Source organism: Pseudomonas sp. GZJR-8 (assembly GCF_002916705.1).
Classification (GTDB): Bacteria; Pseudomonadota; Gammaproteobacteria; order Pseudomonadales; family Pseudomonadaceae; genus Aquipseudomonas; species Aquipseudomonas synxantha_A.
In genome coordinates, this window is sequence record NZ_JXSI01000010.1 from 1 (window position 1) to 108,241 (window position 108,241).

General features: G+C 60.5%; 95 protein-coding genes and 2 tRNA genes. 32 read left to right on the top strand and 65 right to left on the bottom strand.

Annotated features, from left to right (window positions below):
• Window positions 1-148 precede the first annotated feature (148 nt).
• Window positions 149-712 (bottom strand): NAD(P)H nitroreductase, encoded by a 564-nt coding sequence (locus TK42_RS18985; RefSeq protein ID WP_103734875.1) that lies wholly within the window; start codon window positions 710-712, stop codon window positions 149-151.
• 139 nt (window positions 713-851) lie between these two features.
• Between TK42_RS18985 and TK42_RS18990 the strand changes: the two genes are divergently transcribed.
• The 3 genes from TK42_RS18990 to TK42_RS19000 are packed head-to-tail and all read left to right on the top strand — an operon-like array spanning window position 852 to window position 4,487.
• Window positions 852-2,291 (top strand): di-heme oxidoredictase family protein, encoded by a 1,440-nt coding sequence (locus TK42_RS18990; RefSeq protein ID WP_032879658.1) that lies wholly within the window; start codon window positions 852-854, stop codon window positions 2,289-2,291.
• Window positions 2,292-2,322: 31 nt separating this feature from the next.
• Window positions 2,323-3,387 (top strand): imelysin family protein, encoded by a 1,065-nt coding sequence (locus TK42_RS18995; protein ID WP_005791021.1) that lies wholly within the window; start codon window positions 2,323-2,325, stop codon window positions 3,385-3,387.
• 2 nt (window positions 3,388-3,389) lie between these two features.
• Window positions 3,390-4,487, top strand: a complete 1,098-nt coding sequence (locus TK42_RS19000) for a DUF1513 domain-containing protein (RefSeq protein WP_103734876.1) — start codon at window positions 3,390-3,392, stop codon at window positions 4,485-4,487.
• Window positions 4,488-4,589: 102 nt separating this feature from the next.
• Here TK42_RS19000 and TK42_RS19005 read toward each other — a convergent pair whose 3' ends face one another.
• The 5 genes from TK42_RS19005 to colR all read right to left on the bottom strand — a co-directional run bounded on the left by TK42_RS19005 (window position 4,590) and on the right by colR (window position 8,359).
• Window positions 4,590-4,817: a hypothetical protein gene (locus TK42_RS19005; protein ID WP_005791025.1), complete on the bottom strand. Its 228-nt coding sequence runs from the start codon at window positions 4,815-4,817 to the stop codon at window positions 4,590-4,592.
• On the bottom strand, window positions 4,814-5,533 hold the full coding sequence (locus TK42_RS19010) for a lipopolysaccharide kinase InaA family protein (protein ID WP_005791027.1): 720 nt from the start codon (window positions 5,531-5,533) through the stop codon (window positions 4,814-4,816). Before TK42_RS19010 ends, TK42_RS19005 begins: the two co-directional genes overlap by 4 nt.
• Window positions 5,534-5,536: 3 nt before the next feature.
• Complete coding sequence (locus tag TK42_RS19015) at window positions 5,537-6,217, bottom strand: class I SAM-dependent methyltransferase (protein WP_005791029.1); 681 nt, start codon at window positions 6,215-6,217, stop codon at window positions 5,537-5,539.
• Window positions 6,218-6,405: 188 nt separating this feature from the next.
• Window positions 6,406-7,686 carry a HAMP domain-containing sensor histidine kinase gene (locus tag TK42_RS19020; RefSeq protein ID WP_103734877.1) on the bottom strand — a complete coding sequence of 427 codons (1,281 nt, stop codon included), beginning with the start codon at window positions 7,684-7,686 and terminating at the stop codon, window positions 6,406-6,408.
• On the bottom strand, window positions 7,676-8,359 hold the full coding sequence (gene colR / locus TK42_RS19025) for a two-component system response regulator ColR (RefSeq protein WP_003175870.1): 684 nt from the start codon (window positions 8,357-8,359) through the stop codon (window positions 7,676-7,678). The genes TK42_RS19020 and colR overlap by 11 nt, the downstream gene beginning before the upstream one ends.
• 200 nt (window positions 8,360-8,559) lie before the next feature.
• On the opposite strand from colR, the gene TK42_RS19030 reads away from it, so the two are divergent.
• Both TK42_RS19030 and TK42_RS19035 read left to right on the top strand, forming a co-directional pair.
• A complete protein-coding gene (locus TK42_RS19030; RefSeq protein ID WP_103734878.1) occupies window positions 8,560-10,509 on the top strand; it encodes an LTA synthase family protein in 1,950 nt (649 codons plus the stop codon).
• Between the two features lie 50 nt (window positions 10,510-10,559).
• Window positions 10,560-11,273, top strand: a complete 714-nt coding sequence (locus TK42_RS19035) for a phosphatase PAP2 family protein (RefSeq protein ID WP_103734879.1) — start codon at window positions 10,560-10,562, stop codon at window positions 11,271-11,273.
• A gap of 175 nt (window positions 11,274-11,448) precedes the next feature.
• Here TK42_RS19035 and groL read toward each other — a convergent pair whose 3' ends face one another.
• The 5 genes from groL to TK42_RS19060 all read right to left on the bottom strand — a co-directional run bounded on the left by groL (window position 11,449) and on the right by TK42_RS19060 (window position 16,075).
• Window positions 11,449-13,095, bottom strand: a complete 1,647-nt coding sequence (gene groL / locus TK42_RS19040) for a chaperonin GroEL (RefSeq protein WP_005791041.1) — start codon at window positions 13,093-13,095, stop codon at window positions 11,449-11,451.
• Between the two features lie 50 nt (window positions 13,096-13,145).
• A complete protein-coding gene (locus TK42_RS19045; protein WP_003193940.1) occupies window positions 13,146-13,439 on the bottom strand; it encodes a co-chaperone GroES in 294 nt (97 codons plus the stop codon).
• A gap of 250 nt (window positions 13,440-13,689) precedes the next feature.
• Window positions 13,690-14,166 (bottom strand): FxsA family protein, encoded by a 477-nt coding sequence (locus TK42_RS19050; protein WP_032879654.1) that lies wholly within the window; start codon window positions 14,164-14,166, stop codon window positions 13,690-13,692.
• Between the two features lie 66 nt (window positions 14,167-14,232).
• Window positions 14,233-14,964: a HugZ family protein gene (locus tag TK42_RS19055; RefSeq protein ID WP_103734880.1), complete on the bottom strand. Its 732-nt coding sequence runs from the start codon at window positions 14,962-14,964 to the stop codon at window positions 14,233-14,235.
• A gap of 103 nt (window positions 14,965-15,067) precedes the next feature.
• Window positions 15,068-16,075: a DUF481 domain-containing protein gene (locus tag TK42_RS19060; RefSeq protein ID WP_005791049.1), complete on the bottom strand. Its 1,008-nt coding sequence runs from the start codon at window positions 16,073-16,075 to the stop codon at window positions 15,068-15,070.
• A 194-nt stretch (window positions 16,076-16,269) separates the two neighbouring features.
• Here TK42_RS19060 and TK42_RS19065 point away from each other — a divergent pair, with 194 nt between their 5' ends.
• From TK42_RS19065 to TK42_RS19080, 4 genes are all read left to right on the top strand, one after another.
• Entirely contained in the window at window positions 16,270-16,584 is a 315-nt protein-coding gene (locus TK42_RS19065; RefSeq protein WP_050549437.1) for an MGMT family protein, read from the top strand.
• Between the two features lie 43 nt (window positions 16,585-16,627).
• Entirely contained in the window at window positions 16,628-18,160 is a 1,533-nt protein-coding gene (locus TK42_RS19070) for an AmpG family muropeptide MFS transporter (protein ID WP_005791052.1), read from the top strand.
• 197 nt (window positions 18,161-18,357) lie between these two features.
• Window positions 18,358-20,073, top strand: coding sequence for a proline--tRNA ligase (locus TK42_RS19075; RefSeq protein WP_103734881.1), 1,716 nt, complete (start codon window positions 18,358-18,360; stop codon window positions 20,071-20,073).
• A 20-nt stretch (window positions 20,074-20,093) separates the two neighbouring features.
• A complete protein-coding gene (locus TK42_RS19080; protein WP_103734882.1) occupies window positions 20,094-21,047 on the top strand; it encodes a hypothetical protein in 954 nt (317 codons plus the stop codon).
• A gap of 81 nt (window positions 21,048-21,128) precedes the next feature.
• On the opposite strand, the gene dinB is transcribed toward TK42_RS19080, so the two are convergent.
• On the bottom strand, window positions 21,129-22,187 hold the full coding sequence (gene dinB, locus TK42_RS19085) for a DNA polymerase IV (protein ID WP_005791058.1): 1,059 nt from the start codon (window positions 22,185-22,187) through the stop codon (window positions 21,129-21,131).
• A 278-nt stretch (window positions 22,188-22,465) separates the two neighbouring features.
• Between dinB and TK42_RS19090 the strand changes: the two genes are divergently transcribed.
• The 4 genes from TK42_RS19090 to TK42_RS19105 all read left to right on the top strand — a co-directional run bounded on the left by TK42_RS19090 (window position 22,466) and on the right by TK42_RS19105 (window position 26,997).
• Window positions 22,466-22,542, top strand: a tRNA-Met gene (locus TK42_RS19090).
• Between the two features lie 176 nt (window positions 22,543-22,718).
• Window positions 22,719-22,795 (top strand) — tRNA-Met (locus tag TK42_RS19095).
• Between the two features lie 279 nt (window positions 22,796-23,074).
• Window positions 23,075-25,717, top strand: coding sequence for a bifunctional lysylphosphatidylglycerol flippase/synthetase MprF (mprF, locus tag TK42_RS19100; protein WP_005791060.1), 2,643 nt, complete (start codon window positions 23,075-23,077; stop codon window positions 25,715-25,717).
• Window positions 25,717-26,997: a virulence factor family protein gene (locus TK42_RS19105; protein WP_103734883.1), complete on the top strand. Its 1,281-nt coding sequence runs from the start codon at window positions 25,717-25,719 to the stop codon at window positions 26,995-26,997. Before mprF ends, TK42_RS19105 begins: the two co-directional genes overlap by 1 nt.
• A 137-nt stretch (window positions 26,998-27,134) precedes the next feature.
• Here the strand turns inward: TK42_RS19105 and recJ are convergent, their stop codons facing one another.
• Entirely contained in the window at window positions 27,135-28,844 is a 1,710-nt protein-coding gene (gene recJ / locus TK42_RS19110; RefSeq protein WP_103734884.1) for a single-stranded-DNA-specific exonuclease RecJ, read from the bottom strand.
• A gap of 98 nt (window positions 28,845-28,942) precedes the next feature.
• Window positions 28,943-29,485, bottom strand: coding sequence for a YaeQ family protein (locus TK42_RS19115; RefSeq protein WP_003193952.1), 543 nt, complete (start codon window positions 29,483-29,485; stop codon window positions 28,943-28,945).
• A 137-nt stretch (window positions 29,486-29,622) separates the two neighbouring features.
• On the opposite strand from TK42_RS19115, the gene TK42_RS19120 reads away from it, so the two are divergent.
• Complete coding sequence (locus tag TK42_RS19120) at window positions 29,623-30,822, top strand: CaiB/BaiF CoA-transferase family protein (protein WP_103734885.1); 1,200 nt, start codon at window positions 29,623-29,625, stop codon at window positions 30,820-30,822.
• 170 nt (window positions 30,823-30,992) lie between these two features.
• Here TK42_RS19120 and TK42_RS19125 read toward each other — a convergent pair whose 3' ends face one another.
• Window positions 30,993-31,277, bottom strand: coding sequence for a DUF3509 domain-containing protein (locus TK42_RS19125; RefSeq protein ID WP_032803962.1), 285 nt, complete (start codon window positions 31,275-31,277; stop codon window positions 30,993-30,995).
• A 206-nt stretch (window positions 31,278-31,483) separates the two neighbouring features.
• Here TK42_RS19125 and TK42_RS19130 point away from each other — a divergent pair, with 206 nt between their 5' ends.
• Window positions 31,484-32,146, top strand: coding sequence for a response regulator transcription factor (locus TK42_RS19130; protein WP_078822230.1), 663 nt, complete (start codon window positions 31,484-31,486; stop codon window positions 32,144-32,146).
• Here TK42_RS19130 and TK42_RS19135 read toward each other — a convergent pair.
• The 6 genes from TK42_RS19135 to xerD all read right to left on the bottom strand — a co-directional run bounded on the left by TK42_RS19135 (window position 32,115) and on the right by xerD (window position 42,167).
• Window positions 32,115-33,359, bottom strand: coding sequence for an EAL domain-containing protein (locus TK42_RS19135; protein WP_103734886.1), 1,245 nt, complete (start codon window positions 33,357-33,359; stop codon window positions 32,115-32,117). The two genes, TK42_RS19130 and TK42_RS19135, sit on opposite strands and share 32 nt — an antisense overlap.
• 422 nt (window positions 33,360-33,781) lie before the next feature.
• Window positions 33,782-37,351, bottom strand: coding sequence for an ATP-binding protein (locus tag TK42_RS19140; protein WP_103734887.1), 3,570 nt, complete (start codon window positions 37,349-37,351; stop codon window positions 33,782-33,784).
• A 129-nt stretch (window positions 37,352-37,480) separates the two neighbouring features.
• On the bottom strand, window positions 37,481-38,890 hold the full coding sequence (gene thrC, locus TK42_RS19145) for a threonine synthase (RefSeq protein WP_032879637.1): 1,410 nt from the start codon (window positions 38,888-38,890) through the stop codon (window positions 37,481-37,483).
• 67 nt (window positions 38,891-38,957) lie between these two features.
• Window positions 38,958-40,262 carry a homoserine dehydrogenase gene (locus tag TK42_RS19150; RefSeq protein ID WP_005791086.1) on the bottom strand — a complete coding sequence of 435 codons (1,305 nt, stop codon included), beginning with the start codon at window positions 40,260-40,262 and terminating at the stop codon, window positions 38,958-38,960.
• A gap of 128 nt (window positions 40,263-40,390) precedes the next feature.
• Window positions 40,391-41,122, bottom strand: coding sequence for a thioredoxin fold domain-containing protein (locus tag TK42_RS19155; RefSeq protein ID WP_005791088.1), 732 nt, complete (start codon window positions 41,120-41,122; stop codon window positions 40,391-40,393).
• A 148-nt stretch (window positions 41,123-41,270) separates the two neighbouring features.
• Window positions 41,271-42,167 carry a site-specific tyrosine recombinase XerD gene (xerD, locus tag TK42_RS19160; protein ID WP_078822235.1) on the bottom strand — a complete coding sequence of 299 codons (897 nt, stop codon included), beginning with the start codon at window positions 42,165-42,167 and terminating at the stop codon, window positions 41,271-41,273.
• A gap of 107 nt (window positions 42,168-42,274) precedes the next feature.
• Between xerD and TK42_RS19165 the strand changes: the two genes are divergently transcribed.
• The gene (locus TK42_RS19165; protein ID WP_032879635.1) at window positions 42,275-44,083 is read left to right on the top strand and encodes a sodium:proton antiporter; all 1,809 of its coding nucleotides are present in this window, start codon (window positions 42,275-42,277) and stop codon (window positions 44,081-44,083) included.
• Here the strand turns inward: TK42_RS19165 and TK42_RS19170 are convergent, their stop codons facing one another.
• From TK42_RS19170 to ffh, 6 genes are all read right to left on the bottom strand, one after another.
• The gene (locus tag TK42_RS19170; protein ID WP_005791095.1) at window positions 44,084-44,497 is read right to left on the bottom strand and encodes an acyl-CoA thioesterase; all 414 of its coding nucleotides are present in this window, start codon (window positions 44,495-44,497) and stop codon (window positions 44,084-44,086) included.
• Between the two features lie 81 nt (window positions 44,498-44,578).
• Window positions 44,579-44,929 (bottom strand): 50S ribosomal protein L19, encoded by a 351-nt coding sequence (rplS, locus tag TK42_RS19175; protein ID WP_003175895.1) that lies wholly within the window; start codon window positions 44,927-44,929, stop codon window positions 44,579-44,581.
• 45 nt (window positions 44,930-44,974) lie between these two features.
• On the bottom strand, window positions 44,975-45,748 hold the full coding sequence (gene trmD, locus TK42_RS19180; protein WP_173664496.1) for a tRNA (guanosine(37)-N1)-methyltransferase TrmD: 774 nt from the start codon (window positions 45,746-45,748) through the stop codon (window positions 44,975-44,977).
• Window positions 45,730-46,266 carry a ribosome maturation factor RimM gene (gene rimM / locus TK42_RS19185; protein ID WP_003175898.1) on the bottom strand — a complete coding sequence of 179 codons (537 nt, stop codon included), beginning with the start codon at window positions 46,264-46,266 and terminating at the stop codon, window positions 45,730-45,732. Before rimM ends, trmD begins: the two co-directional genes overlap by 19 nt.
• Before the next feature lie 5 nt (window positions 46,267-46,271).
• On the bottom strand, window positions 46,272-46,523 hold the full coding sequence (gene rpsP, locus TK42_RS19190) for a 30S ribosomal protein S16 (protein ID WP_003175899.1): 252 nt from the start codon (window positions 46,521-46,523) through the stop codon (window positions 46,272-46,274).
• A gap of 251 nt (window positions 46,524-46,774) precedes the next feature.
• Complete coding sequence (gene ffh / locus TK42_RS19195) at window positions 46,775-48,151, bottom strand: signal recognition particle protein (protein WP_017139724.1); 1,377 nt, start codon at window positions 48,149-48,151, stop codon at window positions 46,775-46,777.
• A 232-nt stretch (window positions 48,152-48,383) separates the two neighbouring features.
• On the opposite strand from ffh, the gene TK42_RS19200 reads away from it, so the two are divergent.
• The 3 genes from TK42_RS19200 to TK42_RS19210 all read left to right on the top strand — a co-directional run bounded on the left by TK42_RS19200 (window position 48,384) and on the right by TK42_RS19210 (window position 52,123).
• The gene (locus TK42_RS19200) at window positions 48,384-49,196 is read left to right on the top strand and encodes an inner membrane protein YpjD (protein WP_032879633.1); all 813 of its coding nucleotides are present in this window, start codon (window positions 48,384-48,386) and stop codon (window positions 49,194-49,196) included.
• Window positions 49,197-49,208: 12 nt separating this feature from the next.
• Window positions 49,209-50,447, top strand: a complete 1,239-nt coding sequence (locus tag TK42_RS19205) for a transporter associated domain-containing protein (protein ID WP_103734888.1) — start codon at window positions 49,209-49,211, stop codon at window positions 50,445-50,447.
• A 365-nt stretch (window positions 50,448-50,812) separates the two neighbouring features.
• Complete coding sequence (locus tag TK42_RS19210; RefSeq protein WP_005791128.1) at window positions 50,813-52,123, top strand: MFS transporter; 1,311 nt, start codon at window positions 50,813-50,815, stop codon at window positions 52,121-52,123.
• A gap of 95 nt (window positions 52,124-52,218) precedes the next feature.
• On the opposite strand, the gene purT is transcribed toward TK42_RS19210, so the two are convergent.
• From purT to TK42_RS19235, 5 genes are all read right to left on the bottom strand, one after another.
• Entirely contained in the window at window positions 52,219-53,400 is a 1,182-nt protein-coding gene (gene purT / locus TK42_RS19215; protein WP_019817237.1) for a formate-dependent phosphoribosylglycinamide formyltransferase, read from the bottom strand.
• Between the two features lie 69 nt (window positions 53,401-53,469).
• Window positions 53,470-53,937 (bottom strand): preQ0 transporter, encoded by a 468-nt coding sequence (locus tag TK42_RS19220; RefSeq protein ID WP_078822237.1) that lies wholly within the window; start codon window positions 53,935-53,937, stop codon window positions 53,470-53,472.
• Between the two features lie 151 nt (window positions 53,938-54,088).
• Window positions 54,089-54,304, bottom strand: coding sequence for a DUF1289 domain-containing protein (locus tag TK42_RS19225; protein WP_078822238.1), 216 nt, complete (start codon window positions 54,302-54,304; stop codon window positions 54,089-54,091).
• The gene (locus tag TK42_RS19230) at window positions 54,301-54,825 is read right to left on the bottom strand and encodes a gamma carbonic anhydrase family protein (RefSeq protein ID WP_005791135.1); all 525 of its coding nucleotides are present in this window, start codon (window positions 54,823-54,825) and stop codon (window positions 54,301-54,303) included. Before TK42_RS19230 ends, TK42_RS19225 begins: the two co-directional genes overlap by 4 nt.
• Window positions 54,826-54,860: 35 nt before the next feature.
• Entirely contained in the window at window positions 54,861-55,463 is a 603-nt protein-coding gene (locus TK42_RS19235; protein ID WP_103734889.1) for a CoA pyrophosphatase, read from the bottom strand.
• Between the two features lie 147 nt (window positions 55,464-55,610).
• Between TK42_RS19235 and TK42_RS19240 the strand changes: the two genes are divergently transcribed.
• The 7 genes from TK42_RS19240 to nagE all read left to right on the top strand — a co-directional run bounded on the left by TK42_RS19240 (window position 55,611) and on the right by nagE (window position 64,114).
• Window positions 55,611-56,159 (top strand): NUDIX hydrolase, encoded by a 549-nt coding sequence (locus TK42_RS19240; RefSeq protein ID WP_103734890.1) that lies wholly within the window; start codon window positions 55,611-55,613, stop codon window positions 56,157-56,159.
• Window positions 56,160-56,196: 37 nt separating this feature from the next.
• Window positions 56,197-56,700, top strand: coding sequence for a murein L,D-transpeptidase family protein (locus TK42_RS19245; RefSeq protein WP_103734891.1), 504 nt, complete (start codon window positions 56,197-56,199; stop codon window positions 56,698-56,700).
• A 261-nt stretch (window positions 56,701-56,961) separates the two neighbouring features.
• Window positions 56,962-57,720 carry a GntR family transcriptional regulator gene (locus TK42_RS19250; RefSeq protein WP_078822243.1) on the top strand — a complete coding sequence of 253 codons (759 nt, stop codon included), beginning with the start codon at window positions 56,962-56,964 and terminating at the stop codon, window positions 57,718-57,720.
• A gap of 10 nt (window positions 57,721-57,730) precedes the next feature.
• Window positions 57,731-58,837, top strand: a complete 1,107-nt coding sequence (gene nagA / locus TK42_RS19255; RefSeq protein WP_078822244.1) for an N-acetylglucosamine-6-phosphate deacetylase — start codon at window positions 57,731-57,733, stop codon at window positions 58,835-58,837.
• Window positions 58,830-59,840 carry an SIS domain-containing protein gene (locus TK42_RS19260; RefSeq protein ID WP_371920275.1) on the top strand — a complete coding sequence of 337 codons (1,011 nt, stop codon included), beginning with the start codon at window positions 58,830-58,832 and terminating at the stop codon, window positions 59,838-59,840. Before nagA ends, TK42_RS19260 begins: the two co-directional genes overlap by 8 nt.
• 30 nt (window positions 59,841-59,870) lie before the next feature.
• Entirely contained in the window at window positions 59,871-62,381 is a 2,511-nt protein-coding gene (ptsP, locus tag TK42_RS19265) for a phosphoenolpyruvate--protein phosphotransferase (RefSeq protein WP_103734893.1), read from the top strand.
• Between the two features lie 26 nt (window positions 62,382-62,407).
• Window positions 62,408-64,114 carry an N-acetylglucosamine-specific PTS transporter subunit IIBC gene (nagE, locus tag TK42_RS19270; RefSeq protein ID WP_103734894.1) on the top strand — a complete coding sequence of 569 codons (1,707 nt, stop codon included), beginning with the start codon at window positions 62,408-62,410 and terminating at the stop codon, window positions 64,112-64,114.
• Between the two features lie 132 nt (window positions 64,115-64,246).
• On the opposite strand, the gene TK42_RS19275 is transcribed toward nagE, so the two are convergent.
• The 3 genes from TK42_RS19275 to purL form a co-directional block, all read right to left on the bottom strand.
• Window positions 64,247-64,540, bottom strand: a complete 294-nt coding sequence (locus TK42_RS19275; RefSeq protein WP_032879623.1) for a DUF6124 family protein — start codon at window positions 64,538-64,540, stop codon at window positions 64,247-64,249.
• A gap of 309 nt (window positions 64,541-64,849) precedes the next feature.
• Window positions 64,850-65,161, bottom strand: a complete 312-nt coding sequence (locus TK42_RS19280; RefSeq protein ID WP_003193986.1) for an NIF3 1 — start codon at window positions 65,159-65,161, stop codon at window positions 64,850-64,852.
• A 4-nt stretch (window positions 65,162-65,165) separates the two neighbouring features.
• Complete coding sequence (gene purL / locus TK42_RS19285; RefSeq protein ID WP_103734895.1) at window positions 65,166-69,062, bottom strand: phosphoribosylformylglycinamidine synthase; 3,897 nt, start codon at window positions 69,060-69,062, stop codon at window positions 65,166-65,168.
• A 286-nt stretch (window positions 69,063-69,348) separates the two neighbouring features.
• On the opposite strand from purL, the gene mltF reads away from it, so the two are divergent.
• Window positions 69,349-70,809: a membrane-bound lytic murein transglycosylase MltF gene (gene mltF, locus TK42_RS19290; RefSeq protein ID WP_103734896.1), complete on the top strand. Its 1,461-nt coding sequence runs from the start codon at window positions 69,349-69,351 to the stop codon at window positions 70,807-70,809.
• Between the two features lie 137 nt (window positions 70,810-70,946).
• On the opposite strand, the gene TK42_RS19295 is transcribed toward mltF, so the two are convergent.
• The 5 genes from TK42_RS19295 to treP form a co-directional block, all read right to left on the bottom strand.
• The gene (locus tag TK42_RS19295; RefSeq protein WP_103734897.1) at window positions 70,947-71,225 is read right to left on the bottom strand and encodes a PTS transporter subunit EIIB; all 279 of its coding nucleotides are present in this window, start codon (window positions 71,223-71,225) and stop codon (window positions 70,947-70,949) included.
• Between the two features lie 2 nt (window positions 71,226-71,227).
• A complete protein-coding gene (ptsP, locus tag TK42_RS19300) occupies window positions 71,228-73,762 on the bottom strand; it encodes a phosphoenolpyruvate--protein phosphotransferase (protein ID WP_103734898.1) in 2,535 nt (844 codons plus the stop codon).
• Between the two features lie 48 nt (window positions 73,763-73,810).
• Window positions 73,811-75,031, bottom strand: coding sequence for a carbohydrate porin (locus TK42_RS19305; RefSeq protein WP_005791151.1), 1,221 nt, complete (start codon window positions 75,029-75,031; stop codon window positions 73,811-73,813).
• Between the two features lie 68 nt (window positions 75,032-75,099).
• Window positions 75,100-76,746 carry an alpha,alpha-phosphotrehalase gene (gene treC / locus TK42_RS19310; protein ID WP_032879619.1) on the bottom strand — a complete coding sequence of 549 codons (1,647 nt, stop codon included), beginning with the start codon at window positions 76,744-76,746 and terminating at the stop codon, window positions 75,100-75,102.
• A gap of 119 nt (window positions 76,747-76,865) precedes the next feature.
• Window positions 76,866-78,308, bottom strand: a complete 1,443-nt coding sequence (treP, locus tag TK42_RS19315; protein WP_032879618.1) for a PTS system trehalose-specific EIIBC component — start codon at window positions 78,306-78,308, stop codon at window positions 76,866-76,868.
• A gap of 239 nt (window positions 78,309-78,547) precedes the next feature.
• Between treP and treR the strand changes: the two genes are divergently transcribed.
• The gene (treR, locus tag TK42_RS19320) at window positions 78,548-79,252 is read left to right on the top strand and encodes a trehalose operon repressor (protein ID WP_032879617.1); all 705 of its coding nucleotides are present in this window, start codon (window positions 78,548-78,550) and stop codon (window positions 79,250-79,252) included.
• A gap of 212 nt (window positions 79,253-79,464) precedes the next feature.
• Here the strand turns inward: treR and guaA are convergent, their stop codons facing one another.
• The 4 genes from guaA to TK42_RS19345 form a co-directional block, all read right to left on the bottom strand.
• Window positions 79,465-81,042, bottom strand: coding sequence for a glutamine-hydrolyzing GMP synthase (gene guaA / locus TK42_RS19330; RefSeq protein WP_005791155.1), 1,578 nt, complete (start codon window positions 81,040-81,042; stop codon window positions 79,465-79,467).
• Between the two features lie 81 nt (window positions 81,043-81,123).
• A complete protein-coding gene (guaB, locus tag TK42_RS19335; RefSeq protein ID WP_014719807.1) occupies window positions 81,124-82,593 on the bottom strand; it encodes an IMP dehydrogenase in 1,470 nt (489 codons plus the stop codon).
• A gap of 104 nt (window positions 82,594-82,697) precedes the next feature.
• The gene (locus TK42_RS19340; protein WP_005791157.1) at window positions 82,698-83,246 is read right to left on the bottom strand and encodes a hypothetical protein; all 549 of its coding nucleotides are present in this window, start codon (window positions 83,244-83,246) and stop codon (window positions 82,698-82,700) included.
• A 79-nt stretch (window positions 83,247-83,325) separates the two neighbouring features.
• Window positions 83,326-84,093: a sulfite exporter TauE/SafE family protein gene (locus TK42_RS19345; protein WP_103734899.1), complete on the bottom strand. Its 768-nt coding sequence runs from the start codon at window positions 84,091-84,093 to the stop codon at window positions 83,326-83,328.
• A gap of 99 nt (window positions 84,094-84,192) precedes the next feature.
• Between TK42_RS19345 and TK42_RS19350 the strand changes: the two genes are divergently transcribed.
• The 4 genes from TK42_RS19350 (at window position 84,193) to leuA (ending at window position 89,298) form a co-directional block, all read left to right on the top strand.
• The gene (locus tag TK42_RS19350; RefSeq protein ID WP_032879614.1) at window positions 84,193-85,083 is read left to right on the top strand and encodes a LysR family transcriptional regulator; all 891 of its coding nucleotides are present in this window, start codon (window positions 84,193-84,195) and stop codon (window positions 85,081-85,083) included.
• Between the two features lie 10 nt (window positions 85,084-85,093).
• Window positions 85,094-86,473: an exodeoxyribonuclease VII large subunit gene (xseA, locus tag TK42_RS19355; RefSeq protein ID WP_005791160.1), complete on the top strand. Its 1,380-nt coding sequence runs from the start codon at window positions 85,094-85,096 to the stop codon at window positions 86,471-86,473.
• A gap of 3 nt (window positions 86,474-86,476) precedes the next feature.
• A complete protein-coding gene (locus TK42_RS19360) occupies window positions 86,477-87,295 on the top strand; it encodes a M23 family metallopeptidase (RefSeq protein ID WP_032879612.1) in 819 nt (272 codons plus the stop codon).
• A gap of 323 nt (window positions 87,296-87,618) precedes the next feature.
• Entirely contained in the window at window positions 87,619-89,298 is a 1,680-nt protein-coding gene (leuA, locus tag TK42_RS19370) for a 2-isopropylmalate synthase (protein ID WP_103734900.1), read from the top strand.
• 161 nt (window positions 89,299-89,459) lie between these two features.
• On the opposite strand, the gene TK42_RS19375 is transcribed toward leuA, so the two are convergent.
• The 21 genes from TK42_RS19375 to TK42_RS19475 all read right to left on the bottom strand — a co-directional run.
• Window positions 89,460-90,251: an amidohydrolase gene (locus tag TK42_RS19375; protein WP_032879610.1), complete on the bottom strand. Its 792-nt coding sequence runs from the start codon at window positions 90,249-90,251 to the stop codon at window positions 89,460-89,462.
• The gene (locus TK42_RS19380) at window positions 90,239-91,387 is read right to left on the bottom strand and encodes a pyridoxal phosphate-dependent aminotransferase (RefSeq protein ID WP_103734901.1); all 1,149 of its coding nucleotides are present in this window, start codon (window positions 91,385-91,387) and stop codon (window positions 90,239-90,241) included. The genes TK42_RS19375 and TK42_RS19380 overlap by 13 nt, the downstream gene beginning before the upstream one ends.
• 134 nt (window positions 91,388-91,521) lie before the next feature.
• A complete protein-coding gene (gene der, locus TK42_RS19385) occupies window positions 91,522-92,991 on the bottom strand; it encodes a ribosome biogenesis GTPase Der (protein WP_005791167.1) in 1,470 nt (489 codons plus the stop codon).
• A gap of 134 nt (window positions 92,992-93,125) precedes the next feature.
• Complete coding sequence (gene bamB / locus TK42_RS19390) at window positions 93,126-94,277, bottom strand: outer membrane protein assembly factor BamB (protein ID WP_103734902.1); 1,152 nt, start codon at window positions 94,275-94,277, stop codon at window positions 93,126-93,128.
• Window positions 94,270-94,911, bottom strand: a complete 642-nt coding sequence (locus tag TK42_RS19395) for a YfgM family protein (protein ID WP_003194010.1) — start codon at window positions 94,909-94,911, stop codon at window positions 94,270-94,272. The genes bamB and TK42_RS19395 overlap by 8 nt, the downstream gene beginning before the upstream one ends.
• 41 nt (window positions 94,912-94,952) lie before the next feature.
• Window positions 94,953-96,242, bottom strand: coding sequence for a histidine--tRNA ligase (gene hisS, locus TK42_RS19400; protein ID WP_032879608.1), 1,290 nt, complete (start codon window positions 96,240-96,242; stop codon window positions 94,953-94,955).
• 23 nt (window positions 96,243-96,265) lie between these two features.
• A complete protein-coding gene (ispG, locus tag TK42_RS19405; RefSeq protein ID WP_003175952.1) occupies window positions 96,266-97,375 on the bottom strand; it encodes a flavodoxin-dependent (E)-4-hydroxy-3-methylbut-2-enyl-diphosphate synthase in 1,110 nt (369 codons plus the stop codon).
• A gap of 2 nt (window positions 97,376-97,377) precedes the next feature.
• Window positions 97,378-98,370, bottom strand: a complete 993-nt coding sequence (locus TK42_RS19410) for a RodZ family helix-turn-helix domain-containing protein (protein WP_103734903.1) — start codon at window positions 98,368-98,370, stop codon at window positions 97,378-97,380.
• Entirely contained in the window at window positions 98,370-99,128 is a 759-nt protein-coding gene (pilW, locus tag TK42_RS19415; RefSeq protein ID WP_103734904.1) for a type IV pilus biogenesis/stability protein PilW, read from the bottom strand. Before pilW ends, TK42_RS19410 begins: the two co-directional genes overlap by 1 nt.
• Before the next feature lie 12 nt (window positions 99,129-99,140).
• Window positions 99,141-100,289 carry a 23S rRNA (adenine(2503)-C(2))-methyltransferase RlmN gene (gene rlmN, locus TK42_RS19420; protein ID WP_005791178.1) on the bottom strand — a complete coding sequence of 383 codons (1,149 nt, stop codon included), beginning with the start codon at window positions 100,287-100,289 and terminating at the stop codon, window positions 99,141-99,143.
• A gap of 29 nt (window positions 100,290-100,318) precedes the next feature.
• Entirely contained in the window at window positions 100,319-100,744 is a 426-nt protein-coding gene (ndk, locus tag TK42_RS19425) for a nucleoside-diphosphate kinase (protein ID WP_003175956.1), read from the bottom strand.
• A gap of 92 nt (window positions 100,745-100,836) precedes the next feature.
• Window positions 100,837-101,037, bottom strand: a complete 201-nt coding sequence (gene iscX / locus TK42_RS19430) for a Fe-S cluster assembly protein IscX (RefSeq protein ID WP_032879605.1) — start codon at window positions 101,035-101,037, stop codon at window positions 100,837-100,839.
• 14 nt (window positions 101,038-101,051) lie between these two features.
• A complete protein-coding gene (gene fdx, locus TK42_RS19435) occupies window positions 101,052-101,393 on the bottom strand; it encodes an ISC system 2Fe-2S type ferredoxin (RefSeq protein WP_005791182.1) in 342 nt (113 codons plus the stop codon).
• Window positions 101,394-101,396: 3 nt separating this feature from the next.
• Window positions 101,397-103,259 carry a Fe-S protein assembly chaperone HscA gene (hscA, locus tag TK42_RS19440; RefSeq protein ID WP_078822258.1) on the bottom strand — a complete coding sequence of 621 codons (1,863 nt, stop codon included), beginning with the start codon at window positions 103,257-103,259 and terminating at the stop codon, window positions 101,397-101,399.
• Between the two features lie 51 nt (window positions 103,260-103,310).
• A complete protein-coding gene (gene hscB, locus TK42_RS19445) occupies window positions 103,311-103,832 on the bottom strand; it encodes a co-chaperone HscB (protein ID WP_005791186.1) in 522 nt (173 codons plus the stop codon).
• Between the two features lie 8 nt (window positions 103,833-103,840).
• A complete protein-coding gene (iscA, locus tag TK42_RS19450; protein ID WP_003209680.1) occupies window positions 103,841-104,164 on the bottom strand; it encodes an iron-sulfur cluster assembly protein IscA in 324 nt (107 codons plus the stop codon).
• A 28-nt stretch (window positions 104,165-104,192) separates the two neighbouring features.
• Complete coding sequence (gene iscU / locus TK42_RS19455) at window positions 104,193-104,579, bottom strand: Fe-S cluster assembly scaffold IscU (RefSeq protein WP_032879603.1); 387 nt, start codon at window positions 104,577-104,579, stop codon at window positions 104,193-104,195.
• A 99-nt stretch (window positions 104,580-104,678) separates the two neighbouring features.
• Window positions 104,679-105,893, bottom strand: a complete 1,215-nt coding sequence (locus tag TK42_RS19460) for an IscS subfamily cysteine desulfurase (RefSeq protein WP_003194019.1) — start codon at window positions 105,891-105,893, stop codon at window positions 104,679-104,681.
• Between the two features lie 50 nt (window positions 105,894-105,943).
• On the bottom strand, window positions 105,944-106,435 hold the full coding sequence (gene iscR / locus TK42_RS19465) for a Fe-S cluster assembly transcriptional regulator IscR (RefSeq protein ID WP_003194020.1): 492 nt from the start codon (window positions 106,433-106,435) through the stop codon (window positions 105,944-105,946).
• Window positions 106,436-106,737: 302 nt separating this feature from the next.
• Window positions 106,738-107,520, bottom strand: coding sequence for a serine O-acetyltransferase (gene cysE, locus TK42_RS19470; protein WP_032879602.1), 783 nt, complete (start codon window positions 107,518-107,520; stop codon window positions 106,738-106,740).
• A 2-nt stretch (window positions 107,521-107,522) separates the two neighbouring features.
• On the bottom strand, window positions 107,523-108,241 hold a 719-nt coding region (locus TK42_RS19475), incomplete at its 5' end, for an RNA methyltransferase (protein WP_256584609.1).

A 108,241-nucleotide genomic window follows, 5' to 3' on the forward strand; every position in this document is an offset into this window, starting at 1 on the left:
GCTGGGCCGGCATTCCGGTCCTTCCAAAAGTGAGCCGCTGTAAGAGCGGAACCCTAAGTGGCCGTTACCGCAGCAATGGATATGTACTCGCCCCCCCAACATCCTAGTTAGCTGTCAAGCCCCCTCCCACATTTTGACCGCACACCGCTTAGCGTCCGCTCCAGGCCTGGACAAACGGCGTCAGGTCTTCCTTCGGCGCCGTACGCGGCGGGTTCTGCGGCGTGCCCAGGTAAAGGAAGCCAATCACTTCTTCACCCGCCGTCAGCCCCAAGCCTTTGGCCACATGGGCCGAGTAGGACAACTCCCCGGTCCGCCACACCGCACCAATCCCCTGGGCATACGCCGCCAGCAGGATGCCGTGGGCCGCACAGGCCGCCGCCAGCAATTGCTCGGACTTGGGCACTTTGAAGTGCTCCTGCAAACGCGCAATCACCACAACTACCAACGGCGCACGCAGCGGGCCGTTCTGCGCTTTGTCGATGACGGCTTGCGGTGCGTCGGCATCCTGCATCCGGGCGGCTTCGGCCAACAGCGTGCCCATTTGCTCACGGGCTGCGCCTTCTACGGTGAGGAAACGCCAAGGGCGCAATTGACCGTGATCGGGCGCCCGCATGGCGGCAGCGAACAACAGGTCGCGCTGCTCCTGGGTCGGTGCCGGGTCGAGTAAACGCGGCACGGAAACACGGTTGAGCAAAGCGTCGAGAGCCTGCATTGGCCACCTCCAAAAAAAATGTGTGGTCATTCTAGCGGGAAAGAATCGCGATGCCACCAAACGATAATTGCTCTTATTCAAACCGCCCGGCCCTGTTAGACTTTGCGACCAGATTTTGCCCCCTCGTCCAGGAATCTCGATGTTCCGTTCGCTTTCCTACCTGTCTGCAGCGTTGCTGGCTCTATGCCTGACTGCTTGCGACGACGCCCCTCGCTTCACCAAGGCCGAGCCGGGTGAATCGCGATCCGGTGGCGCGACAACGGTAAACAAGCGCGACCAGAACGCCTTTTCCCTGCCCTCGGCCAACCTGGCACCCAGCCGTCGCCTGGATTTCAGCGTCGGTAACAGCTTCTTTCGCAACCCCTGGGTGATCGCGCCGGCCACCACCACGGCACGGGATGGCCTGGGCCCGCTGTTCAATACCAACGCCTGCCAGAACTGCCATATCAAGGACGGCCGTGGCCACCCGCCACTGCCTGATGCGCCCAATGCCGTGTCGATGCTGGTACGCCTCTCAATTCCTCTCTCCATTACAGAGCAGCCCCCCTACGCCAAGCTGATCGAACAGCTCGGCGTGGTGCCCGAGCCGGTGTATGGCGGGCAGTTGCAAGACATGTCCGTGCCGGGCGTCGTTCCGGAGGGCAAGGTGCGGGTCGACTACAGCCCTGTCCAGGTCAGCTTCAAGGACGGCACCGTCGTCGAACTGCGCAAACCCGACCTGAAAATTACCCAGCTCGGCTACGGCCCGATGCACCCCGACACACGCTTCTCGGCACGCATCGCTCCACCGATGATCGGCCTGGGCCTGCTCGAAGCGATCAGCGACGCCGATATCCTGCGCAACACCGACCCCAAGACCGCCGACAAAGACGCCATCGTCGGCCGCGCCAATTGGGTCTGGGATGACGCCCAGCATAAAACCGTACTCGGGCGTTTTGGCTGGAAAGCCGGGCAACCCAACCTCAACCAACAAAATGTTCACGCGTTTTCGGGTGATATGGGCCTCACGACCTCCCTGAGACCCTTTGATGACTGCACCGACGCCCAAGTGGCGTGCAAGCAGGCGCCAAACGGCAATGGCCCTGACGGCGAGCCGGAAGTCAGCGACAACATCCTGCGCCTGGTGCTGTTTTACACCCGCAACCTCGCGGTGCCTGCACGCCGAGACGTCAACACGCCTCAAGTGTTGGCCGGCAAGAACCTGTTCTACGAGGCCGGTTGCCAGGGCTGTCACAAGCCGACATTCACCACGGCCGCCAACGCCGCCGAACCCGAGCTGGCCAACCAGGTGATACGCCCCTACAGCGACCTGTTGTTGCACGATATGGGCGAAGGCCTGGCCGACAACCGTACCGAATTCAACGCCACTGGCCGTGAGTGGCGCACCCCGCCGCTGTGGGGCATTGGCCTGACGCAAACCGTCAGTGGTCACACCCAGTTCTTGCATGACGGCCGCGCCCGCAACCTGCTTGAGGCCGTGCTGTGGCACGGCGGGCAAGCACAAGCGGCACAGCAACATGTGTTGTCATTTAACGCCGAACAGCGGGCCGCGTTGCTGGCGTTCCTGAATTCTTTATAAGCTTCGCCCCACTCACAGAAGGGAGCTCGACATGTTTCGTCCCAAGTTGTTGTTCACCAGCCTCGCCGCCCTTGCCCTGGGCGCGTGCTCGCCCCAGGACCCGCAAGCGGTGACCTCGGCGGCTATCGCCAAGCAGGTGATCCTGCCGACCTACAGCCGCTGGGTTGAAGCCGACCGCCAGTTGGCCGTAAGCGCCCTGGCCTACTGCCAGGGCAAGGAAAGCCTGGACACTGCCCGCGCCGACTTCCTGCACGCACAAAAAGCCTGGGCCGAGTTGCAACCGTTGCTGATCGGCCCACTGGCCGAAGGCAACCGCGCCTGGCAGGTGCAGTTCTGGCCGGACAAGAAGAACCTGGTGGGCCGCCAGGTCGAGCAATTGGTCAGCGCCCAACCACAGATCGATGCGGCCGCCCTGGCCAAATCGAGCGTGGTGGTGCAGGGCCTGTCGGCCTACGAATACATCCTCTACGACGCCAAGCCCGACGTTGCCGACGAAACCCAGAAAGCCCGCTACTGCCCGCTGCTGATGGCCATCGGCGAGCGTCAGAAAGCCCTGGCTGAAGAGATCCTCGCCAGCTGGAACAGCACTGACGGTATGCTCGCGCAGATGACCAAGTTTCCGAACCAGCGCTACGCTGATTCCCACGAAGCCATCGCCGATCTGCTGCGCGTGCAGGTGACCGCGCTGGACACCCTGAAGAAAAAACTCGGCACGCCGATGGGTCGCCAGACCAAGGGCATCCCGCAACCCTTCCAGGCCGATGCATGGCGCAGCCAGTCCTCCCTGCAAAGCCTGGAGGCCAGCCTCGCCGCCGCCCAGACCGTATGGGTCGGTGTCGACAACAAAGGCCTGCGCGGCCTGCTGCCGAGCGATCAGAAGCCGTTGGCCGAGAAGATCGATGCCGCCTATGCTGCGTCCCTGAAACTGTTCGCCAGCAACCAGCGCTCCCTCAACGAACTGTTGAACGATGACGCCGGGCGCCAGCAACTCAACGATATCTACGACAGCCTCAATGTGGTCCATCGCCTTCACGAGGGCGAGCTGGCCAAAGCATTGGGCGTCCAACTGGGCTTCAACGCCAACGATGGTGACTGATGATGCTCAGGCGACAGGCTTTGGCGCTGGGTAGCGTGCTGCTCAGCGCCCTCACGTTGGGCGGCTGGACGCTGTTCAAAGGCAAAGACAAGGGGCCGCTGCTGCTCTCGGCACGCGATGATGCCGACGGCAAGCACTACGCTGTCGGCTATCGCCTGGACGGCAAGCCCGTCTTTGCCACCCAGGTCGGCCAGCGCTGTCACGACATCATCAACCACCCCACACTGCCAATTGCGTTGTTCGTCGCCCGTCGTCCGGGCACCGAGAGCTACCTGATCGACCTGCGCGATGGCACGCTGCTGCAAACCATCACCTCAAAGGCCAACCGGCACTTTTACGGCCATGCGGTGATCCACAAGAGCGGCGACTGGCTGTACGCCACCGAGAACGACACCTCCGATCCCGGTCGTGGGTTGTTGGGTGTGTATAAGTTCGAAGGCGAGCGGCTGGTACACAGCGGCGAGATTTCCACCCACGGCATCGGCCCGCACCAGGTCTCCTGGATGCCCGACGGCGAAACCCTGGTGGTGGCCAACGGCGGCATTCGCACCGAAGCCGAAAGCCGCGTGGAGATGAACCTCAACGCCATGGAACCGAGCCTGGTGCTGATGCAGCGCGATGGCACCTTGATCAGCAAGGAAACGTTGGGCCAGCAAATGAACAGCGTGCGCCATATGGGGATCGCCAGCGATGGCACCATCCTCACCGGGCAGCAGTTCATGGGGCCGTCCCAGGAGCGTTCCGAGTTGCTCGCAATCAAGCGCCCGGGCCAGCCTTTTATAGCGTTCCCGGTAGCCGATGAGCAACTGCAAGCGATGGGGCACTACACCGCCAGCGTGGCGGTGCACAGCGAACTGCGCCTGGTAGCGCTCACGGCGCCGCGTGGCAATCGTTTCTTCATCTGGGATATGGACAGCGCCGAGCTGCGCCTGGATGGGCCGTTGCCCGACTGCGCCGGTGTGGGTGCAGTGGCGGACGGGTTTGTGGTTACGTCGGGACAGGGACGTTGCCGCTTCTATGATTGTCGTCAGGAACGACTGATGGCCAAGCCATTGGAATTACCGGCGGGGTTTTGGGATAACCACCTGCACCTGATCTGAAAACTGCCCCTCTGCAGGAGCGAGCTTGCTCCTACCGTTAAAGCGTCAGGCGTAAAAAAAGGGCCTCGCATCGCAAGGCCCTTTCCAGGAGTTTTACTCGTTTCAACTTTGCGGCCTCATTGCTTGAGACATCCCGAACATGAATAGCAGCAAATCATGATCAGGCCTGGCCGCCACACTTGCCTTGGCAATCCGCGGCAGCAGGCATTGCCCGCCACCGTCTACCGCACTGAGCACTTGTGTGCGAGGTTGTTCCCACGCTGCCAGGGCAAGGGCTGAAATGCCCAACGCCCCGACCAAAAACAAACCTCGTGCTATTTCTAGCTTCATCTGGTTAAACCCTTGATAGCGCTGCCAAACGCCGTCTCGTAAAAGTAGCTGAGTTTTTTCCAGTCGGTATCGTTCCACGACGAATGGCGGCGCAATTGCAGCATGTCATGGGACGCCGCCCGATAAGCGGTCAAACGCTGGCGACATTTTTCAAAGTCCAGCAGGGCCACTTCCACAATCGCCGCATCAGGCTCACCGGTTACCCGCACGAAAATGTGCTTGATATACAAGCAACCGTGCTGCCAGCGACCCTTGTGCATACGGGCCAGGGTGCCGGCGAGCTCCTGGAGCAAACGCTCGTGGACCGCCTCGCCGTACTGCTCACGGCCACCGGCGGCGTACCAGTTTTCGATCTCGTCGAAACCGTCCAATGACGCGGTCACCAACAGGGCTTTCCATTGATGCTCCGGGTCGCGTCGCGCCTCGCAAAACACCAACTCCGGAACGCGCACATCCAGCAAACGCAGGCCCTTCAAGGCATCACGCTCACGCAGCACCGTCGGACGCCCGAATGGATGCAACCAACTGCGGTAGATGTGCCCGGTCTGACGCTTGCAATACAGCAAACGCCCATTAGGGCTGACCACTCGCTGCACACCACTTTCACCGCCACGCCGGCGATTGGGTTCTTCGACCCACTCACCCTTCTGGCGCCAGAAATAATCAAACCGCTCCTCGGGAGCTACATGACTGCCTGCTACGCACTCAACTGCCATCTGTTACCTCTTGCGCAATACATACACTCGCCACATGGCGTAGAGCGGTATGAAGTCCAGGGACTCCTGAACACGGAAACCGGCCTGCTCGAATTCTGCCTCGACAGTAGCAGCCGGTAACACAAACCGGTTTTGGTAACCTTCCTGCTCACCTCTTTTGCGACGACGTACTTCGCTGCGCTTGCGCTTCCAGGCCTTGAAATTGCCGTCCACCCACAGCGAAATAATCACGCTGTCACGGGTAACTCGCTGAAACTCACGCAGTATTGTCAGCCTGTGCTCCGCTTCACCGATGTGGTGCATCAAGCGCATGCAGAAAATACTGTCGACGGAGTTATCTGGCAAATCGATATCAAAGGCAGATGTCTGCAAAGGGCGTACCCGTTTCACCACCTCCGCCGGTTGCGCGGTGGTGGCGATCTTCAACATCGACGCCGAATTGTCAGCCCCGATAATCACACGGTTGGGTTTTTCGGCCAGCAACGGCCAGAAACGTCCAGCGCCACAAGGCAGGTCCAGCACCAGGCCCGGCTCACCGGCCATGGCCAGTGCACCACGCGCCAGTTGCTCGTCGCGTTTGTGGGACAACCGGCGAGCCAGATTGTCCTGATGTTTGAGCAAATATTGTTGCGCGTGTTGATCGTCGTACTTTTCGGAAAATTCCAACTTGATCGGGGAAGGCATCGTACGTCTCCGGTAACTGATGCCTGCAACCTTAAGCAGTTAAACGTAATCAACAGGTCAACTCATTGTGAAAATCTTGTCCTGTCCAACTGCATACATTTCAAGACTTTACAGAAACATTCAGTAGCATCGGGCCATCTTCGCTGAAAAGCAGGCAGTCTGCATCCGCAAAACGACAGACTGAACGGTCAGCTTTTGACCTGGCTCAGCTCCACATGAAAACGGCAGCCATTGGGCTCCATCGTCGTCAGGCTCACGCTCCAGCCCTGGCTCTCGCAGATCCGTTGCACCAGCGACAGGCCGAGCCCCAGCCCCTCGCCACGGTTCTCACTGCCGCGCACAAAAGGCTCGAACATCGCTTCGCGCTTGTCTTCAGGAATGCCCACGCCAGAGTCCTCCACCACAAAACCACTCGGCTCCAGCGTGAGGCGGATAAACCCTTGCTCGGTGTAATGCAGTGCATTGCGCAACAGGTTACCCATCACTGCGTGCAGGAACGTGGTGTTGTAGCGAGTATCCAGAGGATTGCCAGGGCAGTAGATCAACTCAAGGCCTTTTTGCTCGATGGGCCCACGCCAGATCCCAAGCAAATCTTCGGCGACCTGCGTCAGGTTGACCTGAGCCGACATGGCAGCATCATCGTGTTTGGCGCGGGCCAGCATCAGGAAGGTCTGCACCAGTTCACGCATTTCCTCACAGGCCCGCGCGATTCGCTGGACCTGGTTACGGCCGCGTTGATCGATGGCGGGGTTTTCCAGCAGCAGCTCACAGGAGCTGGCCAACACCATCAAGGGCGTGCGCAACTCATGGCTTACATCACTGGTAAACAACTGCTCACGGGACAACGCTTGCCGCAGGCGCCCCAGCGTGGCATCGAACGCCACCGCCAGCTCGCCCACTTCATCGGCTGCATAATCCGGTGCCAAGGGCGGCGCCAGCCCTAATAACTGGTCACGATGCCGCACCTGGCGAGCCAGGCGCACTACCGGCGCCATCACCTTGCGGGCCAGCACCCAGCCGAGGAACACCGCCAGCGCCAGGCTGAGCACGAACCCCACCAGCACCACGGCAAACAGCACGCGCTCGCGCTCTTCAAAATCGCTTTGATCCTGCAACAACACATAACGCCGACCGTCGATCACCTCGACCATGGCGTGGTACGACAGAGACTCGCGAAATACTTCGTGGAAGCCCGGATCCAGATGCCGAAGATCCTTGGGCAGCTCGAAATCGCCTTGCCCGCCGCTGAAGTAAAACAACTGGTCCGGCTCCGGCCGATGTCGCCAGTCTTCCATGCTGTCCATCAACAGCAGGCGTTGCAGGTCACCGCCCAGGCCCGCCGAGATCAGCTTCTCTTCCACCAGGTGCACCGTCGCAACGATCCCCATGGCGAAGGCCCCCGCCACCAACGCACTCATCAAGGCAAAGGCGATGATGATCCGTTGGGCAAGGCTTTGTCTAAACTCCATCACGTCCCTCGGCCAAGCGATAACCCACCCCGTGCACCGTTTGCAGCAACGGCTTGGCAAAGGGCTTATCGATCACCTGGCGCAATTGGTGAACGTGGCTGCGCAGGCTGTCGCTGTCCGGGCAGTCATCGCCCCACAGGGCTTCTTCGAGAATTTCCCGGCGTAGCACGTGCGGGCTCTTCTGCATCAGCACTGCCAGCAGTTTCAGGCCGACGGGGTTGAGCTTGAGCAGGCGCCCTTCGCGGGTGACTTCCAAGGTATCGAGATCGTAGCTCAGGTCACCCACCTGCAGGGCGCGGCGGCCACCACCCTGGGCACGCCGCAACACCGCCTCGATCCGCGCGGCCAGTTCCGACAAGGCAAATGGCTTGAGCAGGTAATCATCAGCCCCGGACTTGAAGCCTTGCAGGCGGTCATCCAGTTGATCGCGTGCGGTGAGCATGATCACCGGCGTATCGCGCCGTGCGTCTTCGCGCAGGCGTTTGCACAGGGTGTAGCCATCGATGCCAGGCAGCATGATATCGAGCACGATCAGGTCGTAATGCTCGGTGGCCGCAAGGTGCAGGCCCGACAAGCCGTCCTGCGCACAGTCCACTGTGTAGCCTTTGAGCCCCAGGTAATCGGCCAGGTTGGCCAGAATATCGCGGTTGTCTTCAACCAATAAAATTCGCATGGGCAGTGTCTCCGTACGCGGTAACAGCCGTGTTGGCTCGCGCAGCTTAAGGCCAAGCGGGGCTCAGGGATAGAGCTGAAAGGCCCACTGATGAGGGTTTTCAACTGATTACAGGGACAAACGAGTTTTTCACTATAGCTTCACAAACAGACCACAGTGTCAGGGTGAAGATCGCGCCCATCGATCTAAGGAACCTGGACATGGGCTTTCTCAAAACAGCGCCAATGCGCTATTTGCTGTTGATAACCGCTGCCTGGTTATTGGTTTTCCTGCTTACTCGCAGCGTGTTGCTCGTGACTCACCTGAATGAAGTGGGCGGCAACTTGCTGCCGGTGTTTGGCGTGGGTCTGGTCTACGACCTGGGCTTCCTCGCCTATGCGGCCTTGCCGCTGGGCTTGTATTTGCTGCTCTGCCCACCCGCACTGTGGCGCCGCCGCGGCCACCGCTGGTTTTTGCGGGCGCTGCTGACGATCAGCCTGTTCGCCATGCTGTTCACCTCGGTGGCCGAATGGCTGTTCTGGGATGAGTTTGGGGTGCGCTTCAACTTTATTGCGGTCGACTATCTGGTGTATTCCGATGAGGTGCTGAACAACCTGCTGGAGTCTTACCCGATCGGCAAGCTGCTGAGCCTGCTGGCAATGCTGGCGATCCTCATGAGCCTGGCCCTGCGTAAACCCTTCAATGCCGCCATGGCGGCACCTTTGCCGGCACTGCGTGGCCGCTTGGTCAATGCCCTGGGCCTGTTGGTGGTCGCCGGCCTCAGCCTGCAACTGATCAGCCAGGACAGCCCGCGTGCCCAGGGTGGTAACGCCTATAAGAACGAACTGGCCAGCAACGGTCCTTATCAATTCTTCGCTGCGTTCCGCAATAATGAATTGGACTACACCCAGTTCTATCAGAGCCTGCCCACCGACGTGGTCGCCCGGCAACTGCGCGCCGAACTCAGCGAGCCCAATGCGCGCTTTATCGACCCGGACCCGCTGGATATTCGCCGCGCCATCACCAACCCGGGCACACTGCGCAAGCCCAACATCGTGCTGGTCACCATCGAAAGCTTCAGCGCCAAGTACATGGGCAGCAACGGCGATCAACGCAACCTCACGCCCAACCTGGATGCGTTGCGCAAACAAAGCCTGTACTTCAATAACTTCTATGCCACCGGGACACGAACCGACCGGGGCCTGGAAGCCATTACCCTGGCGATCCCACCCACGCCAGGCCGCTCGATCGTCAAGCGTATCGGTCGTGAACGCGGGTTCGCGAGCCTCGGCCAACAACTCACGGCCATCGGTTACGACAGCGTGTTTGTCTACGGCGGTCGCGGTTACTTCGACAATATGAACGCGTTTTTCAGCGGCAACGGGTATCGGGTCGTGGACCAAAGCAGCGTGCCCGAGTCAGAAATCTCGTTCAAAAATGCCTGGGGCATGGCCGACGAAGACCTGTTCAAACAGACGCTTAAACTGGCCGACGCCGACTACGCCAAGCAACAGCCGTTCTTACTGCAACTGATGACGACTTCCAACCATCGCCCCTATACCTACCCGGATGGGCGCATCGATATCAAATCCGGCAAGGGTCGCGATGGTGCAGTGAAATACACCGACTACGCCATCAACCAGTTCCTTGAAGCTGCACGCCAGAAACCCTGGTTCGACAACACCATTTTTGTGTTCGTCGCCGACCACACGGCCGGCAGCGCAGGCAAGGAAGACCTGCCGATCACCAACTACCAGATTCCGTTGTTTATCTATGCACCCAAGCTGATCGACGCACGGGAGTCCGCGCAACTGGCCAGCCAGATCGATCTTGCGCCGACCTTGCTGGGCCTGATCAACCTCAGCTACGAGTCGACGTTCTTCGGCCGTAATCTGTTGCAAGACAACCCGCTGCCACCGCGAGTCGTGGTGGGCAACTACCAGCATCTGGGCTTGTTTGACGGCAAGGACCTGGCAATCCTCAGCCCGCGCCAAGGCTTGCGTCGCCATGACCAGGCCCTTGGAGAAAGCCAGGAGTTGCGCGTCGGCAGCGATGACCCATTGATCCAGCGGGCAATTACCTACTATCAGGCCGCCAGCTACGACTACAAACAGCAACTGCTGAGCTGGAAAGCGCTCAAGGAAGAGGCTCCAGTCTTAAGCAAACGCTAATCAAAAAGCCCCGTGCAGGTGAGCACGGGGCTTTCTCACCAAGGTTCGTGATGAAATCCCCCTCTTCTTTACCGGTTTCCAAACCGCTCAATTTCTGGCTGTGCCTGGGCCTGCCTGCCGGCGCCGCAGTCGTCTTGCTGTTGCTGGAACTGACCTCATTGGACATGGACCTGGCCAGGCGCTTCTACAGCGCGGAGGCTGGCGGCTTCATCGGCCGCTATAGCTTCTTCCTTGAAGACATCCTGCATGATCGGGCCAAGCAACTGGTGATCCTGTTTTCGGTGTTGGCGATTCTGGGGCTGGTCGGCAGCTTCATTCTGCAACGACTCAAGCCGTACCGCCGCGAACTGGTGTGCCTCGTGCTGTCGCTGGGAATGGCGACGGCGTTCGTGTCGCCACTGAAAACCATCACCGCCGTGCAATGCCCCTGGAGCCTCAAGGAATTCGGCGGCCAGGAAACCTACAGCGAACTGCTCAGCCCGCGCCCGCCTACCGATAAACCAGGTCGCTGCTGGCCCGGCGGACATGCAGCCACCGGGTTTGCCTTGTTCGCCTGGTTCTTCGCGCTGAGGGATCGGCGACCACGGCTGGCGCGCAACGCGTTCATTTTTGCCGTCAGCCTGGGCAGCGTCTTCTCAGTCAGCCGTATGCTGCAAGGGGCACACTTTTTTTCCCACAACGTGTGGACAGCGATTTTTTGCTGGCTGATTTGCCTGGGTTTGTATTGCCTGTTGCTGTACCGGCCTAATCGCCTTCTCCTGTAGGAGCGAGCTTGCTCGCGAAAAACGCACAGACGCCGCGTTTATTCAGGACGCACGCGTTATCGTTGACGTTTTTCGCGAGCAAGCTCGCTCCTACAGAGGAAGGCAAGCCGTGCATAAAAAAGCCCCGCCTGCATCACTGCAGGCGGGGCTTTTTATAGCGCCGGGTAAGGCTGGCTTACATCATGCCGCCCATGCCACCCATGCCGCCCATGTCTGGCATACCGCCGCCAGCTGCGCCTTCAGCCTTCGGCTTGTCAGCGATGGCAGCTTCGGTAGTCAGGATCAGGCCACCGATGGAGGCTGCTGCCTGCAGCGCGGAACGGGTCACCTTGGTAGGGTCCAGGATGCCCATTTCGATCATGTCGCCATAGACGCCAGTCGCAGCGTTGTAACCGTAGTTACCTTTGCCGTTCTTGACTTCGTTGACCACAACGCTTGGCTCGTCGCCGGAGTTGGCAGCGATCTGACGCAGCGGTGCTTCAACGGCACGACGCAGCACAGCGATACCAACGTTCTGATCGGCATTATCGCCGGTCAGGTTGGTCAGGGCTTCCAGAGCACGGATCAGCGCAACGCCACCGCCAGGTACCACGCCTTCTTCAACGGCTGCACGGGTTGCGTGCAGGGCGTCTTCAACGCGGGCCTTCTTCTCTTTCATTTCAACTTCGGAGCCAGCGCCAACCTTGATCACTGCAACGCCGCCGGACAGCTTGGCCAGACGCTCTTGCAGTTTTTCACGGTCGTAGTCCGAGGAGGTTTCGGCAACCTGGGCACGGATCTGCGCGATACGGGACTCGATGTCGCCTTCAACGCCAGCACCGTCAACGATGATGGTGTTTTCCTTGGAGATGGTCACGCGCTTGGCGCTACCCAGGTTTTCCAGGGTGGCGCTTTCCAGGCTCAGGCCGATCTCTTCGGAGATAACGGTACCGCCAGTCAATACGGCGATGTCCTGCAGCATGGCCTTGCGACGGTCGCCGAAGCCTGGAGCCTTGACGGCTGCAACCTTGACGATGCCACGCATGTTGTTCACAACCAGGGTCGCCAGGGCTTCGCCTTCAACGTCTTCGGAAACGATCAGCAATGGGCGGCCGGCTTTGGCAACGGCTTCCAGTACTGGCAGCATTTCGCGAATGTTGGAGATCTTCTTGTCAACCAGCAGGATCAGCGGGTTGTCCAGCTCGGCAACCATGGTCTCTGGCTTGTTGACGAAGTACGGAGACAGGTAGCCACGGTCGAACTGCATGCCTTCTACAACCGACAGTTCGTTTTCCAGGCCCGAGCCTTCTTCAACGGTGATCACGCCTTCTTTACCGACTTTTTCCATGGCTTCGGCAATGATGTCACCGATGGAGCTGTCGGAGTTGGCGGAGATGGTGCCGACCTGAGCGATGGCCTTGGTGTCGGCGCATGGCTTGGACAGGTTTTTCAGCTCGGCAACGATGGCGATGGTCGCCTTGTCGATGCCACGCTTGAGGTCCATAGGGTTCATGCCGGCAGCGACGGCCTTGTAGCCCTCGTTGACGATCGCCTGAGCCAGGACGGTAGCGGTGGTGGTGCCGTCGCCCGCGTCATCGTTGGCACGGGAGGCAACGTCTTTGACCAGCTGCGCGCCCATGTTCTCGAAACGGTCTTCCAGTTCGATTTCTTTGGCGACGGAAACGCCGTCCTTGGTGATGGTCGGAGCGCCGAAGCTCTTCTCGATGATCACGTTACGGCCTTTCGGGCCCAGGGTCGCTTTTACTGCGTCAGCCAGGACGTTGACACCGGTGAGCATTTTCTTGCGGGCGGAGTCGCCGAATTTAACTTCTTTAGCAGCCATGATCGATATTCCTTAAATACTTTGTAGTAACGGGAAAATGAGCGAGGAAATCAGTCTTCCAGTACGGCGAGAATTTCGTTCTCAGCCATGACCAGCAGGTCTTCGCCGTCTACTTTCACAGTGTTGCTGCCGGAGTAAGGGCCGAAAACAACCTTGTCACCCACTTTCACGGCCAGTGCGCGTACATCACCGTTCTCCAGGGTCTTGCCTGGGCCAGCAGCGACGATCACACCGTGGTTGGCTTTTTCAGCAGCCGAACCTGGCAGAACGATCCCGCCAGCGGTTTTCTTTTCTTCTTCGCTGCGACGGATTACGACGCGGTCGTGCAGAGGACGAAGCTTCATTGTCGATCTCTCCTAATTGTGTTTTTCATCGGCCGGTATCAATTCCGGCGGGTTAAATTCCGGCGGTGCCGGTCGCGGCTCGCTGGGCGAGACGCGGAAGTCTGTCTGATGTCACCACCAGAAACCTTGCGGTGACCGTTACATAAGGGCGCATACGCTTATTACAAGGGGGCCGGGAGGAAATTTTTTCTCAGATCGCTCCCCGGGCCAATGCAACACGGCACCCGAAGGTGCCGTGCCAGTGAAGCAGTTATTTGTTGTCGCGGTGTTCGAACTCGCCTTCGATCACGTCGCCTTCACGCCCCAGCGGTTGACGCGGGGCCGGGCCGCCACGTGGTTGCAGGTCGTCGGCAAACGCGCGTTGGCGAATCGCCGCTTCTTCGGCGCGCTGGCGCATCTTGCCGGCCAGCAGTTTGCGGGTAAACGGCAGCAGCAGGACCAGGCCGAGCACGTCGCTGATAAAGCCCGGCAGGATCAGCAGGCCACCGGCCAGGGCCATCATCAGGCCCTCAAGCATGGTCTGGGCCGGCAGTTCGCCGCGGTTCAGGCTTTCACGGGCACGCAACGCCGTGGCCAGGCCGGCCACGCGCAGCACCAGGACGCCGAGCATGGAGCCTGCGATGATCAGCAGCAGCGCCGGGAAAAACCCGATCGCACCGCTGACTTTGACGAATACGAACAGCTCCAACACCGGGAACAGCAGAAAGAGCAATAAAAAAGGGCGCATCAAATGGTTCCTCAACGCAAGAATGCCTTGCCAGTTCACCTTAGATGACGTCGCCATTGTGTGAATTCAAGCGTCGGCAGTGGTTTTTTTCGGCCACACCGCGGCGTGAGCCAATGAAACCAGGGCCTCGCGTACTTGTGTCGGTGTGTTGCAAGGCGTCTCGAAAGGCAACCAATGCAAGCTTTGGCCAATACGCAGGTGCATGCCTTCGCTGTCGATGCCGGCCAACTGCGCAGGCTCGCCAGTCGGCAAACCGCTGAGGTCGACGTAATGGGCGATGGCCTTGGTGTGATCGCTGTTCATGTGCTCGATCATGCTGCGCTCGGCCTTGCCGGCGAACGGATTGGCCAGGGTCAACTGGTCGACCCAGTGAATCGCGCCAAACCCACCGATATAACGGTGGCGCACCGGCTTGAGCACCCAGAAATCGAAATCGTGGGCCTTGTGGTAGTTGGCCGAATCGGGGAAGTAGCGGTAGTAACGCTCGGCGGCCGCTTCAATGGCCGCGCCGTCTTCCAGTTTCTCGGCCTCGGCCAGGTAGGTCAGACGCCCCACGGCCTGCACATCATCAGCCTCGCGCTCACCCACCAGCAATGAGCACTTGGGGTCTTTTTGCAGGTTATGGGTGTGCTGGGCGATGCGGCTGATCAGGATCAGCGGACTGCCCTGCTCATCGAGGCAGTAGGGCACGACCGAGCCGAAGGGAAAACCGGGCATGGCTTTTGACTGTGTGGCCAAAGCCCCACGGTATTCCTTGAGCAACAGCTCTCGGGCGTTCTTGGCAACGTGCGCGCTCAACGTATGACTCCTCGGGTGTTCCGCCGCCCATGGCATATGGGAATGGATCTCAAAACAAGGTAATCAATATCCGCGCAGGTTGCCAGAGTGGCCGACGCAGCTTTTACCAGGCCACACCAAAGCCTGCGGTGTAGCGAGTCTTGCTCAGGCTGCTCTCGGAACTGCCGCTGACCTCGTTGCGCTCGGCCTTCAAGTTGAGCGAGGCCCACTCGGTAACCTTGTAGCGCAGGCCCATTTCCGCATCCAGGGAATACTCGGACGGCCCGGCAAGGGGTTTGCCCAATTCGCCGTTGGTGAAGAACTCGACGGTCTTGCCCACCAGGTAGCGGTTGTAGTTCCACTTCATGGCCAGGGAATAGAAGTTGTCCTTGCCGCCGTCGGCGTATTCGTAATCGGTGCGGTTGACCAGCGAACCGAGGGAGAACGCGCCCAGTTCATCGTCCCAGAACTGATAGCCCGGGCCGGTACCGACAACGCGCTGACGGGCCAGGTCTTCGACCTTGTCGCGCTTGTAGGTCAGGCGGCCCTGCCAGAACCAGTGCTCGGTGATGAAGCGGTCCAGGTTGTACTCCAGCGCCCAGTTATCGGTGGTGGTAATGTCGTCCTGGAACTCGCGGTTGTATTCGCCCTTGCCCGTATGACGCCATTGGCCATGACGGGCCGAGGTCTTGAAGTCGATGTCGTAGTCGTTGGTGTCTTTGTCGGCACGCTTGTAGTCCAGCGCCAGGTCGACGTTGCCCTTCCACACCAGGTCTTCGATCACTGGCTTGGGCTTCATGATCTGTTGGATGCTTGCCAGGTCGACCGTCTTGGGTGCCTCGCCATTGGCCAGCACCACCTTGCCGTCATCCGACGCCTGCAACGACTTGGCCTTTTCGCCGCTGTAGGCGTCCTGCTTGACCAGCAACTCCTGATCGCTTTCCAGGGTCTTGACCTGCTTCCAATCCACCGGGATCGAGCCTGCGTAGGTGGTTTGGATCAGCAGTTTGCCACCGTCGAAGACTTTGATCTTGCCGGTCAGCCGGTCGCCGTTTTTCAACCAGACGGTATCGGCGAGCAAGGGCGTGGAAGCACTGAAAACAGCAAGGCACAACAGGGTTCTGGACAACATAAGCAGATACGGGGCTCAGGGGTGGCAAAAAATAGGGGCGTTATAGTGTTACATGGCTAGAACTGACTCAAGGATTTATATTGAGTTCAATGCTCATCGTCATGTTTACAGACGTTTCTGACAAAACCGCGACGATCTCAACGGATATCCCCATAGTGAAGCCACCTGCCGATACGCCGCAAAGCCCCGCCGAAATGCGGCGTACCGCGCTGTACCTGACCTTGTCGCAAGTGCCCGAAGGCTGTGTGGTGAGCTACGGCGAGCTGGCTCACCTGGCGGGTCTGGGCCGTGCCGCCCGATGGGTCGGGCGCACCCTGAGCCAGTTGCCCGAAGACACCCGATTACCCTGGCATCGGGTGTTGGGCGCCGGTGGTCGGATAAGTCTGCCGGCGGGCAGCGCCTCAGGCGACGAACAACGTGCGCGTTTGCGTAGCGAAGGCGTCACTATCTTGAACAATCGTGTTGATATTCAGCGCCATGGCTGGCGTCCGGTAGAGCACAGCGGTTAGAGTGCGCGCTTTGTTTCCGCAAACCTGAGGCAGACTCCAGCCCATGCCCCGTAAAACCTGGCGCGCCGCGCTCGCCGCCTATGCCAGCCCCTCGACATTAGTGCTGTTGTTGCTCGGCTTCGCCGCCGGCATGCCTTACATGTTGGTGTTCTCGACGCTTTCAGTGTGGCTGCGTGAAGCCGGTGTGGCTCGCGAGACCATCGGCTATGCAAGCCTGATCGGCCTGGCCTACGCCTTTAAATGGGTCTGGTCGCCATTGCTCGACCAGTGGCGCCTGCCGCTGCTCGGCAAGCTGGGGCGTCGTCGCTCCTGGCTGGTGCTGGCCCAATCGCTGGTGATCCTCGGATTGATCGGCATGGGTTTTTGTGACCCGCAAAAACACCTGTCCTGGTTGATCGCCATCGCGGTGATCGTCGCCTTCGCGTCGGCCACCCAAGATATCGCCGTGGATGCCTACCGCCTGGAAATCGCCGACGACAGCCGCCAGGCCGCCCTGGCCGCGAGCTACATGTCCGGCTACCGCATCGCTGCCCTGCTGGCCACCGCCGGCGCGCTGTTCTTTGCCGAAGGCTTTGGCTCCACCGGCTTCAACTATAAACACTCGGCCTGGACCGGCACCTATGTGCTGTTCGGCGTGTTGATGGTGCCGGCGTTGCTCACCACCTTCCTCATGCGTGAACCTGATGTACCACTGCGCACCCAGTTGCAGGCCGGCCGCTACAGTTTCATGCACCAGTTGGTGTCGGTGTTTGTGCTGATCGTGCTGTTGGTCTCGGTGCCGGCGATGTTCACCCAGCTGTACAACACCGACTTCGCCAGCGTGCTGTTCCAGGGCGTGAGCCTGTGGGAACTGCTGATGGAAGACCGCGCGTTCCTGCGTGCCATCCTTTATATCATCCTCACCACCCTGTGCCTTTCGGCCATGGGCCGTCGGGGCCTGGCGCCGGTGCTGACGCCGGTCAACGACTTTATCCTGCGCTATCGCTGGCAGGCGCTGCTGCTGCTCGGGCTGATTGCCACGTATCGCATGTCCGACACGGTGATGGGCGTGATGGCCAACGTGTTCTATATCGACCAGGGTTTCACCAAGGACCAGATCGCCGGAGTGAGCAAGATCTTCGGCCTGATCATGACCCTGCTCGGCGCCGGAATGGGCGGCCTGTTGATTGTGCGGTTCGGGATCCTGCCGATCCTGTTCATCGGTGGCGTGGCCTCGGCCGGTACCAACCTTTTGTTCGTGATGCTCGCCGACATGGGCCCCGACCTGCAGATGCTGATCGTCACCATTTCCCTGGACAACTTCAGTTCGGGCATGGCCACCTCGGCGTTCGTGGCATACCTGTCGAGCCTGACCAACCTCAAGTTCTCCGCTACCCAATATGCGTTGCTCAGCTCGATCATGCTGTTGCTGCCACGCCTGATCGGCGGGTATTCGGGGGTGATGGTGGAGAAGTTCGGTTATCACAACTTCTTTATGATCACCTGCTTGCTGGGGGTGCCGACGCTGCTCCTGATTGCATTGCACTGGTTCCAGGAGAACCGGCGCGCCCGGCTTAATCCACCACAGGAAGACTGATACGACTCGGTCAATGTGGGAGCTGGCTTGCCTGCGATAGCGATGGTGAACCCAACGCCGCTATCGCAGGCAAGCCGGCTCCCACACAAGCGACGGTTACGACAGATACGCCCCGCCACCTCACGCCTGTACTCCAGCAGCAACCGCCCGTACAATCCCAAGTCATTTCAAGTCCAAGCAACCGACAACGGCCTACCATGCGTACCAGTCAATATTTGCTCGCCACACAGAAAGAAACGCCTTCCGACGCGGTTGTGATCAGCCATCAGCTGATGCTGCGCGCCGGCATGATCCGCAAACTGGCCTCGGGCCTGTACACCTGGTTGCCCATGGGCTTGAAGGTGATGCGCAAGGTCGAAGCCATCGTTCGCGAAGAAATGAACGCTGCCGGCTCTCTGGAAGTGTTGATGCCGAGCACCCAACCGGCTGAGTTGTGGCAGGAATCCGGGCGCTGGGAAGAGTACGGCCCTGAGTTGCTGCGCTTCAAGGACCGTCATGGCCGCGATTTCTGCGCCGGCCCGACCCATGAAGAAGTCATCACCGACCTGATGCGCAACGAGTTGAGCAGCTATAAACAGTTGCCGCTGAACCTGTATCAGATCCAGACCAAATTCCGCGATGAAATCCGCCCGCGCTTCGGCTTGATGCGTGGTCGCGAATTCATCATGAAGGACGCCTATTCGTTCCACGCCGACCAGGCTTCCCTGCAAGCGACCTACGACCGCATGCACCAGGCCTACTGCAATGTATTCACGCGCCTGGGCCTGAAGTTCCGCCCGGTTGAAGCGGACAACGGCTCCATCGGCGGTGCCGGCTCCCACGAATTCCACGTGCTGGCCGAGTCCGGTGAAGACGATATCGTGTTCAGCAACGGTTCCGACTACGCGGCGAACATCGAGAAGGCCGAAGCCATACCACGTGAAACCTCGCGCCCTGCTCCCACCGAGGAGCTGCGCCTGGTCGACACGCCGGACACCAAAACCATCGTGGCCCTGGTGGAGAAATTCAATCTGCCGATTGAAAAGACCATCAAGACCCTGATCGTGCGCGCTGAAGAAGAAGGCAAGCTGATCGCCCTGGTGATCCGTGGCGACCACGAGCTCAACGAAATCAAGGCCGCCAACCAGGCTGGCGTAGCCAGCCCGCTGGTCATGGCCACCGATGCCGAACTGCGCGACGCCATTGGTGCCGGTGCCGGTTCCCTAGGCCCGCTGAACCTGCCGCTGCCGATCATCATCGACCGTTCCGTCGAGCTGATGAGCGACTTCGGTATCGGCGCGAACATCGACGACAAGCACTACTTCGGCGTGAACTGGGAGCGTGACCTGCCGGTTCCGACCGTGGCCGACCTGCGCAACGTCGTAGCCGGTGACCCAAGCCCGGATGGCAAGGGCACCCTGGAAATCAAGCGCGGCATCGAAGTCGGGCACATCTTCCAGCTGGGCAACAAGTACAGCAAGGCGATGAAGTGCGAAGTGCTGGGCGAGAACGGCAAGCCGATCACCCTGGACATGGGCTGCTACGGCATTGGTGTTTCCCGCGTGGTCGCCGCTGCCATCGAGCAGAACAACGACGAGAAAGGCATCATCTGGAGTGACGCTTTGGCGCCGTTCCAGGTGGCCCTGGTGCCGTTGCGCTATGAAACCGAGCAAGTACGCGAAGCCACCGACAAGCTGTACGCTGAACTGACCGCTGCCGGTTTTGAAGTGCTGCTCGATGACCGGGACAAGAAAACCAGCCCGGGCATCAAGTTCGCCGACATGGAACTGATTGGCATCCCGCACCGGATCGTGGTCAGTGACCGTGGCCTGGCCGATGGCAATCTGGAATACAAGAGCCGGACCGAAGCGCAAGCCCAACCGTTGCCGGTGGCTGACGTGCTGTCTTTCCTTCAGGCGCGTATTCGTCGCTGAAAACCAGATCAAGAGAAGTCATGTTCAAGCGAAACACCAAAGCCCTGGGGGGTGCCGCCTTGTGCGGCGCCCTGCTGGTCAGCGGCTGCGCCAATCAGATGTCGCAACGCAGTGAGCACGAGGAGCGGGTCGAGCGTAAATTGCTCGATCACAGCCTGCAGATCGATGTAGGCGAACCCAAAGTGCTGGAGCTGCCGCAACGCCGGGTTCGCATTCATGAGCAGAAGACCTTCGAGGTCACCGAATTCGAAGTCACCCGTCGTTACGATCGCTACACGCCCTACCAGCCCTGGCGCAAACTCTATGAGATGCCGCTGGGTGCCGTGGCGTTGGTGGCGGGCGTGGGTGCCAACGTGGCGAATATCTTCGCCCTCGGCAACCTGCCCACGAGTGTGACGCGAGACTGGCTGAGCTATGGCGTGGACGGCATCAACCCGTTCATGAACGTGCAATCCCATGGCCGTGCGCAACAGAACCTGGCAGCTATCGATGAAGTCCAGCGCGACAAACGCCTGGAGTATTCGAGCCTGCCGTGGAGCGAGCGCCCGGTACAAGTCACTGCCGGCAAGCAGACCCATGAGCTGACCACCGACCGCAACGGCATCCTGCGCCTGAACCTGTTGGACAGCCCGTTTGCCGAGCAGGACCTGAACCGCGTCACCACCTTGAAGATCAGCGTGGCAGATGGTCAGGACGATGTGCACACAGACTCGACCCTGGCGGTCAGCAACGGCCTGCGTGGCAAATTGCTGGAAGCCCATGGCCTGATCTACGACGACCTGGAAGATGACGAAGTGAACCAATGGGTGCACCGCGTCAAGCGCCTGTCGGAACTGGGCCTGGAAGAAGAAGCCAGCGAACTGGAACAAAGCCTGATCGAGCTGACCCGCAATGATCCGGAATTGCAGCAGGAGTTTGTGCAGGCACTGACCAAGGATGCGGGGCGGTTGGTCGCAGATCCTGGCGCACGCTGAAATCTGCAGCCTGTTGGAGATCAAATGTGGGAGCAAGCCCCCTCCCACACTTGAGTCTCCCACACTCTCTAATCCCGGTTTCTACCAGGAAAATTCGAGCTGTTCGTTACCGCCGCTCAGGTCCAGCAACCGCACCCCAATCCCCAACAAACGCACCGGCTTGCCCCCGCGATTAAACGCCTGGGTCAGCAACTGCTGATAACTCTCCAGATCCCGCCCTGCCCCCGCCTGCTCCAGCGTCGTCTGGGTAAAGTCATGAAACTTCACTTTGACGAACGGCTTGCCCGCCCGATAGCTGCTGTCGATGCGCGCCATACGCCCCGCGAGGGTTTCCATCAATTCGGGAAGTTTAGCCAGGCAGCTTGAAAGATCCGGCAAGTCCACATCGTAGGTATTTTCCACACTGATGGACTGTCGACGACTGTCGTTTTGCACCACGCGGTCATCAATCCCACGGGCCAGGCTCCAGAGCCTTTCGCCAAAACTGCCGAATTCGCGCACCAGCGCCAGTTTGTTCCACTCGCGCAACTGCAAGCAGTCTTCGATACCCAGGCGCGCGAGCTTATCGGCGGTGACCTTGCCAACGCCGTGCAGCTTGCTGACCCGCAGCTGCGAGACAAAGTCTTCGACCTGGTCCGGGGTAATCACGAACAGGCCGTTGGGCTTCTTCCAGTCGCTGGCAATCTTGGCCAGGAACTTGTTCGGCGCCACGCCGGCAGACACGGTGATATGCAACTGGTTGGAAACGCGCCGGCGAATGTCCTGGGCAATGCGCGTGGCACTGCCGCCAAAATGCGGGCTGTCGGAGACGTCGAGGTAGGCTTCATCCAGCGACAACGGCTCGATCAAGTCGGTGTAGTCGCGAAAGATCGTCTGGATTTCCTTCGATGCTTCTTTATAGGCATCCATGCGCGGCTTGACGATGGTCAGGTCGGGGCACAGCTTCAAGGCGTGACGCGACGACATCGCAGAACGAACTCCATACGCACGCGCTTCGTAGTTGCAGGTAGCGATAACCCCCCGCCGATCCGCCGAGCCGCCCACAGCCAAGGGCTTTTGCGCCAGGCTCGGGTCGTCACGCATCTCGATGGCGGCGTAGAAGCAATCACAGTCGACGTGGATGATTTTGCGCTGCGTCATATAAACGGGGTGTGAACCAACGGGTGGCCAGTATCGCATTCACCCCTGTATATAGCACCAGTAGTTTGATTCTTCCTTCCAAGTGGTAGGAAGTTTCCCCGATGAATTTATTTTCTCAATCGAATTCAGGCTTCCGATAGAGCTGAAAGCCTCAGCCTGACTGGCCCGAAGCGCTTCACGAGCCCGCCTTGGAGAGCTAACCGATTGAACCACAAGCGCTTTTGTTTGATTTACAGGTTGACACACACGCGTTCCTCTGTAGAATGCCGACACACAGACGCGGGATGGAGCAGTCTGGTAGCTCGTCGGGCTCATAACCCGAAGGTCGTCGGTTCAAATCCGGCTCCCGCAACCAAACATCAAAAAAGGCTACTCGAAAGAGTGGCCTTTTTTGTGCGTGCCTGTTTTTCACCCACTGCTTCTGCAAAATGCGGCCAAGGCCTTGATTTCAGAATAATTAGCGCTTATTTGCACCATCGGCTCATTAACGGTTGACACCTCGCCGCTTGGCTGTAGAATGCCGCCCACAGACGCGGGATGGAGCAGTCTGGTAGCTCGTCGGGCTCATAACCCGAAGGTCGTCGGTTCAAATCCGGCTCCCGCAACCAAACATCAAAAAAGGCTACTCGAAAGAGTGGCCTTTTTTGTATCCGACGAAAAAGTTCTTCTGAAACAATGGCATGGCATCTTTCATGAAACCGTAGTCGGTTTGTAGAGTCCATCTCATTGCACGCTGGGCTCAATGCTCAAGCGCTACCCTCTACGACCAATGGCCGCAGTCGCCGCCCCCGGTGATCCGCGTTAATATTTGTAATTATTTTGTCCATAGGGATTGGTAACTTGGCCGGATACCCCCATCCTGTCGCGCACAATCCACGAGGTGATTGATGCGCGCCAACTCGTCTGAACCACAAGACACCGTCACAGCAGAACAACCGATCACGCCGACCCGCTTGCGATGGCTGGATTTGTTGAGCAAGTATCGCCAGCCCATTGGCCTGGCCGTAACGCTGCTGCTGTTTGCAATCGCCCTGATCGCCTGCCGACACCTGCTGCTGGAACTGGACCTCTACGCACTCCACGATTCGATTCTGGAAGTGCCCAAGCCAGCCTTGCTCGGTGCGTTTGCAGCGGCAGTCGCAGGTTTCATTATCCTGCTTGGTTATGAATTTTCCGGCGCACGCTATGCCGGCGTGAAGTTACCCGCCAAGACCCTGGCCCTGGGTGGCTTCACCGCCTTTGCCATCGGCAACGCCATTGGCTTGTCGATGCTCTCGGGCGGTTCGGTGCGCTACCGTTTATATGCACGCCACGGCATCGGCGCATCGGAAGTGGCGCACATGACCGTGTTCGCCAGCCTGGCCCTGGGCTGTGCCCTGCCGCCACTGGCCGCATTGGCCACGCTGAGCAATTTGCCGGCGGCTTCGACTTACCTGCATTTACCGCAAAGCCTGCTCGGGGGGATTTCCGGCGCCGTGTTGGTGTTGTCGGCCATGCTGTGCATCGGCATCTATCGTCGTCGCCTGCCGGAACAGCCCTACCCCGATAACCTGCTGGTCAAGGCCGGGCGTCGCACCCTGCGCCTGCCGGGCCGCCGCCTGACCTTCCTGCAGTTGATCATCACCGCCCTCGACGTAGCCGCTGCCGCTGCCGTCCTTTATATGCTGTTGCCGGAAGCACCGCCCTTCGGCCCGTTCCTGCTGGTGTACCTGCTGGCACTGGCCGCCGGTGTGCTCAGCCATGTGCCGGGGGGCGTGGGTGTATTCGAAGCGATCCTGCTGGCGGCCTTCGCCGACAAACTCGGTGCCGCGCCCCTGGCTGCCGCCTTGCTGCTGTACCGGATGATCTACGTGGTATTGCCGCTGCTGATCGCCTGTGTGTTCCTGCTGGTCAACGAGGCCCAGCGCCTGTTCCAGACCCAGCAAAGCCTGCGGGTGGCGTCGGGGCTGGCAGCGCCGGTATTGGCCGTCCTGGTTTTTTTGTCCGGCGTGGTCCTGCTGTTTTCCGGCGCCACGCCAGAGATCGACTCACGCCTGGAAAACATCGGCTTCCTGATTCCCCACCGCCTGATTGACGCCTCGCACTTTGGTGCCAGCCTGATCGGCGTGTTGTGCCTGTTGCTCGCCCAGGGCCTGCGTCGACGTTTGTCGGCGGCCTGGATGCTGACCATGGTGCTGCTGCTGGTCGGCGCCCTGCTCTCGTTGCTCAAGGGCTTCGACTGGGAAGAAGCCAGCCTGATGACCATGACCGCGGTGCTGCTGGCGATCTTTCGCCGCTCGTTCTACCGCGCCAGCCGCTTGACCGAGCTGCCGTTTTCGCCGCTTTACCTGGTGGCCAGTGTCTGTGTACTCGGCGCCTCGATCTGGCTGCTGTTGTTCGCCTATCAGGATGTGCCTTACAGCCATCAACTGTGGTGGCAGTTCACCCTCGACGCCAACGCCCCCCGCGGTTTGCGCTCGTTGCTGGGCGCTGCGGTGCTGCTGGTGATCGTATCGCTGACCTGGCTGCTGCGCACGGCGCGCCCGGTCATCCACTTGCCCACCCCGGAAGAACTGGAGCGCGCCAGCAAGATCCTGATGGCCTCGTCCCAACCCGACGGCGGCCTGGCGCTGACCGGCGACAAGGCGCTGCTGTTTCACCCCAACGATGAAGCCTTCCTGATGTACGCCCGTCGCGGGCGCAGCCTGGTGGCCTTGTACGACCCGATCGGCCCGACCCAGCCGCGCGCCGAGATGATCTGGCAGTTCCGTGACCTGTGCGATATCCACCACGCAAGACCGGTGTTCTACCAGGTACGCGCCGAGAACCTGCCGTACTACATGGACATCGGACTCACCGCGATCAAGCTGGGCGAAGAAGCCCGCGTCGACCTGAAACGCTTTGACCTGGAAGCCAAGGGCAAAGAGATGAAGGATTTGCGCTACACCTGGAACCGTGGCACCCGGGACGGCTTGTCCCTGGAAATCTTCGAACCGGGCCAGGCGCCGATGGATGAATTAAAAGTCATCTCCGATGCCTGGCTTACAGGTAAGAATGTGCGGGAAAAAGGCTTCTCCCTGGGCCGTTTCAGCGACGACTACCTCAAGCACTTCCGTATCGCGATCATTCGCTTCGAAGGGCGCCCGGTAGCCTTCGCCAACCTGCTCGAGACCTACAATCATGACCTGGCCAGCCTTGACCTGATGCGCGCCCACCCCGACGCGCCCAAGCTCACGATGGAATTCATGATGGTGGGCCTGATTCAACATTATAAGAACCACGGCTACGCCCGCTTCAGCCTCGGTATGGTGCCGCTGTCGGGCTTGCAACCGCGCCGTGGCGCACCGCTGACCCAGCGCCTGGGCTCGATGGTGTTCCGCCGTGGCGAGCAACTGTATAACTTCCAAGGTTTGCGCCGCTTCAAAGACAAGTTCCAGCCCGACTGGGAACCCCGTTACATGGCCGTGCCCGCAGGACTTGATCCGCTGGTGGCACTGGCCGATACCGCCGCCCTGATCGCGGGCGGCTTGACTGGATTGGTGAAACGCTGATGATTCGACGCTCCTGGCGGTATGTATTGGCCTTTGTAGTGCTGCTCGCGCTGGTCGTGGCGGGTGGTTTTTGGTACTGGAATCGCCCTGCCCCGCAACCGACCCTGGAGCAATTGCCCCAGGCCGATGGCTCGGTAATGACCCGCGTCACCCCCGCCAGCGCCGCCAAAGCCCGTGTGGCTGTGGCCGTGATGGCCGATGAAGCGCTGACCGACAGCCAACTGGTTGCCCTGAGCCAGGGCGGCGCGGCGCAAATCGTTCAGGTGATCCTGCCTAAGGATGACTGCAAGCTGCAGGAACAAGCGCTGCAAGGCGCCCTGGCCCAGCTCAAAGGCCCGGCGACCCTGGTCAGCGGCATCGGCCCTGGCGCTGCGCTCGCCTGGCGCTGGCTGGCCACTCAGAATGATGACAAGGCTAACGCGATCTCCGTCGGCTTTGCCCTGAAACAGGAAGGCTGCAACGACCCGCTGCCCACGACCTCTGCCCACGGCAACTGGCTGGTGGCGTGGAACGACAATCCCGACGATGAAAGCGCCAGCTTCGTACGTGACACGCCGCGTGCCACCACCAGCATCAGCGACTACGACATTCATTACCCGCAAGTGCTGAACAACGAGCTGCGCAAGCAACTGGTCGGTTCGGACAACGGTGGCCTGGCGATTCCCGTGGTGGAAGTTCCTGCCGGGCAGGCCAAAGACACCGTGACCCTGTTCCTCTCCGGTGACGGCGGCTGGCGTGACCTGGACCGCGATGTGGCCGGCGAGATGGCGAAGATCGGCTACCCGGTGGTCGGCATCGACACACTGCGCTACTACTGGCAGCACAAGAGCCCGGAGCAAAGCGCCAAGGACCTCACCGAGTTGATGCAACACTATCGGCAGAAGTGGGGCACCAAGCGCTTCGTGCTGACCGGTTATTCGTTCGGCGCCGATGTACTGCCGGCCATTTACAACCGTATGCCGGAAAACGAACAGCAGCGCGTCGATGCGATCATCCTGTTGGCATTTGCGCGCACTGGCAGCTTTGAAATCGAAGTGGAAGGTTGGCTGGGCAACGCCGGCAAAGAAGCCGCCACCGGCCCGGAAATGGCCAAGCTGCCACCTGAGAAGGTCGTGTGCATCTATGGTGCAGAGGAAGTCGACGAGAGTGGCTGCACCGACAAGACCGCAGTGGGCGAAGCCATGAAGCTGCCGGGCGGGCATCACTTCGATGAAAACTACCCGGCGCTGGCCAAGCGCTTGGTGGATATTATCGTCAAGCACCAGGCCAAAGCCGAGTAGCTCCAGGGCTGTACACAAAACCAAATGTGGGAGGGGGCTTGCTCCCGATAGCAGGGTGTCAGTCAATGATGTATGACTGATCCACCGCTATCGGGAGCAAGCCCCCTCCCACATTTGTTTTGTATTGTCAGTAATATCTAGCGCGGTTCGATGTGAGCAATCATCAGCTGTACAGTCTCATTGCCGCGAAACTCGTTCACATCCAGCTTATAGGCCAACTCTACCCACCGCACGGTCGGGTTCGGCCACACCTCGCGGTCCACGCCGAAGGCGATGCCATCAAGCTTCACTGACCCACACTCGCTCTTGAGCACCACTTTAAGGTGCCGCTCCCCGACCACACGCTGCTCCACCAACTGGAACACCCCGTGAAACAACGGCTCCGGAAAGTGCTGCCCCCAAGGGCCGGCGTGACGCAGGGCGCGGGCCAGTTCCAGGTGAAACTCTTCCACAGCCAAAGTGCCGTCGGAGAGCAAGCGGCCGGTGAGGTCCTCTTCACGCAGCTGCCGACGCACTTCGGCATCGAAGGCTTGCGCAAACAGCGGGAAGTTCGCCTCGGGCAGGGTCAGCCCGGCGGCCATGGCGTGACCGCCGTACTTGCTGATCAGGTTGGGATGCTGGCTTGCAACAACCGCCAGCGCATCGCGGATATGAAAGCCTTGCACCGAACGCCCAGAACCCTTGAGCAGGCCGTCGCCCGCGTCAGCAAAGGCAATGGTCGGGCGGAAGTAACGTTCTTTCATGCGCGACGCGAGGATGCCGATCACCCCCTGGTGCCACTCCGGGTCGAACAGGCACAAACCGTACGGCATCGACTCCACCGGCAAGTCCTTGAGCTGGGCCAGGGCCTCGCGCTGCATGCCTTGTTCAATGGATTTACGGTCCTGGTTCATGCCGTCCAGTTGCGCGGCCATTTCCCGTGCGGCGCCAGCGTCGGTGGTGAGCAGGCATTCGATGCCCAGGCTCATGTCATCCAGGCGCCCGGCCGCGTTCAGCCGCGGGCCGAGGATAAACCCCAGGTCGGTGGAGGTGATGCGAGCGTGGTCGCGCTTGGCCACTTCCAGGATCGCCTTGATGCCTGGCCGCGCCCGACCGGCACGAATACGCTCCAGGCCTTGATGAACGAGGATGCGGTTGTTGGCGTCCAGCGGCACCACGTCGGCGACGCTGCCCAACGCCACCAGATCAAGCAGTTCACCGATGTTCGGTTGGGGTTTGTTGTCATACCAACCCAGGCTGCGTAACCGCGCGCGCAGGGCCATCAACACGTAGAAGATCACGCCGACACCGGCCAGGGCCTTGCTGGGAAACGTGCAGCCCGGCTGGTTCGGATTGACGATGGCGTCGGCGGCCGGCAGTTCATCGCCGGGCAAGTGGTGGTCGGTGACCAGCACCTTCAGCCCCGCCGCTTTCGCCGCCGCCACGCCTTCGACGCTGGAGATGCCGTTGTCCACGGTAATCAGCAACTGGGGCTCGCGCTGCAACGCCACCGCGACGATTTCCGGCGTCAGGCCGTAGCCGTACTCGAAACGGTTGGGCACCAGGTAATCGACATGGGTCGCCCCAAGCAAGCGCAGGCCCAGGGTACCTACGGTGCTCGCCGTGGCGCCATCGGCGTCGAAGTCACCAACGATCAGGATGCGTTGGCGCTGCTCCAGGGCGGTCACCAGCAAGTCCACCGCCGCGTCGATCCCTTTGAGCTGCTGGTAGGGAATCAACCGCGCCAGGCTCTTGTCCAGCTCAGCTTCCGATTGCACCCCGCGCGCGGCATAGAGACGGGTCAACAGCGGCGGCAATTCACCGAGAAAAGGCAGAACGGCGGGCAATGGGCGGGGATCGATACGCATGGGGTGACGGGCGCTTCTCTTCTAATACATCGGTTAAACACAGATATTGAACGCAACAAAGATCAAGTGTGGGAGCTGGCTTGCCTGCTCCCACCTTTTCAACCGCGCTCGCCAACCAGCCATTGCAGTTGCACTTCATGCTGGCCACGGTCGTCGGTCACGAAGATCGTACCTTCGCTGATCATCACATCCCACTTGATCACCCGCGGCATGTCCTTGGCCAGGGTCTCCAACACTTCCTGGGGCACGGCAGCGATGTGCACGTTCTTCAGGTTGTTGGCCACCGGCACTACCTTGCCTTCCCACACACGCAGGCTGCCATAGGCCAGCAGGCTGGTGCGCTCGGTGCGGCGCGAGCACCAGGTCAGGCGATCGGCATCCGGCTGGCCGACTTCGATCCAGTGCAGGACCCGATCATCCAGGCTTTTTTCCCACAGGGCTGGTTCGTCTACATCCGACAGGCCACGCCCGAACGCCAGTTGCTCGTTGTACCAGAGGGCGTAGGCCAGCAGGCGCACGGTCATGCGCTCTTCGGTTTCCGAAGGGTGGCGGGCAATGGTCTGTTTGACACTCTCGTACACCGAACGGTCGAGGTCGGTGAGGTTGAGTTCGAACTTGTAGGTCGTGGACGGCTGGGCCATGAACGGGCTTCTAAAGACAAGGAAAGGCGGCCAGTCTAACCGATGGCGAGGTCATTCAACGAATACTGCGCTGCATCCGGGCGGCTCGCCTATGTTAAAAAGCAGGACACCATCGTCCCGCGCTTGTAAGGATCCCCATGTCGCTCAACGCCAAACCACTTGCCGGCCTGAAAGTCATCGAACTGGGCACCCTGATCGCCGGCCCGTTTGCCTCACGCATTTGCGCTGAATTCGGTGCCGAGGTGATCAAGGTCGAATCCCCGCACGGCGGCGACCCGCTGCGCAAATGGCGCAAGCTGTATGAAGGCACCTCGCTGTGGTGGTTCGTACAGGCCCGTAACAAGCAGTCGCTGACCCTCAACCTCAAGCACCCCGACGGCCTGGCAATCCTCAAAAAACTATTGGCCGACGCCGACATCCTGATCGAGAACTTCCGCCCCGGCGTGCTGGAAAAACTCAGCCTGAGCTGGGAAACCCTGCACGCTCTAAACCCCAAGCTGGTGATGGTGCGCCTCTCGGGCTTCGGCCAGACCGGGCCGATGAAGGATCAGCCAGGGTTTGGTGCCGTGGGTGAATCCATGGGCGGCTTGCGCTATATCACCGGCTTCGAAGACCGCCCGCCGGTGCGCACCGGGATCTCCATCGGCGACTCGATTGCCGCGCTGTGGGCGGTGATCGGCGCGCTGATGGCGCTGCGTCATCGCGAGGTCAACGGCGGCTTGGGCCAAGTGGTGGATGTGGCGCTGTACGAAGCCATCTTCGCCATGATGGAAAGCATGATTCCCGAGTTCGATGTGTTCGGATTTATTCGCGAGCGTACCGGTAACATCATGCCCGGCATTACACCGTCTTCGATCCACACCAGCGCCGACGGCAAGCATGTGCAGATCGGCGCCAATGGCGATGCAATCTTCAAGCGCTTTATGGCGACCATCGGCCGTGACGACTTGGCGAACGACCCGCAATTGGCCAGCAACGATGGGCGTGACAGCCGCCGCGACGAGCTGTATGGCGTGATCGACCGCTGGGTCAACTCGCTGCCGCTGGAGCAGGTGATTGAGCAACTGAACAAGGCTGAAGTACCCGCCAGCCGTATCTACAGCGCCGAAGACATGCTGGGCGACCCGCAATTTCTGGCCCGAGAGATGTTCCTCAAGGCTCAGCTCCCGGACGGCAAGCACTTCAAGATGCCAGGCATCGTGCCCAAGCTTTCGGATACACCGGGCAGTTGTGAATGGGTGGGGCCGCAACTGGGTGAACACAACAATGTGCTGCTCAATGCCCTGGGCTACGACGCGGCGGCTATTGCGAGTCTGCGTGAGAATGGCGCGATCTGAGAATCGCGGGCAAAAAGAAACCCCGAGCAGTGGGGAGACAACTCGGGGTTAAACGTGGCCTTAAAAAGGCACGCACAGCAAGCGACAAACACCGGAGCACAATGATTGCTCTTGCTGTTACGGACTCTGACTGACCGCCGCGTAGGAAGGTTCCGAAGAAAAATAATGTTTCATGCGAGTGCGCCGCCACGGGTTTGGGCAGCATTGCGCAAGGCAGCAATGACCGAGGGTTCCAGGCGCCCTTCGGCGATTTTCACGTCGCGAAGCAGGCAATCCGCGACATCCACCAGCGCACGCTTGTCGGACAATTGCGCGCGATCGACGTCGCGCTCGACCACAATCGCGCCGCCGGGATTCTTTACGGTTACCAGGCAGTCTTCCCGCACACCAGAAGTGGTCAGCGTAACCTGATAAGGGCTCAGTGCTTCACTGAGCAATAGGTGGATACTTTCCATCTCGATCACCACTCAATCATTCGAAAAAGGTTCGAAAAACAAAAATGTCACGAAGAGGCTGACATTCAAGTGACCCGTGCTCAAAGCAGAAAGTTCTACCTTTTGTGTAATCCACTGCTTGAGGAAAACGAGCATGCACGGAAAAGATGACAGAGAAAAAACACAGGCTCACACGCTAGAATCCCTGGATTACCTGGGAGCCTGCCTTGAGAGCTGCGTCTGAAACACCTTTGCGCGTCGTCATTGCCGACGATCATCCGATTTTCCTGATTGGCCTGCGCGCCGTGCTTGAGCGTGACCCGCACATCAGCATCGTCGGGGAGGCCAACTCGCCGCAGGCCCTCAATGCGTTGCTGCAAGACTGTGCCTGCGATGTGCTGGTGACCGACTTTATGATGCCTGCCGAGCCCCATGCCGACGGGTTGCGCCTGATCGACCAACTGCGCCGACACTACCCGGACCTGCCGATTGTGGTGGTCACCATGCTCAACAATGCCGGTTTGTTTCACTCGATTCTGACATTGGGCGTGATGGGCCTTTTGAGCAAGGCCAGCCTGGCCGATGAACTGCCGCAGGCGATTCGTCAGGTCCGCCAGCAACGCACCTACGTGGCCCAGACCATTCGCCAGGCGCTGAGCCTGGCCGGAGAAGTCGGTGCCGATCGCCTGCACTCCCAGGAACAGTTGTCACCCCGGGAGCTGGAGGTGATTCGCCTGTTGGCCACTGGCATGACGGTGGGCCAGATCGCCGCGCATCTGCATCGCAGCAAGCAGACCGTCAGTGCGCAAAAAGTCAGCGCCATGCGCAAACTGGGGCTGACCAATGATGCCGCCCTGTTTATTTATGTGCAGGAACACGGGCTGGCCTAGCCTGGAACGCAATCCACTGCTTGAGCGCCTCGGCCTCCATCGGCCGGGCAATGAAGCAGCCTTGCAGCCACGCCGCCCCCAGCTCACCCACAGCGTGGTAGTCGGCAGCACTTTCAACCCCGGTGACGACCACGGCGATATCCAGGCGCGCGGCCATGCTCATGGCCCCCGCCACCACCGCCGCCTTGCGATCGTCATCGGCCATTCCGCAGGCAAACGCCGGGGGGATTTTCAGTTCGGTGAAAGGCAACTCCAGCAAATGTTGCAAGCTGGTGCCACCTATGCCGAAATCCCCGATGGACAACTGGCAACCCAGCATCCGCAGGCGCAGCAAGCCAGTGAGGTGGGCACTGTCGGTTTTCAGCGTTGAGGTTTCCACCAGCTCCAGGGTGAGGCTATGGGCGGGTATGCCGTGAAGTTGCAGCAGCCCCTGCAATATTTGTGGGAAGTGTGTGCGCTCAAGCATACGTCCGGGAATGTTCACCGCCACCGGCAGCACCTGGCCGGTCTCGCCCATGACCTGGTTGGCCAGGCCAAGTGCCTGTTCCAGCACATGCCAGGTAAAGGCCTCTTCCATGCCGGCAAACTCCAACACCGGCAGGAACTCTTCGGGCAGCAGCAATTGAGCGTGCGGCAACTGCCAACGCGCCAGCGCCTCCACCCCTTGCAACACCCCGGCCTGGCTGACGATGGGTTGGTACCAGACCCTGCCGCAGGCCGCGATGGTGGCCTGGCTGACATCCGCCGACGGTGGCAGTTGTTCCCGCGCGCTCAACCCCAGCAACTGGCGCACACGCTCCCAGGACAGCACCGCTGGCCCTGGGCGCAAGTGCCGCTGACAATCGGCCAACACCTGCCCGATCAGCGTTGCCGAGGCCGGCTTGGGCAAGCACGCCAGCACGTTGAGGCCCAATTGCCGGGCCATGTTCGCCACGCCTTCGAGCACATCGGGCTCAGCATTGCTGAGCAGAACCAGCACTTGAGCCAAACGGCGCTCGGCGAGTTCGCGGATCAACTCCAGCCCATCGCCCTGCTCCAGATACAGATCGCAGATGGCGACATCCACCGGGCCTTTGCTGTCCAGGGACTGGCGAGCCGTTTCGACATCTTCAGCAGTCAGTACATTGAACACGCCATTGGCATTGAGCATCTGGTGCAGTGCCATCAGCTGAAACGGGTTGTCTTCGAGGATCAGGACATTGAGAGAGCGCATGGGTCATGGAGTCGGTACTGGGAAAAGTCCTTCACAGTAGCCATAAGACGCGAAGCGTCCCATAGGACGTGTCCGAAATACTGTCGAGCGGAGCGCACAACTTGGTTGACGCCACCGCTAACCACGATGCGAAGCAAGCCGATCTTGATCTTGACCTGCTTTTGATCTCAGGCGCCCCGTCAAACCACGCTGGCCGGAATTCGACAGGGATTTGGGGGGTAAACCGGCAGGGATGCCGGTTTAGCCGCCCCGCGCCATGGATGGCGCGTGGCGGCGGCCCCCCAAATCCATGGCGGATTACGGGCACACCGAGCCGGGCAAGCCCCCTCCCACATTTGGGACCAATACCATCAGTTAGATACTCATCTGCTGCCAAGCCGTCACGGGAGCAAATCTCCTCCCACATTGCATCGCGTCAGCTATCAGTCCAGATAAGGCTGCAGATCGCGACGAAACACCTTCAACACCTCAGACAACCTCAACCACGGCTCCTCAAGCTCAGCCCCACGCTGCTCCCGCGCGCATTGCTCAAGCACCACACAAGCCTTGGCCAACGGCAACGCATCCACCAGCGAACAAATACCCTTGAGCCGATGCAGCGCCGCATTCAAGCGCGCAACATCACGCTCGGCCAATGCGCCGGCCAATACCTCATGCTCGTGATCCAGGCTTTTTGCCAGTTCTTGCAACATGCTATGCAGCACAGGCCCGTCAGCCTGGGTCATGGTACGCAGGGCCTGGATATCAAACGAACGCTGCGGCGCCACCCGCGCCAGCACGCGCGTCCAATCCTCCAGAGTCACCGGTTTGACCAGCAGCTCATCCATACCCGCGTCCTCGCAGCGTCTTTGTTCATCTTTCATCGCGTTCGCCGTGCAACCGATCAACGCACAACGGGGCCGTTGTTCTTCGGTTTCGATACGCCGGACCGCCTCGCTCAAGGCATAGCCGGACATACCCGGCATCTGGCAATCGGTCACCAGCACGTCGAAACGCTGCTCACGCCAACGCTGCAACGCGGCCTCGGCCGAATCCAGAGCAATCACCTGATGCCCCAGGAACTGCAACTGCTGCGCCAGCACCAAGCGGTTGGCCGCCAAATCATCCACCACCAGCACCGACAGGCTACGCCCCGCTGGGGGCAACGCTGGCGCTGGCGTGGCCGGCACATCGTCGGTGCTGACCCGATCAAGGCGCAGGTCGATGCACACCTCGGTGCCCTCACCCACCACGCTTGCCAAGTGAATGCGACCGCCCATCAACTCCACCAATTGCTTGCAGATACTCAGGCCCAGCCCGGTGCCGCCATGTTCCGCCGCGGTCAATGCGCTCACTTGGGTAAACGGCTTGAACAACCTTGGCTGCTGTTCGGCGCTGATCCCCGGGCCGCTGTCTTCGACGCACAGGTGCAGGTATTCGGTATCAGACTCATCCCGCTGGCAGGTGACGCTGAGCCGCACCCCGCCCTGCTCGGTAAACTTCAGCGCATTACCCAGCAGGTTGTGCATCACTTGGCGTAAACGCAGCGGATCGAACCAGTAATAGCCCTTGGCCGCAGGATCAAACGCCAGGGTCAAATGCAGGCCCTTTTTTTGCGCCGTGGCTTCGAACAGACGCTGGATGCCTTCGAAAAAACCCTTCAACTCGGTGGTTTGCGGAACCAGTTGCAGGTGACCGGCCTCGATCTTGGCCAGGTCCAGGCTGTCGCCCATCAGCGCGATCAGCTCGCGCGCCGAACGATGGGCCACCTGTAATGCTTCAGAGACGGGCTGGCCGCTTGCCAGGCAGCGTTCCTGCTCCAGCTCGAGCAAACCGATGATGGCGGTCATGGGTGTGCGAATTTCATGACTTAGCGCAGAAAGAAATGCACTTTTGGCGTAGTTCGCTTCGTCGGCAGCCTGGCGGGCATCCATCAGTTGGTGCTCCAGGTCTTTGCGTTCATTGATATCGATCCAGCCGCCCAGCAGCCCCTGCAAGCGGCCCTGGGCATCGAAGAACGGAACCGTCCACTGGTAAACGTGAAAGCTGCCGCCGTTGAACTCCAGCTCGCGATCGACAAACAACGACTGTTGCGTGGCCAGTTGTTCCATATGGCCGGCGTGCAGGCGCGCCGCCGTGGCCTCGGGCATTACCCCACTTTCCAGCAGCGTCAGCCCCTGAATCAGCTCAAGCCGGGTCGCCAGTTGCTGTTCATAGCTTTTGTTGCAGGTCACCAGCCGCCCGGCCAGGTCGCGCACAAACAGCGGGTTGGGCATGCCGTCGAGTAACGCACGTTTGAACGCCAATTGGTCATTGAGCCGCTGCTCGGCCTCCAGCCGCTGGCGAATCTGACGCTTGAGCCGGCTGTTCCACACCAGCGATACCAGCACAAACAGCAGCGCCGTGGCCACCATCCAATACGCCCAGGGCGGCACCCGTTGCCAGGCCGGTAGGGGGATCGCCACAGCGCCGATCCAGCGCAGGCGCAGTGCGCTCAACTCGGCCACCGGCAAGGCTTCCAGGGCCTTGTTCAGGATACTCAGCAGCTCAGGCTGGTCCTTGCGTACCGACAAGCAATTGGATGACCACTTGCCGTCGACACTGCGGCCAATACGCAAGCCTTCCTGGGAGTAACTCTGGACCTCCACCTCAGTCTGCAACGTGGCAGCGGCCTCGCCCCGTTGCACCAGTTCGCGGGCCTGGGCGTAATTGTCCACCAGGCGCAGCTTGATCTGCGGGTGCATCTGGCGGATGTAACTCTCCAGCACATGGCGCGCCGGCAGCGCCAGGACCTTGCCTTCCAACTGCTTCAACCCAGTCAGCGGCGTGGCATCGGCGCGTTCGACGAACACCCAGCCGGAGCCGCCAAAGCCATGACTGAAGTCGAGCAGCGCCCTGCGCTCCTGATTCGACGCCAGGGTGGTGTTCATCTGCGCCCTGCCGGTTTCCAGCCATTCCAGGGTTTGCGCGGTGGAGTGCACCTCTTCGAAGACAAACTGCAAACCGGTCATGCGCGAAATGCGGTGCAGCAGGTCGACATTCAAACCCACCCAGTGACCGTCCTTGTCCTTGAATATGTAAGGTGACATCTGCTGCGCCACCACCACGACATGGGGATGCTGCAACAGCCAGGTGCGCTCCGAGGCCGACAATTCAACGCGCTCACCCCTGAAGCCGACGCCGAGCCCTGTGGTCCAGCGGCCCAGGATCTCCCGCTGCACCGACTCGTCAATGCTCGCCAAGGCGCGGTTCATCATCGCCCCCAGCAATGGGTCGGCCTGGCGGGTGGCGAAAGCAAAGCCGATGGGCGCCAGCCGACTTTGTTCCTTGATCTGCAACCCCAGGTAAGGCCGCAGCGATTTGTAGGCCCGCACAATCACTTCATTGCCGATAAACGCATCGGCATCACCTTGCTTGAGCGCCTCCAGGCCGCTGTAGAGGTTGGGCGCGAGCATGATGTGGCTATCGGGGTAAGCCGCCTGCACGTTGTGCACATTGGCGTAGCCATCGAGCAATACGACTTTCTTGCCCGCCAGGTCGTCCTCTTGAAGCTCATCGCGACGCAGCACCACCACTGACCGATCGGGCATGTAGTCCTGGGTGAACTGCAAGCCGGGCACATCGCGCTCATAGCCGTTGGCGCTGGTCAGGATATCGATGGATCCACTGCGCAGCGCCTCGACCGCCTGGGCCCGCTCGGCAAAGCCCAGCACCTGCATCGGCACCTGCAAGCGCGCGCCGACCAGGCTCAGGTAATCGGCACTGATACCCTGGTAGCGGTTGCGGTCGCGGGTGATATCGATCGGCTGATAGTCATCAATGGAAATACCCACCTTCAACGTCCGATGCGTCGCCAGCCACTGCTGCTCTGCGGGCGCCAGGGGCAAAGGCTCAAGCGGGATAAACGCCGGCACCAGCTTGAAGGGCAGGCTGACGGCCGCCAGGCTTACCGGTAGTTGGGTGAGCCACAGCATGCACATCAGCCGCACTGTCCATTGAATCAAAACCTGCACCGATTTGGCTTCCTTGATTGGGCGAAGGAACAAGTATGGCTCGCCAAAATAAAAAAGCCCGTCACGAGGACGGGCTTGGCCGACTGCAAAAAAGCTAACTGCCGGATGTAATCTGATCAACTGCGGGCATCAGAGCGGCTTGCCACGATTGCCATGCTGGCTGACAAACGCCTGCACCGCCTTCAGGTCGTTAGCCAGCACGGTGCAGCGCTCTTCACGCTCGAACAGGTCGGCCAGGTGCTCCGGCAATTCCAGTGCCTTGCCAACACCGGCCTTCTCCACCGCTTCGGGGAATTTGACCGGGTGCGCGGTACCCAGGATCACCATTGGAATATCCAGGCTACGGCGGCATTCGCGCGCAGCCTTCACGCCGATAGCTGTGTGGGGGTCGAGCACTTCGCCGGTCTGGGCATAGACCTCGGCAATGGTTTCGCACGTCTGCGCATCATCCACGGCCAGGGAGTCGAACAGCTTGCGGGTTTCGGTCCAGCGCTCTTGCTCGACGCTGAAACCGCCACCCTGCTTGAAGCTGCTCATCAACTCGGCCAGCGCCGCGCCATTGCGACCGTGCATGTCGAACAGCAAGCGTTCGAAGTTAGACGACACCATGATGTCCATGGATGGCGACAGTGTGGCGTGCAGGGTTTCCTTGACGTACTGGTTGCCGCTCATGAAGCGGTGCAGGATGTCATTGCGGTTGGTAGCAACGATCAACTGATTGATCGGCAGGCCCATGTTGCGTGCCAGATAACCGGCGAAGATGTCGCCGAAGTTGCCGGTCGGCACCGAGAACGACACCGAACGCGCCGGGCCGCCCAGCTGCAGGGAGGCGTGGAAGTAGTAGACGATCTGGGCCATGATCCGCGCCCAGTTGATCGAGTTCACCGCCACCAGGCGTGTGCCCTTGAGGAAGCTCTGGTCAGCGAAGCTGTTCTTGACCATTTCCTGGCAGTCATCGAAGTTGCCTTCGATGGCGATGTTGTGGATGTTCTCACCGAAGATGGTGGTCATCTGGCGACGTTGCACCTCCGACACGCGCTTGTGCGGGTGCAGGATGAAGATGTCGACGTTTTCGCAGTGCTTGCACCCTTCGATGGCCGCCGAACCGGTGTCACCGGAGGTGGCGCCGATGATCACCACGCGCTCGCCGCGCTTTTCCAGCACGTAGTCCAGCAGGCGCCCCAGCAGTTGCAGGGCGAAGTCCTTGAACGCCAGGGTCGGGCCGTGGAACAGCTCCAGCACCCACTCGTTGCCGTTCAGCTGGCGCAAAGGCGCGATGGCGCTGTGGGCAAACACGCCGTACGTCTCTTCCAGGATCTTCTTGAAGTCCGCATCCGGAATGCTGCCGGTGACGAACGGGCGCATTACCCGGAACGCCAGCTCGTAGTACGGCAGGCCGGCCCAGGAAGCGATTTCCTCCTGGGTGAAGCGTGGCAGGTTTTCCGGCACGTACAGGCCGCCGTCGGTGGCAAGGCCTGCCAGCAGGACGTCTTCGAAATTCAGGGCCGGTGCCTGGCCGCGGGTGCTGATGTAACGCATGACTGGCTCCTCTAAAACATTCTCGAACAGAGGCCGCCGAAGGTGCGGGGCCCCTGGAACAAATCGGTTAGTTCAAGTGCTCGACGCGAATGCGCACCACAGGGCCGACCACACCTTGCAGGGCTTCGAGGGCGTGGATGGCATCGTTGATATGCTGCTCGAGCACGCGATGGGTCAGCAGGATCATCGGCACCTGGCCGTTTTGCTCCTCGACTTCCTTCTGCATGATCGATTCGATGTTGATACCGCGCTCCGACAGAATGCTGGCGACCTGGGCCAGCACGCCCGGATGGTCCTGGGCCTGGATGCGCAGGTAGTAGGCGCTTTCGCAGGCTTCGATCGGCAGGATCGGGTGGGCCGACAGCGAGTCCGGCTGGAAGGCCAGGTGCGGCACGCGGTTTTCCGGGTCGCTGGTCATGGCGCGAACCACATCCACCAGGTCGGCGATCACCGACGAAGCGGTCGGCTCCATGCCGGCACCGGCGCCGTAGAACAGGGTGGAACCGGCGGCGTCACCGTTGACCATCACCGCGTTCATCACGCCGTTGACGTTGGCGATCAGGCGGTCGGCTGGAATCAGCGTCGGGTGCACACGCAACTCGATACCGGCCGGGGTGCTGCGCGCCACGCCCAGGTGCTTGATGCGGTAGCCCAGGGCTTCGGCGTAATTCACGTCGGCGGTGGTCAGCTTGGTGATGCCTTCGGTGTAGGCTTTGTCGAATTGCAGCGGGATACCAAAGGCGATGGAGGCCAGGATGGTCAGCTTGTGTGCCGCGTCGATGCCTTCCACGTCGAAGGTCGGGTCGGCTTCGGCGTAGCCCAGGGCCTGGGCTTCGGCCAGTACGTCTTCGAAGGTACGGCCCTTCTCGCGCATTTCAGTGAGGATGAAGTTACCGGTGCCGTTGATGATGCCGGCCACCCAGTTGATGCGGTTGGCAGACAGGCCCTCACGGATCGCCTTGATCACCGGGATACCGCCGGCCACCGCGGCTTCGAACGCCACGATCACGCCCTTCTCGCGAGCCTTGGCGAAGATCTCGTTGCCGTGCACGGCGATCAGCGCCTTGTTGGCGGTGACCACGTGCTTGCCGTGCTCGATGGCCTTGAGCACCAACTCGCGGGCCACGGTGTAGCCGCCTACCAGCTCGATGACGATATCGATCTCAGGGTTGGTGGCCACGGCGAATACATCGTTGGTAATCGCAATACCGGTCGTTTCGAACTGAGGCTTTGGCGAACGCGTGGCAATTTGCGCCACTTCAATCCCGCGACCTGCGCGGCGGGAAATTTCTTCAGCGTTACGCTGAAGTACGTTGAAGGTACCGCCACCGACGGTCCCTAACCCACAGATGCCTACTTTGACCGGTTTCACTGAAGAACTCCCCATGAAACGGCCGACGCTAGGTCGGCCGTGAAAACAGCCGCACAACTGCGGCTCTCAATTAATGACCCGTCGACAGTTCGGCGGGTCATGATCGTCAAAGGCTCGACGATTAATGCTTACTTGGCACCCAGTGCCAGTTTGGCAACTTGCGGCGCCGGCTGGTAGCCCGGAATCACCTGGCCGTCGGCCAAAACGATGGCCGGTGTACCGTTCACACCAATGGACTGGCCCAGGGCGAACTGCTTGGAAACCGGGTTGGCGCATTTGGCCGATTTGATTTCCTTGCCGTCGACCATCTTGTCCATGGCGGCCTTCTTGTCGGCCGAGCACCATACGGCTTGCAACTGCTCGTCACCCGGCGAACCCAGGCCCTGGCGCGGGAACGCTACATAGCGCACTTCCACACCCAGCTTGTTCAGTGCCGGTATCTCGGCGTGCAGCTTGTGGCAGTACGGGCAGGTGGTGTCGGTGAACACGGTGATGTGGGTCTTGGTTTCGCCGATGGCGGGGTAAACCACGGTTTCAGCCACCGGGATGCCGTTGATCAGCTTTGACACGCCCAGGCGCTCGGCCTTCTCGGTCAGGTTGACCGGCTTGCCGTCCTTGAGCTGGAACAGGTAGCCCTGCACGATGTACTGCCCATCGGCACTGGCGTACAGCACACGGCTGCCCTTGAGCTTGACTTCATACAGGCCGGCCATGGGGCTGGCGCTGATGCTTTCGATCGGGGTGTCGAGCGCCAGGTTGGCCAGGCTCTTGCGAATGGTCTGCTCGGCCGCATCATCGGCGACAGCAAAGGTGGAAACCAACGCAATGGCTGCGGCGGCAATAATCTGGGTCAAGCGCATGGGAACTCCTGAAGGCAGAGGCAGGGACGGGAGCAGAATACTGATCTGGGACACAACGGGTGCCGTCCCCTTTGCGAACCGGCAAAGCCTACCACAGTTGGGCGGGAGGGCAGACCGCGACAAGTAAAATGGGCCATTTCTGACGTTTTTATCCGCGCGGGTGATGCTTGGCGTGCATATCCTGCAAACGTGCGCGTGCCACATGGGTGTAGATCTGGGTTGTGGATAAGTCGCTGTGCCCGAGCAGCATCTGTACCACACGCAAATCGGCACCATGGTTGAGCAAATGGGTAGCGAATGCATGGCGCAAGGTGTGGGGCGACAGGGCCTTGCCGATTCCAGCCACTTTGGCCTGGTGCTTGATGCGGTGCCAGAAGGTCTGGCGGGTCATCTGCTCGCCGCGCAGGCTGGGAAACAGCACATCACTGGGGCGCCCACCGAGCAATTCGTGGCGCGCATCGCGCATGTAGCGCTCGACCCACACAATCGCCTCCTCGCCCATGGGCACCAGCCGCTCCTTGCTGCCCTTGCCCATCACACGCAATACGCCCTGGCGCAGGTTGACCTGCTCCAGCGTCAGGCTGATCAGTTCGGTCACCCGTAGGCCGCAGGCGTAGAGCACTTCCAGCATGGCGCGATCACGTTGGCCGATGGCTTCGCTGAGATCCGGCGCAGCCAGCAAAGCCTCCACGTCAGCTTCCGACAAAGACTTAGGAAGAGGCCTGCCTAATTGCGGCATATCGACTTGTAGAGTTGGATCGGTCGCGATGAGCTTTTCCCTCAACAGGTAGCGATAAAAGCCACGCACGCCGGAGAGAAACCGTGCGGTGGAGCGCGGCTTGTAGTTCTGCTCCAGGCGCCAGGCCAGGTGATCGAGGATCAGCTCGCGCCCGGCGTTGATCAGCTCAAGGTTTTTTTCCTGCAACCAGCCATTGAACAGGGCCAGATCACTGCGGTAGGCCTGGCGCGTGTTATCCGAGAGGCCTTTTTCCAGCCAGAGGGCGTCGAGGAAACGGTCGATCAAAGGGTGGTCGATGGCGGGCATGGGTACTCAAAGCGGCGCAGCATGGGGGCTGTGCGAATTATTTAGTGAACTGTGACAAGGGCCGCTAGTCTTTCATAGCCCGCTACTTCAAGGAACAGGAAGCTTCAATGAATGAACAACAGATTTTGCTGGCCTTTGGTGGTATTGGAGTAGCGGCGCTGGGCTGCCAATGGCTGGCCTGGCGGCTCAAGTTGCCGGCGATCCTGTTTCTGTTATTGACGGGTATTTTGGCGGGGCCTGTACTGGGCTGGCTCGACCCGCAGGAGATGTTCGGCCCTCTGTTAATGCCGTTGGTGTCCCTGGCCGTGGCGTTGATCCTGTTCGAAGGCAGCCTGACCCTGCACCTGTCGGAATGGAAGGAAATCGGCAGCGTGGTGCATCGCCTGGTCACGGTCGGTGCCCTGTCGACTTGGGCGGTGATCACCCTGGCCACGCACTGGCTGCTGGGCTTTGACTGGATGCTCGCCCTGCTGTTCGGCACCCTGACCCTGGTGACCGGGCCGACCGTGATCGTGCCGATGCTGCGCGTGGTACGCCCCAAAGCCTCCATCGCCAATATCCTGCGCTGGGAAGGCATTGTCATCGACCCGATCGGCGCGCTGCTGGCGGTAGTGGTCTACAGCTTCATTATTGCCCGGGCTTCGGGCGACGGCTTGAGCCATAGCCTGCTGACCTTTGGCGGCGTCATCCTCTGCGGTAGCCTGTTCGGGATCGCCGGCGGCTGGGTACTGGGGCAGATCATGCGTCGGCAGTGGTTGCCGGAATACCTGCATAACCTCGCGACGCTGGCCGGTGTGCTGGGCATCTTTATCGCTGCCAACCAGGTGATGCATGAGTCCGGCCTGCTGGCGGTAACACTGATGGGCATGTGGATGGCGAACATGAAGGGTGTGGATGTAAGACACATCCTGCACTTCAAGGAAAACCTCAGTGTGCTGCTGATTTCCGGGCTGTTCATCCTGCTGGCGGCGCGCCTGGACCTGAATGCCTTGATCGCCCTGGGGCCATTCGTGCTGATTCTGCTGGTGATCATCCAGTTTATTGCACGCCCACTGAACGTAGCGCTCTCAACCTTTGGCTCCGGACTGAACTGGCGCGAGCGCGCGCTGCTGGCCTGGATCGCGCCACGGGGCATTGTGGCGGCGGCGGTATCGGCGATCTTTGCGATTCGCCTGGACGAGGCAGGGCATGAAGGCGCGTTATTGCTGGTGCCGCTGACCTTCGCGGTGATCATCGGCACCGTGGTGCTGCAAAGCGCCACGGCACGCCCCTTGGCGCGCCTGCTGAAAGTCGCCGAGCCTGCGCCCAGCGGTTTCCTGATCGTCGGCGCGAACGGCCCGGCGCGGGCACTCGGCAAGGCGTTGCAACAATTGGGCAGCCGCGTGTTGCTGACGGATTCCAGCTGGGAAAATATCCGCGCCAGTCGCATGGAAGGCCTGCCGACCTACTTCGGCAACCCCGCCTCCCAACATGCCGAGTCCCATCTGGATCTGGTCGGCCTGGGGCATTTGCTCGCGCTCTCCCCGTCCGGCGAGCTGAACGCCTTGGCGACCATGCGTTTTCGCCATGATTTCGGCCATCGCCTGTTCGCCCTGGCCAGCAGCCAGGAAAGCCGCCGCACCGACAAACACAAGGCCAGCCACGAACACCGCGGCCACCTGCTGGGCAGCCAACCCCTGAGCTATACCAAACTGGCCAGCCTGTTGGGCCAGGGCGCCGAACTGTATAGCACCAACCTCACCGACGGCTTTGGCTGGGAGCAGTACCAGGCGTTGCACGGGGAGCGCGCCACCTTGCTGTTTGCCCGGGACACCAGCGGCTGGGTGCATGTGGTCACGCCCGAGAGCAGCTTGAAGCCGGCGGCCGGCTGGACCCTGCTGGCGGTGATTCAGCCGGAGAACGGCAGCGCCACGTAATCAGTCGGCAAACCCAGGCAGTACCGGTACAGGGCGTTTGTCCGCGTCAATCGCGACAAAGCTGAACACGCCCTGGATCGCCTTTTCACGGCCATCAGCGCTCATGCTCTCGACAAACACTTCCACTTCAACCTTGAGGCTGGTGTTGCCGACTTTGATCACTCGGCCGATCAGCTCAACGATGGAGCCGGCCGGGATTGCGTGATTGAAGTCGATACGGTCGGTGGAGACCGTCACCAAAGGCAAGCGACAGAAGCGCGTGGCGGCGATGAACGACACTTCGTCCATCCATGCCAAGGCGGTGCCGCCGAACAGGGTGTTGTGGTGGTTGGTGGTAGGCGGGAACACGGCCTTGGTCACGCGGGTGACGGACAGGTCGGTGCGGCGCTGAATTTCTTCGAGACGGGTGGTCATGGTCAATACCGGCAAATGGACAAATTTCAGACACAAAAAAGCAGCCCGTAGGCTGCTTTTTTCTGCATCGGGAAGCTGGACTTAAGCCAGTTTTTCCTTGATGCGAGCTGCTTTACCGGACAGGTCACGCAGGTAGTACAGCTTGGCTTTACGTACGTCACCGCGACGCTTGACGGCCATGCTGTCGATTTGCGGGCTGTAGGTCTGGAAAGTACGCTCTACGCCAACACCGTTGGAGATTTTACGAACAGTGAAAGCACTGTTCACACCACGGTTACGCTTGGCGATTACCACGCCTTCGAACGCTTGCAGACGCGAACGGTCGCCTTCCTTCACTTTCACCTGAACGACAATGGTGTCGCCCGGGGCAAAGGTAGGGATCTCTTTGGTCATCTGCTCTGCTTCGAGTGCAAGGATGATTTTGTTAGTCATGCTGTGCTCCTAAGGTAAGTCAATGGACCTACCATCGATACGTTGTTAACTATCGTCCCGCGCGAGGATGTATTCCTCGAGCAGCTTCTTCTCTTCTCCAGAAAGCGAGCGGCTTTCCAGAAGATCGGCGCGTCGTTCATAGGTCCGACCAAGGGACTGCTGTAAACGCCAACGCCGGATGTGTGCGTGATTGCCACTTAGCAATACGTCGGGAACACGCTGATCCGCATACACCTCCGGTCGGGTGTAGTGCGGGCAATCCAGCAAACCATCCGTGAAGGAATCCTCCTCCGCAGAGTCCACATGCCCTAAAGCTCCAGGCAGCAGTCGTGTAACCGCATCTATCAGGACCATTGCCGGCAGCTCGCCGCCAGACAATACATAGTCCCCAATCGACCACTCTTCATCGACATGAGCTTCAATAAAACGCTCGTCAATGCCTTCATAGCGACCGGCAATCAGGATCAAACTTTCCTCATTCGCCAGTTCGCGTACCGCCGCCTGTTTCAGCTGACGGCCTTGAGGGGACAGGTAAATTACCTTCGCCTTCTCCCCGGCGGCTGCCTTGGCCTGAACCAATGCATCTTCCAGGGGCTTGATCTTCATCACCATGCCCGGGCCACCGCCAAATGGGCGATCGTCCACAGTGTGATGTCGATCCGTCGTGTAGTCTCGCGGGTTCCAACAGGTGAGCTGCAACAGCCCCTGTTTCACCGCCCGACTGGTGATGCCGTACTCGCTGATGGCGGAAAACATCTCGGGAAACAAACTGATCACTTCAATGCGCAAATTAGCCACGCTTAGAAGTCCGCGTCCCATTCCACCTTCATCTCGCCCGCTGCCAGGTCGACGGCCAACACGCATTGCTCGGTATAGGGCAACAGGCGTTCGCGATCATCCAGGCTGCCAGCGCAAGGCTTGACCACCATTACATCATTGGCGCCGGTTTCCAGAAGATGATCGATTTTCCCCAGCAATTGCCCGAGTTGATCAATAACCTTCAGACCTTCCAGCTGGTACCAGTAGTACTCGCCGTCGGTCAATTCAGGGAACAGGTTGCGCGGCACGCAGATCTCATAACCGGCCAGAAGACGAGCTTCTTCACGATCATCAAGACCCTTGAGCTTTGCGACCAGGAACTTGTCGCTCCCGCGTCCACTGACCAGCTCGACCTGTTTCACACTCCCTTCGCGCTTGAGCGTCCAGGTCTTGTACTGCAACAGGTTTTCAGTCGGATCAGTAAAGGAATACACCTTCACTTCGCCGCGAACGCCATGAACAGAATAAATCTTGCCGATAACGATCAAATCATCAGCAACAGCTGGCGTCGCGTTCATATTGCTCAGGCTGCGGCCTTAGCCGAGTCCTTCAACAGTTTTGCAACGCGCTCGGATGGCTGTGCGCCAACGCTCAGCCAGTAGGCTACGCGCTCTTGGTTCACGGACAGACGAACTTCTTGACCACGAGCAACAGGGTTGAAGAAACCAACCTGTTCCTTGTGCGAACCGTCACGCGGGTTGCGGCTGTCGGTTACGGTCAAGTGGTAAAACGGGCGCTTTTTGGAGCCGCCAAGGGCAAGACGGATTGTTAGCATGTGAACATCGTTCCTGTAGTCGGTGCTGCAAATCTAAATGCACAGCGGGCATAGGTGCCCGAAAGGCCGCATATTCTAAGGAATATCCGGACTTTTGCAAATGTCTTTTTCTGGCGCCTATCAGCGTGCCATTCAGATCTGCTATAGAGCCGTCGGTTAAAACGGCGAGTCAGCCCCCGCCAACGGCGGGTTTGCTGGAGATCCCACATCCCTGTGGGTCGGAGCAGGAGCTGGGCTCCCGCTCGAATACTTTACATTTTCGGCATGCCGCCGCCGGGCAACATACCGCCCATGCCGCGCATCATCTTGGCCATCCCGCCTTTGGCGGAGAATTTCTTCATCATCTTCTGCATCTGCTTGTGCTGCTTGATCAAGCGACCGATGTCCTGCACCTGGGTGCCGGAACCCATGGCGATCCGGCGTTTGCGCGAACCGCTGATCAGCTCAGGGTCGCGGCGCTCGGCCGGGGTCATGGAGTTGATGATGGCTTCCATCTGCTTGAACTGCTTCTCTGCCGCGCCTTGGGCATTGCCCATTTGCGCCAGGTTCACACCGCCGATGTTGGGGAGCTTGTCCATCAGGCCGCCGAGGCCGCCCATGTTCTTCATCTGTTGCAACTGGTCACGGAAGTCTTCGAGGTCGAAGCCCTTGCCCTTCTTCAGCTTCTTGGCCAGCTTGTCGGCCTTGTCCTTGTCGAGCGTGGCTTCGGCCTGTTCGATCAGGCTGAGCACGTCACCCATGCCGAGGATACGCGAGGCGATACGCTCGGGGTGGAACGGTTCGAGCGCGTCGCTCTTCTCGCCCATACCGATGAACTTGATCGGCTTGCCAGTAATGGCACGTACCGACAGCGCGGCACCGCCGCGTGCGTCGCCGTCGACCTTGGTAAGGATCACGCCGGTCAGCGGCAGCGCATCACCAAAGGCCTTGGCGGTGTTGGCCGCATCCTGGCCGGTCATGGCATCGACCACGAACAAGGTTTCGACCGGGTTGATCGCGGCATGCAGCGCCTTGATCTCGCCCATCATCTCTTCGTCGATGTGCAGGCGACCGGCGGTATCGACGATGACCACGTCGATGAACTTGAGCTTGGCTTCTTTAATAGCCGCGTTGGCGATGTCGACCGGCTTCTGGCTCAGGTCGGACGGGAAGAAGGTCACGCCTACTTCGCCAGCGAGCATTTCCAACTGCTTGATGGCCGCCGGACGGTACACGTCGGCCGACACCACCATCACGGATTTCTTCTTGCGCTCTTTAAGGAAGCGCGCCAGCTTGCCGGCGGTGGTGGTCTTACCCGCGCCTTGCAGGCCGGCCATCAATACGACGGCTGGCGGCACGGCGCTCAGGTTCAAGTCTTCGTTGGCCGCGCCCATCAGGCTTTCGAGTTCGGCCTGGACGACCTTCACGAAGGCCTGGCCCGGGGTCAGGCTGCGGGACACTTCGGTGCCGACCGCGCGCTCTTTGACCGAGTTGACGAAATCCTTCACCACCGGCAAGGCCACGTCGGCTTCCAGCAACGCCATGCGCACTTCACGCAGGGTGTCTTTAATATTGTCCTCGGTCAGCTTGGCCTTGCCGGTAACGTGGCGCAGCGTCTGCGAGAGACGGTCAGTCAAGTTTTCAAACATGCGCGATCCTTTCAGGCCCTACTCATCGAAATGCAGGTAGACCGAGGTAATGGCGGCCCAGGCTGTGGTCAATCGCTATTAAAAACAGCGCTCGCCGAGCCTGCGGCGTGGGCAGGTCGCGGATTATAGCGAAGACTGCGCCCATGCACACCCGCTGTCTGGCCCGGGAGTCTTTCTTGCAGCGCAGGTGTGTGCCAAACTCAACGCCTTTCGGGCTTGCCTACCAGGATTTATGCTCCCCTTGTCACCCAGTTTGCTACCCAGCCTCGCCGCCGCCATTCTGTATGCCGCTGCGACTCTCTATCAGGGCACTCGTCTGGCCCAAGGCGCCAAAGCGGACAAACGTCTGCTCGTCGGCCTTGGCGTGCTGGCCCTGCTGGCCCATGCCGCCAGCCTGTTCACTCACCTGATGACGCCGGTGGGCCTGGGCCTGGACTTTTTCAGCGCCGCCAGCCTGATCGCCGCGGCCGTCATCGCACTGACGTTGCTGGCCTGCTACCGCATTCCGGTCGAGAACCTGCTGGTGCTGCTATACCCCTTGGGTGTGCTGACGGTATTGCTGGCGCAGTTCACGCCCACCGGTACCGTACAGGTGATTGACGAAGAGCCGGGTATCCTTGCCCATATCCTGTTGTCGATCCTCGCCTACGGCATGTTCACCATTGCGGTGTTCCAGGCCCTGCTCCTGTTGCTGCAGGATCACCAGCTCAAGCACAAGCACCCCTCAGGGCTGATCAAGAACTTCCCGCCGCTGCAAACCATGGAAAGCCTGCTGTTCGGGTTCCTGTGGGCCGGCTGGACCCTGCTGTCGCTGTCGCTGATTTCCGGCTGGCTGTTCGTCGAGAACCTGTTCGCCCAGCACCTGGTGCACAAGACCCTGCTGGCGTGCCTGGCCTGGGTGGTGTTCAGCGTGCTGCTGTGGGGCCGCAACCGCCTCGGCTGGCGTGGGCACAAGGCAATACGCTGGACCCTGGCCGGGTTCTGCCTGCTGATGCTGGCCTATTTCGGCAGCAAGCTGGTTCGCGAATACATCCTGCATATCTGACGGGCAGCGATCATGGATAACTTGCCTTTGGAGCCGATGCTCGCCGTCATTGCCTTGCTGATTTTATGGGCGGCGCTGTTTACCGCCATCGAAGCAGCACAACAGCATCTGTTGGCCCTGCGCCCCGGCACCCGCCAGGGCGATAAGGCTGCCGCACGCCTGAGCTTCCCGCGCCATAGCCTGATTCTGTGCAACAGCCTGTGCCGCGCCGCCGTGGTGATCCTTTGCACGCTGCTGGCAATCTATGCCTGGGCGCAGAACGGCCCATGGCTGGGTTGGCTGATCTCTTGTGCACTGCTGCTGATTCTCGCCGACTACCTGCCTCGCATCCTGGCCACCCGCCATCCGCAAGCGGTGTTGGGTTTCGGTAACGCCCTGCTGGGCGTGCCGCTGAAAATGCTCTACCCGCTGGCCTGGCTGCTCAACGGCATCAGCCTGTTGCTGCTGCGCCCGTTCGCGCGCAAGTCCGGTGTGGTGAAAAACAGCGATGAGCCGCTGCCGGACCATGACGACCAAGCCCCGCCTGAGGCCGACGAGGACCGCGCGCCCGGTATGCCCGGCATCCACGCGCTGGATAACATCACCGTCAACGACATCCTGGTGCCCCGCAGTGAAGTGGACGGCATCAACCTGGATGACTCGATCGACGAGATCATCGAGCAGCTGCGCAGTTCCCAACGCACGCGCCTGCCGGTGTTCCACAGTGATATCAACCAGGTCGAAGCGGTGCTCAACACGCGCCAGGTCCAGCACCTGCTCCCCGACGCCAGCCTGACCAAAGAGGCGCTGCTCGCTGCCTGTCACGAACCCTATTTCGTTCCGGAAAGCACTCCGTTGCAGCTGCAACTGCTGAATTTTCACAAGCAGCAACGGCGCCTGGGCATGGTGGTGGACGAATACGGCGAAGTGCTGGGCATCGTTACCCTGGAAGATATCCTGGAAGAAATCGTCGGCGAGTTCGAAAGCGATCAGGCTGTGGATAACCCCCACATCGAGGCCCAGCCCGATGGCCGCTACATCATTGACGGCGCCGCTTCGATCCGCGAACTGAACAAAAGCCTGGGCTGGCACCTGCCCAGCGACGGCCCCAAGACCCTCAACGGCCTGGTGACCGAAGCGCTGGAAACCATCCCCGATTGCGCGGTGTGCCTGAAGATCGGCCGCTATCGCCTGGAAATCCTCGAAACCGAGGACAACCGGGTGAGCAAGGTGTTGATCTGGCATACCAGCCATGTGCCCGTGGCCGCCTGACCTCAGCAGGCTCAACCCGGTCAATGTGGGAGCTGGCTTGCCTGCGATGCAGGCGACTCGGTCCTTCAGTTGAACCGAGGTGATGCTATCGCAGGCAAGCAAGCTCCCACATTGATCCAGTTCCAGGCCATAGATCCTCACCAGCCCCTTGTTGGATCCTTAGCCCCCTTCCTATAATCCATCCGGCTTACCCAAGCCCCGCCCGACCGCGTGCTACCCGCACTCAGCGTGTCCAGGCACCGCTTTATCATGTCCGACCGGTGTTTGCTCCCATCCCGAGCCGCCCCGCGCACAACCCTGATCCATGGGTGTTCGACCAATAATAATCCGCGTCCAAACGCGCAATGACCGTCAGGGATACTGCCATGAGCACCACCTACCAAGAGGCTGCGACCGCCGCCCCGACCAATTCGACCGCCCGCGTCGCCACGGCGAGCATCGTCGGCACCGCCATTGAGTTCTACGATTTCTATATCTACGCCACAGCTGCTGCGCTGGTCATCGGCCCGGTGTTCTTTCCCCAGAGCTCCGGTACGGCGCAGATGCTGGCGTCGTTCCTGACCTTTGGCATCGCCTTTATCGCACGCCCGCTGGGGTCGGCGCTGTTCGGCCATTTCGGCGACCGTATCGGGCGTAAATCCACTCTGGTGGCCTCGCTGCTGTTGATGGGTGTGTGCACCACCTTGATCGGCTTGCTGCCCGGCTATGACAGCATCGGCGCCTGGGCACCGATTCTGTTGTGCGTATTGCGCTTCGGCCAGGGCCTGGGCCTTGGCGGGGAATGGGGCGGCGCGGCATTGCTGGCGACCGAGAACGCACCCAAAGGCAAGCGCGCCTGGTTCGGCATGTTCCCGCAACTGGGCCCGTCGATTGGCTTTCTGGCGGCCAACGGTTTATTCCTGATCCTGGCCATGAGCCTGAATGACGAGCAGTTCCGTAGCTGGGGCTGGCGTATTCCGTTCATTCTCAGCGCCGCACTGGTGATGGTGGGCCTGTATGCACGCCTGAAGCTGCATGAAACCCCAGTATTCGCCAACTCCGTAGCCAAAGAAGCACCGGTGAAGGTGCCACTGGTGGAACTGTTCAGCCAACATTGGCTGCCGGTGCTGCTGGGCGCTGCGTCGATGGTGGTGTGCTACGCGCTGTTCTACATCACCACGGCGTTTTCCCTGAGCTACGGCGTTTCCACGCTGGGCTACAGCCGCGAGACGTTCCTCGGCTTACTGTGCTTTGCCGTGCTGTTCATGGGCTTGGCGACGCCGCTGGCAGCGCTGGCCAGTGATCGTTATGGACGTAAGCCGGTGCTGATCGTTGGGGCGATCCTGGCGATTCTCTCGGGCTTTACCATGGAGCCACTGCTGACCCACGGCTCGACCTGGGCTGTGGCGCTGTTCCTGGCGTTGGAGCTGTTTCTGATGGGTGTGACCTTCGCACCGATGGGTGCCCTGCTGCCGGAGTTGTTCCCGACGCGTGTGCGTTATACCGGTGCTTCGGCGGCGTATAACCTGGGTGGGATTGTCGGGGCGTCTGCAGCACCGTTCTTCGCGACCAAGCTGGTGGCGATGGGTGGGCTCAGTTATGTCGGTGGGTATGTGTCGGCGGCAGCGTTGCTGAGTTTGATTGCGGTGCTGTGCCTGAAAGAGACGCGGGATAATGATTTGAACAAGGTCGCCTGATAAACCGCTATCGGGAGCAAGCCCCCTCCCACATTCGACCGCATTCCAAAGGTTATACGCGGTTAAATGTGGGAGGGGGCTTGCTCCCGATGCTTTTAGAGCTCTACAACAACCGCTTGGGAGGCCCGGGTCGCCTTGGCGCGAGCCGCTTCAATCGACTCATCCCGCGCCAACGCCACACCCATACGGCGCTGGCCATTCACTTCTGGCTTGCCAAACAGGCGCAACGCCGTGTCCGGCTCGCTCAATGCCGCGCCGAGGTTGGCAAACGCCGTCTGGGTCGATTGCCCTTCCACCAGGATCACCGCCGACGCCGAAGGCCCGAACTGACGGATCAATGGGATCGGCAAGCCCAGGATGGCGCGAGCGTGCAGCGCGAACTGCGACAGGTCCTGAGAAATCAGTGTGACCAAACCGGTGTCATGTGGGCGCGGCGACACTTCGCTGAACCACACCTGATCGCCCTTGATGAACAACTCCACACCAAACAGGCCACGGCCACCCAGGGCTTCGGTTACCGCCTTGGCAACGCGCTCGGATTCGGCCAGGGCGATCGGGCTCATGGCCTGTGGCTGCCAGGACTCCTGATAGTCGCCCTTCTCCTGACGATGGCCAACCGGCGCGCAGAAGGTGGTGCCGCCAATGTGGCGCACGGTCAGCAGGGTGATTTCGTAGTCGAAATCGATAAAGCCTTCGATGATGACTCGACCCTTACCGGCACGCCCGCCTTCCTGCGCGTAATCCCAGGCTTTCTGCACATCATCGGTGCTGCGCAACAGGCTCTGGCCCTTGCCCGACGAACTCATCACCGGCTTGACCACGCAGGGGAAGCCCAGGTCCTGGACGGCCTTGCTGTAGTCTTCGAAGGTGTCGGCAAAGTGGTACGGCGAGGTCGGCAGGTCCAGTTCTTCGGCGGCCAGGCGACGGATGCCCTCACGGTTCATGGTCAACGACGTGGCGCGGGCGGTCGGGATAACCGTGAAGCCTTCAGCTTCCAGTTCCACCAGAGTGGCGGTGGCGATGGCTTCGATTTCCGGCACGATGAAGTGCGGCTTCTCCGCCTCGATGACTGCACGCAGCGCCGCACCGTCGAGCATGTTGATCACGTGGCTACGGTGCGCCACCTGCATCGCCGGCGCGTTGGCGTAGCGATCCACGGCGATCACTTCAACACCCAGGCGTTGCAGTTCGATCACCACTTCCTTGCCCAGCTCACCGCAGCCACACAGCAAAACGCGGGTCGCGGTTGGCGACAATGGAGTTCCGATTCGGGTCATCTCAGGTCCTCAGGGGAGCGGATCATGGGGAGAAAGGCCGGCATTTTACATGAACTGCAAGAATTGGCCTCAGTTGGCGACGGCACGCTTGCGCAGGCGCCAAGCCATGATCAACCACACCACCGTGACCCCGGCGAACTTCGACACCAGCGCCGTGCCCGCCACCGCCGGCGTCAGCGCGCCGATCAAGCCGAAGAAAATAAAGGTGTCGAGGGGAATACTCAGTGCCGAACTTATCCACAGGCGATCATGCAGCGGGCGTTTGGTGATGCTGAACACCAGCCAGTCGATGCACTCGGACACCGCGAACGCCGTAGCACTGGCCAGGGCGATGGACGGGTCGGAAGTGATATACGACAGCACCAGCGCCGCCAGCATGGCGATGATCGCGCCGTGGCCGAAGCGGGTTTGCACCATGTCGCGAAGGATAAATACCAGGCCACCCCAGGCGGACCAGATGACATCCAGGTGCGGGGCGGTGGAGAAGGCGAAGTTGATCAGCACGACGCTGCTGATGTAGGCGATCAGGAAAAACATGGATGAATGACCTGTGAACAAGGGACACAGGGTACTTCACAATTAGACATATGTCGTCTGGGAGGGCCTCATCGGGGGCAAGCCCCCTCCCACATTTTGATCTGTGAACACATTCAAGTGTGGGAGGGGGCTTGCTCCCGATAGCAATCGATCAGGCACCCGAGCTTTTGGGCGTCATCCATACCAACCCACCCGCCACCGCCCGCTCATGACACAACCCCAACACCACCCGGCGTTCGGCATTATCCATGCGGCCCCAACGCGTAATCTCGTCCACGTTGCGCTGGCAGCCGGTACAGATATCGTCCTCGTCCAGCGCGCAAATATTCACACAGGGCGAGGCTACAGGCCGTTCAACTGCACTCATTCTTCCTGCTCAACCAAGTCTCGGGCATAGCGCTGCGAATTATGAACATAGTGCGCGGCGCTGGCTTCGAGCATACGTTTCTGCGCCTCAGTCAGCTCACGTACCACCTTGCCCGGCGAGCCCATGACCAGCGAGCCATCGGGGATTTCCTTGCCTTCACCGATCAGCGAATTGGCGCCGATGATGCAGTGCTTGCCGATCTTGGCGCCATTGAGGATCACCGCGTTAATGCCGATCAGGCTGTAGTCGTCGACGCTGCAGCCGTGCAGCATGGCGTTATGGCCGATGGTCACGCCGGTGCCGAGGGTCAGCGGGTAGCCCATGTCGGTGTGCATCACGCTGCCGTCCTGCACGTTGCTGTTCTTGCCGATCAGGATCAGTTCGTTATCGCCGCGCAACACCGCGTTGAACCAGACGTTGGCGCCCTCCTCCAGCTTGACCTTGCCCACCAGCGTGGCATTGGGTGCGACCCAACTGTTGGGATGGGTCTCGACGCGGGCATCGCCCAGGCGGTATTTCATGGTTTTCCCTCACGGCTTGCCATTCATGCGATGGCTTAGATATTGATAAAACTCTTGGGCGGCTGGTGCAGGCTGATCTTGGCGTCGTCATAGAGCAGATTGATCAGCTCGACGATCATGATCGCCGTCAGCCCCCAGATCTTGTATTCACCGAAGCGGTAGCTGGGCACATACCAACTTCGGCCCTGGTAATCGATCCGGTGGGTATGTTCGCGTGGGTCCTGTCGGAAAAACTCCAGGGGCACACTGAAGACTGCGGCGATTTCGGCGTCGTTGGCCAGGTATTCGACGTAGTCAGGGATCACGCCTACATAGGGCGTTACACGGATGCCGTGCAGGGAAATCAGCGGGCTCAACGGGCCTATGACCTCAACCAGCCCCGGCGGCAGGCCGATTTCTTCTTCGGCTTCGCGCAAGGCGGTAAAGATCAGGTCCGGGTCTTCAGGGTCACGCCGCCCACCAGGAAAGGCCACTTCGCCACCATGGGTCGACAGGCCGCTGGCGCGCAGAGTCAGGATCAGCTCAGGTTCGTCAGTGCGGGTAATCGGCACCAGCACTGCGGCCTCGGGGAAACGCCCGTCAGTCTCAAGCAGGTGGGGAGTGTGATTGCTTACCCGGCGAAGTAGCTCGTCCAGCATGAGTCATCTCGGTCTGTTGGCTACCTTGCATCATGCACCAAAGCGTGCGGGCGCCCAAGCCCAAAACCCGGTGCATGTCGCGAAACGACAACTTGCAGGAACGCCCGGCACCAAGCCAAGATGTGCCCATTCTCCAGGAACCCCAGCATGAATTTCTGCAGCCAGTGCGGTAAACCGGTTACCCAACGTATTCCCGAAGGCGACGCACGCCTGCGTTTTGTGTGTGATCACTGTTCGACCATTCACTATCAAAACCCCAATATCGTCGCCGGCACCGTACCGGTGTGGGGCGATCAAGTGCTGCTGTGCCGCCGTGCCATCGAACCGCGCCTGGGTTACTGGACCCTGCCCGCAGGTTTTATGGAAAACGGTGAAACCGTCGAACAGGCGGCCATGCGTGAAACCCTGGAAGAAGCCTGCGCCCGCGTGCGTAACCTGAGCATCTATACCCTGATCGATGTGCCGCACATCAGCCAGGTGCACATTTTCTACCGCGCCGAGCTGATCGACCTGGACTTTGCCGCAGGCCCGGAAAGCCTTGAAGTGAAGCTGTTCGATCAAGCTGATATCCCTTGGTCCGAGCTGGCTTTCCGCACGGTCGGGCGTACCTTAGAATGCTTTTTCGCTGACCGTCGCCAACAGGTGTACCCGGTGCGCAGCGAGTCGGTCCCGCCGATGACACGCCCAACCAAATAACCTTCCAGGCAGCACCTTTATCAGGGATACCGTTTCAATGCGTTGGTTGCTTGCTCTTATCTGCCTGTCGTTTGCCACGCTGTCCCCAGCCTCTACGGTGGAAACTCTCGGCGGTAAAACCGTCGAAAAAGTCCTGGTACTCAAGTCCGCGCACCAACTGCAACTGATCAACGACGGCAAGCCCCTCAAGACCTATCGCATTTCCCTGGGCAAGAACCCCAAGGGCCACAAGCTGATCGAAGGCGACCGCCGTACCCCCGAGGGTTTCTACTGGATCGACTGGCGCAAGACCAGCGACCGCTTCAACCTGGCCATGCACATCTCCTACCCGAACATCAGCGACGCTGCCCGCGCCCGCCGCGAAGGGGTAAAACCGGGCAGCATGATCATGATCCACGGCACGCCCGACACCGAAGACTACCCGGAACAGTGGTTTCACACCCTGGACTGGACCGACGGCTGCATCGGCATGCGCAACGTGGACATGCGCGAAGTCTGGAGCCTGGTCAAAGACGGCACCATGATCGAGATTCGGCCCTGATCCAGGACCGTTCGTAAAATAATTCGAAAATAATTCCTGCCCCAGGCAGCCCGCGCCAGTGAATACCAGTTCACCGAGCGAGCTGCGCATTTGTGCACGCAACAAAGACCTCTCTAATACCACTTGATACCGCGCACCGTTGAGATGCGCTAAAACCGGTACCTGCGCACTTTTGGTAGCATTGACATGGTATTTAAGTGGTATTAATTTCCGGCCATTACCGGGCGACAACACTCCAATAACGCATCGGAAACCTGACAGATGAATCCCATCCTGGCCCTGCGCCCCGACGACAAGCAATCCACGCCGCTGTACCTGCAACTGGCTCGCAGCCTTGAAGCCGCGATCCATGCCGGCCAGTGGAAATCCGAGCAGGCCCTGCCCTCGGAGCGTGCGCTCAGCGAGCAGTTGAGCATCTCGCGGGTCACTGCCCGTAAAGCGCTGGAAGTGTTGCTTGCCCAGGGCCTGATCCGCCGCAGCCAGGGCTCCGGCACCTTTATCACGCCGCGCCTGGAACAACCCTTGTCGCGCTTGTCGGGGTTCAGCGAAATGCTGCGGCTCAAGGGCTTTGTGCCCACCTCCCAGTGGCTGGAGCGCGACATCACCCCGCCGACCCACGAAGAGCTGATCCGCCTGTGCCTGTCACCCACCGACAAAGTGGCGCGCCTCAAGCGTCTGCGCAAAGCCGATGACACGGTCATGGCAATTGAAATGACCACCATGCCCGCCTCCGTGCTGCCCCAGCCGCAAGCCATCGGCAATTCGCTGTACGAATACCTGGAAGGCATCGGCAAGCCCATCGTGCGCGCCCTGCAACATATCCAGGCGATCAACGCCTCGGACGAGTTCGCCAAGCTGGTGGGCATCGCCCCCGGCACCGCCATGCTGCTGATGACCCGCGTGGGCTACACCGCCGACAACACGCCGATTGAAATCACCGACACCTACTGCCGCAACGACTACTACGACTTTGTCGCAGAGCTGCGCCGTCATGACTACTCCGCCGAATTGCGAATTTAGAGAACTGCCCATGTCAGAAGACAATATCCTCACGCCCAACGGCTGGATGCGCGGCCGCCTGGTGCACGAACACGGCAAGGTGGTTGCCATCGAAGGCACGCCTTGCGACCCGGCTGACAACGACCTGCCCTACCTGCTGCCAGGCTTTATCGACCTGCATGTACACGGCGGTGGCGGTGCCGACATCATGGAAGGGGCGCAGGCCTTCGAGACCATTACCCGCACCCACGTGCGTTTTGGGACCACCTCGCTATTGGCCACCACCATGACGGCGCCGGTGGAAGAAATCACCAGCGTCCTCGGTGAACTCGGCAGGTTCTGCGAGCAACGCCCGACAGGCAGCGCCCGGGTACTGGGCGTGCACCTGGAAGGCCCCTACATCAACCCGGGCAAACTCGGCGCCCAACCCAACTTCGCCCACACCGCGTTGATGGCCGAAGTCGAAGCCTATTTGCGCCTGGCGCCAATTCGGGTAATCACCATCGCCCCGGAAATTGCCGGCCATGACGGCCTGATCCGCGCCCTCAGCCAACGCGGCGTGCGCATGCAGATCGGCCACACCCTGGGCAGTTATGAAGAAGGCGTCGCCGCCCTCGCCGCCGGCGCCACCAGCTTTACCCATTTGTACAACGCCATGAGCCCGCTGCATCACCGTGAGCCCGGCATCGTCGGCGCCGCGCTGGCCCACGCCCAATACGCCGAGCTGATTCCGGATCTGCTCCATGTGCATCCCGGTGCCATGCGCGTGGCCCTGCGCTCGATCCCATGCCTGTACTGCGTGACCGACTCCACCGCCGCCGCCGGTATGCCCGATGGCGAATACAAGCTGGGCAGCCACACCGTGACCAAATGCCTGGGTGGCGTACGCCTGGCCGACGGCACCCTGGCCGGCAGCACGCTGACCATGGACCAGGCGCTGCGCAACCTGGTGAAAATCGGCCTGCCCATCAGCGAAGCCTCACAACGCCTGTCGCAATTTCCTGCGGACTACCTGGGCCTGGAAGAACGCGGCCGCCTGCAACCCGGCAGCTATGCCGACTGCGTGCGCCTGGACCGCTCCCTGACACTCACCGACGTAATGGTCGAAGGAGAAACCATTGACTTCAAAAATGCTTGAAGAGGCCCTGGCCTCCTGCGACGCCGTTGCGGCACAACTGCAACGCCTGAATCCGCTGCTGGAAGAAGTGGCCGGTCGCCTGCGTCGCCAGCCGCCGCAAGTGGCGATGACCATTGCCCGCGGCAGCTCCGACCACGCCGCCAGCTACTTCGCCTACCTGGCCATGCAGCATGTGGGCATCCCGGTGGCGTCGTTGCCGATGTCGGTGGTGACCCTGTTGCAGGCGCCGATGAAAGTCAGCGGCCAGGTGGCGTTTGGGTTCTCCCAGTCGGGGCAGAGCCCGGACCTGGTCAACAGCCTGCGACTGCTGCGCAAGCGCGGCGCCCTGAGCATCTCGCTGGTGAACGCCGAAGACTCGCCGCTGGAAGCCGCCTGTGAATTCCATGTGCCGTTGTGCGCCGGCCCGGAACAAAGCGTGGCCGCGACCAAGAGCTTTATCGCCACCCTCAGCGCCAGCGCGCAATTGATCGGCTACTGGAACCAGGAAACCGAGTTGCTCCAAGCCTGCCAGGCGCTGCCCGACGGTTTGCGTGAAGCCGCCCGGCAAGATTGGACCCAAGCCATCGAGGCCCTGCGCGACTGCCAGCAATTGATGGTAATCGGCCGCGGCGCCGGGTTTGCCATCGCCCAGGAAGCAGCGCTCAAGCTCAAGGAAACCTCGGCGATCCAGGCCGAAGCCTTCAGCAGCGCCGAGGTACGCCACGGGCCGATGGCCTTGATCGACGAAAACTACCCGCTACTGGTGTTCGCCCCACGCGGCGCCGAGCAGCCCGGCCTGTTGAGCCTGGCCGCCGATATGCGCCAACGCGGCGCCCGCGTGCTGCTGGCCGCACCGGACGATATCGCCGAACGCGACCTGACCCTTAGTCGCGCCGAACACCCGAGCCTGGACCCGATCCTGGCGATCCAGAGCTTCTACGTGATGGCCGCCGGCCTGGCTGAGGCACGGGGCATGGACCCGGACCAGCCGCGCCACCTGAGCAAAGTCACCCGTACGCACTAAAGCGGCGTTTTCCTGATGAGTACCGTGCCCATGCCCAACAACAATAATCCATTGACCTTAAGCGCCCCCTTGAGTGGGCCGGTGCTGGCCCTGAACCGCGTCCCCGACGAAGTGTTCGCCAGCGGCGCCATGGGCGACGGGATTGCCATCGACCCGTTGAACGATTGCCTGCATGCGCCCTGTGACGGCGTGATCATCCATGTCGCCCGCACCGGTCATGCATTGACCATCCGCGCCGACAACGGTGCCGAAGTGCTGATGCACGTGGGCATCGACACCGTGGAGCTCAATGGCGAAGGCTTTGCCTTGCTGGTGAAGGATGGCGCACGGGTGAGCGAGGGCCAGCCGTTGGTGCAGTTTGACCTGGACCGCATAGCGCGCCAGTGCAAAAGCCTGGTGAGCCTGATCATCCTGACCAACAGTGAGCGCTTCGAGCTGCAACCGATTGCGAGCAAGACAGTGAAGGTCGGTGAAGCGCTGGTGCGCATCGCCCTGCGCACATCCGCGCCGGTTCAAACCGCTGTGGATAACTCGGTCGCGCAAGTGAGCGCCACGGTGCGCATCACCCACCGTGGCGGCTTGCATGCGCGCCCTGCCGCGCTGATCCGCAAGACTGCCCAGGGCTTCAGCAGCCAATCGCAGCTGCACTTCGGTGATAAGACCGCGGCTTGCGACAGCCTGATCGGCCTGATGGGGCTGGGTATTGGCGAAGGTGACGAGGTACGGGTGACCTCTCGCGGCAAAGATTGCGAGGCGGCGTTGCAGGCCCTGGTCGCCGCGTTGTCGGTGGCGGTTCACGAGGAACACCACGCACCAGTCGCCGCCACGCCACGCCGGGCGAATACCGAAGCCAATGTGCTGCAAGGCGTATGCGCGGCACCCGGTCTGGTATGTGGGCCATTGTTCCGCCTGACGGGCATCGAACTGCCGCAAGACAGCGGCAATCATAGCGTCGACGAACAACTGCAACGCCTGGATGCCGCCCTTGAGCAAGTGCGCGGCGAAATCCGCAATACGCTGGACCAAGCGCGCCAACGCAAAAACGTCGAAGAAGAAGAGATCTTTGCCGCCCACCTCGCCCTGCTGGAAGACCCGGCATTACTCGACGCAGCCACCGCTGCCATCGAACAAGGCAGCGCCGCCACCCACGCCTGGCGTGATGCGATCCAGGCCCAATGCGCCGTGCTGCTGGCGTTGGGCAAACCACTGTTTGCCGAGCGCGCCAATGACCTGCGAGACCTTCAACAACGGGTGCTGCGTGCGTTGCTGGGTGAAGCCTGGCATTTCGAATTGCCGGCGGGGGCGATTGTCAGTGCCCATGAGCTGACACCTTCGGACTTGCTGCAACTGAGCGCGCAACACGCCGCTGGCATCTGCATGGCCGAAGGCGGTGCGACCTCCCATGTGGCGATTTTGGCCCGGGGCAAAGGCCTGCCGTGTCTCGTCGCCCTGGGCAATGAAGTGCTTGATGTGCCCCAAGGCCAACGGGTAGTGCTCGATGCCGCCAACGGCCGCCTGGAACTGGCCCCCAGTGAAGCGCGCCACGCCGAAGTTCACCAGATTCGCGAAACACAGAAATTACGACGCCAGCAACAACAGGCCCAAGCCCGGCAACCGGCACTCACCACCGACGGCGTGACGGTTGAAGTGGCGGCGAATGTCGCCTCCAGCGCCGAAGCCCAGGTGGCGTTTGACAACGGCGCCGATGGCGTCGGCCTGCTGCGCACTGAATTTCTGTTCGTCGACCGCCGTACCGCGCCGGATGAGCAGGAGCAACGCCAAGCTTATCAGGCCGTGCTGGATGCCATGGGTGACAAGTCGGTGATCATCCGCACCATCGATGTGGGTGGCGACAAGCAGCTCGATTACCTGCCGCTGCCCGTCGAGGCGAACCCGGTGCTGGGCCTGCGCGGTATTCGCATGGCCCAGGTGCGCCCTGAACTGCTCGACCAGCAACTGCGCGCCCTGCTGCAAGTCTCGCCGTTGGCGCGCTGCCGCATTCTGTTGCCGATGGTCAGCGAGGTGGATGAACTGCTACAGATTCGCCAGCGCCTGGATGAACTGTGCGTGGAGCTGGAGCTGACGCAGCGCCCCGAGCTGGGCGTGATGATCGAAGTGCCCGCCGCCGCGCTGATGGCCGAGCAGTTGGCCGAACACGCGGACTTTTTATCCATCGGCACCAATGACCTGTCCCAGTACACCCTGGCGATGGACCGCGACCACGCAGGCTTGGCCGCCCGCGTTGATGCGCTGCATCCTGCCTTGCTGCGGCTGATCGCCCAAACCTGCACCGGTGCGGCGAAACACGGGCGTTGGGTCGGCGTGTGCGGTGCCTTGGCGTCTGACCCACTGGCCACGCCAGTACTGGTCGGCCTGGGGGTCAGTGAGCTGTCGGTAAGCCCGCCGCAGATCGGCGAAATCAAGGACCGCGTCCGCCACCTGGACGCGGCGCAATGCCGGCAACTGAGCCTTGAGCTGCTCGACCTGAGCAGTGCCAAGGCCGTTCGCCAAGCCTGTCAACACCACTGGCCGCTGAGCTGAAAACAACAAGAATAGGGAGACACGCCATGTACCAACACTTTATCGAAGGCCTGCAACGCCTGGGCCGCGCCCTGATGCTGCCGATTGCGATCCTGCCAATCGCCGGCCTCTTGCTGCGCCTGGGCGACACCGACTTGCTCAACATCGCGGTGATGCACGATGCCGGGCAGGCGATCTTCGCCAACCTGGCGCTGATCTTCGCCATCGGCATCGCCGTGGGCTTTGCCCGCGACAACAACGGCACCGCCGGCCTGGCCGGGGCGATTGGCTACCTGGTGATGATCTCGACCCTCAAGGTGATGGATACCACCATCAACATGGGCATGCTCGCCGGTATCGCCAGTGGCCTGATGGCGGGCGGGCTGTATAACCGCTTCAAGGACATCAAGCTGCCGGAGTACCTGGCGTTCTTTGGTGGGCGACGCTTTGTGCCGATTGTCACCGGTTTTTCGGCGGTGGGCCTGGGCGTGATCTTCGGTCTGATCTGGCCGCCGATCCAGCACGGCATCAACAGCTTTGGCGTGTTGTTGATGGAAAGCGGCAGCCTGGGTGCGTTCGTGTTTGGCGTGTTCAACCGCCTGCTGATCGTCACTGGCTTGCACCATATCCTCAACAATATGGCGTGGTTCGTGTTCGGCACGTTTACCGACCCGGCAACCGGCGCGGTGGTGACCGGCGACCTGACCCGCTACTTTGCCGGCGACCCGAAAGGCGGCCAGTTCATGACCGGCATGTTCCCGGTGATGCTGTTCGGCCTGCCGGCTGCGTGCCTGGCGATGTACCGCAATGCGTTGCCAGAGCGCCGTAAAGTCATGGGCGGGATCTTTCTGTCGATGGCGCTGACTTCGTTTTTGACCGGGGTGACTGAACCAATTGAATTTGCCTTCATGTTCCTGGCACCGTTCCTGTACCTGATCCATGCCGTGCTGACGGGCCTGTCGATGGCAGTCACCAATATGTTGAATATCCACCTCGGGTTTACCTTCTCCGGTGGGTTTATCGACATGGTGCTGGGTTGGGGCAAGTCCACCAATGGCTGGCTGGTGGTACCGGTGGGCCTGGCCTACTCGGTGATCTACTACACGGTGTTCAGCTACTGCATCCGCCGCTTTAACCTCAAGACACCGGGGCGTGAAGATATCCAGGTGGTGCAGGCTGAAGCGATGAGTGATAACCAGCGTGCCACGGCATATATCCAGGCGCTGGGTGGTGCAGAGAACTTGCTGAGTGTGGGTGCATGCACCACGCGGCTGCGGTTGGACATGGTTGATCGCAACAAGGCGGTGGATGCAGAACTGAAAGCACTGGGCGCCATGGCTGTAGTGCGCCCGGGTAACGGCGGGAGTTTGCAGGTGGTGGTTGGGCCGATGGCCGATAGCATTGCTGATGAAATTCGTTTGGCCATGCCGGGGTTTGTTGCCACGGCACCTGTAGCAGTTGCACCTGTGGATAAGCCCCTGACGGTGAATGTGCAAGAGGCCGAGCAATGGCTGAATGCGCTGGGTGGCCGAGGGAATTTGCGCCAGCTGGAAGCTGTGGCGATGACCCGGTTGCGGGTGGAGTTGGGGGATGATTCGGGGTTGTCTGAAGCTCAGCTCACTGCGCTCGGTTGCCAAGGTGTGAGTCAGCTTGAGAGCGGTGTTTGGCACTTGTTGGTTGGTGACAAGGCCTCTGGCTTGGGTGAGGCGTTGGAGCGGTTGGTCAGTGGCCGTGAGGTCGGCGCCAGGGTTTAGAGAGGTAGTGACTGTTCTGGCCTCATCGGGAGCAAGCCCCCTCCCACATTTGAAATGTATTCGCCATTCAAAATGTGGGAGGGGCGGTGCGACGATTCGACTTGCTCCCGATTGGCCCTTACAGGCGCCTGATTACTTCTGCTCAGGCACCTCAACTAAATCCAGCACCCGATCCACCATCAACTGGATGCCCTCAACCATTCGATGAATCCCCAGCACGGCATCACGCTGCGGACCGTCGACATCAAAAGCCAGATGACCCGCCAGTGCCTGCACGGATGCCAGGTCTTGGGAAGCATTGGCGAGCAGGGTTTCGCTGTTCAGACTGGGTATTACGGTGAAGATCTGGTCGGACGGTAAATCACCAGCTTGGCGGGACTCGGCTTGAGATGAGATTGAACCAGTTAGCAAGTTGTCGCTGATCATCATTAAACTCCATATGGAATAGGCTCCTAGTGATTTTTCAGGCTTGCAGTCCCGGTCACTGAATTGGCAGCGACTCGAGAAGGTTAGTTGTGCGAGTTCCGACGGACAACCTGAAAGGCTTGTCGGAAAGTTCTGAGGCGCTTGCACCGACGCCATCGCAGGCAAGCCAGCTCCCACATGGGATTGATGTACGGTCTGACAACGGGGTCAAATGTGGGAGCTGGCTTGCCTGCGATTGGCACTTACAGCCAACAAAAAACCCGCTGACCAAACTGGCCCAGCGGGTTTCTTGTTTATGCAGCCAGCCGATCAAAAATCCGCCAACTGCCACACCTCATACGCTGGAGTCTCATACGGGTGGCTAAGTTTGAGAGCAGCCACAACAGCCACAATCAACTCATCCGCCACCACCAGCTCAACCTTCCACTCCTCAACCACTTCAACCTGGCCGACCTGCCCGATAAACGGCTGACTGCCGTCCAACGCGCGGAATTGGCCCTGGCCCAGCACTTGCCAGGCGCAGCTGTCGTAGTCGCCGATGCGCCCGCCGCCGGCTGCGAAGACGGCGGTTTTCACCGTCTCCACATGGCTGTCGGGCACGAAGAAGGCGAGCTTGTACACGGCCTTAGTTCACCCACACGCGAGCGTTGCGGAACATGCGCATCCAGGCGCCGTCTTCGTTCCACTCTTCCGGGCGCCACGAGTTCTGCACGGCGCGGAATACGCGCTCCGGGTGCGGCATCATGATGGTCACGCGGCCGTCGCGGCTGGTGAGGCCGGTAATGCCGCGTGGCGAGCCGTTCGGGTTGGCCGGGTAGCTTTCGGTGACCTTGCCGTGGTTGTCGACGAAACGCAGGGCCACGGTGCCGGACAGGTCGGCTTCAAGCAGCGCTTCTTCGCTGGCGAACTCGGCATGGCCTTCACCGTGGGCGATGGCGATTGGCATACGCGAACCGGCCATGCCTTGCAGGAAGATCGAGTTGGACTCCTGCACCTGCACCATGGCGACACGGGCTTCGAACTGCTCGGAACGGTTGCGCACAAAGTGCGGCCAGAACTCGCTGCCCGGGATCAGTTCGCTGAGGTTGGACATCATCTGGCAACCGTTGCACACACCCAGGGTGAAGCTGTCGTTGCGTTCGAAGAAGCCCTGGAACGCGTCGCGAGCACGGCTGTTGAACAGGGCCGACTTGGCCCAGCCTTCACCGGCACCCAGCACGTCGCCGTAGGAGAAACCACCGCAGGCCACCAGGCCTTTGAACTCGTTGAGATCAACGCGACCGGCGAGGATATCGCTCATGTGCACGTCAATCGCATTGAAACCGGCGCGATCGAACGCCGCGGCCATTTCCACCTGACCGTTGACGCCCTGCTCACGCAGTACGGCAACCTGTGGGCGAATGCCCTTCTTGATGTAAGGCGCGACGATGTCCTGGTTGACGTCGAAGCTGAGCATGGTGCTCAGGCCCGGGTTGTCTTCTTCCAGGATCACGTCGAATTCCTGCTCGGCGCAGTCGGCGTTGTCGCGCAGGCGCTGGATCTGGTAGCTGGTCTCGGCCCACTGGCGTTGCAGCAAGCGGCGCTGACCGGTAAAGACCGTGTCGCCGTTGAACGAGATATTGACTTCGCCGTTGTTGATCGGCTGGCCAATCACCGCCACGCATTCGGCAAGGCCGGCAGCGCTGAATTGTGCAAGTACGTCCGGAGTCGCGTCCTGGCGAACCTGGATCACGGCGCCCAACTCTTCGTTGAACAGGATGCCGTTGATTTCGGCAGCATCCTCGGCAACGCTGTCGAGCACGATATTCAGGCCGCAGTGACCGGCGAAGGCCATTTCGACAACGCTGGTCAGCAAACCACCGTCGGAACGGTCGTGGTAAGCCAGCAGGTGGCCGTCGGCGTTGAGGCCCTGGATCACGGCGAAGAAGGCTTTCAGGTCTTCGGCGTCATCGACGTCCGGTGCCTGTTTGCCCAACTTGCCATGGGTCTGCGCCAGGATCGAGGCGCCCATGCGGTTCTGGCCACGGCCCAGGTCGATCAGGATCAGGTCGGTGGTGCCCTTGTCCATGCGCAGTTGCGGGGTCAGGGTCTGGCGGATGTCGGTGACCGGCGCAAAGCCGGTAACGATCAGCGACAGCGGCGAGGTCACGCTCTTATCGGTGCCATCTTCGTTCCAACGCGTGGCCATGGACATGGAGTCCTTGCCCACCGGAATGGTGATCCCCAGTTCCGGGCACAGCTCCATGCCGACAGCCTTGACGGTGTCGTACAGGCGCGCATCTTCACCGGGGTGGCCGGCAGCGGACATCCAGTTGGCCGACAGTTTGATGTCGGGCAGCTTGCCGATACGCGAGGCGGCGATGTTGGTGAGGGTTTCACCAATGGCCATGCGGCCCGACGCCGGTGCGTCCAGCAGGGCCAGCGGCGTGCGCTCGCCCATGGCCATGGCTTCACCGGTATACACGTCGAAGCTGGTGGCGGTGACGGCAACGTCGGCCACCGGCACCTGCCATGGGCCAACCATTTGGTCACGGGCAACCAGGCCAGTGATGGTGCGGTCGCCGATGGTGATCAAAAAGCTTTTGCTCGCCACGGCCGGGTGGTGCAGCACGCGCTCAATGCTGTCGGCCAGCTCCAGCGTGCTTGGGTCGAAATCATCGCCCAGTTCGTTTTCACGTACCGCCGAACGGTGCATGCGCGGGGCTTTGCCCAGCAGCACTTCCAGCGGCATGTCTACCGGGCTGTTGCCGAAGTGGCTATCGGTAACCGTCAGCTGCGGCTCGGCAGTGGCTTCGCCGACCACGGCAAACGGGCAACGCTCACGTTCGCAGATGGCCTGGAAGCGTGCGAAGTCTTCAGGACCGACCGCCAACACGTAGCGTTCCTGGGATTCGTTGCTCCAGATTTCGTGCGGGGCCATGCCCGGCTCGTCGTTTGGAATGTTGCGCAGTTCGAAACGGCCACCGCGGTCGCCATCGTTGACCAGTTCCGGGAAGGCGTTGGACAAACCGCCGGCGCCGACGTCGTGAATGAAGCTGATCGGGTTCTTGTCGCCCAATTGCCAGCAACGGTCGATGACTTCCTGGCAGCGGCGTTCCATCTCAGGGTTTTCGCGCTGTACGGAAGCAAAGTCCAGGTCTGCCGAGCTGGTGCCGGTGGCCATGGAGGAAGCCGCGCCGCCGCCCAGGCCGATCAACATCGCCGGGCCGCCGAGCACGATCAGCTTGGAGCCGACCAGGATCTCGCCTTTCTTGACGTGTTCTTCACGGATGTTGCCCATGCCGCCGGCCAACATGATCGGCTTGTGGTAACCGCGCACTTCATCGCCACGCGGGGTGGTGATGGATTGTTCGAAGGTACGGAAGTAACCGGTCAGCGCCGGACGCCCGAATTCGTTGTTGAACGCGGCGCCGCCCAGGGGGCCTTCGATCATGATGTCCAGCGCGGTGACGATGCGCTCAGGCTTGCCGTACGGCACTTCCCACGGCTGTTCGAAGCCCGGAATCTGCAGGTTGGACACGGTAAAACCGGTGAGGCCCGCCTTGGGCTTGGCGCCACGGCCGGTGGCGCCTTCGTCACGGATTTCGCCGCCGGAACCGGTGGCTGCGCCCGGGAACGGGGCAATCGCGGTCGGGTGGTTGTGGGTTTCAACCTTCATCAGGATGTGCACCGGCTCCTGCACCGCGCCGTACTGGCGGGTTTCCGGGTCCGGGAAGAAGCGACCGGCGACGGAGCCGACGATGACCGAGGCGTTGTCCTTGTAAGCCGACAGAACGCCTTCGCTGTGCATCACGTAGGTGTTCTTGATCATGCCGAAGAGGCTTTTTTCCTGGCTTTGGCCGTCGATATCCCAACTGGCGTTGAAGATCTTGTGACGGCAGTGCTCGGAGTTGGCCTGGGCGAACATCATCAGTTCGATGTCGTGGGGGTTGCGCTTCAAGCCGGTGAAGGCGTTGACCAGGTAGTCGATCTCGTCTTCGGCCAGGGCCAGGCCCAGCTCGGTGTTGGCCTTCTCGAGGGCGGCGCGGCCGCCGCCGAGCACGTCAATCGCGGTCAGCGGCTTGGGCTCAGCGTGGCTGAACAGGCCGGCAGCCTGCTCCAGCTGGCTGACGATGATCTGGGTCATGCGGTCATGCAGGCTGCTGGCGATCAGCTCGGCTTCGGCATCGCTGAACTGGCCAGCGACGTAAAAGGCGATCCCACGCTCCAGGCGCTGGATTTTATCCAGGCCGCAGTTGCGGGCGATGTCACTGGCCTTGCTCGACCAGGGCGAGATGGTGCCGAACCGCGGCAGAACCAGGAACAAGCGGCCAGTCGGCTCTTGAACGGGAACGCTTGGGCCGTACTTCAGAAGGCGTGCCAGCACTTGCTGTTCGTCGGCGGTCAAGACGCCGGTAACGTCGGCGAAGTGAGCAAATTCAGCGTACAGGCCTGTAACAGCTGGAACCTTCTGGCTCAGTTGCTCAAGGAGTTTGCTGTGGCGAAAGGCAGAAAGGGCAGGAGCGCCGCGCAGGATCAACATCTTCGGGACAGCCTCGGGAAGGGGTGTGCTTTGAGGCCGTGCATTCTAGCGTAAACCTTCGCCAACGGCACCCGAAACGGCACCGGTGGCCGCTGCCGAACGTCAGTTGGCAGGGTTTGCACGGCATCGGCAGGAAATCCGCGGTGTCGAGGGCAGTTATTTTAACCGTCACAATGGCGCTCCAGGCCGCGTTTCTGCGGGCTGCAGCACAGTTTTAACCGCGCTAGCAGACAAGTGCAGCGCTGTCGAGATATGGCGCCACGGGCCGTTTGCGTATACTGCGCAGATGTTCTCCCCAACTGTTTTGCGCCCGCGATGGGTCAAATGGCTCATCGCCACCCTGCTCTTCCTGACGCTCAGTGCCTGTGTTGATAAGCCCAGCACGCTTGAGCGAATCAAGGAGGATGGCGTATTGCGGGTGGTCACCCGGAACAGTCCGGCCACGTATTTCCAGGACCGTAACGGTGAGACCGGGTTCGAATATGAACTGGTCAAGCGTTTTGCCGACGAGTTGGGCGTGAAGCTGGAAATCGAGACCGCCGACAACCTCGATGACCTGTTCGGTCAGCTGGGCAAACCCAACGGCCCGGTTCTGGCCGCCGCCGGCCTGGTCAGCAGCGAGCAGCGCCAGCAGCAGGTGCGTTTTTCCCACCCGTACCTGGAAGTGACCCCGCAGATCATCTATCGCAACGGCCAATCACGCCCCACCAATGCAGCCGATCTGGCGGGCAAGAAGATCATGGTGCTCAAGGGCAGCACCCACGCCGAACAGCTTGCGGCGCTGAAGAAACAGAATCCTGCAATCGAATACGAAGAGTCCGACGCCGTTGAAGTAGTCGACCTGCTGCGCATGGTCGACGAGGGGCAGATCGACCTGACCCTGGTGGACTCCAACGAAGTCGCCATGAACCAGGTGTACTTTCCCAATGTGCGCGTGGCGTTCGACCTCGGCAATGCCAGCAACCAAAGCTGGGCCGTGGCGGCAGGCGACGACAACAGCCTGCTCAACGAAATCAACAGCTACCTGGACAAGGTCGAGAAGAACGGCACGTTGCAGCGTCTGAAAGACCGCTATTACGGACATGTCGACGTACTCGGCTATGTGGGCGCCTATACCTTTGCCCAGCATCTGCAACAACGCCTGCCCAAGTACGAGAAGCACTTTCGTGCCTATGCCAAGGCAGAGAAAGTCGATTGGCGGCTGCTGGCAGCCATCGGCTACCAGGAATCGCTGTGGCAACCGACGGTCACCTCCAAGACCGGCGTGCGCGGCCTGATGATGCTGACCCAGAACACCGCCCAAGCCATGGGCGTGCCCAACCGCCTGGACCCCAAGCAGAGCATCATGGGCGGCGCCAAGTACCTGGCCAGGATCAAGGATGAGCTGGACGACAAGATCGCCGAGCCCGACCGCACCTGGTTTGCCCTCGCCGCCTATAACGTCGGCACCGGTCATCTGGACGATGCACGTATCCTGGCCAAGAAAGAAGGCCTGAACCCGAACAAGTGGCTGGACGTGAAGAAGATGCTGCCGCGCTTGTCGCAGAAGCAGTGGTACAGCAAGACCCGCTATGGTTATGCGCGTGGCGGGGAGCCGGTGCATTTTGTGGCGAACATCCGGCGTTACTACGACATTCTTACCTGGGTGACCCAGCCGCAGCTGGAAGGCAACCAGGTGGTGGAAGGCAACCTGCATGTGCCGGGTGTGGACAAGACCAAGCCGTCGCAGGACAGCCCTCAACTCTGATCACGACAGCCCGCACACTGCAAATCCCTGTGGGAGCCGGGCTTGCCCGCGATGGCGGCCTGACAGTCAAGGTATTCGGCGCCTGACACACTGCTATCGCGGGCAAGCCCGGCTCCCACATTTGATCATCGTAGCCTTTATAGGCCGGTGAGCAGATGGACCACGCCGCCCGCCAGTACCATCACTGCGGGTACACCGGCAGCCTTCAACGCCGACTCATCCAACCCACCCACCTCCTTCAATTGCACCCTCACACGCGTCAGCGCCACGCGCTTCTGTGAAGTAACGTTCCCCTCCCCGCCCAATGCACTCAGCACCTCGGCCGACAACAGGCTCGGTGTCGGTGCGGCAACCGTCTCCGCCACCAAATCAGGCGTCAGGGCTTTCCAGAACGCCCGCTGCAATTTCTCGAACATGCTCAGTGCTCCACGACAGATGAGGTTTCAACGGTAGCCGCGTGGTACAGCCGCAGGGCCTCACGCACTTGATTGGCTTCTTCCAGGCCCAGCACCTGGCGGGCGATGATCTGGCAGTCGTGCAGGTCCAGCTCACGCACGGTGGCCTTGATGGTCGGGATCAGCGGCACGCTCACCGACAGCTCATCCACACCGAGCCCGATCAATACCGGCACTGCCACTGTTTCGGAGGCCAGCGCACCACATACCCCCACCCACTTGCCGTGGGCATGGGCCGCTTTGACCGTGATGTCGATCAGGCGCAGTACCGCCGGGTGGAAACTGTCGGCCTGGCTGGCCAGACGCGGGTGGTCGCGGTCCATGGCGAGGGTGTATTGGGTCAGGTCGTTGGTGCCGATGGAGAAGAAATCCACATGGGGCGCAAACACATCCGCCATCAGCGCTGCGCTGGGGACTTCGATCATGATGCCCAGCTTCGGTAACTCGGTCAGCCCAAGCGCCAATGCCTCTTCTTCGAGCATCTTGCGCGCCAGGTGCAGCTCCGACAGCAGGCTGACCATCGGCAACATGATATGCAGTCGCGCCAAGCCTGCACTGGCAAGGATCGAGCGCAGCTGTTCACGCAGCAGTTCGGGGCGCTCCAGGCACAGGCGAATACCGCGCAGGCCAAGGAACGGGTTGGTCTCGCTCTCCATCGGCACATAGGCCAAGGGTTTGTCGCCGCCCACATCCAGGGTGCGCACCACCAGATTGCGCTCGGTGCCCAGGGCGCGAGCGATGGCGCTGTAAGTGCCAGCCTGTTCTTCGGCGCTCGGGGCGCGGTTACGGTCCAGGTAGAGGAACTCCGAACGCAGCAGGCCCACGCCTTCCCCGCCCAGGGTCAGGGACTGCTCCACTTCCTGCAACGAGGCGACATTGGCGGTGACTTCAACGTGATGCCCATCGCGGGTGACCGCCGCCCGTGAGGCCTGTGCCACCTCACGTTGCAGTCGCAGCTTTTGCTGTTGGCGAACCGCCTGCAATTGTTCGATTTCAGCCAGGTCCGGCTCCAGATGCAGCTCGCCTTTGTCGGCATTGAGCAGTACCCGTTTGCCGTTGGCCAGGGCCAATACCTGGCTCGGCACCCCGCAAACAGAGGGCAGGCCCAGCGCGCGGGCAAGGATTGCCACATGACTGGTAGCGCCACCGGCGACCGTGACGAAGCCCAGGACTTTACCGGTATCCAGGCCGGCGGTTTGTGAGGGTGTCAGTTGCTCGGCGACCAGGATGGCGCACTCCGGCAGCTCCATGGATCGCTCGGGCACGCCCAGGATCAACTTGAGCACGCGCCGACCAACGTCGGCCAAGTCCGCTGCACGTTCAGCGAGCAGTGCCTTACCCAAGCCCTCGAAGAGTCGGGCGGTCGCCACTGTGGCGCGGTTCCAGGCAAAGGCGGCACTCTTGCCCTCGGCCAGCAGGCTATAGGCTTGTTCAAGCAGGGTTGGATCTTCGAGCAATTCCTGATGAGCGCGGAAAATTTCGGCTTGGGCACTGCCGGCCGCCTTGGCTTGCAAGTCTTGCAGCGCCTCGCTTGCCGCCCGTAGGCCGCGCGCCAATGCGGCCCGCTCAAAGGTTTCTCCGACGCCAGCTTCGGGAATATCGAGCGCCGTCTCAGCCACTTGGACGACCTGGCCGAACGCCGAGCCCGGCGATGCGCAGACACCTCGTAACACGGTGGCCGAGGACGCCGGTGCGGCGGGCGTGTTGATCTTCTCGACCGCTACCGGCAAGGTCTCGCCACAGCCGTCGAGCAATAACGCCACCAGGGCCTGGATCGCCGCCTCGGCATCTTCGCCCGCCGCGCTCACCTGCACGCTGTCGCCCTGGCAGGTCTGCAACGCCATGATCGCCACCAGGGACTTGGCATTCGCACTCTGGGTTTGCTTGTGCAGGTAAATGCTCGAGTTGAACCCTTTCGCCGCCTGGGCAAGCACCGCCGCAGGCCGGGCGTGCAAGCCATGAGCGTTGGGCACAGTCAGTGGCTTGGAGAACAGCGCGTTACCCTCCTCCTCATCCAACTCGGCAGATACCTGCCCGGTCAATACTCGCAACAGTGGCTGGCCGGCCTCGACCAACGCCCGGTCTGCCACCAACAGCTCAAACGGCTCGCCGCTCACCACCAGCATCAAGGTCAGCAGACTGCGTGCATGGAGCGCCACATAGTCGGCATCGAACTCTATCAGCGGCTGCCCAGCCTCCACCCGCTGGCCTTCCTCGACCAGACGGGTGAAGCCCTGGCCAGCCAGGTTTACGGTGTCCAGACCGATATGCAGCAACACCTGCACACCGTTGTCGTCGGTGACACTGACCGCATGACCGCTGTCCTGAATGTTGCTGATCACCCCGGCCAACGGCGCGCAGAGCGTCTGCGAGGTCGGGTCGATGCACAGCCCGTCGCCGATCACGCGACCGGAAAATACCGGGTCGGGTACCTGATCCAGCGCCAGCAGGACCCCGGACAGGGGCGCCAGCAGTGTCAGGGGTTTAGATGGGGTCATGACTTCACCTGTTGTTGTGTTTTTTAAAGATCATTGGGAGCTACCGAATTACTTCCACCAGTACTCGACTTGTACACCCATGTTCGAGCCATGCCGCGCAGTGCCATAGGCACCGGTATCAGATAATGCCGAACCCGCCGCCAGCTCATTGGCCGCACGCTTGGCCGCCTGGTTCCAGGACGCATAGGTGTAATACAACCGCACTTCCGGCCGAGCCCAGAATTCAGGACCTTTGGGCGACCAGGTCGGAGCGAACGTGAATTTGCTCAACTTGCGCGTGCCCCCCGTGGCGTCAACCTGATCGTGACCCAGCTCAGCGACCAGTTTGAATTGCTCGCTGATGGCATATGCCGGGCGCACGCCGAGGGAGATCCAATTCTGGTCCTGGCGCCCTGGGCGCACGTCTTTCTGGTACACCGCTTCAACTTGCCCGCCGAAACGCGGGGTCACCTGCCAGTCGAAGAACTCCACTACCCGGTAGCTTTTGCTGCTCCTGTCCAACGCGGTATTGCCGGTATAGCCCAGGCCGGTGCCTGGGCCTTCGCCGTACTGGAGGGCAAACTTGTTCTTGCCCCCCAGGAATGCAGCTTGTACATGCTGCGCGGTCAGCGCCCATCCGCTGTTGGCGTCACGCCCGCCAGCCTTGGCGATGTAGCTCAAGCCAAGCTCCAGCTCGCCGCCAGGGTTGGTATTGAAACCTGCGACGTTGAAGTCGTGACGGGTGGCGTATTCCTTCTGGTACAGGTTGTCCTTGCGTGACAGCGCGTAGCTGTATTTCAAGCCGCCGATCAGCACGTCCTCGATTCCCCCTCCGGTGGCGCTCTGGTTCCAGTAGTAGAAGTCGGAGATATGGATGTCGTTACGCTTGTAGTAACGCCGCCCGGCCCACAGCGAACCGCCATTGAGGCTGGGCAGGTTGGACCATTGCGCGTACATCTGCGGCATACGCGCCGAACCGTTGTTTTCGCCCTGGAATTTCAGGGCACGGTCGTACTGGTTGTAGAGGGAAGCCATGGCATCGACGCTGAACACCGACCCGTCATCGAGGGTCAGCAGGTCCTGGCGCAATTCCAGCTCAGCGTATTGCTCGCATTCGTTGCCCAAGCGGTACTTGGTTTGCGCCCCCGGTAGTTGGAAGCATTGCTGCTTGCCACTGCCCGTCGATGTGCCTGCGCCGCTGCGCAAGTAACCGGCGAATTCCAGAGCCTGGGCGCCAAACGGCGCAGCGAGGCAAGAGGCGATAAGACCCAGCTTTATTTTTGTTTTCATGAAGCGCTCCTTTTATTTTTATTGTTATTTCTTACTGTCTTGCGTGACGCGATCGCCCGTAGGGCGGCTTAGCCCTTGAGGTGCAGCACAAACGATTCGTAAGGGCGCAACACCACCGTGCTCGTGCGCACCGGGCAGTCGGGGTAGTTGCTGATCAGCAAACGTTGTTCGCACGCCGCGTTGATCACCTGATCGGGCAATTGGATTTCGCACGGCGTGCCGTAGAAGTTGTTGAGCACCAGCAGGCGCTCGCCCTGGCCTTCACGCAGGTAGGCCCAAACCTTGGAATGGTCTTGCAGCAGCGGGCGATAAACGCCTTGCTGGATCAGAGGTTCGCGGCGCCGCAGGGCGATCAATGCTCGGTAGTGATGCAGCACCGAGTCCGGGTCATCCAGCTGACTTTCGACATTGATGCGCGCGGCGTTGTCCGGGATGCCAATCCAGGGCTCGCCACGACTGAAACCGGCATTGGCCTGGCTGTTCCACTGCATCGGCGTACGCCCGTTGTCGCGGGACTTCTGCATGATCGCCGCCATGCTCGATGCTTCGGACTCTCCCGCATCGCGCTTGAGTCGGAAGATATTCAGGGTTTCTACATCGCGGTATTGTTCGATCCTGTCAAAGCCCGGGTTGGTCATCCCCAGTTCTTCGCCCTGGTACACATAGGGTGTGCCCTGGAGGAAGTGCAGCGCGGTGGCAAGCATCTTGGCCGAGACCACGCGATATTCGCCGTCATCACCAAATCGCGAAACCACCCGTGGCTGGTCGTGGTTACACCAGAACAGCGCGTTCCAACCGCCACCGGCCTGCATGCCTGTCTGCCAATCAGAGAGAATCTGCTTGAGTTGCAGGAAATCGAAATCGGCCTTTACCCATTTTTGCAGGTTGGGGTAATCGACTTTCAGGTGATGGAAGTTGAAGGTCATCGACAGCTCTTTCGAGGCCGGATTCGAGTAGCGAATGCAGTGTTCCAGGCGGGTGGACGACATCTCGCCCACGTTGATCAGGTCATGGCCGTCGAAGACTTCGCGGTGCATTTGCTGCAGGTACTCGTGCACATGCGGGCCGTCGGTGTAGAAGCGGCGGCCGTCGCTGGTGTCTTCGGGGAAATCGGCGGGCTTGGAGATCAGGTTGATCACGTCCAGGCGGAACCCACCCACGCCTTTGTCACGCCAGAAGCGCATCATCTTGAACACTTCGGCGCGCACCTTGGGGTTGTCCCAATTGAGGTCGGCCTGGGTGTGGTCGAACAGATGCAGGTAGTACTGGCCAGTCTGCGCTTCGTATTCCCAGGCCGAGCCGCCGAACTTGGACTCCCAGTTGTTCGGCTGGTCGCGCCAGATGTAGAAGTCGCGGTAAGGGTTGTCGAGGCTGCTGCGTGCCTGCTGGAACCACTCGTGCTCGACGGAGGTGTGGTTGACCACGATGTCGAGCATCAGCCTGATGCCGCGCTTGGCCGCTTCGCTGATCAGCAAGTCGCAGTCGGCCATGGTCCCGTAGCTGGGGTCGATGGCGTAGTAATCGCTGATGTCGTAGCCGTTGTCGCGCTGGGGTGAGCGCAAAAACGGGGTGACCCACAGGCAATCCACGCCCAGCCAGTGCAAGTAGTCGAGCTTGTCGACGATGCCCAGCAGGTCACCGGTAGCGTTACCCGCGTGGCTGTGGAAGCTTTTGGGGTAGATCTGGTAGATCACCGAGTGTTGCCAGGTTTGCATGGTGGGTTCCTTCAGTAGAGTTGGGTGCTGGCCCTTCTGGCCTCATCGCAGGCAAGCCAGCTCCCACAGTTGAAATGCGTTCAACCTGTGGGAGCTGGCTTGCCCCCGGTGGCGATTGATCAGGCGACCCGGTAACCAGGCCGAATGATCTTCATGCTCAACAGGCAAGTCAGCGCAAACGGCACGACCATCGCCACGATCATGCCGATCACAAACATCGGAATCGCACTCGGCACAATCGAGATAAACCCGGGCAAGCCACCGACGCCGATGGCCGAAGCCGTTACCTTGTTCAGCGACAGGAAAATGCTGCCCAGCGCCGAGCCCAGCAGAGCGGCGTAGAACGGGAACTTGAAGCGCAGATTCACCCCGAACATCGCCGGCTCGGTGATGCCGAAATAAGCCGAAATTGCCGAGGTGGACGCCATGCTTTTGTCCCGCGCATTGCGGGTCATGTAGAACACGCCCAATGCGGCGCTGCCCTGGGCCAGGTTGGACATGACGATCATTGGCCAGATAAAGGTGCCGCCCTGGGTCGAAATAAGCTGCAGGTCGACGGCCAGGAACATGTGGTGCATACCGGTGATCACCAATGGCGCATACAGCAGGCCGAAAATCGCCCCGCCAATCATGGGTGCAATCTCAAACAGGGTGACCAGGCCTTCGGTAATCAGGATGCCTAGGTGGCGGGTGACCGGGCCGATGATCGCCAGGGCCAGCACGCCGGTGACAACGATGGTGGTGATCGGCACGACCAGCAATTGAATGGCATTCGGTACCCGCGCCCTTAGCCACTTTTCGATCACGCTCATGACGAAGGCGGCCATCAGGATCGGTAGGATCTGCCCTTGATAACCCACCTTCTCGATCTGGAACCAGCCGAAGATATCGAAGTACGGCAGGCTCTGGCCGTCGAGGCCGGCGACCGCCTTGCCGTAGTTCCAGGCGTTGAGCAGGTCGGGGTGCACCAGCATCAGGCCCAGCACAATGCCGAGGATTTCACTGCCGCCAAAACGCTTGGCTGCCGACCAGCCCACCAACGCCGGCAGGAACACGAACGAGGTGTTTGCCATCAGGTTGATCAGGCTCCACAGGCCATCCAGGTTCGGGTAGGCCTCCAGCAGCGTCTTGCCTTCGATGAACATGCCCTTGGCGCCCATCAGGTTGTTCACGCCCATCAACAGGCCGGCGATGATCAACGCGGGCAGGATCGGCATGAACACATCGGAAAACACCCGCACCAGACGCTGCATGGGGTTGGTCTTGTCGCCGCCGGCTTTCTTCACGTCGGCAATGGTTGAGGCGGCCAGGCCGGTCAGTTCGCGCAGGGCGGCATAGACCTTCTCCACTTCGCCGGGGCCGATCACCACCTGGAACAGGCCGCCGGTAAAGAACGAGCCCTTGACCAGATCGACCTGGTTCAACGCATTGCCGTTGACCAGGCTTGGGTCCTTGAGCGCCAGGCGCAGGCGGGTCACGCAATGGGCAGCTTGCTCAAGGTTATCGCGGCCCCCGAGGTGCTCGAGAATCTCGCGGGCAGTAGACGAATAGTCGTGGCTCATGCTCGTTTTCCACTGTGATTGTTTTTATGGGTGGCAGTCATTGGCAGCACGCCGAGGAGGGAAAAGTACTCGTCTGTACGAGTTAAATCAACAACTCGTCTGTACGAGTTACACTTTTGTTTATATGTAGGAGCTTACTGTCAGATTTTTCCCTCACCTGCACGGCTATCCAATGGACAAACCCCACCTCTGCCACTAAGGTTCCTGCCTTGAATGCAAGCCAGGCACAGAGCCATCTCATGAGCAAATACAACCAGATCTATACGGATCTGCTTGCCAGCATCACCACCGAACGCCTGCAACGCGGTACGCGCCTTCCCTCCGAAACCGAACTGATGGACGCCTACCAGGCCAGCCGTGGCACCGTGCGACGCGCCATCGAGCAGTTGCAGGAGCGTGGCTTTGCGCAAAAAATCCATGGCAAGGGCACCTTTGTGTTGTCGCCCAACCCGATCGAGTTCCAGTTGGGCGGCATCGTCAGCTTTCACGAGACCCACGCCGACCTGGGCGATGACGTACGCACTGACGTCGTCGAGTTCACCCAAATCCCGCTGGAAGGTTCTTTGCTGCAACACATCGAAGCCGAGCCCGGCACGCTGATCACCCGCGTCAAACGCGTACGACGTATCGGTGGCAAGCGCGTGATCCTGGACATCAACCACTTCGTTGCCGACCTGATCCCCGGCCTGGACCACTCGATTGCCGAGCAGTCGATCTACGCGTTTATCGAGCAAACGCTGGGGCTGCAGATCAGCTATGCACAGCGCACCATCGAAGCCCTGCCGCGCAGCAAGGACGACCAGGCGCATCTGGATCTCGATGGGCAAAGCCATGTGATCGTGGTGAGTAACCAGACGTTTTTGCAGGACGGGAGGCAGTTCGAGTACACCGAGTCGCGGCATACGTTGGATAAGTTTTACTTTTCGGATATTGCGCGGCGCTGAGCGTAATCCGGGAAGATCATCTTCTCCCCTACCGCCTCGAACTCTGGGTGAGTGCCTCGGTATTCGGAAAGCTCCGACATCGCGCGAGTCATGCCTCGCGTGCATCCTGGCCAACCATAGGCTGCTTGATCAGGCACTGACATCCCCAAAAACACAAAACCCCGGCACCAGGCCGGGGTTCTGTTATTCAGCACTCACCTGCTATTGCAGGATCATTCCCACTCAATCGTCGCCGGCGGCTTGCTCGACACGTCATACGTCACGCGCGAAATGCCTTCGATTTCATTGATGATACGGCCGCTGACCGTCTCCAGCAGTTCGTAAGGCAGGTGTGCCCAACGCGCTGTCATGAAGTCGATCGTCTCTACGGCACGCAGCGCAACAACCCAGGCGTAACGACGACCATCGCCTACAACGCCAACCGATTTCACCGGCTGGAACACCACGAACGCCTGGCTGACCTTGTGGTACCAGTCGGCCTTGCGCAGTTCTTCAATGAAGATGTGGTCGGCGCGGCGCAGCAGGTCGGCGTATTCCTTTTTCACTTCACCGAGGATACGCACGCCCAGGCCCGGGCCTGGGAATGGGTGGCGGTAGACCATGTCGTACGGCAGGCCCAGTTCCAGGCCCAGACGACGGACTTCGTCCTTGAACAGTTCGCGCAGCGGTTCTACCAGCTTGAGGTTCATTTCCTCAGGCAGGCCACCCACGTTGTGGTGGGACTTGATCACGTGGGCCTTGCCGCTCTTGGCGCCGGCCGACTCGATCACGTCTGGGTAGATGGTGCCCTGGGCGAGGTACTTGATGTTGTCCAGTTTGTTGGACTGGGCATCGAAGACGTCGATGAAGGTACGACCTATGATCTTGCGCTTCTTCTCCGGGTCGGACTCGCCGGCCAGGTTGTTGAGGAACTGTTCCTCGGCGTTGGCGCGGATCACCTTGACGCCCATGTTCTCGGCGAACATGGCCATCACTTGCTCGCCTTCGTGCAGGCGCAGCAGGCCGTTGTCGACGAATACGCAGGTCAGCTGGTCGCCGATGGCCTTGTGCAGCAAGGCAGCAACTACCGAGGAGTCCACGCCGCCGGACAGGCCGAGCAACACGTTGTCGGTGCCGACCTGGGCGCGCACCTGGGCGATGGCGTCTTCAGCGATTTTCGACGGGGTCCACAGGGCTTCACACTCGCAGATGTCGAGAATGAAGCGCGACAGGATGCGCCCGCCTTGCTTGGTGTGGGTCACTTCCGGGTGGAACTGCACGCCGTAGTAACGACGCTCGTCGCTGAACATACCGGCGATCGGGCAGCTTGGGGTGCTGGCCAGGATGTGGAAGTCTTCCGGCATCTTGGTGACCTTGTCACCGTGGCTCATCCAGACGTCGAGGCCGAACAGGCCGTCGGCGTCGATGTGGTCTTCGATGCCGTCCAGCAGGCGGCTCTTGCCGACCACGTCCACACGGGCATAACCGAATTCACGCAGCTCGGAGCCTTCCACCTTGCCGCCCAGTTGCTCGGCCATGGTTTGCATGCCGTAGCAGATACCGAACACCGGTACGCCCAGGTCGAATACCGCTTGCGGGCAACGCGGGCTGTTGGCTTCGTGCACGGACTCGGGGCCACCGGCGAGGATGACGCCTTTAGGGGCGAATTCGCGGATCGCTGCGTCGTCCATGTCGAACGGGTGCAGTTCGCAGTACACGCCGATTTCACGCACGCGGCGGGCGATCAGCTGGGTGTACTGGGAACCGAAATCGAGGATCAGGATGCGATGGGCGTGAATGTCGAGGGCCATGAAGTCAGTCTCGTCTAATGAATCAGAAACAACTCGGGGCTGAAAGAACAGCCCCGGTTACTTAACATTTTGCTGGAAGGCTCAACCTACACGGTAGTTTGGCGCTTCCTTGGTGATCTGCACGTCGTGGACATGGGATTCAGCCATGCCTGCGCCGGTGATCCGTACGAACTCAGGCTTGGTGCGCATTTCTTCGATGTCGGCGCTGCCGGTGTAGCCCATCGAGGAACGCAGGCCGCCCATCAGTTGATGGATGATCGCGCTCAGGGTGCCTTTGTACGGCACACGGCCTTCGATACCTTCCGGTACGAGCTTCTCGGCGCCTGCCGAGGAGTCCTGGAAGTAACGATCGGAAGAACCTTGCGCCTGGGACATGGCGCCCAGCGAACCCATGCCACGGTAAGCCTTGTACGAACGGCCCTGGAACAGTTCGATCTCGCCCGGCGCTTCTTCGGTACCGGCGAACATCGAGCCCATCATCACGCAGGAAGCACCGGCCACGATGGCCTTGGACAGGTCACCGGAGAAACGGATGCCGCCGTCGGCGATCAACGGTACGCCAGTGCCTTCAAGGGCAGCGGCGACGTTGGCGATGGCGCTGATCTGCGGCACGCCCACACCGGCGACGATACGCGTGGTGCAGATCGAGCCAGGGCCGATACCGACCTTGACAGCGTCAGCGCCAGCTTCGGCCAGAGCCTTGGCGGCAGCGCCGGTGGCGATGTTGCCGCCGATCACTTGCACGTCAGGGAAGTTCTGCTTGACCCAGCGCACGCGGTCGATCACGCCTTTGGAGTGACCGTGGGCGGTGTCGACCACCACCACGTCAACACCGGCAGCAACCAGCGCCGAAACGCGGTCGCCAGTGTCTTTACCGGTGCCGACTGCCGCGCCAACACGCAGACGACCCTGGTCATCCTTGCTGGCCAGCGGGTAAGCCTTGGCTTTTTCGATGTCGTTGACGGTCATCATGCCCTTGAGGGCGAATTTGTCATCGACGATCAGCACGCGCTCGATGCGGTGCTTGTGCAGCAGTTCGCGCACATCGTTCTTGTCGGCGCCTTCCTTGACAGTAACGAGGCGCTCTTTAGGCGTCATCACTTCACGGACGGTGACTTCAAGGCGGTTCTCGAAACGCACGTCACGGGAAGTGACGATGCCGACCAGGTCGCCATCGTGCAGCACCGGGACGCCGGAGATGTTGTGCATGCGAGTGAGTTCGAACAGGTCACGCACGGTGGCGTCGGCTTCGATGGTGATTGGATCTTTCACCACACCGGCTTCGTAACGCTTGACCTTGCGCACTTCGGCAGCTTGCTGCTCGATAGTCATGTTCTTGTGGATGATGCCGATGCCGCCTTCCTGAGCCATGGCAATGGCCAGACGGGCTTCGGTGACGGTGTCCATGGCAGCGGAAACCAGGGGAATATTCAGCTCGATGCCACGGGTTAGGCGGGTCTTGAGACTGACTTCGTTAGGAAGCACCTCGGAATAACCGGGCACTAGGAGAATGTCGTCGAATGTCAGAGCTTCTTGGCTGATACGCAGCATCGCGGGGGCTCCCGAGCGGGAAAATGGAAGCGCGCCATTATATACATGCACCCTGCCCGGCTCAATGTAAAACTCTGACAAACTTGGTAATACTGATAGAAGGATTAAAGCTCGACTTTGACCCAGCTCATTTTCTGGTCCAACCAATCGGCAAATTCGTCGATAAAGCTCTGCTTGAACCCCGCCTCCGCCCAGTTGTTGAAGATGAACCCCAGGTTGGAAAACCCGCATTCCTGCAGGAACAGAAAGCCGTTGATGTCATCTTCATGCCCACACAGCGGGCAGGTGAAGTTGTCGGTGTGACCAGGCATCCAGTCTTCCAGGCTTTCGAACAGCGCCTCGCCAACTTCCTTCAGGCATTCCGGGCAGCCGGCTTCTTCAAGGAACCCCTTGGCCGGCGTGTAGATGCAACGCTTGTAGATGATCTCCAGGCCATTGACCGGCTCGTTGAACGGCAGCGCTTCAGGGTGCAGCACCACGGCGCGGGCGCCATCGGCCAGGGCGTAGCCCATGCGGTTGCCGGTACGCCCGCAAGTGGTGAGCTCTTCCTTGATGATGTTCTTGCGCACCAGCCAGCGCACAATCGCCCGGGCGCGGGGTTCGTGGACGGGCAAGGTGGAGATTTTCGGGACAAGGATGCTTTGGGAGTTCATGGGAGTCCTGCGGTGTGGCTATTGGCTTGCCCGCGATGACGCCCGGGAGGACGGCAGCTTAATCCCTGAAAAAATCAGGTCAAGTACTCACATACCGCCCGATCAGCGCAATACCACTGGCCAATACCAACCATGTCACCAACCGCACGAACGCCTCACGGGACAGCCGCATCGTCAGCCTGCGTCCACACCACAGCCCCAGGGCCATCGCCGGCAACAGGCAAACCGCCAACATCAATAACGGCAAATCTGCATACACGCCGGCAATCAGGAACAGACTCAAACGCACGACCGTGCTGCAACTGATCAGCGCGCTTTGCGTGGCCCGCGCCGCGTCCTTGGGCAAACGGCTGTTCAGGTAAATCGCATATAAAAAGCCGCCACTGCCGAATAGCGCACCAAACAGCCCCCCAACAGTGCCCATGGGAATCGACCAGCCCGCTGCCAGCTCAGTCGGCCGCGCCTTCACCGCCAGGCTGTAAATCGCGTAGGCGCTGATAAACAGGCCCATCAACAGCAGCAACAGGTCCGAATGCAGGTTGAGCAAAAACAACACGCCCAGGCTGCAGCCGACGGCCATGCAGGGCAGCAACCGCAACAGTTCTGGTTTGTTCACATCGCGCCGCGTTTGCAGCAAGCCGCCAAACGCCGCGACAAAGTCGAGAAGCACCAGCAACGGGATGATCTTCGACAGCGGCATAAACACAATCAGGATCGGCCCGGCGACCAAGGCCGTCCCGAACCCGGCAATGCCAAACACCACATAGGCCAGCACCACACCCAGGCCGATCACCAGCCAATCCACAGCCCCGAACGACCACTGACTCATCAACTCAACCAGGCTCATGGGTTATTCCTTGTTGGACATGGCCTTCACTTTAGCCATTGGCGACTGTTGCGACTAATATCTTCAAAGCTAGCCACTCATCTCAAAAAGGCATGACTCGTGATCTCCACGCGGCAACTGCGTTACTTCGTCGAAATCGCCGAGAGCGGCAGCTTCAGTGCCGCGGCCGAACGCCTGTTTGTGGCGCAGTCGGCCTTGAGCCGGCAGATTAAGGAACTGGAAAATCAACTGCAAACCCCATTGTTCGAACGCACCGCACGCCAACCGCGGCTCACAGCGGCCGGTGAAGCGTTCTACCCACGGGCGCGCAATTTGCTGAGTGAGTTGCTCAAGGCCAGCGAAGTGGCGACCCTAGTAGGCAATGGCCAGCTTGGCACGCTGCGCCTGAGTCACTCGAGCACAGTGCCGATGAGCGGCGCGTTATTGCACGGCATCAGCACCTGGCTAGAGCGCTGCCCTGGAGTATCGGTGGATATCGCCAAGCTCTCCTCCGAAGCCCAGTTGGAGGACATCGCCGAGGGTCGCCTGGACGTCGGCCTGCTGCGCTTGCCCGTACTGCGCCAGCGCGACGGCGTGCGTGTGCTGCCGTTGTACACGGAGCCGTTGGTGCTGGCGGTGCCGCCGAATCATCCGTTGGCACGCAGCGACGCGCCGGTGGAGTTGGCGCAGCTAAAGGACCAAGCGTTTATCTCGGTCCCCCATCCCCAACGCGGCGGGCTGAGTTATCTGTCGGCCGAACTGTGCATGCGTGCAGGATTTTTCCCCAGGGCCGCACGGGTGATGTCGCGCAAGACCACGCAGTTGCAATTGATCCAGGCCGGTTTCGGCATTGCCTTGTTACCAAAATCCATGCAGGACATCGCCCCCGCCAACCTGCACTTTTTACCCCTGGCCGACCCGGACTGCCATAGCACCGTGGCCCTCGCCTGCGCGCAGGCGCCGAACGCGCTGGTAGAGCAGTTCTGTCAAACCCTGCACGAATGCCTATAAACTGCCGCCCATGATTAAAGATCCTTTTGCCCGTCTGGGCCTGGACCGCGAAGTCCTGACTGTCAGCCAGCTCAACGGCCGCGCGCGGGTGTTGCTGGAAGACGTGTTCACCAATATCTGGGTCGAAGGCGAAATCTCCAACCTCGCCCGCCCGGCTTCCGGCCATGTGTATTTCACCCTCAAGGACAGCGGGGCCCAGGTGCGTTGCGCGCTGTTTCGCAACAACGCTGCACGCGTGCGCCAGGCGTTGAAGGACGGCCTGGCGGTCAAAGTGCGTGGCAAGGTCTCGTTGTTCGAGGGGCGTGGCGACTATCAACTGATCCTCGACACCGTGGAACCTGCCGGCGATGGCGCGCTGCGCCTGGCCTTCGATGCCTTGAAGGAAAAGCTCAGCGCCGAAGGCCTGTTCAGCGCCGAGCGCAAGGTGCCGCTGCCCGCGCACCCGCGGCGTATCGGCATCATCAGTTCGCCGACCGGCGCGGTGATTCGCGACATCATCAGTGTGTTCCGCCGCCGGGCGCCGAACATTGAACTGACACTGATCCCGACCGCTGTGCAGGGCCGCGAGGCGATCCCGCAGATCGTGCGGGCGCTCAAACTCGCCGATGCCCGCGGCTTCGACGCGCTGATCCTGGCCCGTGGCGGCGGCTCACTGGAAGATCTCTGGTGCTTCAACGAAGAAGCCGTGGCCCGAGCGGTGGACGCCTGCGTCACGCCCATCGTCAGCGCCGTCGGCCATGAAACCGATGTGTCAATCAGCGACTTTGTGGCGGACGTGCGCGCTCCGACGCCCTCCGCCGCCGCCGAGCTGCTGGCACCGGACGCCAGCCATCTGGTGCGCCAGGTAGACAACCTGCATCGGCGCCTGGTGATGCTGATGCGCAACCGCCTGAGCCACAGCCGCCTGCGCCTGGAAGGCATGGCCCGGCGCCTGCGTCACCCGGGCGAGCGCTTGCGCCAGCAGGCACAACGTCTGGATGACCTGGACATGCGTATGCGCCGCGCCTTCGAGCGCAGCCTCAATACCCGTCGCGAGCGCTTGATTCGCCTGGAGACCCGCCTCGCCGGCCAGCATCCGGGCCGCCAATTGGCGCTGTTGCGCCAGCGCCTGGACAGCCTCGCCGAACGCCTGCCCCGAGCCATGCGCGAAGGTCTCAAGGCCCGACGCCTGCAACTGCAAAGCCAGGTGCAGACGTTGCAGGTGGTCAGCCCGCTGGCGACCCTGGGCCGTGGCTACAGCATCCTGCTGGATGAACGCGGCCAGGCGATTCGCAATGCCGCACAAACCCACACCGGCCAGCGCCTGACCGCGCGCCTGGGTGAAGGTCAACTGCAAGTGCGGGTGGAAGACAATCACCTGACACCCGTCACCCTTTCGCTACTGGATTGATTGATGCCACGTCTACTGAGTTTGTTGCTGCTGTGCCTGTCCATGAATACCTACGCGGACAGCTACATCACCCGCACCTTGAACAAACCGGTGCCCGGTGGTGTGGCCGTGGTCGAACTGGGACCGGCCGCCACGGCGCCCAAAGCCACATACCAAGGCAAACCGGTGCTGGTGGTAAAAGAACAGGACAACTGGCTAGCCATCGTCGGTATCCCGTTGACGGTCAAGCCTGGTAACGAGCGCATCAGCAGCGGCGGGCGCAATTTGCCGTTTATCGTCGGTTACAAGAAGTACCCGGAACAGCGCATCACGCTGAAGAATAAAAGCCAGGTCAACCCTGACCCAGCCCAGCTCAAGCGCATCGAAGGCGAGTTGGCGGTACAGCTCAAGGCTTACCGCAGTTTCAGCCCCACCCTGCCGAGCAACCTGGTGCTGGACAAACCGGTGAACGGCCCGTTGTCGAGCAAGTTCGGGGTGCGGCGCTTCTTCAACGGTGAAGAGCGCAACCCGCATTCGGGCCTCGACTTCGCCGTGCCGGCCGGTACGCCGATCAAGACGCCCGCGAACGGCAAGGTGATTCTGGTTGGCAATTACTTCTTCAATGGCAACACGGTATTCGTCGACCATGGCCAGGGCTTTATCAGCATGTTCTGCCATATGTCGAAGATCGACGTGAAGGTGGGCCAGCAACTGGTGCGCGGTGCGGTCGTGGGCAAGGTGGGTTCGACCGGACGGGCGACGGGGCCGCACATGCACTGGAACGTCAGCCTGAACGATGCACGGGTTGACCCGGCTATCTTTATCGGCGCATTCCAACCCTGAAACACGCGATTGCGCGCCCCATCACCGGCGCGCAACTAAAACCAGATATCAACTTAAAAACCAGCATAAAATCTCGTTTATTCTGCGCAGAGCAGAACTTATCTCAATTTTTATCGACTGCTTGCCATCTTTCACCCCTGCGGTTAGGGTTGAGCTTATGAAAACCTCTCACACCCTCATTCAGCTTCGCCAGCACCGCAGCCTGTGCCTCGTCAGCGCACGACTGCCAGGCTGAATCGATCTGCCTCGTCCCAAGCTTTCTCCCCAAAAACAGTTTCACGGCAGGCCGCCTTTTCTCGGCCCCTACAACAAAGGATTTCCCGATGAGCATGCTCAAAGACCCGTCGTCGAAGTACCGCGCGTTCCCGACCATTGATATTCAGGACCGCACCTGGCCATCGAAGACCATCACCACCGCGCCGATCTGGTGCAGCTCTGACCTGCGTGATGGCAACCAGTCGCTGATCGAGCCGATGGACGCCGCGAAAAAGCTGCGTTTCTGGAAGACCCTGGTATCTGTAGGCGTGAAGGAAATCGAAGCCTCGTTCCCGGCCGCCTCGCAAACCGACTTCGACTTCGTGCGCACCCTGATCGAAGACAACCACATCCCCGAGGACACCACCATCCAGGTGCTGACCCAGGGCCGTGAAGACTTGATCGCACGCACCTTCGAATCCCTGCGCGGCGCCAAGAAGGCCATCGTGCACTTGTACAACGCCACGTCGCCGTCGTTCCGCCGCATCGTGTTCAACCAGGACAAGGATGGCATCAAGGCTATCGCCGTCAACGCGGCCAAACTGTTCGTCAAATACGCCGCCCAACAGCCTGAAACCCAGTGGACCTTCGAATACTCCCCGGAAACGTTCAGCGCCACTGAGTTGGAGTTCGCCAAGGAAGTCTGCGACGCAGTGATCGAGGTGTGGAACCCGACGCCCGAGCACAAGATGATCCTCAACCTGCCGGCCACCGTTGAATGCGCCACACCGAACATCTATGCCGACCAGATCGAGTGGTTCGGTCGCCATATCAACCGTCGTGACAGTGTGATCATCAGCCTGCACACCCATAACGATCGCGGCACCGGCGTCGCCGCCACCGAACTGGGCCTGATGGCCGGCGCCGACCGCGTCGAAGGCTGCCTGTTCGGCAACGGCGAGCGTACCGGCAACGTCGACCTGGTGACCGTGGCCCTGAACATGTACACCCAGGGCCTGGACCCGCAACTGGACTTCTCCGATATCGACGGTGTGCGCAAAGTCGTTGAAGAGTGCAACCAGATCCAGGTGCACCCGCGTCATCCTTATGTGGGCGACCTGGTACACACCGCGTTTTCCGGCTCCCACCAGGACGCGATCCGCAAAGGCTTCTCCCAGCAGAAAGACGATGCGCTGTGGGAAGTGCCGTACTTGCCGATCGACCCGGCGGACATTGGCCGCAGCTACGAAGCGGTGATTCGTGTAAACAGCCAGTCGGGCAAAGGTGGCATCGCCTACCTGCTGGAACAGGAATACGACATCAGCTTGCCGCGTCGTATGCAGATCGAGTTCAGCCAGGTTGTGCAGGCCGAAACCGACCGCGTGGGCCTTGAGATGACTGCGCCGCAGATCTACGCCTTGCTGCAGCGTGAATACCTGCAAGCCAACACCCCGTACGCGCTGGTCAGCCATCGCCTGCAGGAAGAGAACGGCAACAGCTTTGTCGAGGTGGAAGTTTCCGGCAAGGGCCAGGGCGAAACCAACCTGCACTGGAAAGGCAAAGGCAACGGCGCGCTGGAAGCCTTGGTGGCCGGCCTGCCGATTGGCGTGGAGATCATGGACTACAACGAACATGCCATCGGTGCGGGCACCAATGCCAAGGCGGCCGCCTACATTGAACTGCGCGTGAACGGCGAACGTCCGGTGCATGGTGTGGGCATTGATGAAAACATCACCACCGCCAGCTTCAAGGCGCTGTTCAGTGCGCTGAACCGCTCGCTGAGCCAGTTGGAAGCCAAAGCGGCGTAATCGGCTGCTGAAATGTGAAAGGCCCCTGGGTGTGAATCCAGGGGCCTTTTTGCTTTGGGGTTATGGTGGCGCTGATGGCCCTATCGGGAGCAAGCCCCCTCCCACATTTGAATGTATTCGCAAATCAAAGTGGGAGGGGGCTTGCTCCCGATAGCGGTTTATCAGACAAACTGAAAGCTATCGGCATCCAGGTTCGCTGGAAACCTGGTGCGATAAGCAGCCAGCTCCGCTGCATCCAGAATCACCTGGAACACCCCGTCCGCCTCCCCTGCACTCAGCAAGGTTTCACCCTGGAAATCCAGCACCTGGCTGTCGCCTGTATAGGCAAATCCTTTGCCATCCGTGCCTACCCGATTCACGGCAGCCACATAGCACAGGTTTTCAATCGCCCGCGCCGGCAACAAGCGGTTCCAATGCTGACGACGTGCACCGGGCCAATTAGCGGTGTACAGCAGCAAGTCGGTGTCCTGGGCATCGCGACTCCATACCGGGAAGCGCAGGTCGTAGCAAATCAGTGGGCGAATGCGCCAGCCCTTTAACTCAAACTGCACCTGGCGTTCGCCGGGGGTGTAGTGATCGTGCTCACCGGCCATGCGGAACAGGTGACGCTTGTCGTAATGCAGCACCTCGCCATCCGGCCTTGCCCACAACAGGCGGTTGCGGTGGCTACCGTCGGCGGCCTGGATAATCACGCTGCCAGTGATCACCGCGTTGTATTTGGTTGCCTGCGCCTGGAGCCAGTGATGGGTCGGCCCCTTTTCCGGCTCGGCGAGGGTGGCTGACTCCATGGAGAAACCGGTGGTGAACATCTCCGGCAGTATGATCAGGTCCGCACCATTGGCCTGCTCCAGCAGCAGCTCAAAATGCTCAAGGTTAGCCTGACGGTCATGCCACACCAGGCTGGTCTGAATCAGGGCGATGTTCAGATTGGGCAGTGCACTCAGATCACGCATAGCTTTTCGGCTGCTTGTTGCAGCGTCTCCTCGCGTTTGGCAAAGCACAGACGCACCAGGCGCTGGCCTTGGGGTGGGTTCTGGTAGAACACCGAGACCGGTATGGTCGCCACGCCGTGTTCGCGGGTCATCCACAAGGACATGGCAATGTCATCCAGGTCTGGGCGAATCTGTGAGTAATCCACCAGTTGGAAATAAGTGCCGCTCACCCGGGTAAAACTGAAGCGGGATGGCCCCAGCAGGTCGCAAAACATGTCGCGCTTGGCCTGGTAAAAGGCCGGCAGTTCTTCGACATGCTCCGGGTGATCAGCCATGAAGTCAGCCAAAGCGTACTGCAAAGGGGTCACGCCGCAAAAGTTGACATATTGATGCACCTTGCGCAGTTCGGCAGTCAGAGCCGGCGGCGCGACCACGTAACCGGTTTTCCAGCCGGTCACGTGATAGGTCTTGCCGAAGGAGCTGACCACGAAGGCGCGCTGATACAGCTCCTGATGGGCCAATATGCTGACGTGAGGCACACCGTCGAACACCAGGTGTTCGTAGACCTCATCGCTGACCAGGTAGATATCGCGGTCGCGGATCAGTTCGGCCAACTGGTCCAGCTCGGCGCGGCTGATCAGCGCACCAGTGGGGTTATGTGGCGAGTTGATGATGATCATGCGGGTGCGCGGCGACAGCGCCGCCTTGATCTGCTCGAAGTCGAGGGCAAAACCGTCCAGACTCAGTTGCACATGAACGCAACGACCACCGGCCAGCTCCACCGAGGGCTCATAGCTGTCGTAGCTGGGGTCGAACACGATGACTTCATCGCCACTGCGAATCACCGCCTGGATCGCGCAGAAGATCGCCTCGGTGGCGCCAGGGGTGATGGTCACCTCGCTGTCGGCATTGACTGTGGCGCCATAACTGCGAGCAATCTTGGCGGCCACCTGCTGACGCAACACGGGCAAGCCGGTCATGGGCGCGTACTGGTTGTGACCCAGAGCGATATGCTTGCCCACTGCATCGAGTAAACCTTGCGGGCCATTGAAATCCGGGAAACCCTGGGACAGGTTGAGCGCGCCGGTTTCAGCGGCGAGTTGCGACATAGTGGTGAAAATGGTCGTGCCGACATTCGGCAGCTTGCTGGTGATCATCGGAGGCCCCTGCAGGTGAGCCCCAAGTTTTAAGCTGCCAATTGCATCGGGTCAAGGCACAAACGGTCGCGCACAAAAAAGGGCTCCAAAGGAGCCCTCTCTTGCAGCGTGTCGCTTACAACGCAAAGCTGCCGTTATTTCTTGTCACGGCGCTTCTTGTCGGCCTTCTTGTGGTGAGTCATCAAACGACGCTTCTTGTTCACCTGACGGTCGGTCAGTGTGTTCTTGTTGCCTTCGTATGGGTTCTCGCCACCCTTGAACTCGATACGGATCGGCGTACCGACCAGTTTCAAGACTCGGCGGTAAGTGTTTTCCAGGTAACGCACGTAGGACTTGGGCACCTTCTCGATCTGGTTACCGTGGATCACGATAATCGGCGGGTTGGCACCACCCAAGTGGGCGTAACGCAGTTTGATCCGACGGTTGTTGACCATCGGCGGTGCGTGCTCGCCCACGGCGTCTTCGAGGATCTGGGTCAGACGGTTGGTCGGCCAGCGGGTGACCGCGGACTTGAACGAGTTCTGTACCGAGGCGTAGAGGTTACCCACGCCAGTACCGTGCAGTGCCGAGATAAAGTGGATATCGGCGAACTCGACGAAGAACAACCGACGCTGCAGTTCGATCTTGACGAAATCGCGCTCGCTCGGCGTCATGCCGTCCCACTTGTTGATCGCGATCACCAGGGCCCGACCGGCTTCCAGGGCAAAGCCCAGCAAGTTGAGGTCGTGGTCCACCACGCCTTCGCGGGCGTCCATCACGAAGATCACCACGTTGGCGTCTTTGATCGCTTGCAGGGTTTTGACCACGGAGAACTTTTCAACTTCTTCGTGGATCTTGCCGCGCTTGCGCACACCAGCGGTGTCGATCAGCGTGTACTTCTCGTCGTTACGCTCGAACGGGATGTAGATACTGTCGCGAGTGGTGCCGGGCTGGTCGTAGACGATAACGCGGTCTTCACCGAGCATACGGTTGACCAGGGTCGACTTGCCGACGTTCGGGCGGCCGATGATAGCGATCTTGATACCGTCTTTTTCGCTCGGGCCAGGAATGCGCTTGGCTTCCTCGCCTTCAGCGACGATCTCTTCCTCGCCCTCTTCTTCCTCGACATCATCCTTGGGGAAGTCGCGCAGGGCGATTTCCAGCATCTGGGTGATGCCACGGCCGTGGGCACCCGCGACCGGGATCGCATCACCGAGGCCCATCGGGCTGAATTCGGCACGGGCCGCCTCAGGATCGATGTTGTCGATCTTGTTGGCGACCAGATAGGAACGCTTGTTGCGCTTGCGCAGGTGCTCGCCAATCATCTGGTCAGCGGCGGTATAGCCCGCGCGGGCGTCCACCAGGAACAACACGACATCGGCTTCTTCAATGGCCAGCAGCGACTGCTCGGCCATTTTTTCGTCCATGCCATGCTCGTCACCGGAGATACCACCGGTGTCGACAATAATGTAGGAGCGCCCTTGCCACTTTGCCTCACCGTATTGGCGATCACGGGTCAGACCGGACAAGTCGCCGACAATGGCGTCGCGAGTCCTGGTCAGGCGGTTGAACAAGGTGGACTTGCCGACGTTAGGTCGGCCCACCAGGGCGATTACGGGAACCATGCGGCTCTCCACTTCGTTATTTCAGAAAATACAAAAGCCGCTGCAGGGCAGCGGCTGGTGCTCGGGGCAGCATCGTCAGATGCCGCATGCCCCGCAAAAGCAGGGCCGCCTGGGTGTTACCCCAAGCATGGTTCTTACTTGATGGTCAGGGCTTCCAGCTTGCCGCCGTTGCCATACACATAAAGCATGTTACCTACCACCAGCGGACGCGCACGCAAGCCGTCGCTGTCGATACGTTGGCGACCGACAAAGCGACCATCCACCTGGCTCAGCAGGTGCAGGTAACCTTCAAAGTCACCGACTGCTACGTAGCTGGAGAAGACTTCCGGTGCCGACAGTTGGCGGCGAGCCAGCGAGTCGTTGCTCCACAGTGCAGTGGTGGAACGCTCATCGACACTTTCAACGGTGCCGGAGGCCAGGCTCACGTAGACGCTGCCAAACCCTTGGGCGACACCCGCATAGCTGGAAGCATCACGCTGCCAGTTGATGCGGCCGCTTTGCAGGTCCAGCGCGGCAACACGGCCCTGATAGGTGGCCACGTAGAGAGTTTCACCCGACAGCAGCAGGCCACCGTCGATGTCCACGACGCGGTCCAGCTCGGAACGGCCTTGCGGGATAGCCACACGGGTTTCCCACGCCGGCACGCCGTTCTGGATATCCAGGGCGACTACTTTACCGGTCGACAGGCCAGCCACAGCGAGATTGTTGGTCACAATCGGACCACTGGTACCACGCAGGGTCAACACCGCCGGGGTGCTGTCGTACAACCAGCGTTGGTCGCCAGTGGAGGCATCCAGACCGATTACGCGGTCATCCTGGGTCTGCACCACGACGATATCGCCGTTGGTCGCTGGCGCCGAGAGCACTTCACTGGTCACGCGAGCGCGCCATTTCTCTTCGCCGGTGCTGGAGTCGAGTGCGACCACATCACCTTTGAGCGTACCGATCAGCACCATGCCGTAGCCGACACCCACACCACCGGAAACCGGCAGCTCGAGGTCTTTCTTCCACTTGACGTCGCCGTTCATGCGATCCATGGCAACCACGACGCCAGTGGAATCAGTGGCCACGATGTTGTCGCCGTCGATCGCCGGCTGCAACAGGTTGTAGAGGTCGCCCTGCCCGTCACCAATGGATTGGCTCCATTGTTTTTGCAGGACCACTTCTTCCTTGAAGCTGGTCAGCTCGGCAGGCGGCAGTTCTTTTTTGCTGTTGCTGCTGCAACCCGCGGCCAAAACGGCCAGAGCCAGCAATGCTGCATGTTTCCAACGGATCACGTCACGCATCCCCTTTGGCCAAGTCGTCGAGCTTGATTTGTAAGCCACCGACCGCCGCTTCATCAGACAGCGCCGCCTTGGCTTTTTGGTACGCAGCATGGGCTTCGTCGGTACGACCCAATTGGACCAACAGGTCGCCCTTGAGCTCTTCGCGAGTGGCCACGAATGCCTTGTCAGCATCGCCGTCGAGCAGTTTGAGTGCTTCGTCAGCCTTGTTCTGTGCCGCCAATACCTGTGCCAGGCGCTGACGTGCGATTTCACCCAGGGTCGGGTTGGTCGGCTTGTCGGCAATGGCCTTCAGCTCGGTGGCTGCGTCATCCAGCTTGCCGGTATCGACCGCGACCTTCGCGACGAACAGGCTGCCGTACTGGGCGTAGGTGCTACCGCCGAATTCGTTTTTCAGCTTGCCAGCCAGGTCTGCCACCTGTGCAGGGTCAGGCTTGCCGTCCGGCGTCAGGGTAGTTTCCAGCAATTGCTGGTAAACGATCGAGGCGCCCTGGGATTGGTTGGCCTGATACTTGGTCCAGGCTTGCCAGCCGAACACCACCACTAAAGCCAGCAGGCCGCCAGTGACCAGGGGCTTGCCGTTACGCTGCCACCAGTCCTTGAACTCGGCCAGTTGCTCATCATCAGTACTCGACACCCCAATACTCCTTAATCGCTAAATTCGGCTGTTCGACAGCTTCAACCCTGCACGACGCAGGTGGCCAAGTGCGCAGCGAGCGCATCAAAGGCAACGTTCTGTTGTTCACCCTGGCCACGCAGGGGTTTGAAACCTATCACTTGCTGGGCCAATTCGTCATCGCCAAGGATCAGTGCGTACAGCGCACCACTCTTGTCGGCCTTCTTGAACTGGCTCTTGAAGCTGCCGGCGCCGGCATTGATCTGCAGGCGCAGGTTCGGCAGTTGGTCGCGCACCTTCTCGCTCAAGGCCAGGGCGGCGAGTTCGGCAGCCTCGCCAAAAGCGCACAGGTACACGTCCACCTGACGGGAAATTTCTTCGGGAACCTGTTCAAGGGTTTCCAGCAACAGGATCAGTCGCTCGATACCCATGGCAAAGCCCACGCCCGTAGTCGGCTTGCCGCCCATTTGCTCGACCAGGCCGTCGTAGCGACCACCGGCACACACGGTGCCTTGGGCGCCGAGCTTGTCGGTGACCCACTCGAATACAGTCTTGCTGTAGTAGTCGAGGCCACGCACCAGCTTGGGGTTGATCACGTAGGGAATCCCCGCGGCATCCAGGCGAGCCTTGAGGCCCTCGAAGTGCACGCGGGATTCGTCGTCCAGGTAATCGGCCATTTTCGGTGCATTGACCAATACGGCCTGGGTGTCGGCGTTCTTGGTATCCAGAACGCGCAACGGGTTGGTTTTCAGACGGCGCTGGCTGTCTTCGTCCAATTTATCCAGGTGAGCCGACAGGTATTCGACCAGGGCTTCGCGATAGCGGCCCCGGGACTCGCTGGTACCCAGGCTGTTGAGTTCGAGCTTGACCGCATCGCGGATGCCCAGTTGGCCCCACAGACGCCAGGTCAGCACGATCAGCTCGGCGTCGATGTCCGGGCCGTCAAGGTTGAAGACTTCGCAACCGATCTGGTGGAACTGGCGATAGCGGCCTTTCTGCGGGCGCTCGTGGCGGAACATCGGGCCGATGTACCAGAGCTTCTGGGTTTGGCCACCACCGGTGATGCCATGTTCCAGTACGGCGCGCACGCACGCGGCAGTGCCTTCCGGACGCAGGGTCAGGGAGTCGCCGTTGCGGTCTTCGAAGGTGTACATCTCTTTTTCGACGATGTCGGTCACTTCACCGATGGAGCGTTTGAACAGCTCGGTGAACTCGACGATCGGCATGCGGATCTGCTTGTAACCGTAGTTATCCAGCAGGCGCGCGACAGTGCTTTCGAAGTAGCGCCACAGTGGCGTCTGCTCCGGCAGGATGTCGTTCATGCCACGAATGGCTTGCAGAGACTTGCTCACATCAAATCCTTAAATTCGTTCAATCAGCCGCGAGCGATCAGCGCTGCGTCAGCGGCGACCTTCTCGGCCGCTTTCTCGCGGATCAGCTTTTCCAGCTCATCCACCAGATTGTCATTCGTTAGCTTCTGCGACGGCTTGCCGTCGATGTAAATCAAATTCGGCGTACCACCGGTCAGGCCCACATGAGCCTCTTTGGCCTCACCCGGCCCGTTGACCACACAACCGATGACTGCGACATCCAGCGGCACCAGCAGGTCTTCGAGGCGAAGCTCCAGGTCGTTCATGGTTTTCACCACGTCGAAGTTCTGCCGCGAGCAGCTCGGGCAGGCAATGAAGTTGATACCACGGGAACGCAAACGCAGGGATTTGAGAATGTCGTAGCCGACCTTCACTTCCTCTACGGGGTCTGCCGCCAGGGAGATGCGGATAGTATCGCCAATCCCTTCGGCGAGCAGCATACCGAGACCCACCGCAGATTTCACTGTGCCTGAGCGCAAACCGCCAGCTTCAGTGATACCCAAGTGCAGTGGTTGCACGATTTCCTTGGCCAGCAGGCGGTAGGCTTCTACCGCCATGAACACATCGGAGGCCTTTACGCTGACCTTGAAGTCCTGGAAATTCAGGCGCTCCAGGTGCTCAACGTGGCGCAGTGCCGACTCGACCAGCGCCGCCGGGGTAGGCTCGCCGTATTTTTTTTGCAGGTCTTTTTCCAGGGAGCCGGCGTTCACGCCAATGCGGATCGGAATCCCACGATCACGGGCAGCGTCCACCACGGCGCGCACGCGGTCTTCGCGACCGATGTTGCCCGGGTTGATACGCAGGCAGTCCACACCCAGCTCGGCCACGCGCAGTGCAATCTTGTAGTCGAAGTGAATGTCGGCAACCAGCGGCACCTTGACCAACTGCTTGATGCGGCCGAAAGCCTCGGCGGCATCCATGTCCGGTACGGAAACCCGCACGATGTCTACGCCGGCCGCTTCCAGGCGATTGATCTGGGCGACGGTGGCGGCCACATCGTTAGTGTCGCTGTTGGTCATGCTTTGCACTGCAATGGGGGCATCGCCCCCCACGGGCACCGAGCCGACCCAGATCTTGCGCGATACGCGACGTTTGATTGGAGATTCGCCGTGCATGACTATTGTCCCAACTTGAGGCGAGCGGTCTCGCCACTGGTGAACGGCGCCACGTCTACAGGCTGGCCGTTGTAGGCCACTTGCGCGCCACGGGCAAAGCCCAGACGCAGCGTCAAAGGAGGCTTGCCGCCCTGGTCAAGCGTATCTCCCTTACGCTTCAAACCGCTGAACAGCACTTTGCCGTTGCCATCGGTGACCTGCGTCCAGCAGTCAGCGATGAAGGTGATCTGTACGCGCCCGTCACCGGCGATCAACGCAGGGGTGGTCGGAGGCGACATTGCTGGCGCTGCCGGTGCGGCTGGCGCAGGCGTCGCGGGTGCGGGTGCGGGTGCGGGTGCCGCAGGAGCTTGAACCACGGGTGCTGCCGGGGTCACCGGCGCCTGTACCGCCGCAGTGTCAGCAGGCGTGGTGCCCACTTGCGGCGCCGGCTGCTCAGCCGTAGCCGGCACTTGCGGTGCGGCCTGCCCTTCGGCAACCGCCTGGTCTTCCGGCTCGTCCAGCGGATGAATCTGGGTGGTGCCATCGGCGCTTTCGACTTCGACGTGCTCCATGGCGTTGCTGGTCAGGTCTTTGTTGCGCTGGGAGGCCTGGTCTTGCCACCAGACGAAACCGCCGCCGACCACGGCAACCAGCAGCAACAGGCTGACAATCCGCAAAATCGTGTGGGAAACTCGCGTTGGCTCTTCGATGCGCCCAAGGCCATGGACATTGCTGCCCTGGGCATCGGTACCGGTGAACTGGTCGAATTCCTGCACCAACACGGCCTGGTCAATACCCAGCAATTTGGCGTAGGCGCGAATATAGCCACGGGCAAAGGTGTGCCCAGGCAGCTTGTCGAACGCGCCGGCTTCCAGATTGGCCAGGGACGTGCTGGTCAAATTGAGCTTGAGGGCCACTTCCGCCAGCGACCAACCATTGCTTTCGCGGGCCTGACGCAAGGTTTCGCCTGGGTTTACGCGATTAGCTGCTACATCTTCCGGGTGCGCGGCTTTCATCATTGCTCCGACAGGTATTGCTGATATTCCGGCGTACCGGGATAGAGTCGTTCGAGTTGCTGGCCAAAACGTGCGGCCGTGTCGTGTTCTTCATGAACCGTCGCCAGGCGCACACCGAGCAATAGACTACGTGCATTTTGCCCGCTGAGCAGGCTAAAACGCTCGTAATAGTCTCGTGCCGGCACATAATGCCTGTCTTCGTAAGACAACTCAGCCATTTCGAGCAAAGCCCGTGGCTGGCGACTGTTCAGATGCAGGGCTTTTTCCAGCTGCTGACGCGCGCTGTCGCGCTGACCCAGGCGCATCGAGGTCACCCCGAGGTTCTCGAACACCCGCGAACGCTCAGGATAAAGAGTATCGGCGCTGGCTTGCTGGAAATAAGCGGCGGCTTGGTCATACCGTTTCTGCTCGAACAGGAAACTGCCATAGTTGTTCAGCAAGCTGGGATCGGCAGGACGGGAAGCCAGGGCCTTGCTGAAATAGCGGTCGGCCAGCTCAGGCTCTGCCTGGGCCTGAAACACCAGAGCCAGTGCGGCGTTGGCATCGGCATCCGCGCTGTCCAGTTCAAGGGCCTTTTTCAGCGGCACCTTGGCTTGCTCGCTCATACCTTGACGCAAATACCCCAAGCCCAATTGCACATAGGCAACCCGCGCCTCATCACGGCCTTTAGTGGTGTGCAAAGGGCTGTCATGGCCCGATGAAACACAACCGGCAACGAGGCCGGTAAGCAGTAAAAGCAGCGCAAGGCGCAAGGGCATAGAGATCCTCTCTCAGATTCGATTCACAGCAATTTGCGGCAAATCTTCGGCGGCGTTAAGTTCGCGCACGGCGATATAACGTTCGCTGCGGCGGGTGCGGTCCATCACCTGCCCTACCAATTGGCCACAGGCGGCGTCGATGTCTTCACCACGGGTGGTGCGTACGGTGACGTTGTAGCCGGCCTGGTGCAGTTGATCCTGGAAACGGCGGATGGCGTTGTTGCTCGGCCGCTCGTAGCCAGAATGTGGAAACGGGTTGAACGGGATCAGGTTGATCTTGCACGGCGTGTTCTTGAGCAACTCGATCATCTCGACCGCGTGCTCGACCTTGTCGTTGATGTCCTTGAGCATGGTGTACTCAATGGTCAGCACACGCTTCTCACCCAAGGTCGCCATGTAACGCTGGCAAGATTCGAGCAGCATCTTAAGCGGATACTTCTTGTTGATCGGCACCAATTGGTTACGCAATGCGTCATTCGGTGCGTGCAACGACAACGCCAGGGAGACGTCGATGTGCTTGGCCAGCTCATCGATCATCGGCACCACGCCGGAGGTCGACAGGGTCACACGGCGCTTGGAGATGCCGTAGCCCAGGTCGTCCATCATCAGGTGCATGGCCGCAATCACGTTGTCGAAGTTCAGCAGCGGCTCACCCATGCCCATCATCACCACGTTGGTGATGGCACGGTCGACGGTCGCCGGGACGCTGCCAAAGGATTTGTTGGCAATCCACACCTGGCCGATGACTTCGGCGGCGGTGAGGTTGCTATTGAAGCCTTGCTTGCCGGTGGAGCAGAAACTGCAATCCAGGGCACAGCCTGCCTGGGACGAAACGCACAAGGTGCCGCGTTTGCCCTGGGGAATGTACACGGTCTCGACGCAGCTGCCGGACGCCACGCGCACCACCCATTTACGGGTGCCGTCGCTGGAGATGTCCTCGCTGACAACCTCGGGACCACGCACCTCGGCAATGGCCTTGAGCTTGTCGCGCAGGGCCTTGCTGACGTTCGTCATGGCGTCGAAATCGTCGACGCCAAAGTGGTGAATCCACTTCATTACCTGACCGGCACGGAAACGCTTCTCCCCGATTGAGTCGAAGAATTTCTCCATTTCCGGCTGAGTCAGACCCAGCAGGTTGGTTTTAACAGTCGATGTAGTCATGGATTCACCCTCACTCTTTAAGCCGATGCTTAGCGAGCGGTTACTTCAGTAGCAGCGAAAAAGTACGAGATTTCGCGAGCAGCAGCGGCTTCGGAGTCCGAACCGTGAACAGCGTTGGCATCGATGGACTCAGCGAAGTCAGCACGAATGGTGCCGGCAGCCGCTTCTTTAGGGTTGGTAGCGCCCATCAGCTCACGGTTCAGAGCGATAGCGTTTTCGCCTTCCAGAACCTGAACAACAACAGGACCGGAGATCATGAAGGCAACCAGGTCGCCGAAGAAGCCACGAGCGCTGTGCTCAGCGTAGAAGCCTTCAGCTTCAGCCTTGGACAGTTGCTTGAGTTTCGAAGCTACAACCTTCAGGCCGGCTTTTTCGAAACGAGTGGTGATCTCGCCGATGACGTTTTTTGCAACAGCGTCAGGCTTGATGATGGAGAAAGTACGTTGAACAGCCATGGTGTAACTCCAGAAACGGTAATTTACGAAAAATTAAACCCGCGAATTATACGCGGGTTATTGGGTATTGCCTAACTGCGTAAAAAGGCGGCTCAGTCTGCTTCTTCGATCCACAGGCCTTGAATCGCCTCCAGGACCTTTTCGCCACCCCGGTCAGGGATGTCGTCAAAATCCGGCAGCGCCATTACGAGGTTGCGCAGCTTGACGAAGTTCACGGTAAGAGGATTGACCTCAGGGTGAGCTTCGGCAAGTTGTATAGCGATTTCTTGTACATCAACCCATTTCAGGCTCATGACAGTTCCTTGAATCAATGCGGCGCTTCGGCGGCATGGTTGAGCGAATATTTCGGAATTTCAACGGTGAGGTCTTCAGTCCCCACTTTCGCCTGGCAACTCAGACGCGACGTCGGCTCCAGCCCCCACGCCCTATCAAGATAGTCTTCTTCCAGGTCGTCAGCCTCATTAAGGCTGTCGAAACCTTTACGAATGATGCAGTGGCAAGTGGTGCAGGCATTGACGCCACCACACGCACTTTCAATCTCGATATGGTTGTCGTGCGCGACGTCAAGCAGGGACTTGCCGGTCTCTGCCTCCACGACCATGCCATCCGGGCAGTGTTCGGCGTGCGGTAGAAAAGTGACCTGCGGCATCAGTTATTCCTCGATTTCATTCAGGTTGCGGCCCGCCAGTGCGGCTTTCACCGTCTGATCCATACGACGGGCGGCAAAGGCATCAGTCACTTGCGACAGGCGCTTGGTCTGTTGCTCGATGGCGTAACCATCGTTGCCTTTCATCAGTTCGGCCAATTCCTGCATCTGCAGGTCGATGACCATGCGCTCTTCGGCATCCAGCAGGCGCTCGCCGTCGGCTTCAAGGGCGCCCTGCACCGCTTCGAGCAGGCGCTGGGCATCCACTTGCTGCTCACGCAGTACGCGGGCAACCTTGTCGTCACCGGCATACTGGAACGAGTCCTTGAGCATCTTGGCGATTTCGCCGTCGGTCAGGCCGTAGGACGGTTTGACCTGGATGCTGGCCTCAACGCCCGAGGCCAGTTCACGCGCAGCCACGCTGAGCAGGCCATCGGCGTCGACCTGATAGGTGACGCGAATCTTCGCTGCACCGGCCACCATCGCCGGGATGCCGCGCAGTTCAAAGCGCGCCAGGGAGCGGCAGTCGCTGATCAGCTCGCGCTCGCCTTGCAGCACGTGAATCATCATGGCCGTCTGGCCGTCTTTGTAGGTGGTGAAATCCTGGGCACGGGCGACGGGGATGGTGGTGTTGCGTGGAATCACCTTCTCCATCAGGCCGCCCATGGTTTCCAGCCCCAGGGACAGCGGGATCACGTCGAGCAGCAGCAATTCGCCACCGTCGCGCTTGTTGCCGGCCAGGGTGTCGGCCTGGATCGCAGCACCGATGGCGACCACTTGATCCGGGTCGATTTCAGTCAGCGGCTGGCGACCAAAGGCTTCGGCGACGGCTTCGCGCACGCGCGGCACACGGGTCGAACCGCCAACCATGACCACGGCCGCCACATCTTCCAGTTCAACACCGGAGTCACGTACGGCACGGCGGCAAGCTCTGAGGCTGCGAGCGACCATCGGCTCGATCAGCGCATCGAAGGCCTCACGGGTCAGTTGAGCCGACCATGAGCCGTAGCAAACCTCTACAGAGTTGGCGTCCGTCAGTGCTTCTTTGGCCGCACAGGCAGTTTGCAGCAAGTTACGCTGCGCGCCCGGGTCCAGGTCGGCAGACAAACCGGCGCTGGTGATGATCCAGCCGGCGATGGCGTGGTCGAAGTCATCGCCGCCCAGGGCGCTGTCGCCACCGGTGGCCAGCACTTCGAAAACGCCGCCGGTCAGGCGCAGGATCGAAATATCGAAGGTGCCGCCGCCCAGATCATAAATGGCGACCAGGCCTTCAGCGTGCTGATCGAGGCCGTAGGCCACAGCCGCAGCGGTCGGCTCGTTGAGCAGGCGCAGTACATTCAGGCCCGCCAGTTTCGCCGCGTCCTTGGTGGCTTGGCGCTGGGCGTCATCGAAATACGCCGGAACGGTGATCACCGCCCCGACCAGCTCGCCGCCCAAGGTTTTTTCCGCACGCTGACGCAGCACCTTGAGGATATCAGCCGACACTTCGACCGGGCTTTTCGGGCCCTGGACGGTGTCGATAAACGGCATATGGGACTCACCGCCGACAAAGCGGTACGGCAACTGGTCGCCCAACTGCTTGACGTCGGACAGCCCACGACCCATCAAGCGCTTGACCGACAGCACAGTGTTCAGGGGGTCCGAGGACGCGGCCAACTTGGCCGACTCACCCACTTCGGTACGATCAGGGTGGTAACGCACGGCGGACGGCAGGATCACCTGCCCATCGGCATCGGGCAGAGGCTCGGACAGGCCGCTGCGCAAGGCAGCAACCAGGGAATTGGTGGTGCCCAGGTCAATCCCGACCGCCAGGCGACGCTGGTGCGGTTGAGGGCTTTGGCCGGGTTCGGCGATTTGCAGTAGGGCCATGGTAATCAGGTCTTATCTGTCTATCAGGCGTGCATCACGGGCAGCACTGGGTTAATCGTCGAGGCGCTCTTCTAGCTGGCGCACTTCGTAGGTGAGCTTGTCGAGGAACTGCATACGCCGCATCAGGCGCTCGGCCTGTTCACGTTGCGCAGCATCATCCCAACAGGCCGCAAAGCTTTCGTTGAGCTCGTCCTGGGCAGTTTTCAGACGACGTTTGAAGACCGCGACACCCGCCACATCGGCTTCGTCCTGCAGATCTTCGAGCTCTTCACGCCATTGCATCTGCTGCATCAGGAAGTCCGGGTCATGCACGGTGACTTCCATCGGCAACTCACCGCCCTTCATCGCCAGCAAATAGCGCGCGCGTTTGGGGGGGCTTTTGAGCGTCTGATAGGCTTCGTTGAGGCTGGCCGATTGCTCCAGGGCCAGGCGTTGCTCACGCTCGGAAGCGTCGGCAAAGCGGTCCGGATGCACCCCACGCGCCAGTTCTCGATAGCGCGTGGCAAGCTGCTCGAGGTCCAGCCGAAAGCTCGGCTGCAGCTCGAATAAAGCGAAATGACAAGGAGTACCCACGAGTAGCCTCAGATGTTGAAGCTTTCGCCGCAGCCACATTCACCGCGCACGTTGGGGTTGTTGAACTTGAAGCCTTCGTTCAACCCTTCCTTGACGAAATCGAGCTCGGTGCCGTCCAGGTAGGTCAGGCTCTTGGGGTCGATGATCACTTTCTCGCCGTGACTTTCGAACACCTGGTCCTCTTCAACCACCTCGTCGACAAACTCCAGCACGTAGGCAAGGCCGGAACAGCCCGTGGTGCGTACACCCAGACGAATCCCCTCACCTTTACCGCGCCCATTCAGGGAGCGGCGAATGTGCTGCGCAGCCGCTTCTGTCATGCTGATAGCCATCGTTGACTCCTTACTCGTCGCCAAATGCTTAGATCAAGCCTTTCTTCTGCTTGTAGTCGCGAACCGCCGCCTTGATGGCGTCTTCAGCGAGTACGGAGCAGTGGATTTTCACTGGCGGCAGGGCCAGTTCTTCGGCCAGCTGGGTGTTGCTGATTGTGACAGCCTCATCCAGGGACTTGCCTTTCATCCACTCGGTCGCAAGGGAACTGGAGGCGATGGCCGAACCGCAGCCATAGGTCTTGAACTTGGCATCTTCGATAATGCCCTGTTCGTTGACCTTGATCTGCAGGCGCATCACATCGCCGCACGCCGGAGCGCCGACCATGCCGGTGCCGACATCAGGATCTTCCGCGTTCATCTTGCCGACGTTGCGCGGGTTTTCGTAGTGGTCGATGACCTTTTCGCTGTAAGCCATGGTACTGAATCCTCACTCATCAGGGCCGCTCTGGAACCCTGTAGAAACGCCTGCGTTTACCGCCACGTTCCTACAGAGCTTGGGTGGCGGCTTCTATATTTAGTGTGCCGCCCACTCGATCTTGGAAATATCGACACCGTCTTTGTACATGTCCCACAGCGGCGACAGAACGCGCAGCTTGTTGACGGCTTCGCAGACCTTCTGCGCGGCATAGTCGACTTGCTCTTCAGTGGTGAAGCGGCCGAACGTAAAGCGGATCGAGCTGTGTGCCAGTTCGTCGTTGCGGCCCAGGGCGCGCAATACATACGAAGGCTCAAGGGATGCCGAGGTACAGGCCGAACCGGACGAGACCGCCAGGTCCTTGAGCGCCATGATCAGCGACTCGCCTTCGACATAGTTGAAGCTCAAATTCAGGTTGTGCGGTACACGGGCAGTCATGCTGCCGTTGATGTACAGCTCTTCAAGGTTCTCGACCTGCTTGTAGAAGCGATCACTCAGGGCCTTGATACGTACGTTTTCGGCAGCCATGTCTTCCTTGGCTACGCGGAAGGCTTCACCCATGCCGACGATCTGGTGGGTCGCCAGGGTGCCCGAACGCATGCCGCGTTCGTGGCCGCCACCGTGCATGGTCGCTTCGATGCGCACGCGTGGCTTGCGGCTGACGTAGAGAGCGCCGATGCCTTTAGGGCCGTAAGTCTTGTGGGCCGAGAACGACATCAGGTCGACTTTCAGCTTGGACAGGTCGATATCGACCTTGCCGGTAGACTGAGCAGCGTCGACGTGTAGCAACACACCCTTGGAGCGCGTCAGCTCGCCGATGGCGGCGATGTCGTTGATGGTACCGATTTCGTTGTTCACGTGGATCACGGAAACCAGGATGGTGTCTTCACGCATCGCGGCTTCGATCATCGCAGGGGTGACGATACCGTCGGTGGTGGGCTCAAGGTAAGTCACCTCGAAACCTTCACGCTCCAGTTGGCGCATGGTGTCGAGGACAGCCTTGTGCTCAATCTTGGTGGTGATCAGGTGCTTGCCCTTGGTTGCGTAGAAATGCGCCGCACCCTTGATAGCCAGGTTGTCGGACTCGGTAGCACCGGACGTCCAGACGATTTCACGCGGGTCGGCGTTGACCAGATCAGCGACCTGGCGACGCGCGTTCTCGACCGCTTCCTCGGCCTTCCAGCCGAATACGTGGGAACGGGAGGCCGGGTTGCCGAAGTTTCCGTCAACCAGCAGGCATTCGCTCATTTTTTGCGCAACACGCGGATCAACCGGGGTGGTCGCTGAGTAATCAAGGTAAATCGGCAATTTCATGGACTTTCTCCTAAATCAGGCTGGCTGGCACGCCGTTAGCTCTTCGGCTGTCACTCGACGGCGGACGCTTCGATCTTGTCCAGACGCGGCGCCTTGGTATTGCAACGGCGCTGGTCCTGACGCTGGGCTACTTCTTGCACCTCACGGCGAGTCACAAGATCAGCCAAGCTGATACCACTCAAAAACTCATGGATCTGCAGGCTCAAGTCACACCACAAGTGGTGTGTCAGGCAGGTGTCGCCGGCGTGGCAATCACCCAAACCCTGGCATTTGGTGGCATCGACGGATTCGTTGACCGCGTCGATCACCTGGGCCACCTGAATGCCCTGCATGTCGCGGGACAATTGATAGCCACCACCTGGACCACGAACGCTGGAAACCAGATTGCTGCGGCGCAATTTGGCGAACAGCTGCTCGAGGTAGGACAGGGAAATGCCTTGGCGCTCGGAGATATCGGCCAGGGACACCGGCCCAGTTTGCGCGTGCAGGGCCAGGTCAAGCATGGCGGTCACCGCGTATCGGCCTTTTGTAGTCAGTCTCATGGACAAGTACCAAGGTGTTTCAGAATGGGAGCAAGTATGCGATTCCCGAGTATTTAAGTCAACTATAAGACCTAGTACTTTAGTCAGGAATACCCGTAAAAAGGGCGCGCGAATCATAGCAGGATGGGGTGGGATGGACCAGCGGGAACAGGGCCTGGCAGAGATCTCGAGACCAATGGAGATCAAAATGTGGGAGGGGGGCTTGCTCCCGATGACTGAATGTCAGTCACTTATCAGTTAGCTGACCCACCGTTATCGGGAGCAAGCCCCCTCCCACAGGGATCTCTGGCGGCCTTGGGACTTCAGCTTGCCTTGGTGGCGGCCTCGTCCTTGATCTCGGCGAAGTCCTCTTCGCGCAACTCAGGCAGATCCTTCGCACAGTATGGGCTGCCCAGATCCTTCAGCGCACCACACATACCGTCCAGCTTGCCGTCCACTGCTTGCAGATGATCAAGCAGCTGACCAATGGCGCGAGCCACCGGATCGGGCATGTCTTCGCTGACGCCATAGGCGTCAAAACCGATCTTCTCGGCCATGGCCTTGCGCTTGGCCTCCTGCTCGTCGCCGACCTCTGGTTTGACGATGATGCGACCCGGAATACCCACCACGGTGGCGCCAGCAGGTACAGCCTTGGTCACCACGGCGTTGGAACCTACCTTGGCACCGGCACCCACGGTAAAGGGCCCCAGCACCTTGGCGCCCGCCCCCACCACCACACCATTTTCCAGGGTCGGGTGACGCTTGCCTTTATTCCATGTAGTACCGCCCAGGGTCACACCTTGGTAAAGCGTCACGTCATCACCGATCTCGGCGGTCTCGCCTATGACAATACCCATGCCATGGTCGATAAAGAAGCGACGGCCCACCTTGGCGCCCGGATGAATCTCGATGCCGGTCAACCAGCGACCGAAGTTCGACACCAGCCGGGCCAGCCATTTCCAGCCCATGCCCCACAAGGCGCCGGACAGACGGTGAATCCAGATCGCGTGCAGGCCCGGATAGCAGGTCAGCACTTCAAAGGCGTTGCGCGCCGCCGGGTCACGATGGAAAACACTCTGGATATCTTCTCGCAAACGCTCGAACATTTTTAATCCTTCCGCTTAAGAAGCTCACCACGGGCCGCTTTCTGGGTTTCCGTGAGGATGCCACGCAATATATTCATCTCCGCCCGGCTCACCGAGCTGCGACCGTACAAACGACGCAGGCGCGCCATCAAGTGCCGTGGCTTTTCAGGATCGAGGAATTCGATGGCCACCAGGGTTTGCTCCAGGTGCTCATAGAACCGCTCCAGCTCGTCCATGGTGGCCAGCTCACCACTTTTGGTCGACGCCACTTCGTCCTTTTCCACTTTGCTCGGCTGGCCGGCAGCAGCCAGCCAGGCCATGCGCACTTCGTACGTCAACACTTGCACCGCCGCCCCGAGGTTCAGCGAGCTGAACTCAGGGTCTGAGGGGATATGCACGTGATAATGACATCGCTGCAGCTCTTCGTTGGTGAGGCCGGAATCTTCACGGCCAAATACCAAGGCAATTTCGGCACCGCCGATGGCCTCTTCCACCACTTTGGTGCCGCACTCACGCGGATCCAGCAGCGGCCAGGGGATACGCCGATCGCGAGCGCTGGTGCCGAGCACCAGGTTGCAGCCGACCAGAGCCTCTTCCAGGGTGGCGACGATCTGGGCGTTTGCCAGCAGGTCATTGGCGCCGGATGCACGGGCATCGGCCTCGTGGTGCGGGAACACCCGCGGTTCGACCAGCACCAGGCGCGTCAGCCCCATGTTTTTCATGGCTCCCGCCACCCCCCCGC

Excerpts from the sequence above, each read along its gene's own strand:
- xseA (WP_005791160.1), top strand. The coding sequence starts at position 85,094 with ATGATTAAAGATCCTTTTGCCCGTCTGGGCCTGGACCGCGAAGTCCTG.
- TK42_RS19115 (WP_003193952.1), bottom strand. The coding sequence starts at position 29,485 with ATGGCCCAGCCGTCCACGACCTACAAGTTCGAACTCAACCTCACCGAC.
- TK42_RS19125 (WP_032803962.1), bottom strand. The coding sequence starts at position 31,277 with ATGGAAAGTATCCACCTATTGCTCAGTGAAGCACTGAGCCCTTATCAG.
- treC (WP_032879619.1), bottom strand. The coding sequence starts at position 76,746 with ATGCAAACCTGGCAACACTCGGTGATCTACCAGATCTACCCCAAAAGC.
- TK42_RS19230 (WP_005791135.1), bottom strand. The coding sequence starts at position 54,825 with ATGAAATACCGCCTGGGCGATGCCCGCGTCGAGACCCATCCCAACAGT.
- rimM (WP_003175898.1), bottom strand. The coding sequence starts at position 46,266 with ATGAACGCGACGCCAGCTGTTGCTGATGATTTGATCGTTATCGGCAAG.
- TK42_RS19235 (WP_103734889.1), bottom strand. The coding sequence starts at position 55,463 with ATGCTGGACGAGCTACTTCGCCGGGTAAGCAATCACACTCCCCACCTG.
- nagA (WP_078822244.1), top strand. The coding sequence starts at position 57,731 with ATGTCAGAAGACAATATCCTCACGCCCAACGGCTGGATGCGCGGCCGC.
- dinB (WP_005791058.1), bottom strand. The coding sequence starts at position 22,187 with ATGACGCAGCGCAAAATCATCCACGTCGACTGTGATTGCTTCTACGCC.
- TK42_RS19030 (WP_103734878.1), top strand. The coding sequence starts at position 8,560 with ATGGGCTTTCTCAAAACAGCGCCAATGCGCTATTTGCTGTTGATAACC.
- TK42_RS19010 (WP_005791027.1), bottom strand. The coding sequence starts at position 5,533 with ATGGCAGTTGAGTGCGTAGCAGGCAGTCATGTAGCTCCCGAGGAGCGG.
- hscA (WP_078822258.1), bottom strand. The coding sequence starts at position 103,259 with ATGGCCCTACTGCAAATCGCCGAACCCGGCCAAAGCCCTCAACCGCAC.
- TK42_RS19200 (WP_032879633.1), top strand. The coding sequence starts at position 48,384 with ATGCTCCCCTTGTCACCCAGTTTGCTACCCAGCCTCGCCGCCGCCATT.
- TK42_RS19120 (WP_103734885.1), top strand. The coding sequence starts at position 29,623 with ATGTCGCTCAACGCCAAACCACTTGCCGGCCTGAAAGTCATCGAACTG.
- TK42_RS19360 (WP_032879612.1), top strand. The coding sequence starts at position 86,477 with ATGCCACGTCTACTGAGTTTGTTGCTGCTGTGCCTGTCCATGAATACC.
- TK42_RS18995 (WP_005791021.1), top strand. The coding sequence starts at position 2,323 with ATGTTTCGTCCCAAGTTGTTGTTCACCAGCCTCGCCGCCCTTGCCCTG.
- rpsP (WP_003175899.1), bottom strand. The coding sequence starts at position 46,523 with ATGCTAACAATCCGTCTTGCCCTTGGCGGCTCCAAAAAGCGCCCGTTT.
- thrC (WP_032879637.1), bottom strand. The coding sequence starts at position 38,890 with ATGCGTTACATCAGCACCCGCGGCCAGGCACCGGCCCTGAATTTCGAA.
- treP (WP_032879618.1), bottom strand. The coding sequence starts at position 78,308 with ATGAGCCACGACTATTCGTCTACTGCCCGCGAGATTCTCGAGCACCTC.
- TK42_RS19305 (WP_005791151.1), bottom strand. The coding sequence starts at position 75,031 with ATGAAAACAAAAATAAAGCTGGGTCTTATCGCCTCTTGCCTCGCTGCG.
- purT (WP_019817237.1), bottom strand. The coding sequence starts at position 53,400 with ATGACCCGAATCGGAACTCCATTGTCGCCAACCGCGACCCGCGTTTTG.
- colR (WP_003175870.1), bottom strand. The coding sequence starts at position 8,359 with ATGCGAATTTTATTGGTTGAAGACAACCGCGATATTCTGGCCAACCTG.
- leuA (WP_103734900.1), top strand. The coding sequence starts at position 87,619 with ATGAGCATGCTCAAAGACCCGTCGTCGAAGTACCGCGCGTTCCCGACC.
- TK42_RS19155 (WP_005791088.1), bottom strand. The coding sequence starts at position 41,122 with ATGCGCTTGACCCAGATTATTGCCGCCGCAGCCATTGCGTTGGTTTCC.
- TK42_RS18985 (WP_103734875.1), bottom strand. The coding sequence starts at position 712 with ATGCAGGCTCTCGACGCTTTGCTCAACCGTGTTTCCGTGCCGCGTTTA.
- TK42_RS19220 (WP_078822237.1), bottom strand. The coding sequence starts at position 53,937 with ATGTTTTTCCTGATCGCCTACATCAGCAGCGTCGTGCTGATCAACTTC.
- iscR (WP_003194020.1), bottom strand. The coding sequence starts at position 106,435 with ATGAGACTGACTACAAAAGGCCGATACGCGGTGACCGCCATGCTTGAC.
- TK42_RS19000 (WP_103734876.1), top strand. The coding sequence starts at position 3,390 with ATGCTCAGGCGACAGGCTTTGGCGCTGGGTAGCGTGCTGCTCAGCGCC.
- TK42_RS19250 (WP_078822243.1), top strand. The coding sequence starts at position 56,962 with ATGAATCCCATCCTGGCCCTGCGCCCCGACGACAAGCAATCCACGCCG.
- TK42_RS19065 (WP_050549437.1), top strand. The coding sequence starts at position 16,270 with ATGCGGCGTACCGCGCTGTACCTGACCTTGTCGCAAGTGCCCGAAGGC.
- TK42_RS19225 (WP_078822238.1), bottom strand. The coding sequence starts at position 54,304 with ATGAGTGCAGTTGAACGGCCTGTAGCCTCGCCCTGTGTGAATATTTGC.
- TK42_RS19210 (WP_005791128.1), top strand. The coding sequence starts at position 50,813 with ATGAGCACCACCTACCAAGAGGCTGCGACCGCCGCCCCGACCAATTCG.
- ptsP (WP_103734898.1), bottom strand. The coding sequence starts at position 73,762 with ATGACCCCATCTAAACCCCTGACACTGCTGGCGCCCCTGTCCGGGGTC.
- TK42_RS19375 (WP_032879610.1), bottom strand. The coding sequence starts at position 90,251 with ATGCGTGATCTGAGTGCACTGCCCAATCTGAACATCGCCCTGATTCAG.
- TK42_RS19340 (WP_005791157.1), bottom strand. The coding sequence starts at position 83,246 with ATGAACTCCCAAAGCATCCTTGTCCCGAAAATCTCCACCTTGCCCGTC.
- TK42_RS18990 (WP_032879658.1), top strand. The coding sequence starts at position 852 with ATGTTCCGTTCGCTTTCCTACCTGTCTGCAGCGTTGCTGGCTCTATGC.
- iscA (WP_003209680.1), bottom strand. The coding sequence starts at position 104,164 with ATGGCTATCAGCATGACAGAAGCGGCTGCGCAGCACATTCGCCGCTCC.
- fdx (WP_005791182.1), bottom strand. The coding sequence starts at position 101,393 with ATGCCGCAGGTCACTTTTCTACCGCACGCCGAACACTGCCCGGATGGC.
- TK42_RS19275 (WP_032879623.1), bottom strand. The coding sequence starts at position 64,540 with ATGATCAGCGACAACTTGCTAACTGGTTCAATCTCATCTCAAGCCGAG.
- recJ (WP_103734884.1), bottom strand. The coding sequence starts at position 28,844 with ATGCGTATCGATCCCCGCCCATTGCCCGCCGTTCTGCCTTTTCTCGGT.
- xerD (WP_078822235.1), bottom strand. The coding sequence starts at position 42,167 with ATGCCCGCCATCGACCACCCTTTGATCGACCGTTTCCTCGACGCCCTC.
- mltF (WP_103734896.1), top strand. The coding sequence starts at position 69,349 with ATGTTCTCCCCAACTGTTTTGCGCCCGCGATGGGTCAAATGGCTCATC.
- trmD (WP_173664496.1), bottom strand. The coding sequence starts at position 45,748 with ATGGGACGCGGACTTCTAAGCGTGGCTAATTTGCGCATTGAAGTGATC.
- bamB (WP_103734902.1), bottom strand. The coding sequence starts at position 94,277 with ATGCGTGACGTGATCCGTTGGAAACATGCAGCATTGCTGGCTCTGGCC.
- pilW (WP_103734904.1), bottom strand. The coding sequence starts at position 99,128 with ATGCCCTTGCGCCTTGCGCTGCTTTTACTGCTTACCGGCCTCGTTGCC.
- TK42_RS19070 (WP_005791052.1), top strand. The coding sequence starts at position 16,628 with ATGCCCCGTAAAACCTGGCGCGCCGCGCTCGCCGCCTATGCCAGCCCC.
- groL (WP_005791041.1), bottom strand. The coding sequence starts at position 13,095 with ATGGCTGCTAAAGAAGTTAAATTCGGCGACTCCGCCCGCAAGAAAATG.
- TK42_RS19240 (WP_103734890.1), top strand. The coding sequence starts at position 55,611 with ATGAATTTCTGCAGCCAGTGCGGTAAACCGGTTACCCAACGTATTCCC.
- TK42_RS19460 (WP_003194019.1), bottom strand. The coding sequence starts at position 105,893 with ATGAAATTGCCGATTTACCTTGATTACTCAGCGACCACCCCGGTTGAT.
- purL (WP_103734895.1), bottom strand. The coding sequence starts at position 69,062 with ATGTTGATCCTGCGCGGCGCTCCTGCCCTTTCTGCCTTTCGCCACAGC.
- ffh (WP_017139724.1), bottom strand. The coding sequence starts at position 48,151 with ATGTTTGAAAACTTGACTGACCGTCTCTCGCAGACGCTGCGCCACGTT.
- ndk (WP_003175956.1), bottom strand. The coding sequence starts at position 100,744 with ATGGCTGTTCAACGTACTTTCTCCATCATCAAGCCTGACGCTGTTGCA.
- TK42_RS19205 (WP_103734888.1), top strand. The coding sequence starts at position 49,209 with ATGGATAACTTGCCTTTGGAGCCGATGCTCGCCGTCATTGCCTTGCTG.
- TK42_RS19260 (WP_371920275.1), top strand. The coding sequence starts at position 58,830 with ATGCTTGAAGAGGCCCTGGCCTCCTGCGACGCCGTTGCGGCACAACTG.
- nagE (WP_103734894.1), top strand. The coding sequence starts at position 62,408 with ATGTACCAACACTTTATCGAAGGCCTGCAACGCCTGGGCCGCGCCCTG.
- TK42_RS19245 (WP_103734891.1), top strand. The coding sequence starts at position 56,197 with ATGCGTTGGTTGCTTGCTCTTATCTGCCTGTCGTTTGCCACGCTGTCC.
- TK42_RS19345 (WP_103734899.1), bottom strand. The coding sequence starts at position 84,093 with ATGAGCCTGGTTGAGTTGATGAGTCAGTGGTCGTTCGGGGCTGTGGAT.
- TK42_RS19170 (WP_005791095.1), bottom strand. The coding sequence starts at position 44,497 with ATGACCACCCGTCTCGAAGAAATTCAGCGCCGCACCGACCTGTCCGTC.
- TK42_RS19050 (WP_032879654.1), bottom strand. The coding sequence starts at position 14,166 with ATGCGCCCTTTTTTATTGCTCTTTCTGCTGTTCCCGGTGTTGGAGCTG.
- iscX (WP_032879605.1), bottom strand. The coding sequence starts at position 101,037 with ATGAGCCTGAAATGGGTTGATGTACAAGAAATCGCTATACAACTTGCC.
- der (WP_005791167.1), bottom strand. The coding sequence starts at position 92,991 with ATGGTTCCCGTAATCGCCCTGGTGGGCCGACCTAACGTCGGCAAGTCC.
- ptsP (WP_103734893.1), top strand. The coding sequence starts at position 59,871 with ATGCCCAACAACAATAATCCATTGACCTTAAGCGCCCCCTTGAGTGGG.
- cysE (WP_032879602.1), bottom strand. The coding sequence starts at position 107,520 with ATGTTCGAGCGTTTGCGAGAAGATATCCAGAGTGTTTTCCATCGTGAC.
- iscU (WP_032879603.1), bottom strand. The coding sequence starts at position 104,579 with ATGGCTTACAGCGAAAAGGTCATCGACCACTACGAAAACCCGCGCAAC.
- TK42_RS19045 (WP_003193940.1), bottom strand. The coding sequence starts at position 13,439 with ATGAAGCTTCGTCCTCTGCACGACCGCGTCGTAATCCGTCGCAGCGAA.
- TK42_RS19105 (WP_103734883.1), top strand. The coding sequence starts at position 25,717 with ATGATTCGACGCTCCTGGCGGTATGTATTGGCCTTTGTAGTGCTGCTC.
- TK42_RS19015 (WP_005791029.1), bottom strand. The coding sequence starts at position 6,217 with ATGCCTTCCCCGATCAAGTTGGAATTTTCCGAAAAGTACGACGATCAA.
- TK42_RS19380 (WP_103734901.1), bottom strand. The coding sequence starts at position 91,387 with ATGATCACCAGCAAGCTGCCGAATGTCGGCACGACCATTTTCACCACT.
- TK42_RS19020 (WP_103734877.1), bottom strand. The coding sequence starts at position 7,686 with ATGGAGTTTAGACAAAGCCTTGCCCAACGGATCATCATCGCCTTTGCC.
- rlmN (WP_005791178.1), bottom strand. The coding sequence starts at position 100,289 with ATGACTACATCGACTGTTAAAACCAACCTGCTGGGTCTGACTCAGCCG.
- ispG (WP_003175952.1), bottom strand. The coding sequence starts at position 97,375 with ATGCACGGCGAATCTCCAATCAAACGTCGCGTATCGCGCAAGATCTGG.
- TK42_RS19080 (WP_103734882.1), top strand. The coding sequence starts at position 20,094 with ATGTTCAAGCGAAACACCAAAGCCCTGGGGGGTGCCGCCTTGTGCGGC.
- TK42_RS19295 (WP_103734897.1), bottom strand. The coding sequence starts at position 71,225 with ATGTTCGAGAAATTGCAGCGGGCGTTCTGGAAAGCCCTGACGCCTGAT.
- TK42_RS19035 (WP_103734879.1), top strand. The coding sequence starts at position 10,560 with ATGAAATCCCCCTCTTCTTTACCGGTTTCCAAACCGCTCAATTTCTGG.
- guaB (WP_014719807.1), bottom strand. The coding sequence starts at position 82,593 with ATGCTGCGTATCAGCCAAGAAGCTCTGACATTCGACGACATTCTCCTA.
- rplS (WP_003175895.1), bottom strand. The coding sequence starts at position 44,929 with ATGACTAACAAAATCATCCTTGCACTCGAAGCAGAGCAGATGACCAAA.
- TK42_RS19165 (WP_032879635.1), top strand. The coding sequence starts at position 42,275 with ATGAATGAACAACAGATTTTGCTGGCCTTTGGTGGTATTGGAGTAGCG.
- treR (WP_032879617.1), top strand. The coding sequence starts at position 78,548 with ATGAGCAAATACAACCAGATCTATACGGATCTGCTTGCCAGCATCACC.
- guaA (WP_005791155.1), bottom strand. The coding sequence starts at position 81,042 with ATGGCCCTCGACATTCACGCCCATCGCATCCTGATCCTCGATTTCGGT.
- TK42_RS19075 (WP_103734881.1), top strand. The coding sequence starts at position 18,358 with ATGCGTACCAGTCAATATTTGCTCGCCACACAGAAAGAAACGCCTTCC.
- TK42_RS19135 (WP_103734886.1), bottom strand. The coding sequence starts at position 33,359 with ATGCGCTCTCTCAATGTCCTGATCCTCGAAGACAACCCGTTTCAGCTG.
- TK42_RS19005 (WP_005791025.1), bottom strand. The coding sequence starts at position 4,817 with ATGAAGCTAGAAATAGCACGAGGTTTGTTTTTGGTCGGGGCGTTGGGC.
- TK42_RS19060 (WP_005791049.1), bottom strand. The coding sequence starts at position 16,075 with ATGTTGTCCAGAACCCTGTTGTGCCTTGCTGTTTTCAGTGCTTCCACG.
- TK42_RS19410 (WP_103734903.1), bottom strand. The coding sequence starts at position 98,370 with ATGAAAGCCGCGCACCCGGAAGATGTAGCAGCTAATCGCGTAAACCCA.
- mprF (WP_005791060.1), top strand. The coding sequence starts at position 23,075 with ATGCGCGCCAACTCGTCTGAACCACAAGACACCGTCACAGCAGAACAA.